Raw genomic sequence first — 97,321 nt, 5'->3', positions numbered from 1 at the left:
CCGCTCTGCCTTTTTCCGTTTCTGGCGGCCTTAGTACCTCTTAGGGTCGAAACTCGAATCCCCTATTCCTTATGATTTCCGCCGCCCGCCCAGGTTCCCCCTTCTTTCCGGCGTTTCTTCCGAAACTAAATAAAGATTTGTGGCAGCTGTTGACGGACTCTAAAAAATGATTTATTATATAGTTATGTAACAATATAACGAAACTATATAATAAAACAAAGGAGGAAGTATCATGAAAAAATCTTTTAAGGCATTTGCCGCCCTCGCCCTAACCGCCTCTATGCTGTCAGGATGCACAGCCCAGCCTAAGGCAGAGCCGCAGGGAACACCCGCACCGGAAACTGAAAAACAGACGGAAGCTGCAACTACAGCGGCCTCTACAACTGCCTCTGCCGCCACGGAAGCGGTCACAGAAGCCCAGAAGGAAAACTCATCTAAGACAGACTATGCTCCGGTTCATCTGAGAATCGCTTACATGCCGAATATGGGAAGCGCCTCTGCGATCATTGCGGCCCGTGACGGAGGATTCTTTGATAAAGTCGGAATTACCGTGGATTTGGTGCAGTTCCAGGGAGGCCCGGCGGAGATCGCGGCTATGGCTTCGGGAGATATTGATATATCTCAGATCGGACACGGAGCCCACGCATTATGCATTGAGGGGCAGGCCCAGATCTTTGGGCTGGATCTTTTTGGAAAATCGGATGAGGTTATGGCCAATAAGGAGAAGGGGATAGAAAAGATCGAGGATTTGAAGGGAAAGATTGTGGCTGTAACAGCCGGAACCTCTTCTGAGATTGTTCTTGATCTGGCGCTTCAGAAGGCCGGAATGACACGTGATGATATGGAACTGGTGGAAATGGATGCCAACGGAGCTGTTACGGCTATGGTAAGCGGTAAAGTGGACGCCTGCGCCACCTGGTCGCCCAGCACCAACATTATCCGCGATAAAATGGGCGACAATGTTGTGACTTTGGCTGGGAATGCAGATTTCTTTGATCAGGTTGCATTTCCGGGAAGCTTTATTGTGACGGAAGCATTTGCCAAAGACAATCACGACGCGATCGTGCGTTTTTATGCCGCCATTTTAAAGGCTATGGATTATAGAAAAGATAATATAGATGAAGTCTGCAGATGGCTTGCCAAAGAGATCGAAGCAGATCCGGAAACCATCATAGCTACAAAAGATAATTATGAATGGCTGACGGCAAAGGATGTGGAAGAGGGCCTGGCGGACGATTCTATTAAAAAATGTTATGAAAGCCAGCAGCAGGTATTCATCGATTCAGAGAGAATCAAAGAAAAGGTTCCTGTAGACCAATATGTGATGTTTGATGTGATGAACGAAGCCCTGGAGTTATATAAAATGCTTGGTAATTGATCGGTATCCTCTCAATTACGAGGTTTAAATAATACTAAGAGAAAGGGGTATCGTTGATGATATCCCTTTCCGCTTGAAGGGATGTATTTGCACGATGAGAGATGAACAAGGACTGCTTTTAGAACGGAAGAAATATTACAGAAATACATTGTTAAAGGAAATTCTTCCCTACTGGATGGATAAAACGGACCCCCAAAGCGGAGGCTTTTATACCTGCTACAATGTATTTGGGGACCGCCTGATGTCAAAAGAGAAATACGTCTGGTCCCAGGGCAGGTGCACATGGATTTATTCCAAACTGGCTCAGAATGAAACTCTGATGATGGATGAAACACTTAAAAATTCCTGCCGGGAACTGGCTCTTAACGGCGGTGATTTTCTTGAGAAATACTGCATTTTGCCGGGAGATACGGCTGCATTTGTATTGGATGAGGAGAATCAGGCAGAGGTGATGGAACCTTATGGGAGCAAATCGATCAGTTCCTTTGCCGACTGTTTTGTGGCTATGGGCCTGGCGGCGGCCAGCGTGCTGAATCATGACCGGAAACGGGTGGAGCGGGCCTACCGCATGCTGGGACATGCCGCAGAACAGCTTAAAAATAATACATTCCGCACCGCGCCGGATGTGCTGCCAAAGGGCTGGCGCAGCCAGGCGGCCTATATGATTATGATCAATACCTCTTATGAACTGGCGGATGCATTGTCAAAGTTTGAACTATTTCAGGAAGCGGAATTTGCCAGGGAAATCTGCCGGTATTCCATCGAAATGGAACTGAAGCATTTTCTGACCGAAGATATGGTGCTGCTGGAATGCCTGGGGGCGGATTACGAGCCGCTGGATACACTGTATGGACGCCATATCAATCCGGGCCATACGGAGGAATGCATGTGGTTCATCATCCAGGCGGCCAGATGGCTGGGGATGGAAGAGGCACAGAAAACAGCGCTGGAGGTAATTAAGAAGATCAGTAAAATGGGCTGGGATGAAGAATACGGCGGCATGTATTATTATCTGGACCGGGATGGAGGCGAACCCAAAGGCTCCTATCTTAAAGAGGAGAAGGATTTGGCATTCGGCGCATGGCGGGATTGGAGCAATAAGATGTGGTGGACCAATCTGGAGACGATCTATGCCAATCTGATGGGATATCTGTATTATGGGGATGAAATATGTCTGGAAGAATATAAACGGTACCATGATTATACATTCCGGACATTTCCCAATCCTGATAAGCAGGTGGGAGAATGGATTCAGATCAGAGACAGGAGGGGGCTGCCGGTGATGGGGCAGGTAGGCGGAAGACTTCCGGTGAAAGACCCGTATCACCTGATCAGAACATTGATTTTGCTGGTGGATTTGATCAGCGATGAAATTGGATAGAGATGATGGAAGGAGATACTGCGGGCAGCATGGCAATATCTCCTGATTTTTATGATTTGATCCGCAGGCCATAGATGATATAATGGAAGAAAATCATTGTTGAGGTGCCGGATTGTGTACAATCAAATAGAAATACAAAATGTGGATACACCGTATTCTTACAAGCAGAATATGTGGATGATTGACGGGAAACCGCTGACGGCCTATCTGGAAGCTATGGTAAAGGAGGGGGCTTGTGAGAAACTGGCTGTTCATAAAGGCACGCTGCCCGGGCTTTGTCCGGCCGGCAGCGGTCATATGCTGTTTTCCTATGAACGGGAATTCGTATGGGAGTTATTCAATCTGGATGAGAACATCTGCGTCCCTGTTTTAATCTGTGAGGACGATTTGGATTTCAGCTGCATTGTAATCGTGGTGAAGGTCAGGAAGACGGAAAAGTTGGTTTATTGGGACTATCTTGGATATCTGAACCATTGGGACGAAAAAACAGCTGAGAAATATGGGATTCTCTGTACGGAATCGTATACAAAAGAGGACTGGCAGGAATACGGAGGAACAATGGCCTGGGAAACGCCGGGAAGTTCTTTATGGAAACAGTGGATCAGTTCACATTGGGAAGAAGAACAGAAACGGAGGTATGCTAATTATGTAAAGCCATATCTGCGGTCAGAAAGCTGTGCGGAAAAGATCGGGGACTTAAATTTTTGTTTTGAGCGCACGGAATATGAAAAATGCGTGAAACAGGCCGAAGAATTATTTGGAAATTTATGATATAATGGCATTACAATTCATAAAAGAGGAATGATCGATGGCGAATACACAAAATAAAGCGGCACTTCCAAAGGATCTGAAACGAAAAAACAGAAAAGAGATTCTGAAAGTATTTCAGAATTCCCAAAAGGAGGACTGGTCTCTGGCGGAATTGTCGGAATTAACGGGGATCAGCCGGGCGACTGTGACGAAAGCGGTGATGTCATTTGTAGAAAAGGACATCCTTATATATAGAGGGAAGGGAAACTCCACGGAGATCGGCGGAAAAAGACCGGATGTCTATGCCTTTAATAAGGAATATCAGTTTCTGGCCTATATGAATATCGGGATCGGCTGGATGAGCATGGCGGTCATGGATCTGAAGCTGCAGGAGCTGAAAAGAGTGCGGGCCGACATCTCCGTAAATTCCAGCCTGGATGAGATGATAGGAGTCAGCAGGGAATGTTATGACCGGCTTATGAGAGAGGCTGAGATACCTCTTGAGAGGGTCTACGGACTGTGTATCAGCACCAGCGGACTGATTAACCAGGAGACGGGGAGTTTGCAGCACATCCTGTCCTATAAAAATTGGGGCAGTGAGATTCCCATGAGAGAAATTTTTGAGCGGGAATTTCCCGGCCTTGTAATCATGGTTGAAAATGTGGCCCGCGCGGCGGGACGTGCAGAGCTCCACTATCACCGTGAATTTGACAATAAAAGGGTGTTTACCCTGTTCACCCACCGGGGAATTTCCGGCTGTCTGATCGACCAGGGAAAGGTGCAGAACAGCAGGAACAGTTTGATCGGCGAGATCGGCCATATCATCGTCTGCCCGGAGGATGAGGATATCTGCCGCTGCGGCAGCAGAGGGTGTTTTGAAAACATGGTTTCTGAGGAGCGCATGGTTCAAAGACTGAAAATGTTTCCGGAAAGGTTTTCCGGGTCTGCGCTTGGAACGTGTGAAGAGATTCGTTTGAGAGATATATTGGAAGCGGCCGATGAAGGGGACGCATATGCGCGTGAGATTGTGGATGAGGCGGCGGGGTATTTTGCCATCGCATTCAGAAATATCATTCTTACCGTGGACCCGGAGATCATTGTGATCCAGGGGCGTTATTCCGCCGGAGGGGACTATTTTAGAAGGAAAATATCGGAATATCTTTATAACCCGGCTTATTTTCCCAACACCTCGGACTGGTCTTTCCTTTATGATGAAGAGGACATATGGAAACTGGCGGAAATCGGCCTTTCTGCGGCTATGGCGGAGGATTTATTTCAAAACCGGGAGCTTTACAAAGACTCAAAATAACGAAAATTTCTGCGGATATGGTCAGAACTTTTTCTTGACATGTGAAAAACAGTCTGTTAAAATAAGTACTCGTGTAGAAACGAGAGGATTCAAAGTCTGAAACGTGCTTTGAGTTCTCTTTTTCTTTGTGTGTATCCTGTATGAAATGTGGGGATACTCTTGTTGCGGCAGTTATAGACTGCATGATGTGTGTGCGGTTGTCGGATTTGGTCCTGAATTACAGGAGCCGGCGGCCATGAGAAAGGAATTATATGGAGACAGTAAGATTTGACGAGTTACAATTAGACGAGAGAATTCTGCGGGCAGTTACGGATATGGGGTTTGAAGCAGCATCCCCAATTCAGGCTCAGGCGATACCGGTTCAGTTAGAAGGCCTTGACATTATCGGTCAGGCACAGACAGGTACTGGTAAAACAGCGGCTTTTGGAATCCCTTTATTACAGAAAATCGATCCAAAAAGCAAGAAGCTTCAGGCAATTGCACTTTGCCCTACCAGAGAGCTGGCCATTCAGGTAGCTGAAGAAATCCGCAGATTAGCTAAATATATGCACGGTGTAAAGGTTCTACCTATCTACGGTGGACAGGATATTGTGAAACAGATTCGTTCATTGAAAGACGGAACGCAGATCATCATCGGAACTCCGGGACGTGTGATGGATCATATGCGCCGTAAGACAGTGAAATTCGATCACGTTCATACGGTTATTATGGATGAAGCGGACGAGATGCTGAACATGGGATTCTTAGAGGATATGGAAACCATTTTAAGCCAGCTTCCTGAGGAGCGCCAGACAATCATGTTTTCCGCTACCATGCCGGACGCTATCGCTAAGATTGCCAATAACTTCCAGAATAATCCGGTTACTGTAAAAGTGGTTAAGAAAGAACTGACAGTTCCGAAAGTGACCCAGTATTATTATGAAGTAAAACCGAAAAACAAGGTGGAAGTAATGTGCCGTCTTCTGGATATGTATGCGCCGAAACTTTCCGTTGTTTTCTGTAATACAAAGCGCCAGGTAGACGAACTGGTTCAGGCCCTTCAGGGCCGCGGTTATTTCGCAGAAGGCCTTCACGGCGATTTGAAGCAGATTCAGAGAGACCGGGTTATGAACAGCTTCCGTAACGGCAAGACGGAGATTCTGGTGGCTACCGACGTGGCGGCCCGCGGTATCGACGTGGATGACGTAGGCGCGGTATTTAACTACGACCTTCCTCAGGATGATGAATATTATGTTCACAGAATCGGACGTACCGGACGTGCAGGACGTGAAGGAATCGCGTTCAGCTTTGTAGTCGGTAGAGAAGTTTACAAACTCCGCGATATTCAGCGCTACTGCAAGACCAAGATCATTCCTCAGGCAATTCCGTCTCTGAACGATATTACAGAGATCAAAGTGGAAAAGATCATGGAGCAGGTGGCTGACGTCATCAATGAAAATGATCTGAGCAAGATGATCAACATCATAGAAAAGAAGCTTCTGGAAGAGGATTACACCTCTTTAGATCTGGCGGCAGCACTGTTAAAGATGACCATGGGCGAGGAAAATGAAGACATCATTGATGACAGAAGACCGGCCCGCTCTTTAGACGATTTAGGAAGCTCTTACTCTGATTCCGGACGCGGCGGACGTGGAAACGGATACGGAAATTCCAGATCAGGACGCGGCAACAGCGGAAACGGATACGGCAGAAGCCAGAGAAATTCCGGCGACGACGATATGGCCCGCCTTTTCATCAATATCGGAAAAGACCAGAATATCAAACCGGGAGATATCCTCGGAGCCATTGCAGGAGAATCCGGAATGCCGGGTAAGATGGTTGGAAGCATCGATATGTATGATAAATATACATTTGTGGAAGTTCCCCGCGAAAGCGCAGACGCCGTTTTGCAGGCTATGAAGGATGTTAAGATCAAAGGCAAAAACATTCATATGGAAAAAGCCAATTCTAAAGGCAGATAAGCAAACAGAATAAATAGGCCGGATAGATAAAACCTGTAAGACGGTATGGCAGAAGAATCGATGATTCTTACGCCATACCGTCTTACAGTTTTTTTGATATATAGAGTGTATAAATTTGTAAATGTTCAGTATCCTCACAATCACGAGCAAATCGCAGAAGCCATTTTCTAAGAGATTGTTTTAAACCCTTCCCCATAAACTTCCGATGTTTCCGTTACCAGAACAAAAGCCGCCGGGTCAACCCTATGTATGATCTGTTTCAGGGTGCTGAACTGGTTTTTTCTCACCGCGCATAAAAGCACATCCGTGCTGCATTTGCTGTAAGCGCCGTAGCCGGGAAGGACGGTAGCGCTCCGTTCCAGAGTGGTGATAATCTGGCGGCTGATTTCTTCAGGAGAAGAGGTGATGATGGTGACCATATTTCCCACGTCGGCTCCGTAGATGATCCGGTCGATTACCTGGGTCTGCACGAAAAGCGAGATGAGGCCAAAGAGGCCGGATTCAATGTTGCGGAACACGAAGATGGAAGCTGCCAAAAGGAATCCGTCGATGATGAGCAGGGCATGGCCGATGGAAAGGTGGGGCTTTTTCTTTTGCAGCAGGTATCCGATGATATCGCTTCCTCCTGTGGTGCAGCCGGCCAGAAAGATGAGCGCCATGCCGATGCCTACTAAAACGCCGCCGAACAGGCTGCTTAAAAGCCGGTCTCCCTGATAGATGGGAAATAAGGGGGCGATCACAAAATCCATGATCCCGGAAGAGACCGCGCAGGCCAGGGCGGTTTTTATGGTGAAGCTTTTGCTCAGGTAAAACCAGGCCAGCACCAGCAGCGGAATATTGATCAGAAATGTCAGGATTCCGATAGGAATGCCGGTCACAAAATTCACCATCAGAGCGATGCCGGAAGCCCCTCCCGGCGCGATCTGGGCATAGGAAATAAAGCATTGGGTTCCGATTCCGTACACGACAGAACCGGCCAGAATCAGGACAGTATTCTTTATCCGGTCCAGGAAAGCCTGGTTTTGGCAGTCTTTTGGCCTGAGTGATGGGAAAAATGTACGGCGTTTTTCAATACGGTTGTTTTGCATGATGTGCTCCTTTCCAAGATATCTTAGATCAAGTATAGAAAGAAACACTATATTTTGTCAAATTAAACTAATTTAATAATATATTAGCTAAATGCTAATCTTATCTCTCAACAGTGAAATGAAGCTGAGCACATAATTGGGCAGATATTTGTCTTTTCTGCACACAATGTAATAGTTTGTAGTTTCTTCCATATCCCCTACATAAAAATAGCGGACGGGTTTTGTGTAGGTGAAGTTGCGGATATAACTTTCAAAATTAAACGCAATTCCCAATCCCTCCGCCGCTAACTGAGCGGCAGTCTCCAAATTGGAGATGAGAAATGATTTTCGCGGAGTTATGTGGGAATAGGCAAGGGCCTTATCCGCATAGGTCCGGGAGGACTGGTCTGTGTGGGTCAGAATAAAGCGTTCATTTTGAAACAGAGCCAGGTCGATCCATGGCGTTTCTTTGTCCGGCAGGGAGACGCAGTTGGAAAGCAGCGGATGATCCGCCGCAGCCACCATAACGATCCGGTCCTGATAAAATGGGGAGTAGGTCAGGGCCGGATTGTCGTTAATCCGGTTGTTGATGATAAAATCCAGCTCCCCGCTGATGAGCAGAGAAAAAGCGACGGATGATACTTCCTCGCACGTATTGATCTGAACATTGGGATACATCGCGCAAAATTCGCTCAGCACTGCGGATAAAAGGTACAAGGTGCGGCGCGGCTGGATTCCAAAGGAAATGGTACCGGTTGTCCCGTTTTTTAAATCGCTGAGCTCCGCTTCATAACAGTTTCTCAGATTCATCATCTCTCTGGCAGTTTTTATATAAAGCGTACCGGCTTCCGTGGGAACGAACCGCTTGCCGAGCCGGTCAAACAGGCGGATACCGATGTTGTCCTCCAGATTGCTTAAAAAAATGCTCAAAGTCGGGGAGGAAATGTGCAGCTCTTCGGCAGCATTTTTAATGCTCCCATGTTTGGCTAAAGCCAGAATATAGGACTGTTCTCTTAAATCCATATGGTTCACCTCTTTAAATTAGTCTATAACTAATATTATATTAAAAACAATTGATTTGACATAATTATATATGTTTTCTATACTGAAAGCAAGCAGAAACGAAAGCGAAAGGAGAATGTATTTGTTATGAGTATGAGGGGAAATGAAACTGGTAAAAAGCGGTTTCGCATCGCGGATTTCAGGGTGCCGCACACGTATGTTATTATCTTTTCTATTATTATCCTGGCTGCAGTTTTAACTCACCTGGTGCCGTCAGGTGCCTACGACAGGTATGAAAATGCCAATGGAACCACGGTTGTGGACCCGGTGTCCTATCATTCGGTGGAGGCCCCGGCAGCGGGCATCATGGATGTGCTGAACGCAGCGCCTTCCGGCATGAAGGCTGCGGCCGGTCTGATCTTCTTCGTATTTATCGTGGGAGGAACATTTCAGATTATCAACGGCACAGGGGCGGTGGATCTGCTGATCGGCAAATTGATCCGGTCACTGAAAGGGAAGGAACATTGGATTATTCCCATCTTCCTGTTTACATTTTCTTTAGGCGGAGCGCTGATGGGAATGTCCAACGAGGTGCTGGCCTTTGTTCCAATCGGAATTATTGTGGCGAGGAAGGCAGGATACGACGCGGCGATCGGAACGTCTATGGTGACATTAGGAGCGGCGGCCGGATTCAGCGCCGGTACCATGAACCCGTTTAACGTGGGAATCGCTCAGGGAATTGCGGAACTTCCTATCTATTCAGGATTGGGATTCCGCGTTATTATCCACATCACATTTTTAGTGATCGCAAGCGTGTATATGATGCGCTATGCGGCCAAGGTTAAAGCAGATCCGTCTAAAAGCATTGTGTACAACCTGGAACAGGAGAGCCGGGGCGAAGAGATGAGCGATGAGGAGGAGGGGCAGAAAGTGACTGTCCGCCATTACCTTGTGCTGCTTTCATTTGCCGCAGGACTGGGCTGGATTGTATGGGGCGTTATCAACCACGGCTGGGGAACGGATGAAATGCAGCCGGTATTCATTGCAATCGGCATTGTCAGCGGCCTGGTAGGCGGTTTAAAACCCAGCCGGATCGCCAAAGAGTTCGTGGACGGAGCCAAGGCGCTGGCCTTTGGGGCATTGGTTATCGGTATTGCAAGAGGTATTTTGGTGGTACTGCAAAACGGCATGATCCTGGATACGATCGTATATGATTTTGGAAATCTACTTCAAAAGCTTCCGGCCGCATTTGCTCCAATCGGAATGTACATTGTACATATTATATTGAATGTCTTCATCCCGTCCGGTTCGGGACAGGCGGCGGCGACCATGCCTTTATTCATCCCGCTGGCGGATATTACGGGGGTTACCAGGCAGGTGGCGGTTTTAGCGTTCCAGCTGGGCGACGGCATCACCAATTCCATTAACCCTACGTCTTCCAATATGAACGCGTATCTGTCCATTTCCAAGATTAATTATGCGCAGTGGGTACGCTATGCCGGCCCGATCCTGTTCAGCTGGATGGCAGCAGGCGGCGTCTTTATCGTAATCGGATACTGCATCGGATACGGACCATTTTAAACGATTATCAGGGAGGAACTATTGATGAAGGATATTATATTTAATGAAATTGACCGCGCAAAGGATACATGGATTTCCATGGCGGATTCCATCTTCGATCATCCGGAAGCGGGATTTAAAGAAGTTTATGCCAGTGGTATGCTGATGAAATGCTTAGAAGAAAATGGTTTTGAAGTTGAGGCGGGAATCGCCGATATGGAAACGGCCTTCCGGGCGGTCTATCAGAACAAAGAGGGCGGGCCGTCCATCGGCCTGCTGTGCGAATATGATGCCTTAGAGGGAATCGGCCATGCCTGCGGCCATCACATGCAGGGGCCTGCAATTCTGGCGGCCGCGCTGGCTGTGAAAAACTGCTGCAAAGACGAGCCATACCGCCTGGTGGTATACGGCACACCGGCTGAGGAAACTGTGGGCGGAAAGATTCTGATGAAAGAAAAAGGATGTTTTCAGGATATTGACATAGCCCTGATGATGCACCCCAGTCCGACCACGACCACTGACGTAAAATGCATGGCTCTGGCAACTTATATCATACATTTTCATGGAAAAACCGCCCATGCGGCCATGAGCCCTGACCAGGGAAGAAGCGGTTTGGATGCCGTTCTTCTGGCCGCCCACGGGATTGAATGTCTGAGGGAACATGTAAAAGAGGATACCCGCATTCACTATACGATTCTGGACGCAGGCGGCCCCAGCAACGTGGTTCCGGCCGAGGCGGTGATGGAAGTGTGTATGAGAAGCTATAATACCGCCTATTTGGAAACCGTAGTCTCCAGAGTGGAGAAGATCATCCAGGGAGGGGCCCTCATGACTGAAACCGGCTATGAGATTGAGGAACGCCCATTTTTCCAGGCGAAGATTCCCGTTTTATCGTTAAATGAGATTTTAATGGATAACGCCCGCCTGGTGGATGCGCCAACAATACGGCCGGCCAGGGAAAAAACCGGTTCTACGGATTTCGGCAATGTGATGTATGATGTGCCGGGGTCCTGTATCCGCATGGCGTTTGTACCGGAAGGGACCTCTGCCCATTCTCAGGAGTATCTGGATGCAGGGAAGAGTGAAGAGGCGCATAATTGTTTGATTCTGGCAGGCAAGATTCTTGCGGCGACTTGCAGTGATTTGATTCTGAAACCGGAATTGATGGAACGGGTGAAGGAGGAATTTCGCAGGAAGAAGAATGGGGAATAAAATTTTCGATTGGTTAATGACGAAGAATAGAGGAGTCCGGGGCTGGCAGCCCTGGGCGCCTCTATTCTTCGTCTATTCCCCATGATTGATTTCCGGTTCAATTCGATGTACAATAGATTCATTACACATGTTTAAGGAGACAAATAATTGATGGATCTGAGTGAGTACCTTCCATTTTGGAAGAAATTAACGCCTGCTCAACAGGAATTGCTGAAAAATGCGGTGAGGGAACGGGAATTTTCCAAAGGTGCTGTAATACACAATGGTTCCTCCAGCTGTATTGGCCTTTTAGTAATGGTCTGCGGACAGCTCAGGGTCTATACGATGTCGGATGAAGGAAAGGAACTTACGCTTTACCGCCTTTTGGAACGGGATATCTGCCTGTTTTCGGCGGCCTGTCTGTTGAAAGGGATTCAGTTTGACGTGATGGTGGAGGCCGAACAGGATTCTGTGGTTTTGAGGATTCCGGTTGAACTCTACAAAAACCTGATGGATGAATCGGCCGCTGTTGCAAACTATACCAATGAATTGATGGCCACCAGATTTTCAGATGTGATGTGGCTGATGGATCAGGTGCTGAATAAGAAACTGGACAGCCGCCTGGCAGCATTTTTATTGGAAGAATGCGAGCTGTCAGGTTCGGAAGAGCTGCAAATCACCCATGAGCAGATTGCAAATCACTTGGGCAGCGTGAGAGAAGTAGTGACGCGCATGCTGAAGTATTTTCAAAATGAACAGCTGGTGAAGCTGAAACGGGGCGGAATCGAGCTGCTGGATAAAGAGCGGATCGCGCATATGGCGGCGGCCAGCCTGCGGTAGCGTAACCGTCCACTCTTTTTTCAGATACCGAAAGCCGGATGATTACGCAGCAATGCCGCAGAGAAATGTAACAAAGTTACGGTAAAGACAGACATTTTATAGTATCCTGTTAACATGAGTTGAAAAGGAGCAGTAAATATGTCTGTTTTTTCTATAATCAGGGATGAGTATGCAGCCGAAGGTCAAAAGTCCGGAAGGCTGGAAGCGCCCCGCAAGGACACAGGAACAAGGGCGGAAATGAACAAAATACATTTAGATAAGGAGAGATCAGGTATGAAAGTATTAATTATTGGCGGCGTAGCCGGTGGAGCAACAGCCGCAGCACGTCTTCGCCGTTTAGACGAGTCGGCAGAGATTATTATATTTGAAAGAGGAGGTTACGTATCCTATGCCAACTGCGGACTTCCATATTATATCGGCGGGGTTATTGAAGAGAAGAAGAAGCTGACCCTGCAGACGCCGGAGAGTTTTTGGAACCGCTTCCGGGTGGAGGTGCGTGTAAAGAACGAGGTTACGTCCATTGATCCGGCAGGAAAAACTGTGACGGTAAAACGTTTGGAAGACGGGAGCGAATATACGGAATCGTATGATAAGCTGATCCTTTCGCCGGGGGCAAAGGCGATGACGCCTCCATTTCCGGGCATTGACAATCCGAAGATATTTACACTGCGCACTGTGGAAGATACTTACCGGATCAAAGAATACATCGAAGAGACAAAACCCGGCAGGGCGGTTGTGGTCGGCGGCGGATTTATCGGCCTTGAGATGGCTGAAAACCTGATTCATACGGGGATCGACACCATTCTTTTACAGAGAGAAGACCAGATTATGCTGCCGTTTGATTATGACATGGCATGTGAGATGCACGCTTATTTGAGAAAGAAAGGCATGGATCTGAGGGTGAATGCGGAAGTTACCGGATTTTCAGAGAAAGAAGGAAATGTGGTAACTCATCTGAAAAATGGAGATGCCATCGGGGCGGATCTTGTCATTTTGGCAATCGGTGTGACGCCGGATACGCTGCTGGCTAAAAATGCGGGACTGGAACTGGGCGTCAGAGGTTCCATCCGGGTTAATGAGCATATGCAGACGTCCGATCCTGATATCTATGCGGCCGGCGACGCGGTGGAAGTGAAGAATTTTGTGACGGGAGAGCAGACATTGATTTCTCTTGCAGGTCCAGCCAACAAGCAGGGGCGCATTGCCGCTGATAATATCTGCGGACGGAACAGCACATTTAAAGGCTCGCTGGGATCTTCCGTTCTTAAAATGTTCGATATGACGGCTGCTTCTGCGGGAATCAATGAAAAGACAGCCAAAGAATCAGGAATTGAATACGATAAGGTTGTGACCTACTCTGTTTCCCACGCTTCCTATTATCCGGGAGCGACGAATATGACCATTAAAACTCTGTTTTCTCCAAAAGACGGCAGAATCTTAGGCGCTCAGATTGTGGGCTTTGAAGGTGTAGACAAACGGCTTGATGTGATGGCTGCCGCCATTCATGCGGGCATGACAGGCATTGATCTGACGGAACTGGATCTTTCTTATGCTCCTCCGTATTCTTCCGCCAAAGACCCAGTCAATATGGCCGGATATGTGATTGAAAATATCATGACAGGAAATGTAAAACAGTATCATTGGAGTGATGTGGAGCGCCTGATGAAAGACGATTCCGTTATTATGCTGGATGTGAGAAATGTTTCCGAATATGCCAAAGGCCATATCGAAGGAACGGTAAATATTCCTCTTGATGAACTGAGAGAGCGCATGAAAGAGCTGGATCAGGCAAAAGATATCTATATCAACTGTCACAGCGGTCTCAGAAGCTACATTGCATGCAGAATTTTAACTGCCAATGGATTTAACTGCTATAATTTATCCGGCGGTTTCCGCTTTTATGAATGCATATTCAACGACCGCAGCTACGATGAAAGGCCAACCCATCCATGCGGGATAGTTATGGATTGAAAAAAACGGGAAATCATCGTAGAATAGAGGGATGATGTACAGTTAAAATCAAGCCGTTTATTCGGCAGAATAGAGGGATAGTATGGTTATACAAAGTAAAAAAGTCTGGATTGCCGGGCAGTTTTTGGATGCGCAGCTGGAGATCAGGGATGGAAAAATCGAAGCGGTTTATCCATATGATTCTCATCCGGCCGACAAAGATTACGGAGAAGACCGGATTGTGCCCGGATTCATCGACGTTCATACGCACGGAGCCTATGGCTATGATACCAATGACGGAACAGAAGAGGGCCTCAGGGATTGGATGAAACGGATTCCATGTGAAGGCGTGACCTCCATTTTACCTACCACAGTGACCCAGATGCCGGATGTTCTTACCGCCGCGGTTGCCAATGTGGCAAAGGTGGTAAAGGAAGGGTATGAAGGCGCTGAGATCCTGGGAATCCATTTTGAAGGGCCTTATCTGGATATGAAGTACAAAGGAGCACAGCCTCCGGAAGCCATAGCGAAACCTTCGGTAGAACAATTTAAGATGTATCAGGAAGCGGCAGACGGCCTGATTAAATATATCACCCTCGCGCCGGAACAGGACGATGAGTTTCAGCTGACTAAGTACTGCCGCAGCCACGGAGTCGTTGTGAGCATGGGACACTCGGCGGCCAATTACAGACAGGCGCTGATGGGAATCGCTCATGGAGCCACTTCCATGACCCACGTTTATAATGGCATGACCCCATATCACCACAGAGACCCCGGACTGGTAGGAACTGCTTTCCGGGTTCGCGAAATCTATGGAGAAGTGATCTGCGACGGCTGTCACAGCAGCGTTGCGGCACTCAATAACTTTTTTACCGCCAAAGGCCGTGATTTCGGCATTATGGTCAGCGATTCACTGAGAGCAAAACACTGTCCTCCGGGAGGAAAATACCAGCTGGGCGGCCATGATATTGAGATCAGGGAAAACGGGCTGGCTTATCTGAAGGGAACGGAAACCATTGCCGGAAGCACACTTTTTATGAACCGCGGGCTGAAGATATTGGTTGAGGAAGCACAGGTTCCATTTGACACGGCTTTGAACTCCTGCACGATTAACCCGGCCAGATGTCTGGGCGTGGATGACAGGAAGGGCAAGATTGTGGCAGGATATGATGCGGATCTGGTGGTGCTGGACAGGGATTATGAGGTGGTTCAGACTTATTGCAGAGGGAAAGAGATGCTTTAAGGGAGAGTTAGGCCGGTTTATAAAGGACTAATAGACCTGGAATGAGATAGGGGAAAATAAAGAAGAGCTTGCTGAGATTTATTAAATAGCAGGCTCTTTTTTATTTACGATATTAGAATTCAATCTGCAAATTTCTGCTTCTGAAATACTCTTGTATAAATGCTCTCAGTTCCTTGTTTTTATCAAGGTCCTTCTCATCTCCCGGAACAAAATCATCAATATACATACTTCTGTTGCTGGGTCCCGGATAGGGCTCGGGATAATGTCCTCTATTCGCCCATGCCACATAATCTGCGCCGTTTTCAATCAGCAAATCAAGGATTCCTGCAAGCTGCTTTCGCACCGCCTCCTGAGACTGCGGATACACACTTGCACGATTAAATAATAACTCCGCTGCGCATATGGACCAATTGATCGCATCATATCCGTTTGATGCCCGTTTATTTACGTCAGCGCCTCTTTCCACAAGCTTTTTAACAAGGCCAAATGCAGTCTCTGATTCGTCGAATCTTTTGTAGCAAAGGGAAACAATCGTAGAATTGATGGCGTCAAATAAAACTGGCGCTCGTATACCAGGATCATCATCTTCGGCTTCCATAAAATTTATATCTGCGTCATGTTCGATGAAATAATCGGCAATTTCATAGTTCCCGCTTTTTAACGCAACCTGGAGCGGAGACTGCCCATGATCCTTCTTCGGCAATGCTCCGGAAACACAATTGACAAGCTCCGGCTTTTTTTCAATGATGCATTTTACTTCACCAAGATTTCCCTGACGAATGGCCTTAAACAATTTCTTCATGTTCTCTGTTCCCTTACGCATTGATTAAGTGCGCCTTATCCGCCATAAGCGATAAGCGGCAAGGTGAACATTGCAAAGTTATAAATTAGTAGAACGCGGAAGAGTGAATATGAATTCAGTTCCGACGCCTTCCGTGCTGATTACGTCGATATTTTCCCCATGAGCCTGAACGATTTCTTTTACGATTGATAAACCGAGGCCGGTTCCTTTTTTATCCTTGCCGCGTGAAAGATCGGATTTATAAAAACGTTCCCAAATCTTTTTAACGCTGTCTTTCGGTATGCCGATTCCCGTATCCTTGACTGAGATAAATGCCTTTTCATACTTGGTGGAAGTCTGAATGTAGATGACGGAATTGTGATGGCTGAATTTGATCGCATTGTCGATCAAGTTATACAATACCTGCTGTATTTTCCCCAAGTCTGCGTAAACCATCTGTATGCTGTCGGAAAATGTCAGGTCTATGACCAGATTCTTGGCATCACAGGTGCCTTCAAAGGATGCAGCCACATCTTTAATCACCCGGTTGATATCGAAATTCGTCCGCGACAGGTACCCTTTGCTGTCCAAGGAGTTCAGGGTCAGCAGTCCCTGTGTTAATTTCGTAAGGCGGGCTGTCTCGGAAATAACCAGATGAAGGTATTTATCATACATCTCAGGCGGAATCGTTCCGTCCAGAATCGCTTCCAGATACCCCTTAATGGAGGTCAGCGGGGAGCGGAAATCATGGGAAACATTGGCGATAAAGGTGCGCTGGTATTCTTCCGCCTTATTGAGCTCGTCCGACATATAGTCTAAAGTAGCGGCCAGGTACCCCATCTCGTCGTGGGTTTCCAGCTTGATCTTGTAGTTTAAGTTTCCAGCCGCATATTCATTGGCCGCTGCAGTAATCTTTTTCAGCGGATAGTATACGGTTTTACTGAACACAAGAAGAATGATTAAGGAAAGTGCAAATACAATTCCCGATGTGATGTATAAAATATTCAGAATCCCGTTCTGGGAATCTAAGATCTGGCTGATAGGCAGATGTATGATCACATATCCGTGAGTGGTGTAATTGCCGGTAATGGGGGCGCTTACGCTGAGCATTTCATAGGGAAATGAACCATAATAATTGCCGATACCATAGGATTTGTTGCCGGTCAGGGTGGGATCAAAGCCGTCGATCAGTGTTCCGTTACGGCTGGAATGGTTGCTGTCCACCGTGATAGTGCCCTTCCGGTCCACAACCCACACCTCTGATTTCAGAAAGGTGGAGACGGCCTGAAGCTGCGGATAGGCGCTCACCAGGTCGATATTCTGCCCTTTATACATGGCGCTGTATGACGAAGCGATCAAATTGGCCTCGTCATACAGCGCTTCTGCTTTTTCATCGATCAGATAGTTGTAGGTGATTCTGGATGAAAAGGTGGCAATGGTTATAAATCCCAAAAGGCCGAAAACAAGATAGCCTATAAGAAACTTGGAATAAAGGGAGTGGGTCATCGTTTCACCTCGAATTTGTAGCCGATGCCCCAAACCGTAGTCAGAGCCCAGCTGTCGTGGTCTTTAATCTTTTCCCTCAGACGTTTGATATGAACGTCCACGGTTCTGGTATCTCCAATATATTCATAGCCCCAGATATGGTCTAAAAGCTGTTCTCTGGTAAACACCTGATTGGGAGAGGAGGCCAGAAAATATAAAAGCTCCAGCTCTTTGGGCGGCATCTCAATGGAATGCCCCATGTAAATGACTGAGTAATTCGTTAGGTTTACGATCAGGTCCGGATATTCCACATAATCGCCCTTCTGCTCTGTCTGGGGAGCTGCGGGGGCAGGAACGGCCTGATATCTGCGGAGCACGGCCTTTACCCTGGCAACCAGTTCCTTGGAATCGAAGGGTTTCATCATGTAATCATCCGCGCCCAGTTCCAGTCCCAGGACTTTATCGAATATCTCTCCCTTTGCGGAGAGCATGATGATGGGAACCTGTGAGGAAGCCCTTAACTCCCGGCAGACCTGATATCCGTCAATACCCGGAAGCATAAGATCCAGCAGCACGATATTAGGCTTAAAATCGGAAAATACATGGAGCGCCTCTTCTCCGTCATATACGATCTTTGTTTCATAGCATTCCTTCATCAGATAGAGGGAAATCAGTTCTGCGATATTTGCATCGTCGTCAACAATTAATACCCGTTGTTTTTCTGCCATTATGATCCTCCTGTTTATTTAAATGTAACGATGGTTACGCCGGTATCTCCTTCGCCAAATTCCCCAAGACGGAATTCCTTTACGTACTTGAGCTTTTTCAAATGTTTATGCACTCCGGCTTTCAGCGCTCCTGTGCCGCGGCCGTGAACCACACGCACCTGAGGCAGATGGGCCAGATAGGCGTCATCCAGATATTTGTCCAGTTCCGGTATGGCCTCATCCACGGTTTTTCCGATCAGTTTGATCTCCGGGGAAATGGTGGCGGATTTGGACATCTTGATCTTTCCGCTGCCGCTCATGCCCTTTTTGCCCATGGCGCCGGGAACAGCAGCCCCGGTAATGGTCTCTTCTTCAATCAGTTCCAAATCTTTTATATTGACCTGGGAACGGAGAATCCCCATCTGAACGAATAGATTGCCTTTGGCATCGGGCAGAGTGCTGACCGTGCCCTTTAAATTCATCGTAAGCACGCGGACGCTGTCGCCTATCTTTAAAGTCTTTGCATTGACCGCTTTCTTTGGACTCGGTGAATTCTTAACCGCCAGTTCTTTGTCTACAGAACCCAGCTTATCCCTGAGTTTGCTTCTCTCCGCTTCCAGCTCTTTGTTATAGCCGGACTGGGAAGCCAGTTTGTTGACCCGGCGGATTACCTGATCGGCAGTTTCCTTTGCCTCCCGGAGTATGCGCTGGGCCTCTTCGTTGGCATTGCGGATCAGAGCGTCCTTCCGCTCATCTAACCGCTCTTCTTTCTGCTCCAGCCGTGATTTCAGCCGTGAGATCTCTTCCTTATAGGACTGAATCTGTTCCCGCTCTTTTTCAATTGTGACGCGGCTCTCTTCCAGATTGGCCAGCAAATCTTCAAATGTTTCGTCTTCCGCTTCGATGTGTCCCTTGGCGTCTTCAATAATATAGTCCGGCAGTCCCAGCTTTTTGGAAATGGCGAACGCGTTGCTCTTGCCCGGTATGCCGATCAGCAGTCGGTAAGTAGGACGAAGGGTTTCTACGTTAAATTCACAGCAGGCATTTTCCACGGCAGGCGTTGTCAGGGCAAAGACCTTTAATTCGCTGTAATGGGTGGTTGCCATAGTGCGGCATTTCATGTTGTGCAGGAACGTCAGGATGGCGATGGCCAGCGCAGCGCCTTCGGTGGGGTCTGTTCCCGCTCCCAGCTCATCGAACAAACAGAGGGAACGGCTGTCCGCCTTGCCCAAAATGTCCACGATGTTGGTCATATGGGAAGAAAAGGTACTGAGACTCTGCTCAATGCTCTGTTCATCTCCGATATCTGCAAATACTTCATCAAATACGGCCAGTTCAGAGCCGTCAAACGCCGGAATGTGAAGCCCGGCCTGCCCCATCAGGGTGAAGAGCCCGACTGTCTTTAAGGAAACGGTTTTACCGCCCGTGTTGGGTCCCGTCACGATCAGAAGATCAAAGTCCCGTCCCAAATGAATGTTGATGGGAACCACCTTCTGCGGGTCTAACAACGGATGGCGTCCGTCTTTAATGTTGATGAAGCCTTTGTTGTTAAATATGGGCGCGCTGCATTTATAATGTTTGGACAGCGCCGCTTTTGCAAAAATAAAGTCCAGTTTAGCTAAAAGCTGAAGATTTAAGGCCAGTTCTTCCGTATAAGGCGCTAACTGGATGCTGAGATCGGCTAAAACGGCTTCGATCTCTTTCTGCTCCTGAATCTCTAACTCCCTCAGTTCATTGTTCAGCTTAATGATTGCCATAGGCTCGATAAAAAGCGTGGAACCGGTGGAGGACTGGTCGTGAACCATGCCGGCCACCTGATTCTTGTATTCCGATTTGACCGGAAGGCAGTAGCGCCCGTCTCTCATGGTGATGACCGGGTCCATCAGATAGGAACGGTTGGAGTTAAGTATGGAGTTTAACTGGGTATGAACCCGGTCATTGATCACTTTCATGGAGCGGCGCACATGCCGCAGCCCCGGGCTGGCGTCATCGCTGACTTCGTCCTCGGAAAGAATGCAGCGTTTAATCTCCGTATTCACCGGAGTGAGGGGCTCTAAGGAACGGAACATCTCTTCCAGGGAATCGTCCGGAAATTCGTCTGATTCCTCATGGCGTCCGTAATTTTTTGCGCGGGCGGAGATGGTGAGCAGGGAGCTGATGGACAGAATTTCCACAATTCCGAGAGAGCTTCCGATCTCCAGGCGCTTTAAAGAGTCCCTGATATCCCGCACTCCGCTGAAGGAAATGCTTCCTTTCTGGCGAATGCGGGTCACGGCATCGCTGGTTTCTGTCTGATTTTGTATAATTTCATCCAGATCGGAAGACGGCACCAGGTTTTTGCAGAGTTCCTGTCCCGGCTGGGTGGTGGCATATTCCGTCAGCTGGCTGATAATCTTATGGTATTCCAATGTTTTTAATGCTTTTAAATTCATAGATACATCCCTTTCGGTATAGATAAATCGGGTTATGATGTTACGGTGGGATACTGGGACATTCGAAAATGCGCGTAAATGCCGGGATTTGGAGAGAAAATCCCCTCTGCGCAAGTATAATATCCTGACGATATTATACCATAAAAACTTTGATTTACTATCTTTTTCTTGCATAAATGGACGAACCATCTTATAATAGATGTAGCTATTTTTTGAAGTGGAGGTTGCTATGCCAGATGTAAAAGGTCCTGACAAAGAAGCAGCTGAAAAACGCCGCTTTATGCGAGAGAAGATTGTAAGACAGCCGATGACAAAGAAGCAGATTGCTATGCGGGTTGCTGTCTTTTTCTTTATTGCGCTTGCAGCAGGTGTGGCAGCGGGCATCAGCTTTGCGGTAGCAAGGCCGATTGCAGACCGCTATCTTGGCAACACTACGGAAGAGATGACGCAGATCACCATTCCCAAGGATGAGCCTGAGACGACCACACAGGCAGCGACTGTAGTTCAGACAACAGAGCCCAAGGAAACAGAACCGATTGAAGAGATCCTTCAGTCAGCAATTGAAGATTATAAATTTACCATTGACGATTTCAACAGTTTATATGGGAATTTAAGGACAATTGCCCAGGAAGCGGACAAGGGTGTGGTGACCGTTCATTCTGTAAAACAGCAGATGGACTGGTTTGATAACCCTATCGAGACCGCAGGCCTTTACGCAGGCGCAGTGATTGCCGCCACCAGAACAGAACTGCTGATTCTGACACCGGAAGCGGCGGTTGAGAATGCTGATTCCATTAAAGTGGCATTCAGCGACGGCAGCGAGGTGAGCGGAACGATCAAGCAGGCGGATACCATATTAGGTATGGCGATCGTAAGCGTCAACACGGATGCCATGGACCCCAATGCTTTGAAGAATGTAAAAGCCATAGAGTTGGGCAATTCCTACAGCGTTAAGCAGGGAGATATGCTGATCGCAGTGGGCGGACCGGCCGGAATGGTACATTCGACCGCTTATGGAGACGTAGCTTACGTGATGCGCAACGTACAGGTTATAGATGGTACAAGCCGTATTTTATATGTGGATTTGTGCGGAAGCGCAGCTATGGGAACATTTTTAATCAACACCAGCGGACAGATGGTTGGCTGGGTAACGGATGAATACCGGATGGAAGCCAGTCCCAATATGACCAGCGTTATGGCTATTTCCGATTATAAGGGATTATTGGAGCGCATGAGCAATGGACGCCCGGCCGCATATTTCGGTATGATCGGTCAGGAAGTTAATGAAGCTATGATGGAACAGGGACTGCCCGGAGGCGTATACGCAGCCGATGTTATCGTGGACAGCCCGGCCTATAATGCAGGGATTCAGCCGGGAGATATCATAACCAAGATCGGGGAACGCGAGATCCGCACCATGAAGGATTTCCAGACCCAGGTGGAGAGCATGAATCCGGAAGAAGCTGCGACAGTGCTGGTTCAGCGCAATGGAATTAACGAATACAAAGAAATAGAATATCATTTGACGATAGGAGCCAGGTAGCAGGAAGCGACTGGCTCTTCGTTTAGGAGATAATAGAAAGAGAGAATTGAAGAATTATGAGATATATTGAGATGTTCCGCGAGGGAATGCACGTATCAGACGTTTATTTATGCAAAAACAAACAGATCGCACTTACGAAAGCCGGCAAGGAATACGGCAATCTGGTGCTTCAGGACAAATCAGGCACCATCGATGCTAAGATCTGGGATTTGGGCTCTCCGGGAATCGGCAATTTTGAAACTATGGATTACGTTTATATCGATGCGGATGTGACTGTTTTCATGAATTCCAACCAGCTGAGCATTAAACGAATCCGCAAAGCGGATGAAAGCGAGTACATACCGGGAGATTATCTTCCTGTTTCACGGAAAGATATCGGCCTGATGTATGAGGAACTGCTGGGATTTATCCGTACCATCAAGAATCCTTACCTTCACCAACTGGCGGACAGCTATTTTGTAAATGACCGGGAGTTTGCTAAGGCATTTCAGTTCCACAGCGCGGCAAAGAGCGTTCATCACGGATTTGTGGGCGGACTGCTGGAGCATACGCTGAGCGTGGTTAAGCTCTGTGATTATTATGCGGGCTATTATCCGCTGATTAACAGAGATCTGCTGATTACCGCAGCCATGTTTCACGATATCGGAAAAACAAAAGAATTATCCGCATTTCCGGAAAATGATTACACGGATGACGGCCAGTTATTAGGCCACATCATCATCGGAACAGAGATGATCGGCGAGCGTATCCGCACCATTCCGGGATTTCCTGAGAAAACGGCGGCGGAACTGAAACACTGCATTCTGGCCCATCACGGGGAGCTTGAATACGGTTCTCCTAAGAAACCGGCTTTAATCGAAGCTCTGGCTTTAAATTTTGCGGACAATACGGACGCCAAACTCCAGACAATGACGGAATTATTAAATGCGGCTGGGGATAATAACGGCTGGCTCGGATTCAACCGTCTGCTGGACAGCAATGTGAGAAAGACAACAGAATTTTAAACGTAACTGTTCAGTAGGTCTGCGCATTTACTGCGCTGACCGTAATAAAACTTGGAAAAGCAGGCAAAAATCCCATCGCCGCAGGCGATTTCGCATGGATTTTTGCTCGTAATTGTGAGGGTACTGAACAATTACGTTTAAACAATATAAAGAAGCGTTCTACTTTCATTCATGTGGGGGATACTGAATGGGTTGGAACGCTTTTGCTGTTAGGCGAATCCGGCAGCTGATTTGTGCGCGCTATATGCTGCCCGGATTCATTTATATCATGTATTAATGATACTGAATAGTTGTGTACAAAGTTTGATCATTCTCTAAAATAACAATAAATGGAAATGAAGTTTCTGTTACTTTTATCTTTATATTTCTTGCGGAATTATAAGAAAATTATTGATAAAGAAACAGCAGAAAGCGGAGAAAACTTATACGAAAACAGATTATTTTGGATTGACCGGCATTTATGGCCGGAATATGGAGGACGATATGAATAAGAATGAGGTATTTACCGTTTTAATAGAAGATATGAGCGACACAGGAGAGGGAATCGGGAAGGTGGACGGATATATCTGGTTCATCAAAGACGCGGTAATCGGCGACGAAGTGGAAGCGAAAGTGATGAAAACGAAAAAGTCTTACGGCTTTGCCAAGCTGATCCGCGTCATCAAACCATCCCCTGACCGGGTGGAAGCCAGATGCCCGGTGGCCCGCCAATGCGGCGGCTGCCAGCTTCAGGCCATGAGCTATGAAGCGCAGCTGAAATTTAAAGAGAGAAAAATTTATAACAATCTGCTAAGAATCGGTAAATTTACGGAAGATGAGATTCACATGCTGCCCATTATGGGCATGGAAGACCCTTGGAGATACCGCAACAAAGCCCAGTTTCCATTCGGTTTAAATAAGGAAGGCCGGATTATCACCGGTTTCTATGCCGGCAGAACCCATTCCATCATTGAGAATGAGGATTGTCTGCTTGGGGTGGAGGTTAATAAGGAAATTCTGGGGCGGATTAAGGGATTTATGAACGCTTATGGGGTGAAGCCGTATGATGAAGAGGGCCATAGGGGCTTGGTCCGCCATGCGCTGATCCGCGTGGGATTTAAAACAGGCGAGATTATGGTCTGCCTTGTGATTAATGGGAAAAAGCTGCCTTATGGAGAGTTTTTGGTGGAAAGCTTGAGAGAGGTACCGGGAATGACCAGCATCTCTTACAGCATTAACCGGGAAAAGACCAATGTGATCATGGGAAAAGAGGTTGTCAATCTGTATGGACCGGGTTATATTGCGGACTATATCGGCAATGTAAAATACCGGATCTCACCGCTTTCTTTCTATCAGGTGAATCCTGTCCAGACGGAAAAATTGTATGGAACGGCTCTGGAATACGCGGGGCTGACCGGAGATGAAGTGGTGTGGGATCTGTACTGCGGGATCGGAACTATCTCACTGTTTTTGGCTCAGAAGGCGAAAAAGGTGTATGGCGTGGAAATCGTGCCTCAGGCGATTGAGGACGCTAGAGAAAATGCCAGGATTAATGGAATTGAGAACGTGGAATTCTTTGTTGGAAAAGCGGAAGAAGTGCTTCCCGAGCAGTTTGAAAAGAATCAGGTTCACGCAGATGTGATCGTGGTGGACCCGCCGAGAAAAGGCTGCGACCAGGTTTGTCTGGAGACGATTGTGAAGATGAGGCCGGAGAAGGTGGTGTATGTGAGCTGTGATTCGGCTACGCTGGCACGGGATTTGAGGTATTTGGTGGATTGCGGGTATGAGATGGGGAGAGTTAGAGGGTGCGATATGTTTCCGGGATCAACACATTGTGAGGTTTGCGTCGAAATTTGTCGAACAAAACAGTGAATTATATTTTGTGTTATGAGGAGGTTGTGATGAATAAGCAGGATTTTATACATCTGTATTGGAAAATTTATATTTCTATTGAAAAAGAATTTGCTGAAACTTTAAACTATGTTTCATTGGATGTAGAAAATTATGGTACATTCTCTTCCTCATATATTAAAATATTATTGCAAGTGGGTAGTGAGATTGACATAGTGGCAAAATCAATTTGTAATTACCACGAAAAGAGTTTCAAAGGAGAAAATATTAATGATTATCGACCTGTAATTATGAAACATGAGACTGATTTTAGCAATACTGAAGTGAAAATATTACAGATTAAAGAGGCATTTTCAATAAAACCTTGGGAAATATGGGGGGTAACAAATAAAAATGGTGTAGTTGAAAATCCAAGCTGGTGGAAAGTTTATAATAAAGTTAAACATGATCGACATACAGTCGGTACTATTAACGACATGAGCAAGGAGTATTACAAGTTTGCAAATTTAGAATACACGTTATACTCGTTAGCAGGTTTATATCAATTACTAATATACTATTATTATGATTTAGCCCAAAAAGATAGAATACAAGTACCATTACCGGGTTCTCGCCTTTTTACCTTGTCTGGTGGTAAATGGGATGATATAGTTTTTTATAAAGATATTTCATTTTACATAGATTTTTCAGATGGACATCTTTATAGTGAATCAGGTGAGTTTGTTTATTGATAGATGTTTAATATGGATATTAGCGAAGGTAGGAGAGAAAGCAGATGTCTGAATGAAAAGAATGGAAAAGAGAAAGAAAAGGTAATATTTCCAATAGAGCCTAATCTTTCGGAAATTAGCCAGTCTCATGTGCAATTTATTGAAGAAATTAAGGAAAAGATAAAGAGCCAGAGAATTTCTGCTGTTTAGAAAGCCTATGCAACAGTTTTTTGAGAACAAGAGGATGGAAAATGAATCTAAATAATAATGCTGAAAAAAGATCTCAAATGCTTAATTATACCACTGTGGATGGTCTGACGAAAATTGAAACGGCATTTGACGGCGATACTGTCTGGCTTTCAATTGATCAGATGGCTGAATTGTTTCAAAGAGATAAGTCAACGATTACGAGACATATAAAAAATATATTCAAAGAGGACAATTAAGCAGAGATTCAGTTGTTGCAAAAATTACAACAACTGCGGCCCATGGGAAAAATTATAAGGTTGAGTATTACAATCTTGATGTTATTATTTCCGTTGGCTATCGAGTGAAGTCAAAGCGTGGTACGCAGTTCAGAATTTGGGTGACTGGTATTTTGAAGGAATATATGAGGAAAGGATTTGCCTTGGATGATGAGCGGCTGAAGAACCTTGGCGGTGGAGGTTATTTATACAAGTGCGGATGCAGAGAGAGAGTTTATGGGACTGACTACCTTTGCAGGAAAACAACCTATATTAAAAGAGGCCGTTATAGCGAAGAACTATCTGGACGAGAAAGAACTTCGTGCTATGGGGCAGCTTGTATCCGGATATTTGGATTTTGCAGAGCGCCAGGCAGAGCGGGAGCAGGTTATGACCATGCAGGACTGGTCAGACCATCTGGATCGTATTTTGACAATGAGTGGAGAGCTGCTTTTGGAGGGAAATGGAAGCATATCTCATAAACAGGCAGTTGATAAGGCAACCGATGAATATCGGAAATATAAAGCGAGGACACTTAGCGATGTTGAACAAGATTATTTGAATTCACTTCAGTTATTGCAGAAGAAAGCAAATGAAAAGTAATGTGCCACAGGTTGTGCACACTTTAAAACAGACCGAAGTTGAGACTTTAGAAAAAACAGTAGAGCTATGTTGACAGGAATAATAACCGTTCCACCAAGGCCGAATTTTGCCCTCTAGGAATCTTTTTCACAGACTCCACATATACAGAATGCTGTGTGGAACTGGATTAAGTAACACTAATAATAAACTTAGCTTATTAAAAATAATTTAAAAATTACGATGAAACTGGAGAGGACTATGCAGGAAGGGAAAAACGAAATAACCATTCACAGCTCGGCAGCTGAGTATCTGACTTATGTAGCATCGGTCGGTGATAATGCTGATAGTATGGAAATGCGTTACGAGTCCGAAAATATATGGCTGACACAGAGAATGATGGCACAGCTTTATAGTGTAGATGTAAGGACAATTAATGAACATATCAAGAAAATATATGACGACAATGAGCTTATAGAGGAGGCAACTATCCGGAAATTCCGGATAGTTCAAACGGAAGGTTCCCGTCAGGTAAATCGAGAGCTTATTCATTATAATCTCCAGATGATTATTGCTGTTGGTTTTAAAGTAAATAATGAACGTGCGGTCCGTTTTCGTAAATGGGCGGGACAAATTGTAAAAGATTATACAATTCAAGGCTGGACGATGGATAAAGAACGTCTGAAAAAAGGACATATGTTCACGGACGAGTATTTTGAAAGACAGTTGCAAAATATACGCGAGATACGTCTTTCAGAGCGGAAGTTCTATCAGAAAGTTACGGATTTATATGCCACCGCCTTTGATTATGATAAAGATGCGAAGACTACGAGGCGTTTTTTCCAGACAGTGCAGAATAAAATGCATTGGGCAGTTCACAGGCATACAGTAGCAGAACTGATTGTAGAACGTGCAGATGCTGAAAAAGAACATATGGGATTGACATCGTGGGAAGCAGCTCCTGATGGTAAGATAGTAAAAACGGATGTTTTGATTGCAAAGAATTATTTAAGTGATAAAGAGATGTCCTACATGGAACGTATTGTATCTTTGTACCTTGATTACGCAGAACTGCAGGCGGAGCGTCAGATTCCGATGAGTATGGAAGATTGGGCGAAGCGTCTGGATGGTTTTTTGGAATTTAATGGAAATGAAATCCTTACGGATGCTGGAAAAATCAGTGCAGAACAGGCAAAACTTTATGCGGAAACAGAATTCGAAAAATATCGGATCGTACAGGATAGAATGTTCATATCAGATTATGATAAATTCTTACTTGAACTAGAAGAAAAATCGAAGGAATAATTTAGTTTAAAATTGGTAAAAGGTTTTTGCCGCTAAGATCAAAGTGGAGGTTTGGTAATTACTATTGTTGATGAAGTGGACGATGTAGTTGCTGCGCGGTTGATGGCAATACCGGCTTTGCTTCAACAGATGTGGATCAGGCTGGTTGAGGAAGAGTTGTATTTGGTGGGAGACGATTGGGTAAAAGCGGATGTAAGCTGCACTGCAGGGAGTAGGATGTGGTATGTCTATCTATTGCATAAAAATGAACGCGGAGGATATTGATATGTATGAGTGGAAAAATGTAACTGAATATTTTTCGGAAGAAGAAAGGCATTATAAAGATACTTATCTGGAAATAGATGAAGTATACGATGAAAAAGTCGAAGTGAGTTTATTTTCTTCACCAGATGGATTATATGAACTATATGTTTCCTATGGTATAATGCATGGTATTATTTATGTGGAGGCAGAAAAGGCAGATTCAAAACGTGAAGAGGTTAAAAACGAACTTGCACAGGAATATCAAAAACACAAGGAACCAACAAACGAATTTATAGATGCGTTTAGTGAAAAACACAAACTGAAACTGCCAATTGATATTTTTTTTGACATGTAGAAGCTGCTGTATAAATTTTCTATAACGCGGGAATAACAGGAGGATTTATATTTTGCCGGAAAGAGGATTTACAGAAAAGGACTGGAAACTTTTTAGAAATAAGATATCCGATTGGCAGGAAGCCTATATGGACAAACTCAATAAGGAATACATAGAATTATTAAGTGAAGACGCCAATCCGTCAGATAAGTTTTGGCGTTTGGAAAAGAGAATTAAGGAAGACAGGAGGCAGACCGGTGTCTGCGCAGACATGCGCCGTTCACAAATGATTTATAATATTATTTCACTTATAAGTGAAGGCGCGATTGATTTTGAAGATTTGGAGGAATTCGGTGCTGAACTGAAGGAAGTTGTAAGATTTTATATAGAAAGATAGTTTTGAGATATGATCAAGTTGTGAATTTTTTGATAATATGGTGTCTGCATTATGGATGACGGATTATAGCAAGGTCATTATACTTCTCCTGCTGACAATTTAAAGTGTATTATGCAGCACATGGGGTTCTACAGCAGCGGAAAGAGTATAGGAGCGGGTAAATTAAATTTAGCAGGAGAACCAGTCTATGAAAATGCCGAAAAATATTGATACAATTATGTTTGCTCCCTGCGGAATGAATTGTATGGTTTGTTATAAGCATTGTTATCACAAAAAGCCATGCGCCGGTTGTTTAAATACCGATATAGGAAAGCCGGAACACTGCCGTAAATGTAAGATAAAAGAGTGTGCCGGTCAAAACGAGGTGATTTATTGCTTTAATTGCTCCGATTATCCTTGTAAGCTGATAAAAAATCTTGAAAAAAGCTATAACAAAAGGTATCAAGCCAGCTTTATGGGCAATAGTGAACAGGTTCGGCAAAGCGGTTTAGAAACATTTATGGAAAATCAAAAAGAGAGATATACCTGTTTAAAATGCGGCGGTATTATTTCTATTCACGATAGGGAATGCAGCGAGTGCCAGGAAAAGATGAAATGATTAAATTGTGGTTACATTCTTGCTTTTAGAGTTATATGTAAATATATAAAAAGTCGTCATAAAGCTGAATGGTTCTTTCTTGGCTTTGGGTGCGGAGCTGCGCCGGAGGATTAATATCCCAGTGTACCGCCATCTGAATACGAGCCGTAAAAATGAACGTGACTGGCGAACACATGTATTTTGTGTCCGACAGTCACGTTCATTTTTATGGCGAGTAGGAAGCCCGGCGGACACGGGATATTAACCCTCCGGCGCAGCTCCGCACCCAAAGCCAAGAAAGAACCGCTGAATTGGGCTAAATATGGCGGCTTTTATTTCTGTTTTTTCGAAACTAAATGAGAATTTTCGGTAAAAGGCATATCTGAGAATGCGAAGCTTCAGTAAAACAGAAGTCGCCAGCGTTGGAAAATCGTGATATAATTTGGAAATAGCGGTCTTACAAAAACGCCTTAAACAAGAGAAGTGTACACAAAACAGGAGGACATAATGAAAGCAATTTTAATGATCGGCCAATCAAACATGGCCGGGCGGGGCTTTTTAAATGAAGTGCCGCTCATCTGCAATGAAAGAATTCAAATGCTCCGCAACGGAAGATGGCAAATGATGACAGAACCGATTAACTATGACAGACCGGTTGCAGGCGTGGGGCTTGCCGGATCATTTGCCGCAATGTGGTGTATGGAGAATGAAGCGGATAAAATCGGATTAATTCCCTGTGCAGAGGGAGGGAGTTCAATCGATGAGTGGGCCATAGATAAAACGTTGTTTAAGCATGCAAGCTGTCAGTCAAAATTCGCAATGCAGGACGCCGAGCTCATCGGAATCTTGTGGCACCAGGGGGAGAACGACAGTAATGGCGGAAAATATCACACCTATTATGAAAAATTGCGGGTGATAGTGGAGGCGCTGCGAAAAGAACTGGATGTACCTGAAATACCTTTTATCATGGGCGGATTGGGAGACTATTTGGGGAAGTCGGGTTTTGGGCTGAATTGTACGGAATATGATCTCATCAATGGCGAGTTGATGAGATTTGCCGCTGAGCAGAAATGCTGCTATTTTGTGACGGCAGAAGGATTAACGTCCAATCCCGACGGAATCCACTTGAGCGCGATGTCACAAAGAAAATTTGGCATACGCTATTATGAGGCCTTTTCAAAGAGAAAAGATGTGTTAACTCCTGTGGAAAATGAGATGGAACGATTGGATATGTGCATTAACCGGCCGTTTACAAAAGGTGAAAAAATGTATTTGGGGCTGACGGATTTTGCATCAGGAAAGATAACTTATGAGGAATTTGTGGAGAAAATGGGGATGCAGTAGATTGATTATCGATTTCTTCGGACCTGCTGAACAGTTACATGATAACATAAAAAATGTATCCGGATACATAAAAAGGGGCAGACATTATAAAATGGGTGAGCGATTAGAACGATTAAAGCGGACATTTAGGAGAAAAACAGCTTGGTTCCTGGCAGCGGTAATGCTGGGGGTGTACGAGACAACTGCGTTAGGGACGATAATGGTTTATGCGCTGCCAGATCCGGCGGCTGTTGATGAAGAGGCAGAAGATCTATGGGAAAAAGTTGAAAGCGGGGGGGAAGTTATCATTGCCTTTCCAAGCCAGCTGGAAGCTGTTATTTCTTCGGCAGAAGATGAGGATCGCTATTCGTTCCGGCTGGAAGATGAGACGGATTTAACACTGTCTTTAGAATCGGATTATCCGTGTGATCTGGAGCTGATATCAAAGGAACGCGTGATTGGAGAATCCAGAAAGCCGTACAGCCAGATATTAGAGCCTGCCGGTCTGGAAGCGGGAACCTATACCGTCCGCATTGTCCCTCATGAGGGAACGGAGAGAGCTTCCTATACACTGCGTGTTGCCGGGCAGGCAGACCGAAAGAAGAAGCCGGACTATTCAGAGGCCCATATAGCCGGAACCATTTTTGATCCTGAATCACCTTTCCGCTATTTGAATATTCAAAATGCGGAAGAAAAGGATCAGGGAAGCAGCCCGATTGCCGTTATGCACTATCTTGCCCATTGGCAGGGACCGGTAAATGAATCCGTAGTGCCCTATTATTCGAAGGGGGATTATGGAGAGATTCCCGGCGATTATATCTTCTATAAAAAGGCGAATCCGGAATTTCATGAACAGAATGCGATTATTCTTCCGGGGAATAACGGAGACGGTAAACATATAGAGCATTGGAAGAATGCGATTATGACATATGGGGCCGTCCAAACTGGTTTTTACACCAGTTATAAGTATCTGGATAAAAATGAGGGTGACGGATATCCGGATTGGGACCTACGGTACTTTTATGCTCCCAATGATATGGAATATGAGAGGTTCGGCGGCCATTCGACTTTGATTGTGGGCTGGGATGATACGGTGAAAAGAGAGAATTTCCGTGTTACACAGAGGGAGATACCATCAGATGTGGAGCCCGATGGCTCTAATATAAAACTCATTAAAGAGACCATGCCGGAACATGATGGGGCGTGGATCTGCAGAGACTCTTATGGGACGGATAATATATATGGGGTACCTGATTATTTTTACGTTTCTTACGAGTCTTGCGACTTTGGAGTACCGGCTTTTACGCCGTCTGCATATGCGCCCGGTGAAAAAAATGACAACTATAACCATATGTACAGTAATTCGGCTGGTGGGCTCATTGATGTGGCAGTAGGCAACACAGGCTTTTTAAGGGGGGTAGAGGTCTTTCACAATGACGGAGATGCTGAGCTTTTGAGAGCGGTTGGTTTTGCTGTGGGGCAGGGAGAACTTTCCTATGAAATCGGTATCAGAATAGAAGATGGTCCGGTGGAAAAGGTGAAATCAGGTTATATTAAGTATTCGGGCTTTCATACCGTGCGTTTGGAGGACGGAATTATGATTCCAAAAGACGCTGACTTTGAAATACATGTGGCTTTTTCAAACGATGATCATAGAAAAATTAGCTTTTTTACAAGCCGAAACGTTGAAAACTGGGTGAATGGTGTGACGGCAATTCCGGGAAAAGCTTTTTATTATACAAGCTGGAGTGACGAGACGGACTTGATTGATGCATCGGCTCTTTCGGAATATCCTTGCATTTATGCCTATACATACGCTTCGTCAGACCGGGGAATTACAATACTGGACAATAAAGAAAAAGCAGAAGGATACGATCCGTTTCCGGGAACTGCTACAAGCTCAAATGCGGAGGCAGATACTGAGACAGATATTGGAACAGATATTGGAGGAGTTACGGAAACCGATGAGGGAGAGACGGCAGTAGAAACAGCTACATCGTCTAATGCGGACAAAAACGCTGTTTCAACCGACATACGAAAGAACCGGAAACACAGTAAAACAGCATCTCCGTCAGATGCGGATTATGATGACGGCATGGATATTGAAGATGATGCCGTTTACGAGGAAGACAGAGATGAAAATGCAGATATAATCGACGAGTATGGGGTGGCAACATCTTCCAATGCGGAGAGTTTTAATGGTGCGGGCGAAGATATTTTGGAAGATGACCTTCAATTAATTGAGCAGAAGGAAAATGAGGGGAAAGAAGAACTGTTTAAAAACCGGCAGATGAGAATCCGGGATACGGGAGCCGTACCGCTTGAGAATGTGGAACCTTCGGAGATAGGCCCGCTTAATCTGAATCTCCCTGCCGCCTATGATTCCAGAGATTATCATCTGATCACGGAGGCGAAACATCAGGGAAACAGCAGCATATGCTGGGCATTTTCAGCGGCGGGAGCGCTGGAGGCCAGTTATTTAAGATATGGAAACCAACTGATTAATTACCCAAGAGGATTGAATATTATTTCCAGAGAAGAGGCGATTACAGACGGTACTGTTTCGCTGAAACTGAAACAGGGACAGACGATTCCATTGGATTTTTCAGCTGTCTTGTATTCAGACAGCGAGTATTTCAGCCCTGGAAGTCCTCAGGTATATTGGGAGATTACCGGGGATTTGGGCAGTGTGGAAAAAGGAAAGATCCTTTCGGAAAGCGGAGAAGAAACCACTGTACTGACAGCCAAAGCGCCCGGAAAAGTGACTGTAACGGCTGTCAGCATGGCGGATATGAGTTTGAAGGCTTCCTGTCAGATTGAAATTACAGAATCTGCTCCGGCAAAAGTATTTGTAAAGCCGGAAAGTCTGACTATGAATGTGGGAGATATGCAGGTACTGGAAACGACTGTGGAAGCAGAGGAAGAACTGACTGTAATCTATTCCTCAGACAGGCCTGATATTGTTTCTGTGGATAAAACGGGCCGGATTCTGGCATTGAAACCGGGCGAGGCAGTTATTACCGCGAAAGCCGGCGATGGTCAGGCGTCCTGCAGGATAACAGTAAGAGACAGGACTGGTTCCAAGCACAGTTCCCGCCCTGTTCGTTCTGCTGAGCGGAGGGAGGTTCCGGATACGGTCAGCGGTTCCTGGGAACAGAATGGCGGTGGCTGGCTCTTTAAGAAAACGGACGGAAGCTATGCGCAGTCCTCCTGGGAGAGAATCGGCGGCCTATGGTATTATTTTAAAGAAGACTGTTTGGCGGCTTCGGGTTGGCTGAATCAGGGAGAGACCTGGTATTATCTGAGCCAGGATGCGGCATCTTACGGCAGGATGGAAACGGGCTGGGTCTATGATCCGTCATTCCAAAGATGGTTCTATCTGGAGGAGAACGGCGCCATGTCTGTGGGATGGAGAGAGATTGACGGCAAATGGTATTATTTCCATACGGAATCCGATGGAGGAAAAGGGAAGATGTATGCAGGAGAAAGGACACCGGACGGTTATAAGACAGGACCGAATGGAGAATGGGTTCCATAAATTAGAAAGGATTTATTAGATGAACTGCTTTTTAGTTCTGTAATGTTCATGGCTGAGAGATCATGGCGGAAATCATTTTGAGGGATTTCCGCCATGTTTTTTTGTATGGCGTGATTCTTGATATGGACGGTTGGTTATAAATATAGTACACTGAATTTATAGAAAAATTGTGGGGGACTGAACAATTACGAGATTTCTGTAAAATGAACGGAGCCAATGAATTACTATAGAATATAAGGAGACCGCTGCATGAATGATCCGTTGTATTTTAACACACGCCATGAATTTAGAGAGTGGCTTTTAAAAAATTGTCTGTCCAATGACGGCGTATGGCTGCTTTTTGGAAAAACCAAGGAATTTTCGGCTTTAAAAGCCGGTGAAGCCCTTGAAGAGGCTTTATGTTTTGGCTGGATCGATGGTTTAATGAAAAAGGTTGATGACAAAACATATGTAAAGTATTTTTCCCCGCGCCGTAAAAACAGTAAATGGTCTGAGAAAAATAAGGCGTTGGCTGAAAATTTAGAAAAGCGCGGATTAATGACCGATTTTGGCAGGACTAAGATAGAGGAAGCCAAGAAAAATGGCCAGTGGGATAGCGCCGGTAAACCAGCTGAAATTACAGATGAGCAGATCGAAACGGTAAACAGTCTGCTGAAACAAAATGAAGATGCATATAATAACTTTCAGGGAATGTCTCCATCTGTGAAAAAGACATATACCAGAGCTTATTTTGATGCCAAGACGGAGGACGGGCGTTCGAATCGGTTGGCATGGATGATAGGGCGGCTGGAAAAAAACTTGAAACCCATGTGAGTTCCTGCAAAATGACGGCGAATGCCTGTCAGGCGGACGCAGGCTGGAAAAATGCGTGAGATATCCCTATACCGATCAGGATGAACGACTAATAGGAGGCATAAGCGAAAAGACTATGGATGCCATTTGCCGCGATATATTCAAAGCCATCCACGAAGGAAAGTGGCTGTCGATTGAGTACCGCAATAAACAGGATAAAATTACAAAATATTGGATAGGGATTCTGAACCTTAATGCGTCAAAGCGGACTCTGGAAGTGGAGGGGCTTCATTTGGGGCGCTGTTCCATAGATAATTTCCGTTTGATTTATATAGACTCCATTCTTTCCTCCCAGATAATCGAAGGTTCTTACTGCCCGGTCAATCAGGCCCTTGTTCAGGATATTCATCTAAATCCCCATAAATACAAACCGCTGTTTGACCACGTGTCCAATTTGAAAATATTGAGCTATCTGGAAGACTGTAACAGGATGGATGCAACGCCCTATAAGGCGGATTATACACTGGTGCGGTATCTTGACAGGGAGAGCTTTCAAGGTGACGTCTATCCTCTGGACGATGAGCAGTTTCGTTGGATTGTGAAAAATTTTCAGACGAAAGCGGAGATGAGTAAGGAAGACGGGAAGAAGCTTTCAATCCAGCAGTTAGCCATGAATGTGATAAGCATCCATACCACGCGCGGTTTGTATGTGCTGGCATACCGGAAACTGGCGCTGGATGTAAAGCGGCGGTGCCTCAAGCCGGATGAAGATATTACAATCTGTACGGAATTTACCATTGACGGGGTAAAGGAGAGCGTCCGTAAATATCTGGATGCGGAAGATTACGAATTGCTCCAGGATTTTGAACAGAATCAGGAGAAGATTAAGGATTCCATAACCAAATTCAATCCTAAGATTTTTGGGGTAGATGATATGCCTTATATAATCGGATTGGGAATAGATGTGGCTCTTGATCTGCATAAAGAATACCATGCCGTGATGGATATGTACCGGAACGGGAACGTGGAGGTGCCGCTGAAAGCATTTTTCGGCGATTTTCTGGAGCGCCCGGTGAGCAGGAGGACGATGCCTATTGTGCTTTTGGATAAGAGGATTAATCTGGACCAGCTGCTTGCCATCCATAATGCGATGAAATATCCCATGACCTATGTTCAGGGACCGCCCGGGACGGGGAAGACCAATACCATCATCAATGCGGTGATCACGGCATTTTTTAACGGCAGAACGGTTCTGCTTACGGCATATAATAACCATCCCATCGACAGTGTTCTGGAGAAGATGACTTCCATGCGTTACCGGAAGGATAGGATTCCATTTCCTATCATACGGCTGGGGAATGCGGAAAAAACAAGAGCGGCTCTGGCATACATGAGGCAGATGTATGAGCAGGTAAAAGGGATTTCCGTATTTGAGAAAACTCTGGATAAAAAGAAAGACGACAGGGCGAAGCGGGCCAGACATTTATCGGAATTGTTGAAAAGATATGAAGAGGTTCTGGAATTAAAGGAGAGAAGCGAGACGATCCGGCGAATGCTGGAGTATAACCGACAAGTGGGGGCAGCTATGCAGATGCTGCCTTTTGAAGCCGATCTGGAAGGGCGGCAGTTGGAAAAAGTAAACCGGAGAATAGAAAAAATTGGTACCATATCGGATGAAGATGCGTTTAAACTGCTGACGGATGACATTGAAGAGCTGAAAAAATACCTTTATTATACCTCGGCGAAATATATTAAAAAGATCGACAGCCCCAAGAATGAAAAGCTGAAAGACATCCTGTTTATGGAAAAAGAGGACGACCGGCTGTCTGAGTTTAATCTGTATTTAAGTGATGAAAAAAACTTGGAGAATTTTTTGGAGATATTTCCCATCGTGGCAACGACCTGCATTTCAGCGCATAAACTGGGCAGCCCTAAAGCTTATTTTGATATGACGATTATGGACGAAGCCAGCCAGTGCAATACTGCGGTAGGGCTGGTTCCGGTTATCCGTGGGAAAAACCTGATGCTGGTAGGAGATCCCCAACAGCTGAATCCGGTAATCCTGCTGGATGAGGTCACAAACCAGAAGCTGCGTAAAAAATATGCCATATCCGAAGAATATGATTATCGGAAAAATTCAATTTATAAGACATTTCTGGCCTGCGATTCCGTAAGCGATGAGGTGCTTTTGCATAACCATTACCGCTGCAATAAAAAGATTATCGGTTTTAATAATAAGAAATATTATAATTCCAAGCTGCTGATCCATACGAAAAGTTCGGAAGAACAGCCGCTGGTATATGTAAATATTGCGGATGGAAAGACCAATTATAAAAATACCGCGCCTGCTGAAGTGGAAGAGATCATCCGCTATGCGGCTCTCTATAAGGATAAAAGCATTGGGGTGATCACTCCATTTGTCAATCAGCGGAAAGCCATCGAACAGAGGCTTCAGGAGGAGCGTTTGCAGAATGTGGCCTGCGGCACGGTGCACGCATTTCAGGGAGACGAAAAGGATATTGTGCTTTTCTCCACGGCAATTACGGATGAAACCCACGCAGGGACTTATGAATGGCTGAAAAATAACCGGGAGCTGATCAATGTGGCCACCTCCCGGGCTAAAGAAAAATTAATTGTCCTGTCGAATACGGAAAATCTGGAGCGCCTGCATCAGCAGGGCGGAGACGATGATCTGTACGATTTAGTCCAGTATGTCAAAAGCAACGGCACCTCCAATGTTGCCGGGAAAGAGACAAATTCCAGAGCATTGGGAATAAAGCCGTTCAGCAGCGCCACGGAGGAAGCATTTCTGGCTAATTTGAATCATGCGCTGGACAATATCTGGCTTTCCCAAAACCGTTTTACCGTGGAAAAGGAAGTGTCGGTTGCCCATGTGTTTGGAGAAAATGTGAACTACAGCGATTTATTCTATGCCGGGCGGTTCGATTTTGTGGTGTATGAACAGAGAGATCAGCAGAAATATCCGGTGTTGGTGATTGAACTCGATGGGAAAGAGCATTATGAAAATGATGTGGTGATGGCCAGGGATCGGAAGAAGCAGTCGATATGCGATGCGCACAATATGCAGTTAATCCGCGTGGAGAATTCTTATGCCAGGCGGTATCAGCATATTAAAGGGATTTTAGAACAGTATTTTAAAGTAATGCATTAAAAATGGGCCTGCAAATCCATATACAGTTAACAAAGAGGATGCAGAAAAGGAGAGGGAACCGAGACGGATATCTTTTCGTCAAGGCTCCCTTTTTTATGCATATAATTTCAGTTATTAATTAATCAATTTCAACAATATATCCGTTTTTACGAGGAGCGGCATCCGGATGTGCGCCTTCCGGATATCCTAACGCAATGGTGGCAACTCCCAGAAGATTGTCAGAAAGTCCCCATTGGCGCAGAAGCGCTTTGCCGTCCTCTGATTCAAACATCTCTTTACCGCGGTGAATCCAGCAGGAGCCAAGTCCGGCTGCATAGGCGGCATTCATTAAGTTACCGGCGACCAGGCTGGCGTCCTGTACAGGGGCATAGCCGTCCTTTGGCGCCAGAACGACGAGAATGGTCGGCGCTCCGTAATACGGATGCGGCATTTTCGGTGAGTTTAAAACCTGCGCATTCATGGAATCCAGTTTTGCCACAGTGTCCGGGTTTTGGACTGCCACGATCACCGGGGCCTGGGTTCCTGCGGCTGTAGGCGCGTAGGTTCCTGCTTCCAGTACTGTGCGCAGTTCTTCTTTTGTGACCTGATCCGGTTTGAATTTGCGGATGCTTCTTCGGTTCTTTAATACTTCCAGTGCTTCTTTCTTCATGATAAAGACCTCCTGCTGTTTGATATGTAATAACATTTGTAGCTTTGTGCACTACAAATAGATTATACACCGGCTTAATTGTAGCGTCAATAGCTACAATTGACTTTCCCCATAAAATAGCGTAAAATAATTACTGTTCATCGCTGGAGCCGGATCAGACGGAAAGCGGTGAACCGTAACGTCAATACATACACATGGAGGGCTGGAGTATGAAGATGAGCACCCAATTTACCGTATCCATTCAGATGCTTATGATTATTACGGTTTTTAAAGATAAAAAGATAACCAGCGAAACACTTTCGCAAAGCACCGGTGCCAACCCGGTGATGATCCGTCAATTGTACGGGAAATTAAAAAATGCAGGCATATTGAATGTTTCCACCGGCATGGGAGCGACTACCTTGGCAAAACCGCCGTCTGATATTTCATTATGGGATATTTACATCGCGGTCGAAGGCTATAACCCCAATGAACTGTTTCAGTTTCATCCCAAGATATCGGACGGCTGCCAGATCGGCCGCTTCTTTAAAGAGATCTTGAGCGTCCATTTGGATGAGGCGGTGTTGGCGATGGGGGAAAAATTGGCGGCAATATCATTAGAGCAATTATTAAATGAATGGAACGCGATTAACATAAATAGGGAATCGTGATAAATTCTCCATCTTAGAGAAGAAAGATTCACGCGTCTCTGCCTGGATATTTAAAATATGGACTGCTTCTGCACCGGAAAACGATGTGGGGCAGTCTTTTTCATATGGTAGGATTCGGGTGTCAAAAGGTCTTGTCCCCGCAAGTTGTCTGAATCGTTTGCAGGGTTCGGAACTAAGAAATTCTAAGACCGCCGGATTTTGCTAAAAGCGAGACGAAAATGCAGAACTCGCTGCGCTCAGACATGCTGTCATTTTCGTCTCAACGCAAAATCCGACAGTCTAAGGATTCCTAAATTCCTGCACATGTAAACAATTTAGACAACTTGTGGGGACAAGACCTTTTGACACCCGAATCATGGTAGGAAAGTGATTCTATGATATAAAAAGCACCCTGCCTCCTAATAAGAATACCACAAGCAGTTCTGCACATAATGAATATATCAACAGGAAAGCGACGGCACCGGAAGCAGTATGAAGAACTTCAGAATGATTTTAAAAATAATCTTCAAAAACTGGACATCTCTGATCTATTTCGAGATTGCCTATAAAACATTTGGATTTACCATAGTATTCTCTTTTATCCGGCATTTATTGAGTCTTCTGCCGGCCTCTGCCGGCTTGGGATATCTGAGCCAGGAAAATATAGGGGAGCTGTTTAAAAGCCCGGCCGCTGTTTTCATATGCCTGGCCGTGCTGTTTTTGACAGCGCTTTATACTGCATATGAAATAATCGCCTTTATGGTGTTATGTGAATATGGGTGGCATGATAAGAAAATTTCGCTTTTTCAGATGTGCGGACAGGCGGCGTCAAAGACCGTCCAGCTGATAAAACCGTCAAAAATCGGCGTGACCGTAATGCTGCCGGTGCTGATGTTTTCTGTATTTTCTCCAATAAGCGGATATCTGAAAAATATTCGCATACCGGGATTTATATTGAAGTTTTTAGGAGATAATCCTGTATTATTTGGCATATTTATCGGATTGCTCCTTCTGTTTCACATTCTGCTTTTGCTGTATTTGTTTGGTGTTCCGGCTTTGCTTTTTGAAGGGATTTCGTTCCGGGAATCATGGAAGGAAAGCTTAAAGCTTCTGCGAAGAAGAAAGATCAAAATAGCTGCAGAGGTGATTGGGCTGACGTTCTGCTTCATAATCTTATTCCTGGCATTGTCGTCCGCCTTTATGTTGTTTGCCGGATTCTATACAAAGCTGGTTTATGCCGGCGGGAGCGGCCGTTATGTATTACGGTTGAATCTTGTGGGCTGGCTGAGGGTTATACAGATTGTGGGAAGTATTTTGACGTCCGCATTTCTATGCGGGACCATCATGGTATTTTACCATCAGTGCAGAGGTGAATCCCGCCAGGCATCATTTTTGGGGGCTGAAAAGAAGGGCGGGGCATTTAGACGAGCGCTTTTTCGACTGTGCAATATGGTCCTTTTGGTCTATCTGCTGTTTATATATAGTGAGACCGAGATTGACGGAGGGTTGTTGCCTTACGATTTCGGTTCGCCTATGATCATCGCCCACCGGGCCGGAGCGGCATTTGTTCCGGAAAATACCATCGCAGCCCTGCATTCCGCCATTGAAGACGGTGCGGATGCGGCGGAAATTGACATTCAGCAGTTGGGGGATGGGACTTTGATTGTAATGCATGACACCAACTTTAAACGGACGGCTGGGGTGAATCTGAATGTATGGGACGCAGATTATGAAATGCTGCAGGAACTGAATGCAGATTCCGGAAGAGAAGCGGTTCCTACTCTGGAAGAATTTTTACGGGAGGCCAAAGGAAAGATACGCCTGATGCTGGAACTGAAGGCGAGCGGTCATGAAAATGGGATCGAATCTGGGGTTTTGCAGCTGGTTCGCCGGTACAACATGGAAAATCAGTGCATGATAGCTTCTATGGACTTGAATATCTTAAAACGAATCAGGGAAATGGATTCGGAAGTGGAGACGGTTTATATCTCCGCAATCCTGATTACCGGTAAAGATAATTTAAACGCCGTGGACGGATATAGTGTCGAGACAACTTCCCTGACGCAGGAAATGGCAGCCCTGGCACATTTCCAGGGAAAGAAAATCTACGGCTGGACCGCAAATTCCGGACATGCGATAAAAAAGATTTTACGGTGCGGTGCAGACGGCATCATTACGGATAATGTGCTGTACGCGGAATTTTTTATGAAGGAGTATGGAAATAATCTACTGGCAGAGGACATCGTAAGCCTGTTTTATGGGGAAGAAAATTGGCAGGAGTTGAAGGCGGATGACTGAAATCATACGGACGAGTCACTTGATATAAGCGGGAAAACGTGTTAAGATGCAAACCAGAAGGCATCTGGCATCGCATAAAAGGAGACAGTACACATGAAAGCAGTATTTATGGATTATACAGGAACAACCGTCCAGGAGAAGGGGCCGGAGATCAAAGAAGTCGTAATGAGGATATGCAAAAACAGCTCTCTGAAAGATCCCGGGAAGGTCATGGAACTTTGGTGGACAGGCCTGAGAAAGTATGAGGAAAACAGTTATCTAAACACCTATTTATCAGAGGATGAAATTGTGGACCGTCTGCTGGGGGAATTTAAAAAGGAGATTCAGCTGGAGGATAATCTGGAGGAACTGCATGCGTTGATTCAAGGATTTTGGGTCAATGCTCCGCTTTTCCCAGATGTGAAAGCATTTTATAAAAAATGTCCGGCCCCAATATATGTTATCAGCAACAATGGAGTTCAATATGTGGAAAAGGCGCTGGCAAAACATGAACTAACTCCGGCGGGAATTGTCTGCGCCGATATGGTACACGCATATAAGCCCCGTAAGGAAATCTTCGAAAAGGCATTGGAACTTTGCGGATGCAGGGCAGACGAGGTCATTCATATCGGTGATTCTTATTCATCTGATGTACAAGGGGCCAGAGCAGCAGGCATTAAACCGGTTCTCATACAGCGAAAAGGCGGAGACCAGGCTCCGGATGTTCTCTGCATAAAGGACCTAGGCGAAATAAATTTCTCCCTTTTACTTTAAGGGGGGATGTAAATCTTTGTTTAGTTAACTAAGGGACGCCGGAAAGAAGGGGAAACCTGGGCGGGCGGCGGAAATGGAAACGGATAGGGGATTCGGGTTACGACCCTAAGTGATACTAGGCCGCCAAGAGCGGAAAAAGGCAGCGCGGCGCCATTCACGATGAACTCTTTATGACTTCATCGTTCAGTGGCGCCTCAAATACTGATTCGGAATACAGTATTTGTCTGCCTTTTTCCGCACTTGCCGACCAAGTATCACTAAGGGTCTGCACACGATCCCCTATCCGTTTCCATTTCCGCCGCCCGCCCAGGTTTCCCCTTCTTTCCGGCTGGTGCTTGGCTGGCTAAGGATAAAAAAGATTTGGTGGATTGTGAGTAAATTTTACATCAAGGGTGAAGGCTTTTTCAGAAATGCCTTCACCCTTTAATGTAAAGGGTGAGGTCTTTTAGTGAAATGCTTTGACGTTTAAAGTAAAATCTGAAGGCATTTCTGAAAATCCTTTGACAATCTATGTAAATGTGATTCTGCATAAATACCGAAGCATAACCATTGTTTTTAACCAGGCCAGCGAAAACCAGCACGGAATCGGGAGGAGGAACCGGGAAACGAAGGGCGGAGGGGCCGTTTGGGCCGGGGAAGGAAGATGCAGCCGGATGGGATCGTATGGAACCCCTGTAGTGCTACTTAGGTCCGTAAGGACAGAACGAGGCAGGTAGAAACTGATTTCCGTCTCAGTTTCTAAAGCGCCGTTGAGCAGCGAAGTCATCAAGAGTTCGCCGCGAATGGCGCTGGCCTGCCTCGTTCTGTCCTTACGGGCCTTAGTAGCTCTTAGGGGCGAATCCCGAATCCCATCCGGCTGCATCTTCCTTCCCCGGCCCAAACGGCCCCTCCGCCCTTCGTTTCCCGGTTCCTCCTCCCGATTCCGTGCGTCCCCCTGCCAATTCAGGTAAATAACAATGAAGTGCGTTGCCTTTTTCAGGGGGGATGGTATAATAAATTGTATGAATGTTAAGCACAATATTAGATGATTTTCATAAGGCAGATCAGATAATTATAGGTGTAAGGCCGTATGAGCGGTAAATACATTTGCAGGTTTAATTATAAAGAATAATGGGGGTAAATTAATGACAAATAATTCAAGTCAGCCAGTGGGGAAAAGGATGAAAGCAGTAGGCAGGGGAAAGGAATCGATTTCTTTTAAAATCAATATGAGTATTTTGGCTGTTTTAATTCCGTCATTGGTGATTTTGATTGTCACTTCCTGTATTATGGTATCGCAGGCTATTTCAAATCTGAACACGAAAGTTTTGGATGCCCAGGCGGATTATGCGGTGTCCATTGTGGATGATTTTTTCAGCGGGAAGGTTGCTGCGGTCAGCATGTTTGAGGAGGACGGCAGACTTCAGGCGTATTTCGGCAGCGTTTTAAGCCCTGAGGACATCGGGACATATGAGAAACGGGATGAGATTTTGAAGATACTTTCAAGCGCGTTGGAGCGCATGTCTGAAGAAGAGGTCATGCAGGTGTGGGCGGCTGACGTGAAAACGGACAGTTATCTGCTTTCCACCGGGGAGGTGGTGAAGGCGGATTTGAGGGATACCGGCTGGTATAAGAAAATTCTTGAAAGCAAAGAGGTTGTAGTGTCAGAGCCTTATCAGGACCCGGCGACGAAGGAGGAGATTGTCTCCGTGGTGGCGCCTGTATTTTCACCGGACGAATCAGAGGCGGAGGGATACTTTGGTTTCGATGTTTATGTAAGCAGTCTCACCAAGCTTCTTTCCGGGATAAAAATCGGCGACAATGGTTATCTGGAACTGATTTCCAAGAAATCGGATTATATCTACAGCGATGATCCGTATGCGACAGGGAAAAATATATCTGACCTGAATATATCTGAAAGTTATAAAGAAAAGATCCTTAACAGATATAATGGCATTGTGGATTTTCATTATAATGGCATTGACTATACGTCCATGTTTTGTAACAGCGAAGTGACCGGATGGCTTGCGGCGGCTACGCTGCCTATGTCTGAGGTAAACGCTACCAGGAATCAGCTGATAACGGTTTTAGTATTGCTGGCATTTGTTATTCTGGCGGTTTTAATCGCTGTTATTGTGATAATAATCCGGAAAATGATGAGGCCTTTGTCTGAGATCAGCGATAATATGAAAGAGTTCTCCCAGGGAAATCTGGAGGTGGATATACAGATACATAGTAAGGATGAGATCGGACTTATGGCTGACAGCGTGCGCGCGTCCATTCAGGCTTTAAAAGAGATGATAAACGATGTTTCCTATCTGCTGGGAGAAATTTCAAATGGGAACCTGGATCTGACGGTGGATGGGGAATACATTGGAGATTTCCGGTTTATCCGCGATGCGTTGGAGAAGATTATAAGTTCTCTGAACCTTACGATGGGGCAGATTAATGTTTCCGCAGAACAGGTATCCTGCGGTTCAGAGCAGGTTTCAGCCGGCGCCCAGGCGCTTTCGCAAGGGGCTTCCGAACAGGCGGGCGCGGTGGAAGAGCTGGCTGTCAGCATCAGCGAGATTTCCAATCAGATCACATCAAATGCTGAAAATGCGGCGGATGCCAATAAGCAGGCATATTCCGTGGAAAATGAAGCGGTTAAAAGCAATCTCAGGATGAAGGAGATGCTGGCTGCGATGAAGGACATTTCAGAGAGTTCACGGGAAATAGATAAGATTATTAAAGTGATTGAAGATATTGCATTTCAGACCAATTTGCTGGCTTTGAATGCAGCGGTGGAAGCTGCGCGGGCAGGAGAAAGCGGCAGAGGATTTGCCGTTGTGGCGGGAGAGGTCAGAAACCTCGCTTCTAAGAGCGCGGAGGCCTCCAAGAATACCACTGTTTTGATAGAAAATTCCTTAAACGCTGTGGAGAGAGGGAAGAAGATTGCAGACGAGACTGCAAAATCCCTAGAGACAGTTGTGGCAGGGGTTAAGACTGTGGTGGAGGCGATTGACGGCATTTCCGAAGCTTCAAGCGATCAGGCGCGTTCCGTAGAGCAGGTAACCCAGGGAATTGAACTGATTTCCAACGTTGTACAAGTTAATTCGGCAACCGCTGAAGAAAGCGCGGCGGCCAGCGAAGAATTTTCCGCCCAGGCTCTTCTTTTGAAGGAATGGATTGGTAAGTTTCAGCTGAGAAAAGACATGAAATAGTTATTAAGCGGAAATACCATAAAAGATAACCAGGATTTGCTATAATGGTTTCATGACTGACTGAGGTGATAGAGTGAGCGGTTACAATTTTCATGATATATTTGAAGCTCTGGAATTCCAGGACTTTGCGAGAGATATGATCCAGGTCAGGGATAATCTCAGATTTGAATCATTTGGCGAGGGAAAAGACGGCGGGATGGATGCCCGGTGTCTGGGAGAAGACGGCTTCTGTACGATTTTGCAGGCAAAACGTTGGAAAAATACTTCTGTTCTGCACTTGAAAGAGCTGAAGGCAGAAAAGGAGAAGATGGATCTGATAAAACCGGACCGCTATATTCTGGTGACCACTCAGAATTTTTCGCCTCTTCAAAAGCAGAGGATCAAAGAATTATTTGAACCTTATATTCTGCGGGAAGAGGATATTGTGGGAGAAAATGACCTGAATAATTATTTGAGCGGCTTCGGAGGTCTCTATTCCAAGGTAGAAGAAAAATATTTTAAATTGTGGATACAAAATACCGATATGTTAAAGCGCGTGCTCCAGGAAACGGTTTATGGGGCGCTGATGGAAGAGTCCAGGATTGAACTAAAGAATGCGGTTGAAAACGCCGGGACTTTTGTGGAAACCCAGGTCTATTATAAGGCGCTGAACCAGTTGAAGAAAAACAAGGTGATCATCATATCCGGGGAACCGGGAATGGGAAAGACGACATTAGCATACCAGCTTTCCCTCTATTACCGTTTTAAAAAGCAATATACCACGTTTGTCTGGGCAAATGAGGTGGAAGATCTTTACCGGGCTCATCAGATGAGCGGAAAGAAAGTCGTGATTTATGATGATTTCTGGGGCGGTAATGCGTGGAAACGGATGGAGGCGGGACGGGAAGAAGGCCGCCTTCAAAGGTTTATCGATCTGGTTCAGAAGAGCGATGATTTTATTCTGATCATGACCACCAGGGAATACGTTTTGGAACAGGGATTGAAGCAGAATGAGGACATGCGGCGGAATATGGAAAAGAACAAGCTGGAGTGCAGGCTGGAGGACTATTCAAATGTGGAAAAGGTAAAGATCTATCTGGAACATTTGAAGAAAGCCATGCTGACGCCGGATCAGCTAAACGAGCTGTTTCACATGCACCGCAGCATTGTTTCTTCGCCCAATTATAATCCCCGTGTGATCGGAGCATTTGTAAAAGATATTGTTACGCCGGAGATGAGGCCGGAAGAGTGCAGTGATCAATTTTTGAATTATTTGAGAAATCCCAATGATTTTTGGAAAAAGATATTTGGTGATCTGTCGCCGGAGGCACGAGCGCTTTATGTGGCTCTTTATTTGATGCCGGTTCCGGTGGAATTGGACTATGTAAAAGCGTGTTATACGAAATTGCTGCCGTTTTTTGGAAATCCGGTGAACATTAAAGAGTTTGGCCGGGTGATTGCGGAACTGGAACGGACTGTAATTAGAACAGATCCCTATTTAAATAATGATAGAATTATTGTAAAGTTCCGGAATCCGTCGGCGAGAGATTTTATGCATGAGTATCTGATGCAGAATATGGAGCAGCAAAAGGGATTGCTGCTTGAAAGCTGCGGCTATTTCTTTCAATGCATTCAGCTGCTGGAGCTTTTAGATGAGGCCGGAGGAGTAAACAGTTTTTATCATAAAGTGATGGAGCGGGCGATCGCTCTCATCAATTCCGAGTCCATGTTTTTGTGGAAGCAGAGAGAAGCGCTTCAAGCCGGAGAACGGTATTATTACCAGTCGCTCCCACAGTCGGAAGCCGGTTACAGCCGGGTATACCAGATTATATCTTTATACAGGGAAGAAAAGTGCGGAAAATTAAGACCCTGGTTTGTTTCTGTTTTTAACATAGTGCTGGATAAGCTAAAAAAGACTCCTTGGAAAATGAATGGAGAGGATATTATAAAATTTCCTGAAATCGCAGTCTGTGCACTGGCACAAGGCATTTTTGAGGATGAAGAGCAGTTGATCTCCGCTTATTTCCATGCGGCCATGAAAAACAGGATGCGCATTGAGGACGAGCCTTTTCACATCGAGTACAGCAAATCCTGGAATGACTATGTGGAAAAGAATAAAGATGCAATCGGAAAATATCTGGAGATCTTTTACCGGGGTGAGATGTGCATGGCTGCGGCCGAGGGGGATATCTATCTGTTTGCCGATTTGGAAGATGCCAGAATCGAGGATTTTAATAAGTATGATCTGACAATGAGTGATGAGTTTCAGAAGACGGTGATGCGTTATGATCAATGGCTGGATAATGTGGATTTAGAGGACGATGAGCCGGAGGACGATGAAGATTTAGAGGACGAGAAGCAATACGATTCCATCGTATCCCGGTTTGAAGCGGAATTTCTGGGGAAACGGTTTAATTATATTGAAGATATTTCCGAATACATTTTGCAGGTGCCCCTACCTGAAGAGGTAAAGAATGAACTTTTAAGGATCAGAGAGGAATGGGAGCCGTGGTATTGGTATGAGTTTGTAAGATTTGAAGAACCGCTGACATTTTTGCTGGCAGTTATTGAAAGGCAGGGAAGGCTGGCATCCGGCTTGAAAGAGGCATTGGAGGATATCTTTCAGTTTATAGGCGGATGTATGGGCTGCGGCGGACTGGAAGCGGCGGAGTACATTTACGGCCTTGGGGAGGAAGATACAGGAGAATTGATCTGGACCCGTAAAATGCTGACAGAGAAAGCGGAAGAATTATTGGAGCCAAAGGAGGGCTGGATTGATACTCTGGAAAACAGCGGAATTCTCCTGAGTCTTGGCAAATGGTATTGTTTTTCCAATAATATTATTCTGGTTTTAGCTTATCTCAGGAAGAAATTGGATCACACCGGCACTCTGGCTTTGGAATACAGCCGTGATTTAAAGAATATATGCTCTGGGGCGATGACCCGGTTATGGCGTATTTATGAAAGTCAGATGGACCAGGGGCTTTTAGAACTTGACGGCGCCGGCTTTGAGAAGCATATCATCCGGCCTGCGGCGCAGGAATTCTGCAGTAAAGTGGAGGGGGAAAATGACCGTGAAACCCTGCATAACATTCTTTTTGATCTGTCCTATTCGTTTGATATTGATGAAAATGGGGATGTGTCGGGCTCGGAAGGTTCATATGACAGAGTCTTCAATGCTTTGGAAGAAGCGGAGATTTTGTCAGTAGACGATATCATTCCATGGGAGCTGGATGAAAACCAGAAGAATCTGCTGAAGAAAAATGGTTTTTATGAATCCGGGGATGGAGAAAAAACCATTGAACTTTTGGAGCTGGAGAAAAAAGGCCTTCTGGACGCCCTTGGAATATCGGCTGGGGTTTGGCAGTTATGGAAGACATTAAAACAGTATACGGAATGAGGCGGGATGAAAAATGATAGATGAAAAAAGGATCGAGGCACTGAAGCAGAAACTTCTGGAGGCAGCCGGAAAATATTCCGACCACAGAGAATACGAAACCCGGCTGGAAAACCTGGAAGAACTTTATGATGAAACTACGGAAATCTATGATTATGATGTCTGGATGGGAAGGTCCCATGGAAATATAGCTGATAAAGCGACGGAGATGCTGAGAATCACTGTAAATATTTTCCGTGAACTGGAAGAGGCTGCAGAACAGGAGCTTTACCTGGTCACTCTGGAAATCGCCGGCCTGGATGAGGATTCTCAAAAGGAAATTTGGGGAATGGTTCTGGATAAGGAGAAGATAACAGAAGACTGGTTTAGCGACAGGCTGATCGATTGGGAATATGAATATTCACAGGATGAGGCTCTGGAAGAATTTCTGCAGTTGATGAAGGAAGAAGACAGCGAAGATTAATAACGGCAGCAATAGGAAATAGCAGGAGGCTTGATATGAACATACAAATATTTGGAAGAACAAAATGTTTTGATACAAAAAAGGCGCAGCGCTACTTTAAAGAGCGGGGAATCAAGGTTCAGTTCATCGATCTGAAAGAAAAACCCATGAGCAAAGGGGAATTTAACAGTGTAAAGCAGGCCGTCGGCGGCTATGCAAAGATGATCGATGAAAATTGTAAAGATAAAGACCTTCTGGCTCTGATCCAATACATCGCCGAGGAAGACAAAGAGGAAAAGATACTGGAAAACCAACAGGTTTTGAAAACTCCTTTGGTGAGAAACGGAAAGAAGGCCACTGTTGGTTATCAGCCGGATGTGTGGAAAACTTGGGAATAAAAATGTAAGTTTGTGGATGAAAGCCGGCGCGGTCAGTTTAGAGGAAACTGACCGCGCTTTGATAGATTACTTCTACAATTCCGCAGGAGACCATAACTTTAATGGGATCGGTTTTCCATTTGCGCAGAAGGATTACCGCGCCGATAAAGTAGATAACCGGCCTGAGCTGGAAGTTTCCGCTCAGGAATCCGATATGTCCGCTGGAAAAAAAGGCGGGAATCAGGATCGTAATGCCAGCTGTCAGGATCATGGCGACAACGGCTGGGCGCAGGGATTCCAGGACGCCCTGCATTAAGGTTAAATCCCTGTATTTTGTATAGATTTTGGCGAGAATCGTTACGAATATGCAGGATGGCAGAATGCACCCCAGCGTTGCGATAAGCCCGCCCGGAATACCGGCGATCTGATTGCCCACAAAGGTTGCGGAGTTCACTGCGATAGGGCCCGGGGTCATCTCGGCGATAGTGATTAAATCCGTAAAATCGGTCATTGTGAGCCAGTGATATTTATCAATTACCTGTGCCTGAATCAGGGGCATGGCGGCGTAACCGCCTCCGAAACTGAAGGCGCCGATTTGAAGAAATGCTAAAAAAAGTCTGATATAGGTCATGACGGTACCCCTCCCCTTTTATGTTCACGGTATAGTGTGCGGACGACTCCTAAAAGTGCGACCAGAAGTATGATAAAGATAACATTTACTTTGGCGTAGTAATTGGCGATAAATGCGGCGGCCATGATGACCAGTAAAATGGGGTCTCTTGTTTTTGTGACGCTGCTTCCCATATCATATACTACCGAGATGATGACTGCGCCAACCCCGGACCGCATTCCATTTAACAAAGCTTGAATGAAGAAATTGGATTTAAATGCGGTGTAGAAAAATGATACGATAGTCAGGATCAGAAACGGCGGTATGATCGCTCCTAATATTGCACAGCTGATTCCTGGTAAACCGGCCAGTTTGTAGCCGACCACAATCGCCCCGTTCACTGCAATTGCTCCGGGCGAAGACTGGGCGATCGCAACTAAATCCATCATTTCCTCTTCGTCAATCCAGTGCAGGTCATCCACGAATTTATTTTTCAACAGTGTGACGATTACGTAACCGCCGCCAAATGTAAATGCACTCAGATATAAAGTCGATAAGAACAGTTTTCTTAAAATATGTTTTTCCATTTTTGTTTACCCTTTATTCTTTCTAAACAACCATAAATTCATTTTCTTTATCCAGGAACCGGCAGAAGACGAACATTCCCATGACAATGCAGGAATCAAAATCTTTATAGATAACCGTATTCCATCCGCCGCCGATGTCATTGTGAATGATTTCCATCACGCTGCAGTCTTTTTGGTCTTTCATCACAAAATTCTGGCTGTTCAGCATTTTCAGTTCGTAAGTCGAATCCTGCATATTGATGTGTAGGCGGTTAACACGGGGCGCATGAGAAACGGGCCAAGGATCGGCGCCTTCCGCATATTCCGGATGGCCTTCCGCGATGATGTGATCTGCCTCGTCTTTCAGCAGATATTTCCTGCTGTCCAATTTCCCGTCCTTTTGTTTCTGTTCAATTTCCGCTTTTAAAATGGAGTTGTCTTTGGAAGAAATTATGGTTTTATTTGTGGAATAAAACGGCCCTTTGATGTAACACAAACAGATTTCCTGTTGATTTTTCTTTCGCAGATACAGCTTTCCAAAATGAATGTAGTAATTCATAATCTCCCTCCTCATGGATGAATCGCGTTGTTGTTCATATCCCCGGCGGTCTTTGCCGCCCGTTCAGGTTCCGGCAGTTTGCAGAACCTTTCCGGTTTGGGTTTCGGATATGAGCACTTCTTCTTAACTTCAATATATCACTTGTGCGTATATAAAAAAAATAATATAATCATATAATAAACATAACGTTTTTATTATATAGGGAGGCGGACTATGACGATTCGGCATGTTCACATATTTCTATCCGTCTGTGAGTGCGGAAACAATCTGACCAAGGCGGCAGAAAAACTGTATATGGCCCAGCCGGCAGTTACGCTGGCCATAAAAGAGATTGAAAAATACTATGGCGTAAACTTATTTGACCGTATCGGAAAGCGCCTGTACATAACCGAGGCCGGCAAACAATTCAGAGAATACGCGCTGCGCATCTCAACTCTGTTTGACGATATGGAAAAAGGGCTTAAAAATTGGGATTCTTTTGGGATTTTGAGAATTGGGGCCAGCATCACCATCGGATCACAGTTCATGGCAAACTATGTGGAAGCGTTTAATAAATCATACCCCAATGTAGATGTAAGGGTTTTGATCGACACTTCGGATACGTTGGAACAGAAATTGCTGAACAATGAATTGGATTTTGTTTTAAATGAAAGCTCGGTACACCAGGAAAATCTGATCGCGGAAGCCTATATGGAAGATACGCTGGCTGTTATCACACCTGCCCGTCAGCCGTTTTATTCCGGTCAGACGATGACCAAGGAAGAGTTTAAGAAGCACCGTTTCCTTCTGAGAGAACACGGAAGCGGAACCAGGGAAGTGTTTGAACAGGTCATGGCCGTCAATAATATGTCCATAACCCCCATGTGGGAAGCGATGAGCACCACCGCACTTGTGAATGCGGTGATTCACGGCCTGGGCATCTCCGTAGTGCCCAGACGCATGGTGTCAGGCCCTTTGAAAAAGGGAATGATCTACATGGCGGAAGTGGAGGGAATTGAGTTTAAACGTTGCTTTTACATCGTTTATCACAGAGATAAACTGCTGTCCAAATCGATTCAGAGCTTTATTAACTTATGTAAATGCTATGAATTGGATTACCCGATTCCCAAATATAACGGGTTATTTTAGGCGGCGGTTCGTTCTTGGCTTTGGGTATGGGGCCGGGCCGGAGGGGGGATATCCCGTGTCCGCCTGTCACGTTTCAACCTTAACGATTCCTTAATGGCAAAATTCATAATTTAGTCATAAACCGGTAATAGAATTTTCCTATATCAAGTTGATAGGAGGATAATATTATGGGAAATGAGGTAAAAGAAATCAGCCGCAAAGAATACGCATGTGTGGCAATCATTTTAATTGCGGTATTTGCGGTTATTATGGCGGGAGCCCTTGTTATGGCATACTTAATTCATCAGGCTCCGGCATTGACCGGCATGGTTTACGATAAAGTGACGCTGCCGCAGGCCCTGCACTTTGTTACAGGATTGAAAGGCATTTTCCGTATGTTCATGGTGTTGGTTTGCTGTGTGCCGGTGTCTGTGATCTATTATGGACTGCTTTTAGGGCTGGCGAGATATGGGGCGAGATATAACGAGTGAGATTTACATCAAACCTCAAGGCTTTTCCGGAAATGCCTTGACGATTTAACGTAAAACGTGAAGGCTTTTCTGAAAAAGCCTTCACGCTTGATGTAAAAAATCACCTAATATTAAAGTATACCTTCCCAGGTTCCATCCCAATTCCCTTTGCCGCATACATTTCGCTTACGGTCACCAGCTGAAACCCCTGTGCAATCAGCTGTGGAACCGCTTCTTCAAATGCTTCCGCGGTGCTGGGATACAGATCGTGCATCAGAATGATATTTCCGTCTTTCGCATGGGAGAGAATGGATGCCAGCGCGGACGCTTTATCCTTATTCTTCCAGTCTTCCGTATCCACATTCCATTGAATAATCGGGTAATTGACCAGTTCGGCCACCTGTCCCTGATAAGCGCCGTAAGGCACCCGGACCAGTTTTGGACGGTAGCCGGTTACGGCCTCAACCGCATCATTGGTCATCTCTATCTGGGCCAGCACCTCTTCCGGGGGGAGTTTTTCCAGGTTTTTATGATTGTAAGTATGGTTTCCAATCTCAGAACCGGTGGTATAAATCCGGGTCAGTGTTTCTTTATAATCATCTACACGGCTGCCGACGATGAAAAATGTAGCCCGTCCTCCATTAGATTCCAAAACATCCAATATCCTCTTATCCACTTTTGTATAAGGCCCGTCATCAAAGGTAAATGCGATCATCGGTTTAGAACTGTCCACCGTTCCGGGTGATAATATGCTGTGAAGCTCCGGCGGCTGAACGGTATTTTCCACTGTTTCCGCCTGAGGGGCAATGTTCTGGGCTTCCGGAGCGGTTGGCGCTTCCGGAGCGATCGGCGCTTCCGGTGCGATCTGGGCTTGCGGCGGAACCGGAGTATCCAAAACCGGAGTCGGGGCATTGGGATCAAGGGCATCCACTTTTACAGCTACAGTCTCGTCAGAGGACGGTTCAGACGAAGTTTCAGCTTTTGACGCCTTTGACGATGCTTTTTCTGTCTCCGGTTTGGAAGAAGGCTTTGACGGCGAAGTTTCGTCAGAGGACAAGGCAGTCTGAGGCTGGGAATTCTCTATATCGTCAGGAAGCGTGCTTTCCGGCAAAAAGCTGCCGTCCGCATTGGCCGAAAGTTCCCGGCTTTGATTGTTTTTGTATATTCCTTTTGCATAGGGAAATGCATGGACAGCGCCTGCGACCAGCGCCAGAACGATGACCAGTTTCAGGCCGAAGAGCAGCGTGCCCTTCATCCGTTCCTCGCGCATCTTTTTTTCCCGCGCTTTGGCGGATGTGCGGGAAGGCGTTTTCGGCTTTTTCCCGGGTGCTTTTTTATTTTTTGTATTTTCCGTCATTTTAAGATCTCCCGTTTTATCAAATGTGTATATTAAATGCTCATTATATAAATTAGACGTATGAATTATCGGTTTTGTTTCAATTAAAAAATTAAAATCCAAAGGCTATGGATTTAACAGAATAAGAATTATGAAAGCCTATTAAGTTTACCATAAAAGAAGAAAAAATTATAGAACATAGAAGGTTAAGTTTTTATTTCCAACAGCAGTCCGTTACTATTTACAGCCCCTGCGGCCTCTGCCGTCCGTTCCGGTTTGGGCAGTTTGCAGGATCTTTCCTGTTCCGGTTTCGGGTATAAGCACTTCTAAACGTGCAGGATTTTTCTAAAAACCAAGGGAAATGTCCAAACTCGCTCCGCTCAAACAAGTGGACATTTCCCTTGAACGAAAAATTCTGCGCGTTAAGAATTGCTAATACCCTGCAAAGTCACAGGAAAGATCCTGCAAACTGCCCAAACCGGAACGGACGGCAGGGGCCGCAGGGGCTGTAACTAATAACAACAGTCCGGCCGGTCAGAAAATTGAGAAAGGTGCTGTACAACTGGAAAGAGTTACGATAGACTTAATATAATATGGGATGTTACAGAGCTGTTTGAAAATTACTGAATATAAATGACGGGAGGAACATTTTATGGGACTTAACAGAGAAGAATTAGTAAAAGCGATCCGGGAGGGGCGCACTTCCCTTGGTATTGAGCTGGGCTCCACCAGAATCAAAGCGGTGCTCACAGGGCCGGATCACACGCCTATCGCATCGGGCAGCCACGACTGGGAAAACCGGTATGAGGATCATATCTGGACCTACAGTCTGGAGGACATCTGGACGGGAATCAGGAACAGTTACAGCGCAATGGCGGGAGAAGTGGAGGAGCTGTATAAAACAGAGCTCACAACCATTGGTTCCATTGGCTTCAGTGCGATGATGCACGGATACATGGTATTTGACAGAGACGATAATCTGCTGGTGCCGTTCCGCACCTGGAGAAACACCATAACGGAGGAAGCATCGGAAAAATTGACCCGGCTGTTTCATTACCCGATTCCTCAGAGATGGAGCATTGCCCACCTGTATCAGGCTATGCTGAACGGGGAAATGCACGTATCCGATATCCATTTCCAAACCACGCTTGCTGGTTATGTTCACTGGAAAATGACCGGCCAAAAGGTGCTGGGAGTGGGGGAAGCATCCGGCATGTTTCCGATCGATCCGTCCACAGGAACCTATTACTCCAGCATGGTGAACCAGTTTGACCAGCTGGTTGAGGCAAATGGACTTTCCTGGCGTTTGGAAGACATTTTCCCCAAGGTATTAACAGCCGGAGAACAGGCGGGGACGCTGACAGAAGCAGGAGCCGTGCTTTTAGACAGTTCCGGACGATTACAGCCGGGAATCCCCCTGTGTCCGCCGGAAGGAGACGCGGGAACCGGAATGGCGGCCACCAATAGCGTGGCTGTACGAACAGGCAATGTATCTGCCGGAACATCCGTATTTGCTATGATCGTTCTGGAAAAAGAGTTGTCAAAGGTTCACCCGGAAATCGATCTTGTGACAACGCCGTCCGGAGATCCCGTGGCAATGGTTCACTGCAACAACTGCACGTCGGATCTGAATGCCTGGATTTCTTTGTTCCAGGAAGTTACGGAGTCATTTGGCATGAAAATGGACAAGGACCGGCTGTTTTCCGTGCTGTATCAAAAGGCGTTGGAAGGTGACCCCGAATGCGGAGGACTTCTGGCTTACAACTATTTTTCAGGCGAGCACATCACCGGTTTTGAAGAAGGAAGGCCGCTGTTTGTGCGCACACCGGAAAGCCGGTTTAATCTGTCCAACTTCATGAGAGTTCATCTGTTCACCGCTTTAGGGGCGCTGAAAACCGGTCTCGATATCCTTTTAAAAGAAGAGGGAATCAAGGTAGATAAGGTATACGGCCATGGCGGTCTGTTTAAGACAAAAGGCGTGGGACAGAAAATCATGGCGGCTGCTATGAATGCTCCTGTTTCCGTGATGGAGACAGCCGGCGAAGGCGGCGCCTGGGGAATCGCACTTTTGGCGGCTTATATGAAAGAGAAAAAAGAGGGTCAGACGCTTGTGGATTACCTGGCAGAAGAGGTGTTCGCCGGAGAAAGCGGGACCAGTATGGAACCGGACCCTGTGGATGTGGAAGGTTTCGATCAATTTATCGCCCGGTATGCAAAAGGTCTTTCGATTGAGCGGGCGGCTGTGGATCATTTGTCTTGAGTGAAGAAAGAATTTAGGAATATAAGCAGCTGATAAAAAATAAGAAGAGGTGTTCATTGATGTTAGAAGAACTGAAAAAACAGGTATACGAAGCCAATATGGAACTTCCAAGAAGGGGACTGATCACTTATACATGGGGAAATGTCAGCGGTATTGACAGGGAAAAAGGCTTGTTTGTGATAAAACCCAGCGGCGTGGACTACAGCATTTTAAAAGCCGAACATATGGTAGTCATGGATTTAGACGGCAATAAAATAGAGGGGGATTTAAATCCTTCATCGGATACGGCCACCCATTTAGAGCTTTATAAAGCATTTGGGGAGATCGGGGGAATTGTACATACCCATTCTCCGGCTGCAACCGCTTGGGCGCAGGCGGGAAGAAGCCTGCCTTGCTACGGGACTACTCATGCGGATTATTTCTATGGAGAGATCCCATGCGCCAGGAACCTGACGGAAGAGGAGATTGAGGATGGGTATGAAAAGAATACCGGCCTTGTAATTGTTGAGACGTTTAAAGGGAAAAATCCTGTTTATGTTCCGGCGGTGCTGTGTAAAAACCATGGGCCGTTTGCCTGGGGAAAGGATGCGGATGAGGCGGTGCACAATGCGGTGGTTTTGGAGGAAGTGGCGAAGATGAATTTTATGACGGAGATGCTGAACCCAAAGGCGGAACCGGCGCCGGAATGTATGCAGAATAAGCATTTTTTGAGAAAGCATGGGCCTGGGGCATATTATGGGCAGAAAAATTTACATAAAGGGTGAAGTCATTTTCGAAAAAGCCTTCACCCTTTAAGTTAAAACGTGAAGGCTTTTCTGAAAATGCCTTCACCCTTTAGTTGAAAGGAGCCCCCATGGATTTGGAAAAACAATACAGCATAGAACGCTACGAAGCCCAGGTACCCGTAAAAGAATATATAGAGACCTGCGTAAATATCGATGAATTTCTGGAATACTGCAAAGAATGCAGAAATTACAACACCACCTGGTCCTGCCCGCCCTTTGATTTTTCACCGGAGGATTATTGGAAAAGATACGATACTTTATACCTCTTTGCCAGAAAGATCCGATTCAGCCGGGAGCTCCTTCAGGTGGAATATACTCCACAACAGCTTCAGGAAATTACCGGAGCGGTAATGCGCATAGAAAAGGGAAAAATGAGCGAAGAACTTGCAGAACTGGAAGCAAAAAATCCGGGAAGCACCGCTCTGTCCGCCGGACATTGTATGGAATGCGGGGATTTGGGCTGCACCAGGCCCCAGGGCCTTCCGTGCAGGGAACCGGGAAAAATGAGGTATTCCATCGAATCATTAGGCGGCAACGTAGGCCTTACCATAACAAAATATTTGAAACAAAAGCTTTTATGGATTGAAGAAGGAAAACTGCCGGAATACTTTATTTTAGCAGGCGGTTTGTTGATCCGGGATGAAAGCGGGGGCTTGCGGAAATAATATTTCATGATATACTGTTAAAAAGATTCAGGGCAGATCCTTTTTACACTGGAATCTTAAAAAAGTAAGGAGATCAGACAATGGCAGCAGTGATGAGAACTGTTTTATATTATACACCGGAGCAGTCCCCAAAGGTGAGCATCCTCAAAGGCATTTTTGTGCGCCTGGGAATCCGTATTAAAAATGTGGCGCCGGATCAGGTGATGCAGCAGGTTGGTTATCTGGCCGGGCTGCCGGGATTTGAAGAGAGCGAGTCCGGAGACCGGCTTCCCACAATTGACGAAGAAGTATTAGTCCTTAAAAATTTTACCGGACAGGATATCGATGTTCTGCTGCAGAATATCAGAAAAGCAGGGCTTCCAAAGATCGCTTTAAAAGCGGTTTTGACAGAAAGTAACAGCAAATGGACCTTTTACCAGCTGTATCAGGAGATCAAACAAGAGCATGAAATGATGTCCGGTAAGGCACAGGCAAAAGAAGAGAACAGAGAATAGTAAAATTAAATATTTATAAGGCGGTTCTTTCGGCCTGACTTTATGCGGTTCATTGCAGGCATACAGTCAGGCCGGAAGGACTTTATTATTATAAATGCGGTTTTTCAACATTTTATTTACAGAAATATAGAAAACGTTATCGACAATAAAAATATATATTATGCACAAATAACTGCGAAATATTTATATAAAAACGACGAAAATACCGAAATATATTGACAATAGTTTTTGCAGGATGTATTCTGTTTATAGAAATATAGAAAACGATTTCTAAGGGGCGAACAATGAAAGATATAACAATTAAAGATATCGCTAATGAGGCAGGAGTATCTATTTCAACAGTTTCAAGAGTGATTAACGGAAACTATCCGGTAAGGCAGGAAGTGCGGGAAAAGGTGGAAGCGGTTATGAAAGAGCTGGAATACCACCCAAATGCGGTAGCGAGAAGCCTGCGTATTAATAAAACTAATTTGATTGCCCTGGTAGTTGCGGATCTGTCCAACCATTTTTTCATGGAAATAGCAAAGGGATTAGAATTAGAAGTGTCTAAGATGGGGTATCACCTGGTAATTGCCAGTTCCGGGGGAGATATTGAGAAGGAACGGGAGCTTATTGATACCTTGGTAGGAAAAAGGATCGACGGTCTGGTGATCGCCAGCTCCGATTCCGACGGGGGAAAGATTCAGAAGTGTTTAAGCCTTGGAATTCCGGTGGTGCTGGTAGACCGTACCATTAAGAATATAACCACTAATCAGATTTTGTGGAATGATTTTGACAGCTCGTATAAGCTGACAAAGCTTTTGACGGATAATGGCCATAAGAAGCTGGCGATTGTGAATGTCACGCTGACCAATCCTAACGGAAGCAACCGTTTGGAGGGATTTAAGCAGGCGGTGGCGGATGCGGGAATTCCGGTTTCGGAAGCATTTATCAGCCCGTCTAATTTTAGCGGACGGCAGGCCTATGATTATGTCATGAAGATTATGAAGGAAGAGAACAGGCCGACGGCTATCTATTGTGCCAACAACATCATGCTGGAAGGAACGCTGCAGGCGCTGAGAGAGCTGAATCTGAAGGTTTATGACGACGTTTCCGTGGCTGCGTTCGGCAATCTGGAATGCAACAAGTATATCACGCCGCAGATCACATCCGCGGATCAGGACAGTCTTGAGATGGGACATCAGGCGGGAGAAATTTTATCCGGGCTTTTGGCTGGAAAAAATACATACAGCACTCAGATTATTTTAGATTCAAAAATTGTGGAGAGGGGGTCAGTGAAAAAGATAAGGTAACCCTTATCTTTGTGCATATAGAAAACGATTTCTATATGAATAAATGTTATGACAGTTGATAAATAGAGGAGAAATTAATTCTATTTGTGTTGGTATCTGTTTGAACAGATGGAGTGAGGAGGTTTCTATGAGCAAATTAAAATTGTATCACAAGGGGTTGTATAATACGGTCTGCCTGATTATTTCTGTGGCGGCCGCCATTATTCTATGGTGTATGATTTCGTCTATGCCGGATATAAAGAGCGTGATCGTGTCTCCGCCTAAAGTGCTGAGGGCGCTGGCTTCCAATCTGAAGTCAGGGTATCTGCTGATTCAGATCAGGGACAGTCTGATCAGGGTAATCGGAGGCTTTATGCTGGGATTTCTGTTCTCCATACCGGTGGCATTTCTGCTGGGATGGTATGAGGGGTTCCGCGTCATTGTGGAGCCGTGGATTCAGTTTTTGAGAACAATTCCACCTATCGCATTGATTCCCATCGTGATCGCCACCTTTGGCATCGGAACAAGCGCCAAGATCATGATCATCTTCTTTGCCGTTTTTCTTACCATGGTTGTGACCATATATCAGGGGGTTAAAAATGTGGACCCTACGTTGATTAAAGCGGCAAAAGTATTTGATGCAAATGATGCGCAGATATTCATTCATGTGGTGGTTCCGGCGGCGGTTCCTTATATTCTGACCGGAGTCCGTTTAGGTTTGGCTTCCGCGCTGACAACACTGGTTGCCGCAGAGCTGACGGGAGCAGCCAGCGGCCTGGGCACGATGATTCAGCAGGCGGGCATGTATTTCAAGATGGACGTGGTGCTGTTAGGCATTATCATCATTGGAATAATCGGGTTTTTATTTGATAAACTGGTTCTGTTTCTGGAGAAACGGCTGACTTCATGGCAGGAGGTGAAATAAATGGGGACGGAAAATGCGGGCAAATACGAGATTGAAATCTCAGGCGTAACCAAGTCATTTGACAAAAAAGACGGGCAGTTTTTGGCCCTGGACGAAGTGAATCTGACGGTTGATAAGAATGAGTTTATCTGCGTCGTGGGGCCGTCCGGATGCGGAAAAACGACATTGATGAACATCATAGCAGGCTTATATCCTCCGTCGACCGGAACGGTCCGCGTCAGAGGCGAGCTGGTCACCGGACCTGGAAAGGGAAAAGGCGTGGTATTTCAGCAGTACGCCCTGTATCCATGGCTTACCGTGGAGAAAAATGTGGAATTTGGTTTGAAAATGAAGGGCGTCGCCAAGGCGGAACGCCAGGAAACAGCCAGAAAATATATTAAAATCGTAGGTCTTGAAAAATTCGCCTCTTCATTTCCAAAAGAGCTGTCGGGCGGCATGAAGCAGAGAGTGGCCATCGCCCGCGCATATGCCACCGATCCGGAGGTACTTTTAATGGATGAACCTTTCGGCGCATTGGATGCACAGACCAGGGCGCAGCTCCAGGAAAACCTGCTCAATACATGGCAGCAGGAGAGAAAAACATGCTTTTTCATCACTCATGACGTGGAGGAAGCGGTTCTGCTTTCTACTAAAATCATCATAATGAGCGCCGGGCCGGGCCGGATCAGGGAGATTGTGGACGTAAATCTGCCTTATCCCAGAAATCAGGAGACAAAGCTGACTCCGGAGTTCAATGAGATGAAGAACAGCATTTGGAACAAGGTATATAAAGAGTATTTGCAAAATGCAAAATAAATAGAAAAGGAGAAGGTATTTATGAGAAAACAATTGGCAGTATTAGCAGCGATGGGATTGGCGGCAGGAATGATCACCGGGTGCGGTTCCGGTAAAACAACAGAAACCCAGGCGCCGGGAACGACCGCGGCTGTGCAGGCGGCTTCATCGGAAGAAACCAAGACGGAGGCAGCTTCTTCTGCGGAAGAAACGACCGCTCCAAAGCCGGAACGGGCTAAGATTAAAATCGCCTACCATCCCCACATTACAGGCGTGGGCGGCATTTTGAACGCAATTGATAACGGATATTTTGAAGACGAGAATCTGGAGGTGGAGTTGGTTCAGTTCACTTCAGGAGCCACCGAACTGGCGGCCATGGCCTCAGGAGATATCGATATCGGCTATCTCGGAGTGGGCGCTCATGTATTCGCCCCTCAGGGACAGTGTGCGATTCTGACTTTGGACAGCACGGATCTGAGCGGTGAGATCATGGTAAAAGCGGACAGCGGCATCCAGTCCATGAAGGATTTAAAAGGGAAAAATGTGGCGATTTCCGCAGGAACTACTTCGGAACTGGTGCTTTCCATGGCATTGAAGCTTAACGATATGGATAAAACGGATGTGAACATGATCAATATGGACGCTTCCGGAAAAGTGACTGCATTTATGACAGGACAGATTGACGCCATCTCCATCGAAGCCCCTTACACGGATCAGATCAGGAAAGAGATGGGCGAGGATAAAGTGGTGACCATCAGTGGTTCCAAGGATTTCCTTCCGGACGCCGTATTTACAAACAGCTGGGTTACAACCAACAAATTCCTGGAGAAAAATGAGGACGTAGTGGTCCGTTTCCTGAAAGCATGGTTGAAAGGCACACAAGACCGCTATGACAATATGGAAGAAACGGTTCAGAAGGTGGCCGATTACATCAATACAGATTACGATACCGCTTATCTGGTGGTAGAAAAGACAAACTGGCTGAGCAATAAAGAGTTGAAAAAACTGGCTGAGGACGGCACCATGCTTACCTGGTACGACACCATTAAAAATATGTTTTTGGATGCGGGACTCCTGGACCCACAGTATGACGTGCCGCCGGAAGACTATGTAAAACTACAGTATCTTGAGCAGGCGATGCAGGAGATAGGAGTGGAATAGCGATGAAGGAAGGGCTGCCGGATGCCCGGATATTTACAAGAGATTACATAGTCCCCGGACTGGATGGACACGATGTGGTCTGCGATATTTTCAACAATAATCTTGGAAACAGCAGGCGTCCGGCACTGGTTTTCGTTCACGGAGGCGGATTTGTGGGCGGAGATAAGGACCAGTTTTTTGGCGCTGCCTCCTGGATTTCCATGATGACAGGCGCGCTGTGCGTTACCATGCAGTACCGGACAGCGCCTGAACATGTGTATCCAGCTCCGGTGATCGACTGCCTGAGCGTCTTTCGATGGCTTTGGGCCAATAAAGAGCGGTATCACGTCTGCCCGGAGCTGATATTCGTAACCGGCGGTTCGCCCGGCGCCAATATCGGAGCTATGGCCATGACGGCGGAGACGGAGCTTTTAAAAAAATACGGTTTGGAACCGGATAAATGCTTCCAGCCGGACAATGGCATCTTTTTGAACGGCATTTTCGATCTGACCGATTTTTATAAAAGAAACCCTTTAGAACGGCAACATGTGAACTCCTATTTAAACAGCAGGCAGTTTGACAAAGAATTGTGGGAAGAATCCTCCCCGGTCTTTCATAAAAAGCCGGGACTCAATCTGCTGCTGCTTCACGGAAGCGAGGATTCCATCGTCCCCTGGCAGCAATGTGAAAGCATGAAACATGCCGCAGAGCAGGAACAAGGCCGTGTAAAAATCTGCATATTTGAAGGAAGGGAACATGCCTGGTTCAATGAGCCGCAGAATCTATATGAAGTTTTATGTGAAATTATCAATTATATAAAAGAAACGGAAGACAAAGTCTTCAATGTTAAAAAGTGAGAAAAGAGGTGGTTCAGAGTGGGACTAAAAGCTCCAAAAGAATTATATCAGGATGCGGTCCGCAACAATTACGGGCTGGGTGCATTTAACACCTTTTCAATAGAAGGGATTCTGGCGGTATTGGAAGCCTGTAAAGAGCAGCGTTCGCCGGCGATCATTCAGATCTCCATGGGAGCCAGAAAATATGTGAAACATCTGAAATCCTATGTGGATATCATCAAATGCATGGCGGAAAATTACGAGATGCCCGTATTCATCCAGCACGATCACTGTTCCACGGTGGAAGCCTGCAAAGAGGCCATCGAGGCGGGAGTCCAGGCCGTGATGTTCGACGGTTCTCACCTGCCGTTTGAGGAAAATGCAGAAAAAACAAAGGAAATTGTGGCATACGCCCATGATAGAGGAGTCTGGGTGGAGGCGGAATTGGGGTGTCTCCCGGGATTTGAGGATCTGGTATTTGCGGAAAAAGCAGTCTTTACGGACCCGGATATGGCGCAGCAGTTTATCTCCATAACAGGCTGCGATGCGCTGGCGGTGGCCGTAGGCACCTCCCACGGAGGTGTTGCAGGAGATGATTATCTTCCCCTGGATTTTGAATTGCTGGAAAAAATAGTCTCTAAAAATCCGGATTTCCCCTATGTGCTTCACGGTGCGGCTTCCCTTCCTCCGGAACTGATAACTGCCTGCAACGACCAGGGCGGACAGGTGGATTATCTGCGCAACTGCTGTGAGGAAAGCATTGCCAGAGCGGTGAAAACAGGCGTCCGCAAAGTGAATATGGACGTGGACAATTTTCTTGTATTCACTACGGCGGTTAGAAAATTTTTAAACGATAAGCCTGATATCTATGATCCCCGAAAATATTTACAGCCCGCTACGGAAGCATTTCAAAAAGAAGTGGAGCATAAGATGAAAGAAGTTTTGGACAGTGCCGGAAGATACTGACTGCTGCGAGGAGGACGATAATGATACGGGTAATTTGCTTAAATCCAGTGATTGACCGCATGTATTATATAGATGATTTCTGCGCGGCAACGAAGTTTTATGAAGTTCCTCCCAAAGTTTACGTTGGAGGAAAAGGCATTAATATAGCCAGGGTGATGAGCCTGATGGGAGAACACTGCGTGCTCTACGGATTTTTAGGAGGCGGCAACGGGCGGCTGGTTTCGGAGGATATGAAAGGCTATGACGTGGAATTCAAAGCATTTCAGACGTCAGGGGAGACCAGGACTACGATCAACATTATTGACAACAAGAACAGGAAGGAAACCGAGATTACGGAACCTGGCACAGAAGTCGGCGAAAAAGAGGAACGGGAATTTCTGGAAACGCTGGAGGCGGACGTATGCCAAGGAGACATGGTGATCTGCTCCGGGATTCCGATGAAGGGGATGAGAGCCGATATTTACCAAAAGGTGAGCGGTATCTGTGAAAAACGGGGCGGCATCTGCATTCTGGACGCCACCGGGATTTATCTGGAAAAATCATTTCCTGGAAAATATTATTTTTCAAAGCCCAATTTCAGTGAGTTATCGGAGTTGTTTTCCATAACAGAAGAAGAAAATATGGAAAATATCATAAAATCAGGAAAACGGATGCTGGATATGGGGGTGGAGAATCTGCTGATTTCCACCGGAGAATCGGGCGGGATATTCTTGAATGGAAAAGGCGTGTTTAAAGCGGTGATTCCGAAAGAAGAGGTGGTATCCACCATAGGAAGCGGGGATGCTTCGGTTGCGGGATTCTGTATTGGGGTGAAGAGAGGATATTCTTCAGAAGATTGCGTGAAGCTGGCTATGGCCTGCGGAATCTGCAATGCGAAATTTAGCAAGGTGGGGTATGTGGAGCCCGATCTGGTGGAGCAGCTGTTTCAGAAAGTGAGGATTTTACATCAAGCGTGAAGGCATTTTCTAAAATTCCATAAGGTTTAAAGTAAAGCGTGAAGGCATTTCGCGAAATGCCTTCACGCTTTACTTTAATGTTTTATGCTGTAAAATAGTCGAAAAAAATAAAAAGTTGTTTGAAAAATCTCATAAAAACCAAGTTTCAATATGAAAATAATAGACTAATTACGAAAAACCACAGTTTTGTAATTCATTTGTAACCCCACCGGTCTATAATTACAAACATGAGGAGTTGAATGAGTGTAATTAACAATAGAGTTAGTTCAGTAAAATTAGGAGGGTCAAATGATGAGGAAGAGAAAACGTAGTTTTGGAAAAAGAATTGGTCCTGTCATCTTATCAGTATTAATGGTAGTATCAAATATTGGAGGAAGTGTATCCACCGCTTTTGGATACAATATGAAGCCGGTAATTATGCTTCAAAGTGAATTTTTGAAACAAGCTGCCCGCGAGGCACTGGGTGGTTCCGGAATCCCTCTTAGCGGAGGGGAATACAAGTTTATCAACGTGGAAGGCGTAGAATCTGAAGAATATGCAAGGCTGTTTGACGGGGATGTATACGAGATAAATCCTGAATACAGAGTTGCTGCTGATGAAAAAGGCGCAAAATTAAAAGTATTTGTAACAGAATCAGAAGAGGTTATCTTTTTATTTGAAAATCATTCCGACCGGGAGATTATTTTCTGGGCTAAAGTGGATGACGAATATATTAACTCTCATGTTACCGTGAGCCCGTATGATGAGGACGGTTTTAAGGCAATAGAAGCCACTGAACCTACAGCAAATATGCTGACTATCCCGGAAAAAGAAACAGAACCGGTTCCGGAGATAAATAACGAGATAGTACCAGTAGCGCCGGAGGCAGGAAGCAGTGAGGAAATCGGCGGGCCGGAAGAGGGAACCGGAGAAGAAATCGGCGAACCGGAAGAAGGAACCGGAGAAGAAGTCAGCGAACCGGAAGAAGGAACCGGAGAAGAAATTGGCGAACCGGAAGGAGGAACCGGAGAGGAGATCGGCGAACCGGAAGGAGGAACCGGAGAGGAGATCGGCGAACCGGAAGAAGGAACCGGAGAGGAGATCGGCGAACCGGAAGGAGGAACCGGAGAGGAGATCGGCGAACCGGAAGGAGGAACCGGAGAGGAGATCGGCGAACCGGAAGAAGGAACCGGAGAGGAGATCGGCGAACCGGAAGAAGGAACCGGAGAAGAAGCCGGTGAACCGGAAGAAGGAACCGGAGAAGAAGCCGGCGAACTGGAAGAAGGGACTGGAGAGGAAATCGGCGAACCGGAAGAAGGAACCGGAGAAGAAGCCGGTGAACCGGAAGAAGGAACTGAAGAAGCAGGCGAACCAGAAGAAGGAACCGGAGAAGAAAACAGCGAACCAGATCAGACGGAAGAAACAGATATGCCGGAATTAAGCCTTTCCCGCCATATGATTCAGAGAGTAACCTCTTCTTATCCGGAGGGAAGTGCCTCTAATGCAGATAAAGAGCTTGTAAATGATCTTGCAGACGCTCCTGAAAGTAAAGAAATCAAAGAAGATAATGCAATCAGCACTTATGGGCTGGGAAGTACTTTCTGGGAATTGGTTGCAGTGGACGGAGAATATACGGCTAGAGCATTTGTCACTTCCTTTGAAGAATTAGGAATTGATTTACATGCAGAAGAAGAAAATTATGCGTCCATAGAGGGTGACACTACTCAGTATCTGTTTGCAGTGGAAGCAATCGCAGCAGCCCAGGCCGGAGATACAATCCAGATTCATGGAACTGTAAAATGGGGATATGATGCGGAAGCATGGCCGGACGGCGGATTAAAGGTTGCAGGCGTTGGAGAAAATGCAAGGCTGGTTTTAAACGGTGCATACGCCAGCGAAAGCGGTGAGTTACGAAAGACCTATTTGGGCTGTGACATGACATTTAATAATCTTACAATGGAATTAAAAAATGATATGAATTACATTTTCGCCTGCGGCCACAGGCTTGAGATTGGCGAAGATGTTGTAATTAAAGGAAACGGCACGATAGACAGCGGAAGCATAGGCAGTGCTCATCTGACGGTTGTCGGAGGCTCTGATATAGAAGAAGTTGACCATACTGAATTGATGCTGCATGCCGGAACTTACGACTATATAATCAGTGGCGGCCTCACTCAGGACGTTGGAGGTAATACGGATATTTACGTAGGCTCTGAGGCGAAGGGATCGCCAGTAATTATTGGCGGCGGCTATAGAGGCAATGTTGGCGGAGACGTCAGTGCGGAAATCAATATGGGCTCAGCCGAACGGGTGATCGGCGGCGGATATAAAGGCCACATAGAAGGAAGTACGGATATATTTGTTAACAGCAGAGTGCCGCTAGGCGGTGTAATTGGCGGATGCTGGCTGGGTCATGTTACCGGAAATACGAGTTTAGTGTTAGGAGAGAACTCCAGCGTCACATTCAGCAGTATATATGGCGGAAGTGTTGTAAATTCTCTTGGCTGGCTGGTAGACGATGGCCTGTTGTATGATCCGGTTCGGTTGGATACGGACGACAACGGAATTGAGCTTGCAGATGTATATGTAGGCGGAAGTACATCAGTAATAGCAAACGGATACAGCGAAGGGGCAATTTACGGAGGCGGCCAGGCTCCTGTTGGCACTCCGGAAAATCCCACAGGAACCTACATTGAGATCAACGGAACAGTAATACCGGAACGGCTTAGTGATGTCGTTTGCGGAGGCGGAAGTGAAAATGGAACCGTTTATGGTGACACCCATGTGGTGATCGGTTCCGGAGCTTCGATAGAAAGACTCATATTAGAGGGCGGCCTTTGGGGTGGAACTGTGGTAGGCGGCGGAGATAGAAGCGCTGTTTACGGTGACACTTATGTAACATTAAACGGTAAGGTTGGTTCGCCGGAATATGGCGGTTTTGTAATGGGAGCCGGATTTACTAACAGTTCTTCCCGCATTCCTAAAGTGTCTGGCACCACCCACATTACAGTTAATGAAGCCCCTTATGAATGTACCGGCGACTATCAGTACCGATCATTCTCATATGAAGGAATGCGCTCCATTAACGGCATTTTCGGCGGCGGATTCAACTATGCCGGTGATGAAAATACAGAGATCATTATCAATGCAGATATGGGAGCAGTGCCCGTTTATGGAGGCGGTTTCCTTCAAAACTGCGGCGGTGACGCGAACATTACGGTTTACGGTTCGGCAGACAGCGTTTATGCAGGAGGTAAGAATGCAGGAATCGAAGCCGGAAATATCGGCGGAAACGCTACAATTACCCTCAGAGGTTCCGGTCAGGTAACTAACATCTACGGTCACGAGTATAATGGGCAGGAAGACAGCGTAACCGGAACAGCAGCAGCAGTCTTCAGCCAGAACGGCAGCGCAGAACAACCGAATGCCGGTGTTAACCGCATTATCAACATGGATCAGGTAACCGTAACGGATGGATCTTATGTAAATCTTGAAAATCCGGAAGATTATGGGCAGTTTATCAATGTAGGTAATTTGACAATCAATGAAGGCGCAGCGCTGAATCTCAATTCCAACGCGGCTATAAGCGGCAATTATATGGGAAGCATTGCTCCGGAATCCAAAGGAAGCTTAGGCATTCTCCCGGGTAAAAAATTGATTGCAAATGGAACCGCAGCCGGATATACGGCATTGAACATTATGGAAACAGAAGACAACGAAGCACTTATCCATCAGGTATATGTAGCAGCGATGCGTGGCAGCCAGAGTGGAAGCTTCACATGGAGAGATTCTAAATATCGTTTTGATTTGGAGCAGAATCCAACGTTGATTTCTACAGAGAATGCAAACCTTGGATTGGAAGAACTTATGGAACGGGGAATGGAAGTAGGAGAAGATGGAGATAAATGGTGGTTGGTGAAGGGAACGGAAGATCCGCCAGTTGATCCGCCAGTTAAACCGCCGGTTGATCCACCCGTTGATCCAGTTGAACCACCGGTCGAGCCTCCGGTAGAACCGGAAGTACCATATGTACCTAGCGGCGGACATTCCAGCGGCGGCGGAAGCAGCAGCGGACCAAGTTCCAGCAAAGGATATGTGGCCGGCGGACCTGGAACGGTTTCAATCAATGAGCCGGAAGTACCATTAGCTCCAGCGCCTGAAATGCCTGAGAATGTTGTTATTACAGAGAATGAAGTACCGTTAGCGCCTCTTCCTAAGACAGGGGAATCAGGATCGCCTTATGGAGCGGTGGCGATGATGGCCAGTATCATTTTATTGGCGTACAGCTTGTTAGTTGGGAAAAAGAAAGAATTAAAGTAAAATGCTTTGCGGCAGAACCTTAAAGAAGGTGCCGCTCAATTGTCAAAAAGATAATTGAGCGGCACCTTCGCTCTGTCTAAAACAGCAGCTTTGGAATATTATCACTATTTTTTTATCGTGGCCGCACTTTCCAGCAAGTGCTGAGCCATTTTTTGTTTTGCGGTTTCCGAATCATGATGTGAAATTGCATGTACTATTTCACGCTGTAACGGGATTGCAGAATTTTCGGCGATTTCCAGCGTACAAAACCGTGGATAAACCTTTTCTAGTGCAGAGGTTATATTCTTGATGAGTATCTGCAACCCTGCATTCCCGCTGGCATTTGCAACCGCCATATGAAATTTCACATCTAAATCTATAAATTCTTCCAGCGTAATGTCCGGTTTCTGCACCAGCCAGACAATATTTTCCAATTCCCGGATATCTTTTTCAGTGGCTCGCTGTGCTGCCAGGCCGGCCGTTTCCGACTCTAAGATGCGTCTGATCTCCAGCAGATCGTCCACTTCAGCCAGATTGAGCTGAAGCATTGCCACCAGAGGGCTGATTAAGCCTTCATCAAATGTGTCGGTCACATATGTGCCCCCGCCTCTCTTTTCAAGAATGCCGGAAGACCTGAGCGCCTGCAGGGCTTCCCGCACGGATGTACGGCTGGCGTCAAACAGAGTGCATAATTCAGACTCTGTCGGCAATTTGTCTCCCGGCCTCATCTTCTCCAAAATCATTTTGCGCATTTCTTCTTTCAATTTATCTGATACCTTAATTTTAGATGTCATGATTCCCTCCAAATATAAATGATAGCTTCGCATCATAAGAATACGGCTTCACGAAAACGAAACGGCAATGCCGAATGATGCGATGCCGTGGCATATGATACCATAATTTTCCAATAAAGAACCTGAAAAAAATACAGTACTATAAGATTAACCTATATCGACATGAATTTATTATAATATATGATTTTTATCTTATCAAGAATAAAAATGTAGTAATTAAACAGAAAGATGAAGAAAAAATATAATACAATTATAATTTATATGCTATAAAAGTAATATAAAATAAAGAAAAACGAGAAAGAAATATTGACAAAAGAAATGTATTATTGTAATATACGGATATAAAGTATTATAAATGAAATTATAAAATATAAATTGTATTACAAAATAAATATAATAAAGACAAAAGGTATACAAATTAGAACTGAATTATAGCAGATTCATAGGCATACACGCATATAAAAGAAAGAATCACCCCGTAAAATGCCATGTTCCTTAAAATCTGCACCTGAGAAATATGAAATTAATTATTAGAACCACTGAAAAAGAAACTGAAAAATGAAGAAATAAAAATTTCAAATATATAATTTCAGGAGGAAAAAAGATGGCAAACAAATTAAAAGAGAAGATTCAGCGAGGGGAACCCGTAGTAGGAACTGTTGCTCAATTAGGCGGCGGAACCTCTATTGAGTGCCTCGGCCTGGCCGGTTTGGACTTCGTGGTGATTGATACGGAGCATGGCCCTTTCAGCGTCCAGGATACCATGGATTACATCCGGGCCGCGGAAGTGAGCGGAATCACCCCGGTAGTCCGGGTGCCGGATTATACCCGTCCATCCCTGCACAGAATGATCAATTGCGGTGCAAAAGGCATTATCGTTCCATGCATGGAAACGATGGAGGAGATCGAACTGCTGGTTGAACAAGGAAGACTGTCCCCGAAAGGAAAGCATTGTTTTCCTTATGCGAGAAATTCAGGATGGGCTCAGAAAAGCGCAGGCCGTTTAAATGAGTTTTATGAAGAGGTTAACGAAGATGTTCTGATAATTCCCCAGTGCGAGACGGTAGGACTGTTAAATCACATAGAGGAAGTCATGCAGGTTCCCGATATCGACGGCATTTTCTTAGGGCCATATGATCTATCCACCGATATGGGGATTTCAGGCCAGTTTACACATCCCGACTTTTTAAAGGCCCGTTCCCGCATTCTGGAAGCGTGCAAAGCGGCCGGAAAACCGGCAATTAGTTTTTCACCGGATATTGCGGCCGCTAAGAAAAATCTGGCGGATGGATTTGCAGGCGTGGCTTTAAGCATTGACGCAGTGGAATTTATAAAGCTGTTTAAAGCTCTCGTAAAAGAAGTGAAAGGGAATTAAAATTGTGAACGCATCGAATAAGACAAAAGTTTCTCAAAAAGTAAAAGACGCCATAGAAGAAATGATATTTTCTAAAATGCATGCCGGAGATAAACTTCCTACGGAAGGGGAACTGGCCGAGATGCTTGCGGTCAGCAGAACGACGGTCCGGGAGGCGATCAAAGGGCTGGAAGCGTCCAAAATCGTGGAGAAGCGGAACGGCGGAACTTACATAGTGGAAAAGGTTCGCGGATGTTTCGTTGATCCGCTCTGTATCATGATTCAGTTAAATACGATCAAACAGAGCGAGATCATGAGTGTGAGAATACTGCTGGAAACAGAAGCGGCAGGGGCGGCGGCGGCCAATGCAGAACCGGAACAGATCAAAGAGATGGAAAATATTGTCTGGCTGATGCGCAAACCCGGAATACAGATTGAAGAATATATCGATCTGGATGTGAAATTCCATTTTCTGATAGCCAAGGCGTCCGCAAACCAGATGCTGTACCAGCTTATAAGGGATATCAGTACCGTAATTGTTAAGTTCTATCCAAGGTGCTGCACCCTTGAAGTTGCGGAAAATATAGCGATCCCTCAGCTTGCCAGGGTGGTAAATGCCATAAAGAGCAGGGATACGAAAGCCGCGAGAACCAGCATGCGCCAGCATTTACAGGAATGTGACGAGATAATCAGGAATTAGACAGGAGAAGCAGATGGAAAAGAGAGAAACCGTTACAGATATTCGCGATATTATTTTTGAAAACATAGCGGACTTTGTGGTTACGTCGGCGGTATCCAATACCAGGGAAGGCATGATATACGGGGTAGCAGAGGCGGTGGAGGCGGCCCGGGAGCTTGGTCTTGAGGCGGTATCCAATGTCAGGGATGGAATGGTCCTTCATGCTAATGAGACGATTATGATGCTTCGCGGAACGCCCAAGCAGACAGCTTTGGCTGAGGACCGCATTATAGGGATTATTTCCAAGGCTTCCGGAGCTTCCACCGCAGCGAAACAGGCGGTGGAACTGGCACAAGGGAGAGCTGAGATTGTCTGCGGCTCCTTTAAAAAGATGCCGATGGAAGTGAGGCCATCTTTAAAACATGCGGTCTTACAGGCCGGCGTTAAAATCAGAATCGCTGATCCGCCATTTGTGTATCTGGATAAAAACTATATCCGCATGTTCGGGAGCATAGAGGCCGCCTTGGAGGCTGCGAAAAAGTTCAAAAATTACACCGTGGCCGTCCAGCTAAGAAACGAGCAGGGGACGCTGGAACAGGAAACAGTCAGCGCATGCACCCATGGCGCTTCCATATTAATGATCGACACGGGTGATGTGAGAGATATTGAGGTGGTTATAAAAGCGGTAGACGGCCTGGGAGCAAGAGATAAAGTGCAAATCGCATTTGCAGGAAATGTAAGAATCAGCCATATTCCGTCCCTCTGCGAAACAGGCGTCGATATGATCTAAAATATCGTAATTGACCACGTAGACTTAAACGAAGTTGCAAAAAAGATCGCCGATGTTCTGAACATGGAGAGGGAAAATGTTCTTGTGGTCGATGTGCGCCCGAATCACATAACGCTTGATATCCTTAAAAAGACTGTGGATGCAAGGCAGATAGCAGGAAAAGAAAAGGCTATTCTGGAAGCGCTAAAGGAGGTGGATGGTTTTACTCTGTCAGACCGGTCGATGATCCATTCCAACGGGGTGCTTGGGCTGATCGCCCTGGAACCGGAAGATGTGGATGAAGTGCTGAATCATACATATGAATTGGGCAAAACGGTTCGGGAGGCATTTGAAAAGAGGGCGTGCATATTTCCTACCGGCTTTGAGGTTCAGGACGGCATGATAAAAGATACCAATTCTCCCTATATAGCTAAACTGCTTGCGGAAAAAGGATATGATACTGTGATTAAACCGCCAATATCAGATAACTGTGAGGAAATCTGCAAAGCCCTGCAGGAGGCCATGGAAGACGGATATTCGCTGATCATTACCACCGGGGGAGTTGGCGCGGAGGATAAAGATTTTACTGTAGAAGCTGTGACCAGTTTAGACCCATTTGCCGCCTCGCCATGGCTGGTGAAATATCAGAAAGGGACCGGGCGGCACGTAAAGGATGGGATCAGGATTGCGGTAGGAGAGTGCGGGAATGCCAGAATTATATCTCTGCCGGGGCCCAACGATGAAGTGAGGCTGGCTATGGATGTGCTGCTGGCCAATTTAGACGGAGGATTTAATAAATACAAGACAGCTCAGGAAATAGCAGAAGTATTGCGTCAGAAGATAAAAGGCGGATGGAAGCATGAACATGTGTTGGAACATGATAGGAGAGGTGGGGAACATGAAAGTAATTAAGACAAAAGCCGTATTTGACGAAGAGAAATGTATTGGATGCACGGTGTGTTCGAAAGTATGCCCGGCGGACGCCATTCGGTTTGTGAATAAAAAACCGGTGTTGGAGGAGGAACATTGTGTGGGCTGCTCTTCCTGTGTGGAACATTGCCCGAAAGATGCTGTGAAGATGGAAGCCCTTGAGAATCCCAGAACCATATTCTGTGATCCGTCAAAATTTGAGGACAAGGCAATAGAAGAGCTTTGCCTGAAGGCTCATTTTTATCCGAAAATGGAAATCTGCGTCTGCACCAGAACAAAGGCGGAAGAAGTTGCCGCGGCCATTTTAGCGGGGGCCAAAACGCCCATCGATCTGGCAAGAATGACCGGTATTCGGACCGGCTGTAAATGCTGCTGCGCTGAAACACCACTGCGCATGCTGAATGCTGCGGGAATTGATCCGGGAGAGGCGCCTGGTTATCAGTGGTATGGCCTGACTTCGACGCTGTGGACCATGGATGAAGCGGTAAAAGAGGAATATGACGGGAAATACCATTTTAAAGATGACATAGAATTTTGCGAAAAATGTGTGGAAAAAGGATTGGAAAGGGGGAGTGGATATGAATAACAGTACAATAGCTCCGGCAGCGCCGATCAGATCTCCATATACGATTGCTCCGGAAGACATTGCCATGAGGGCTGTGGACCTGCCGGAAATGACTTCCGTCAAGATGAAAGAATTATTTCCCGAATTGGAGGACGCGATTCCCCTCACCAAAGAATCCATCCGAAAAGCCGCTGAAAACGCATTGGCCGGAGTTGATTTTTCAAAAGTAAACCCCGGAGACAGCGTTAACATTCTGGCATCACACCACGGCTTCACCCTGGCAGGAGGGGAACCTTATGCAGAGCTTCTGCGCACGATCAGGGATGAGGTGGAAAAGAGAACCGGAACAAAGGATATCCGCCTGAGGGCCGGCAATGGGCTGCGCTACAGGGAAAGCGAACTGTTTATTAAGAAGTTCAAGCTGGACGAATATTTTCACGGCAAGGCGAAAAACGTCACCCCATTGATGAAGGGCGTCCCCATACAGACTAAGATAGGAACCCTTTACGGACTGAGCGATGTTTACGATGCAAAATGGATTATCCATGTACATAATACGGATGTCCGGGAACTGCATTTCCACCGGGTAATCGACCGGATTATGAAACCATTTGGCATGTCCTATGCGAGAATTGAAACGCGTTCCACTTATCATTACAACTTAGGCCCCCGCGGAGGGAATTTTGTGGCCCGTTCAATCTATGAATCCGATTTTGTTCAGGAAAAGATGCTGTTTTCCGTTATGTTAAAGGTGTCTCCCAACGGGATTATGGGCGTGGACGCGGACAATGACCTGTTCCGGTTAAATGAGAGATCCACGAGAAAAATGCTGGAGGAATACGGAAAACTGATCACACTGCTGAACGAGTTGGAGGATACCGGATGCATCGCCGTTCTGGACTGTCATGCGCCCTTATCCTATGTATCCGCCGGAGGATTGATTTTCGCCGCCTTTTTACAGATCGGAACCGATCCGTTTGATCTGGACCACCCGGTCACGCCCTATTCATTTTACACGGAACAGTGTTACGACGAGCACGGGAAGACAAACGTGGAAGAGGTGCCAAAGGTGAGCGGTGCGTTAAAGGCGATGATCAATAACTATTCCTGCAAAGGCTATCCCGGCGGCTTCTTTTCGGCCCAGATACCGTCCATCATTGTAGGGGAAAAGTTAAAAGCGGTATTTGACCTGGATGAACAAAATGCAGGTTATACCAAAGATTCTCTGATCGCGCCCGACCTGCTTACCGCGGTGAATCTGACCATGAAGATGAGCGGCTGCAGAAATCTTGTGGCCTTTGACGGGGCTGTAGGCGGAATCAACATGAGCAGGGAACTGAGAGAGTTTCTGTTAGAACGGGTGCCGGCTGTGCGCAAAAAAGTGGACGAAGAATTAATGCCAAAGTGGCTGGCGCAGAGAAATATGGTTTAAAGAAGGGAGAAGAATTTGATGGAAATTGCAAACTGGAAGAACATTGAAAAAAAGCCGTTTCATGAAACAGCTGTCCGCCAGGTATTTTCCGGCGAGAACGTAATGCTGGTATTAAATACAATTGAACCCGGTTTCCCGCCGTTCCCTCATTCCCATCCTCATGAGCAGCTTCTTTGTATATTGGAAGGGGAATGCGAGGTGACGGTTGGCGAGGAAAAAAAGGTGATGAAGCCAGGAGATATGGTTAGAATTCCGCCGAATGCACATCATGATTTGTCGGTAATCGGGGAGCAGAGAGTTGTGAATATGGATGTATTTTCACCGATCAGAGAAGATTATCTTTGATTTGAGAAAGGAGGGGTTACATTTGGAAGGAAAACGATTGAATATGATTGAGCAGGGGCCAGGATTTAAATCAGGAATCAGGGATTTTAAAAAGGCGGTTAACCCGGGAACCATCGGCGGAGCGCTGGTGGCATTGGCATTTGCCTATACCGGCCCGGCAATTCTGGCATTTCAGGCGGGGCAGAATGCCGGATTTACTCAGGCGCAGACATTATCCTGGGTGTCTACCGTTTACATCGCAGGAGGCCTGTTAAGCTTTTTCCTGGGATTATATTATAAGATGCCGATCGTAGGGGCATGGTCAATTCCGGGAGTTGCGATGGTGGGACAGGCTATCTCGGGATACAGCTTTAATGAGGCGGCAGGAGCATTTCTGATCGCAGGTATCCTTGTATTTCTGCTCGGAATAACGGGATGGGTGAAGAAAATTATGGATTGGATTCCTTTGCCCATTGTTATGGGAATGATAGCCGGAGTATTCATGAAATACGGTACCGGGATTGTTTTAAATGCGAAAGCCGATATTGTGGTCGGCGCTGTCTGTATCTGCGCGTTTTTAATCACTCCATTGATTACTAAGAAAATCCCTCCGGTTCTTGGATCTTTGCTTTTTGGCATTCTTGCTGCTGTAGTTCGGGGGCAGTTTCATTTTGAAGTGTCGGACTACGGTTTGGCGGGCCCAATGTTAATCATGCCTAAGCTGAATCCGGGAACGATCATGTCGGTATCAATCCCTCTGGCTGTTTTGGTAATCGGGGCCGAAAATGCCCAGGCCATAGGCGTGTTAAAGGGAGCCGGATATAAAGTGCCCATCAATGCAATGACCATTGCATCCGGAATCGGCGGAATCGTAACGTCCTTTTTTGGAGGGCACAATGCCAATATCGCAGGCCCTATGACAGCAATCATTGCAGCGGACGGCAATGGACCAAAGGAATATCGTTACGGCGGCGCAGTTTTAAATGGAATCGGATTGATTGTATTCGGAGTCCTGGCAAGTTATGCTCTCGGCATCGTTGCCGGGCTGCCCAGCGCGTTGGTTTCACTGCTGGCCGGATTGGCAATGATTAATATTCTGATTAACGCTCTGAAAGATGCTTTCGGCTCTGGAATGTATAAAACAGGTGCATTTGCAGCTTTTGTCATAGGCATGAGCGGAATCACAATCTTGGGAATCGGTTCAGCATTCTGGTCTTTAGTGGGCGGAGTGGCTGTGGGCATTCTGGCAGATGGAAAAACAGCCAAAACACCGGCCGCAGTTAGGGAAGGATAAAAAAGGTGCAAAACAGCAGTTCATGGGAAAACGGGGAGGAAATCTGGGTACTTGAGACGAATATGGATGATTGCAGCGGAGAGGCCCTTGGATATGTGATGGAAAAACTGATGAATGAAGGGGCGAATGACGCATGTTATTGTCCGGTTTTTATGAAGAAAAACCGGCCGGCATATCTTCTGAAGGTTATCTGTACTCAAAAACTAGTCAGCCGCTTGGAAGACATCATCTTCGAACATACAACCACGCTGGGCATACGCAAATATCCGGTTCAGACGACGAGATTGGAGCGAGAAAGAACAGAAATTGACACCAAGTATGGGCGCGCTGAGGTGAAGATGGTGCGAAAAGGGGAGAACGTCCGCTGTTATCCGGAATATGAGAGTGTGAAAAGGATCTGTGAAAACGAGAGGCTGTCCTTTCAGGACGTCTACTATGAAGTGAAAAAAGCATTTGAAAAAACAGCAGTATTCCGCAATGAATGAGCGGAATACTGCTGTTTTTCAGTTTTGCGTAATAATCTGTACCAATGCCTGCCTAAACGTCAGTGATACCGTATTACACCCCTTTTTATTTAATCAGCCCCGCCATAGTAGGCAAAGCCATGCTAACAGCCGGTATATAAGTTACCAGAATCAACCCCACCAAAATGGACGCATAAAACATCAGCATATAAGGCATAACTTTAGCCAGCGAAGTCTTTCCAACCTTAATCGCCACAAACAGCGTATTCCCCACTGGAGGAGTGATATTACCGATACAGAGGTTATAAACCAGGATCAGGCCAAAATGAACCGGATGCATGCCAAATGTCTTAACAATCGGCAGGAACAATGGAGTGAAAATTAAAATTGCAGGAGTTACATCCATAAATGTTCCGGCGATTAGCAAAATCACATTCATGATCAGCAGGATGATAACCGGACTGTTGGTCAGCCCCAAAAGCCCTGCGGAGATCGCCTGCGGAATCTGTGTAAATGCCATAACCCATCCAAGGATATTGGATACGCCGATCAGGAATACGATCATGCCGCTCATCTTGGCGCTGTCCACCAGAATCTTCCAAAAGCTTTTTACCGTGATATTGCGGTAGCAGATGCCCAGAATCAGTGCGTATACAACGGCGATGGCCGAACCTTCGGTTGCGGTGAATACGCCTGCGATAATTCCGCCGATAACGACAACGATTAAGGACAGGGCGGGAATTGCCTTTAATGTAGCGGTTCCCAGCGTTTTCCAGTCAAATTTTCCCGGAGTTCCTTTATAACCCTTTTTCCGGGCAATGATAACCGCCACAACCACGCAGCAGATGGCCCATAAAATGCCGGGAATATAGCCGGCTAAGAACAGAGCGGCTACCGACGTGCCGCCGGAAACCAGTGAATAGGTGATGAGAGCATTGGACGGCGGGATTAAGAGGCCGGATGGGGCGGAAGCCCCGTTGGTAGCTGCGCAGACAGCCCGTTCGTAGCCCTGTTTATCCTCGCCTTCCTGAACCATGCTTCCGACTGCGGCTGCCGCTGCGGAAGCGGAACCTGAGATAGCGCCGAATAAAGCATTGGCTCCTACGTTGGTTACTAAAAGAGCGCCGGGAAGTTTTCCTAAGATGGCCAGCACGAAATCCACCAGCCGCTTGGCAATCCCCCCTTGATTCATCAGATTTCCTGCCAGGACAAAGAATGGAATCGCTGTCAGGCTGAATTTGCTCATGCCCACAAATGTTCTTTGGGCTGCGGTTAACACGGAAACATCTAAGGACACCATCTGAAGAATGGCGGCCAGGGCAGAGATACCGATTGCGTAGGAGATGGGAACTCCGGCGATCAGGAATACTGCAAGAACAATAATGATGATTGCTAAAGACTGCATTGCCATAATTTACGCTTCCTCCTTTTCAAGGTTCTCCACCAGGGCATCTTCTTCGCTGGTTGGTAATACCGGTATATTTCCTTTTACAATGTCATAGATATTCATGGCCGTGTAGACCATATTCAGAATACCGCTGAGAGGAAGTACGATATAGAAGACGCCGATGGCAACGCCCAGGGAAGAGGTCATCTGTCCCATTGCCAGGCTGGTGATCTGCACGCCTCCGTACAGGAGGATAACAGCGGAAAATACGAATGCAACGACTTCCGCAAATACGGCAAATCCCTTTTTCAGTGTTTCCGGCATTTTCTCCACGATTACCGGAATGTTCATATGGCCGCGTTCGCTGGTAATTAAACTAGCGCCCAAAAGGGACATCCAGGCAAATAAGTAGGAAACCAGTTCCTCAGACCAGGACGACGGATTCTGCAGTATGTATCTGGTAAGCACCTGCCAGCAGGTCAGAATGACCATAGCCAGGAAACTGATTCCGGCAAGGCCGTTTAATATATGAGTCAATGTATTTCTTAACTGCTTCATTTTGTTTCCCCCTATTCCGCTTCAGCAGGATATTCTGCGTTATATTTCTGGATTGCATCATAGATTGGCTGCAGGGCCGGATTGTTGCTCAGCACCGTGGCATGAAGCGGCTTGCAGGCTTCTACAAATGGTTTCTGGTCCGGGTAGACGAAATTCACGTTCTGGTCGTTTGCAGCCCGGTCTTTGGCGTTGTCCACGGCCTTTACCCATTCTTCCCTTTCAACCTGGTTCACCAGGCGGAAACCTTCTTCAAATACGGCCCGGTCTTCATCGGACAGCCCTTCCATAAATGCATTGTTTCCGATTAAAATATCAGGCACCATCTGATGCATATCATAAGAGTAATATTTGCAGATATCTCCATGGCCGTTATCGGTCAAAGCCATCTCATTATTTTCCGCACCGTCTATAATTCCGGATTGAAGGGCCGTATATACATCTCCGAATCCCATGGGCGTGGCGGAACCGCCTAACAGCTTCATCATCTCAATATTGGTGGGCGACTGCTGTACACGGATTTTCAGCCCCTTCAAATCGGCCGGTGATTCAATCGGCTTATTGATGGTATAGAAATTTCTTGTGCCCGCATCCAGCCAGGTTACAGCTGTAAATCCGGCTTTTTTCGTGGAATCAAAGATCGGTCCGGTCACTTCCGGGTCGTCCATAACGTGATGATAGGCGTCAGGACTTGCGAAAAGATAAGGCAGATTAAAGATTTCATAGTTCTTACTGAATGTTTCCAAGATGGCGTTGCTGGCAACACAGAAATCAATTGCGCCTGTCTGCGTCAGCTGTACCATGTCGGTCTGCGAACCTAACAGTTCGCTTGGATACACTTCAACTACGTATTTGTCGCCCAGCTTTTCGTTGATAAAGTCCTGAAAAGCGGTCAGCGCGATATGAGTTGGATGATTGGTGGATTGGTTATGGCCAATCCGGATGGTTCTCTTTTCCTGAGTATTTGCACACCCGCTTACTGACAGGCATGTGAGCGCAGCGCAGCATGCCAGGGCCAGTATTTTTGTTAACTTTCTCCTCATGGATAAATCCCTCCTGTTTTTAACACTGAGTATTCCCTTTACATTAGTACATCGTTCGGCAAATTTACGAAGGATGTACTAGGATGGTAGCACACGTAAAATGCGTTGAAAATAGTTTCAAATGATGCTTAACGACATCGTAACTAAAAAAGGAAAATCTTGTTCTGAGGCGTCATAAAATGTCAAAATATTCCACCTTTTACTTGATAGTTGCCTATTTGGAAATTGTGACTTCAACAGCTCCATGATATAATTAAAAAAGTAAACCGGGCGTTTGAAAGGAGAGGAAACCATGAAGATCATAAGCATTGTTACAGTGACGCAGATCATTTGCTGGATAATTTTTGTGTTTGGAGATTATCTTTCGGAAACAGTTTCCAATGATATCCTGCTTTATACAGCACTCCTTTTTCTCCCTGTTATCATTCCCATCGCTTATTTAATCTTTCAAAAAAAGGTGCATTATGATTCCGTTCCGGGATGGGTGAATACCTTAACCGTATTGCTTGTATGGGGCGTGGAGAATTTAATATTTGGGCGGATTATTATTGCCTTGCAGATTGTTCCGCAAGCCTATGGCGGCTGGGAACATTTTCTTAATGGAATCGAATATCTCATGTTTCCGATATTTAATATAGCGTTGGCTGTGATAATTGTAGCGTTTTGGAATTTAGTTGTTTTCATATATAAAAAGATAAAAGAATAACTGGAAATGAACAAAGGCAGGAGGAAGCGCCAAGAATCTTGACGCTTCCTCCTGTCTTTACTTGCCGCGCGCTGACCGGGCGCAGGCCAACATAAAGTTATGCTCTTAAAATCTCATTATATATTTCCAAAATCTCCACATACCCCGTAATCCGTGCGCCCTCTTGAAAATAAATCTTCATTCCGCATTTTAATGAATGGGGATAATACTCCGGTGAAAGAAAATAGATAACTCCTTCAGCCATTTCGCCCCTTTTTAACGTCTCCCCATTCCGGTATTCCTGCACTCCGGTGGTAAGATAATCTCCAATCCTGTGGGCAGGCCGGTATCCGCTGCATACAAAGTCCCGCCCTGTTAAAGTTATCCTTGCTTTTACATCGGGCATTTCTTCTCTCATCCCGGCTTCCCCTCTAAACCTGACCGGACGAACTGTTTTCTGCACAGCTGTCCCTCTCCACCATATGATGTGGCACAATGATCTTAGTGGCCATCAAATCGGGATTTTCGATATGGCTGATCATCTGTGAAGCCGCCTCGATGCCCAGCTGGCAGGAATTGATGTCCATGGATGTCAGCGGCGGTGAAGATAGCCGGGCAAACAGTGAATTATTGAAGGAAATGATGGACAAATCGTCCGGTATGGACAATCCCAGGCTGATGCAGATCTTTTCCAAAGCCATTGCCAGAATATCATCGCTGACCAAAACTGCGGTTGGCCGGTCGCTGCGGGTTAAAAGTTCGTATAAGGTCTGATTCTGCGCTTCCGACACCTCAGGCACTTCCACGCAGAACTCCGGAAGAAATGGAATCTGCTTTTCCGTCAGCGCCAGCATATATCCTGCCTTTCTGTCGCTGTTGAATAAGAGGGAGTGATCCCCTGACAGGTAGGCGATCCGTTTGTGCCCCAGGCCCAGGAGGTAAGCGGCGGCTTCTCTTCCGGCCAGCACATTGTCATTATCCACGTAGATCGTCTGATTGACATTGCGGTAGGCTTTGCCGATCAATACGTATAAAAGTCCCTCTTCATAGAGATAATCCAGGACAGGGTCCTGTTCCTTGGAGTATAATACGATATAGCCTTCCGCCAGCCCGGTTTTCGACATGGTTTTAATGGCGCGCAGAATCTCTTCCTCATTCTGGCCCGTAATCACCGTGTTGATGTACTGCTTCTGATTGCAGAACTGGCTGATTCCGCGGATCACTTCCAGATAAAAGGAATTCTGGTACGCCTCTTTTTCCGACGGCGGCAGGATGATTCCGATGGTGCGGGAATTCTGTGTGGCTAAACTGCTGGCCTGGAAATTCGGTTCATAGCCCAGTTTTGCCATGGCAGACCGCACTTTATCTTTTGTCTGCTTGCTGATAGAAGGATGGTCTTTGCATGTGCGTGATACTGTAGAAGGCGAAACGCCGGCAAGGGCGGCAACATCTTTAATCGTAACGGGCATAATAATCTCCTTAAATAAAATCATTTGTTACTCTTATTTTATATTTTTATGCAAATTTTGTCAAATGTATTTGCATAAAAATATGCAACAATCGTGCAAAAAGAAGCCATGAAACAGCCTTAAATGCATTAAAAAGTGCACAAAAACGGAATGCGTATTTTGTGTAAAAAGTAGAAAAGGCTAAAATATTAAAATAACAGTTGAAAAGTTAGTGCAACTATTCTATATTTAATGCAAGCGGTTGCGCAAACAATGCAACGAGATTCCCAGGAGGTAGGATATGAAAGAGAAGAAGGATGGGTTGAGCAAAATCAGGATTCTGTCACCGCTGACCGGAACGGCGGTTCCCATGGAAGACGTGCCGGACCCGGTATTTTCACAGAAGATCATAGGGGACGGGGCGGCTGTTATACCGGAGGACGGAAAGATTCTGAGCCCGGTGGACGGGGAAGTGGTTTCCGTGGCTGAAACTCTGCACGCATACGGATTCCGTTCAGAGGATGGAATTGAAGTGATGGTTCATTTCGGTTTGGAGACGGTTTCCATGAAAGGGGAATTTTTTACCTGCCATGTTAAACCTGGCGACAAGGTGAAAGCCGGAGACCTGGTTGCAGAGGCAGATTTAAAAGGGCTTCTGGAAAAGCAGGTGAATCCGGTCACGCCGGTAATCATCTGCGGAGGATTGGATGGGCGCAGGATGGAATGCAGAACCGGCGCGGTGAAGGCAGGGGAAGACGCCGTAGTTTCCATTATAGAAGCGGAGGAAATAAAAGAACCGGATCACCAGACGCAGAATGAGCCGGAATCCAAAGGGGATGGGAAACCGTCCCGCAATAAGAAATCCATTATCAATTTTGACTTCCTTCAAAAGCTGGGAAAAGTTCTTATGACGGTAATCGCCGTGATGCCGGCGGCCGGATTGATGATCAGCATTGGCAAACTGGTGCAGATGAGCGGCGGGGATATCGGCATGATACTCACCCTGGGAAGTACCATGGAGAATATCGGCTGGGCGATTATCAATAACCTGCACATTCTGTTTGCCGTTGCCATCGGAGGTTCCTGGGCTAAGGAAAAGGCGGGCGGAGCATTTGCGGCTGTGATCGCATTTATTCTGATTAATGTGATTACAGGAGCGCTTTTCGGGGTGAGCAGCGCTGATCTGGCCGATCCTGCGGCAGTGACCCATACCTTACTCGGTCAGGAAATTCTGGTAAACGGTTATTTTACTTCGGTGTTGGGATCACCGGCGCTTAATATGGGCGTGTTCGTAGGAATCATAGCCGGATTTACAGGCGGAGTGATTTATAACAAATATTACAATTACAGAAAGCTTCCCGACGCGCTGGCTTTCTTCAACGGAAAACGGTTCGTTCCTCTGGTGGTAATTCTCTGGTCCGTGATTATCTCCGTAGTTCTGGCGTTTGTATGGCCGGTGGTTCAGACCGGAATCAATGATTTCGGCGTTTGGATTGCCAATTCATCCGACACCTCTCCTGTGCTGGCTCCATTTGTCTATGGAACGCTGGAAAGGCTGCTGCTTCCGTTCGGACTTCACCATATGCTGACAATACCGATGAATTACACTTCTTTCGGCGGTACTTATACGATTTTAAGCGGAGTGAATGCAGGCTCTCAGGTGTTCGGCCAGGACCCGCTGTGGCTGGCATGGGCCACGGATTTGATTAATCTGAAAGATGCAGGCGATATGGCCGGATATCAGCAGCTTTTAACCACGGTTACGCCTGCCAGATTCAAGGTGGGACAGATGATCGGGGCCACAGGCCTCCTTCTGGGAATCGCTCTTGCCATGTACCGCAGAGTGGATGCGGACAAAAAGCATAAATACCGTTCCATGTTTATCTCAACGGTGCTGGCGGTATTTTTGACAGGCGTTACGGAGCCGCTGGAATTTATGTTCATGTTCTGCGCTCTGCCTTTGTATCTGATCTATGCGGTTTTACAGGGATGCGCGTTTGCTTTGGCAGGTGTTATCAACCTGAGGTTGCATTCCTTTGGAAATCTGGAGTTTTTAACCCGTATTCCCATGTCGGTGAAAGCGGGGCTGACCGGAGATATCATTAACTTTGTGATATGCGTTGCCGTGTTCTTTGCGGTGGGATATGCGGTGGCCTATTTTATGATCGGAAAATTCCATTTTGCAACGCCCGGGCGTCTGGGCAACTATACCGATGACAGCGGTTCCGACGAAAATGATTCCCAAGCTGCTGTAACCGGCGGCGGAGGCCAGGCGGAACGGATTATCGGCCTTTTGGGAGGCAGAGAGAATATCGTGCTGGTGGACGCCTGCATGACGCGGCTTAGGGTGACGGTTAAGGATGTGGCTAAAGTGGCGGACGCGGCGGCCTGGAAGGCGGAAGGAGCCATGGGACTGATTAAAAAGGACCAGGGAATCCAGGCGGTTTACGGTCCTAAGGCGGATGTGATGAAATCGGATATCAACGATATTTTATAGGAGCGGATATGAAGCTTATAACATTAAACACGCACAGTCTGGAAGAAGAACATTACGAGGAGAAACTGGAGCAGTTCGTCGAGGGAATCTGCCGGGAAATGCCCCATGTGATCGCCCTTCAGGAGGTAAACCAGACCAGGACAAAGGCGCCTGTGCCTGTGGATCTTCTGGAACGGTCCGGCTATATTCCCTGTGAGCTTGGAGATGACTGTGAAGAGGCCGTGATACGGGAAGACAATCACGGTTACCGGGCGGCGAAGATGCTGTTGGAACGGGGCGTATCCTATTCCTGGACCTGGGTTTCGGCAAAAATCGGGTATGAGAGATACGATGAAGGCCTGGCGCTGTTTTGCCGTTTCCCGGTTCTTGATACCGGACAGTTTTTTATAACAAAGACCCACGATTACCGGAACTGGAAGACCAGAAAGATTCTGGGAATCACAGCTATGACAGACCGGGGGTCTCAGCAGTTTTACAGCGTTCATATGGGCTGGTGGCAGGATGAAGAGGAACCGTTTTATGAACAGTGGAAACGGATCGCCGGCCTGGTTAAACCGCAAGAAGGAGCGCCGTCGTGGCTGATGGGAGACTTTAATTCCCCTTCCCATATCCCGGGGGAAGGATATGATTTGATTAAAAAATCCGGCTGGCAGGATTCCTATGAGCTGGCAGAGGAAAAGGACGGCGGCAATACGGTGGATCATTCCATTGACGGCTGGAAGGATAAAAAAGAGAAAAGGGCCATGAGGATTGATTACATCTGGGCGGACCGGAAAATGCCGGTTAAATGTTCCCGTGTCCTGTTTGACGGGAAATGTTATCCTGTGGTATCGGATCATTTTGGAATATCAGCAGAATGCGGATCAGGCAAAGCGGTGTCCGCGGATTCCGGTATGCGGGAAAATCTGCATGGAAATGAGGAATAATATGAAACGAGAAAGCGGAATTTTATTATCGGTTTCCAGCCTGCCTTCCAGGTATGGGATCGGATGCTTTTCTAAAGAAGCGTATGAGTTTGTGGATCAGCTGAAACTGGCGGGCCAGTCCTATTGGCAGATTCTGCCGTTAGGGCCTACCAGTTACGGGGATTCACCCTATCAGTCATTTTCCACATTTGCGGGAAATCCCTATTTCATCAGTTTGGAAGAGCTGATAGAAGAAGGCGTGCTGAGCCGGAAGGAATGCGGGGCGGCGGATTTCGGCAGAACGCCTGAAAGCGTGGATTATGCTAAGGTATATGCGGCGCGCTATCCGCTGCTTCGCAAGGCCTATGAGCGGAGCCGGATTGCCGAAAACGGGGAATTTGTTCGGTTTAAAGAGGAAAATAACTGGTGGCTGCAGGATTATGCGCTGTTTCGGGCGGTAAAAACAAGATTTGAGGAAAAGGCCTGGACAGAGTGGCCGGAGGATATACGGCTCAGGAGACAGAACGCCCTGGATTATTACCGGAAGGAACTGTATTTTGAAATCGAGTTCCACGAATATCTCCAGTTTACATTTATGAAGCAGTGGAAGAAATTGAAGGCTTATGCAAACGGCCGGGGAATCCGGATAATCGGGGATATTCCCATCTATGTGGCCTTGGACAGCGCGGATACCTGGGCGCATCCGGAACTGTTCCAGCTGGACGGCGACAACGCTCCGACTGCGGTAGCGGGATGCCCGCCGGATGGATTTTCAGCCACCGGACAGCTTTGGGGAAATCCGCTTTACCGGTGGGATTATCACAGGAATACGGGATACCGGTGGTGGCTGGAACGGCTTTCTTACTGTTACCGGCTGTATGATGTGGTGCGGATCGATCATTTCCGGGGATTTGACCAGTATTTTTCCGTTCCGGCGGGGGCGGCGACTGCGGCCCCCGGCCACTGGGAACAGGGGCCGGGAATTGAGCTGTTTCGCAAGGTAAGGTCCGAGTTAGGTGAGAAGGAGATTATCGCGGAGGACCTGGGATATGTGACCGATTCGGTAAGGCAGCTGGTGAGAGACAGCGGGTATCCGGGAATGAAGGTGCTGGAATTCGCATTTGACGCCAGGGATTCGGGATGCGCCAGCGATTATCTTCCCCATAATTATCCGGAAAACTGCGTGGTTTATACGGGAACCCATGACAATGAAACCATTGCCGGATGGTACCGTTCCATTCAGCCGGAGGAACAGAAACTGGCCCGGGACTATCTGAATGATTATTACACGCCTGATGAAGAGCTCAACCAGTCGTTTATCAGCCTGGTAATGCGCAGTCAGGCCAGAATCTGCATCATTCCGCTTCAGGATTACCTGGGACTGGACAATAAGGCGCGGATCAATCTGCCTTCTACAGTGGGAACCAACTGGAAATGGCGTCTGATACCGGGGCAGTTGTCCAAGAAAACGGTTGAAAATATAGGAGCTGTTACTCTGCGGTACGGCCGCTGGAACTGGCAGCCTTAAAGGAGGATACAATGGAACAAAAATGGTGGCATAATAAGACCGCATACCAGATTTATCCCAAAAGCTTTTATGATTCCAATGGAGACGGAATCGGGGATATCAAAGGGATTATGGAAAAACTGGACTATCTGAAGGAACTGGGCATCGACATCCTGTGGATTTCTCCTGTTTATCTGTCCCCATGCGCGGATCAGGGGTATGATATCGCAGATTATTATCAGATAGATCCCCAGTTCGGAACCATGGAGGACATGGATACTTTGCTGGCAGAAGCGAAGAAAAGGGATATGCATGTTCTGATGGATCTGGTGGTGAATCACTGTTCGGATGAGCATGAATGGTTTAAAAAGGCGTGTGAAGATCCGGACGGGGAGTACGGAAAGTTTTTCTACATGGAAAAGGCAAAGGATGGGAAACTGCCCTGCAATTGGAGGTCTTATTTCGGAGGCCCGGTATGGGAGCAGGTGCCCGGAACGGATTATTACTATCTGCATGTATTTCATAAAAAGCAGCCGGACCTCAATTGGGAGAATCCAAAGCTGCGCGAATCCATTTACCGGATGATCAACTGGTGGCTGGAAAAGGGATTGGCAGGTTTCCGGATCGATGCGATCATCAATATCAAGAAACCGCTGCCGTTTCGGGATTATCCGGCGGACCGGGAAGACGGATTGTGTGATATGGGGCAGGTTCTTGCGGACGCCAGGGGAATCGGCGAATTTTTAGGCGAGATGAGGGACCGGACATTTAAGCTTCACGACGCATTTACTGTAGGTGAAGTGTTCAATGAAAAAGAAGAAGAGCTTCCTGATTTCATCGGGGAAAACGGATATTTTTCCTCCATGTTTGATTTCCGTCAGACCGTGGAAGGCAAATCGCCGCTCGGATGGTATGACTGCAGAAAGCCGGCGCCGGAAGATTACAAGAGGTGCTGTTTTGAAAGCCAGAGGCGGAGCGAAGGCGTGGGATATCTGGCCAATATCATCGAAAATCACGATGAGCCGAGAGGCGTCAGCCACTACCTGCCAGATGGCGCCCGGAATGAACGGGGAAAGAAACTTTTGGCAGTTATGTATTTTATGCTGAAAGGCATTCCTTTTATCTATCAGGGACAGGAGCTGGGAATGGAAAATACGGTTTTTAAGTCCATAGACGAGGTGGATGATGTGGGATCGAAGGACGAATACCGCCGTTGTCTGGAAGTGGGGTACAGTGAAGAAGAGGCATTGAAGATCATCAACCACTACAGCCGGGACAATGCGAGAACCCCATTTCAGTGGAACGGCGAAGACAACGCCGGATTTACCAAAGGGCGTCCATGGCTGGCTGTCAATCCTGATTATCCGGATATCAATGCAGAGGAACAGATGGGACGGAAGGACAGCGTTTATGCCATTTACCGTGCACTGATCTCACTGAGAAGAAATCCGGTTTACGAAAATACGGTTGTCTATGGAAAGACCGAACCGGTGTTGTCCGGTGAAAAAGATATCATGGCATATGTGAGAAGGGGAGAAGATCAGGACATTCTGGTGGTCGGCAATTTCGACGGCCGGGACAGAGAGATAAGTCTGGAAACGATTGAGGGCTGTAAGGGAAAAGAAACGCTGCTCATCAATAACTGTGAGGATTTCACGATGGACAATCAACGGTTAATACTGAATCCTTATCAGGCGGTTGTAATCGCATATGATAAATTTTAAGAGGGAAGTTTCAGATAGAGAAAGAGCGTGACAGATTCAGGTTCACAGCTTAATAAAAGTTTTATTGCCATTTTTGGAAACGTTTCCGGTAACGTAACCGGAAAGAGAAATGCCTTGTTCAGAGAGGATTTTTGCCCGTAATTGTGAGGGCACTGAACAATTACATAATAAAAATTAAATCCAGGAGGAGAAAGTCATGAGAAAAAATTTAGTAAAAGGAATCCTTTGCGCGGCTATGGCGGCAGCGGTTCTCAGCGGCTGTGCGTCGGGGAACAAAAAGAACGACAATGTGGGAAAGGTTTACTATCTTAACTTTAAACCGGAAGTTACAGATGTCTGGGAAGAGATTGCAAAGGTTTATAAAGAGGAAACAGGAGTTGAGGTGAAAGTGGTGACTGCGGCAGGCGGAAACTACGAATCCACGTTAAAGTCTGAAATCGCCAAAACAGACGCCCCCACATTATTCCAGATCAACGGCCCCATCGGCTATCAGTCCTGGAAGGATTACTGCCTGGATTTAAAAGACAGCGATTTTTATAAAGCTTTGATCGACCAGTCCTTAGCGATCACCGGAGATGACGGCGGTGTTTACGGCGTGCCGTTTGCAATCGAGGGATACGGAATCATCTATAACAACGCCATCATGAAAAAGTATTTTGAAATGGACGGAGCCGTTGTCAAATCTACGGATGAGATCATTAATTTTGACACTTTAAAAGCGGTTGTGGAAGATATGCAGTCCAAGAAAGACCAGCTGGGAATCAAAGGCGTATTTGCATCCACCTCTTTGCTTCCGGGAGAAGAATGGAGATGGCAGACCCACACGGCAAACCTTCCGGTTTACCAGGAATATAAAGATAAAAATGTGGATGACCTGGCTGAAATTGAATTTACATACGGAGACAATTTTAAAAATATCTTCGATCTTTACATCAACAATTCCACCACAGATCCGAAAATGCTGGGAAGCAAAGGTGTAAACGATTCCATGGCAGAATTTGCATTGGGCCAGGCTGCTATGGTGCAGAACGGCAACTGGGCGTGGGGACAGATCGCAGACGTATCCGGTAATGTGGTGAAAGCGGAAGACATCGGAATCTTACCAATTTACATGGGACTTCCGGATGAAGAGAATCAGGGCTTATGTTCAGGAACTGAAAACTATTTCTGTATCAATAAACAGGTTTCCGAGGCCAGCCAGAAGGCTTCTCTGGATTTTGTTTACTGGCTGATTAATTCTGAAACAGGAAAAGATTATATGACAAACCGTTTGGGCAATATCGCTCCATTTACAACATTCGGCGAGGATGAAAAACCAACCGATCCTCTGGCACAGCTTTTGCTGGCGTCTATGGAAAGCGATAAAACCAACATTCCATGGGTATTTACCACATTCCCAAGCCAGACATTTAAGGACAATTTCGGAAGCGCCCTGTTAGAATATGCCCAGGGAACGATGAACTGGGATGAGGTGAAATCGGTTGTGGTTGAGCAGTGGAAGACGGAGAAGGAAGCTGCCAAATAAAAGGAGGCACAATTATGGGTAAAACTATGAAACGCTATTTCGCAATTTTTGTACTGCCCACACTGATTGCATTTTTCATCGCGTTTGTTATACCGTTTGTTATGGGGCTGTATCTGTCATTTTGTGATTTTACAACGGTCACAAATGCCACGTTTGTAGGTTTTTCCAACTATATTAAAGCGTTTACCAACCAGGATTTTTTAAATGCCCTGTGGTTTACTGTTAAATTTGCGGCAGTTGCGGTTATTACCATCAATGTATGCGGGTTCATTCTGGCGCTGATGCTGACGCAGAAGATCAAAGGAACCAATATATTCAGAACCGTGTTTTTTATGCCAAACCTGATCGGCGGCATCGTGCTGGGGTATATCTGGCAGTCCATGATTAACGGCGTGCTTTCCCAGATCGGCGTCACCATGCTGATGGACCCAAGCTACGGCTATTGGGGGATGATTATTCTGATGAACTGGCAGCTGATCGGTTATATCATGATCATCTACATCGCCGGGCTTCAAAATGTATCCACAGACATCTTGGAAGCGGCCAGGATAGACGGGGCCGGGAAGCTGCAGACGCTTACAAGAGTGACGATTCCCATGGTCATGCCGTCCATTACCATCTGCCTGTTTTTAAGTATTGCCAATTCTTTTAAGATGTTTGACCAGAACCTTGCTTTAACAGGCGGCGGGCCTTCCAATAAGACGGCCATGCTGGCACTGGATATCTTTAATACATTTTACGGCAAAGTCGGATTTGAAGGAGTAGGCCAGGCCAAGGCGGTGGTATTCTTCATAATTGTGGCCGGAATTGCCATGACGCAGCTGGCATTTACCAGAAAGAAGGAGGTTGAGAGCTGATGAGTACAAGAACACGAAAAATGGAGCACCCATTTCTATTTGTCATACTGTGTGCGCTTGTTGTAATCTTTTTGGTACCTATTTTCTTTATTCTGATGAACTCCTTTAAGGGAAAACTGTACATCAGCGACAGTCCCTTTGCATGGCCGTCCGGCGATTTGTTCGTTGGAATGGAAAATTACACGGAAGGAATCAGAAAAACGGGGTTCTTTGCGGCTTTTGGCTGGTCTTCATTTATCACTGTGTGTTCGGTGGGAGTGATTATCTTGTTCACCTCCATGACGGCCTGGTATATCACCAGGGTGAAGTCAAAGGTGACCAGCGCCCTTTATTATATGTTTGTATTCTCCATGGTTGTACCGTTTCAGATGATCATGTTCACCATGTCCAAACTGGCGGATATGATGCGGCTCAATAATCCGCTGGGTATGGTGGTGCTGTATCTGGGATTTGGGGCCGGGCTTTCGGTGTTCATGTTCTGCGGTTTTGTGAAAGCGATTCCTTATGAGATCGAAGAGGCGGCCATGATCGACGGCTGCAATCCGCTGGAAACATTTTTTAAGATTGTTATGCCGATTTTAAAACCTACGGCCATTACGGTGGCGATCCTGAACGCGATGTGGATCTGGAATGACTATCTGCTTCCTTATCTTGTAATCGGCGTTTCCACTCCGTATAAGACCATTCCGGTGGTTGTGCAGTATCTGATGGGGTCTTACGGGTCCAAGGATTATGGATCGTTGATGGCGCTTTTGGTGCTGGCGATTATCCCGATTATTATATTTTATCTGTTCTGCCAGAAATATATTATTGAAGGCGTTGTGGCGGGGGCTGTTAAGGGATAAAAGTACGCCCGCCCCAGGGAACCGTGAAGAAACGGCGGCAGCCAGAGGCCGGATCAAGGCCGGGGAACGATGGGAGGGATCAGGTTACGGGTTTCGGAGTTAAGATTTACTAAGACGCTGGAATTTTGCTAAAAGCGCACGGTCCAAATAAAAAACTCGCGGTGAAGCCGCTCAAACAATTTTATTTGGACCGTGCAACGCAAAATCCCACCGCCTAAGTAAATCTACAACTCCTGCAAACGAACCTGATCCCTCCCATCGTTCCCCGGCCTTGATCCGGCCTCCGGCTGCCGCCGTTTCTCCACGGTTCCCTGGGGCGGGCTGGTTTTGGCTGGCGTAGGAAAAGATGAAAAGAGTTTTATTAATGTGAATAATCTGATTACTTTCTTTGGAGGGTAATTGGGTTATTTTTTTATTACTTTGAATTAATTAGAATTGACAAAAATCCAAATGACAATTTATGAATTATGCATAATTATTCGTTGCTGAGATAGAAATAACGGTATAATATAACAAGATATTCCATGTTTTCAGCAGGATTGTACAGGATAAGGCATTAGGAGAAATGATATTATCAAATCAGAAAGTGAGACTGGCGATATCATTGGGCCCGGTTTTACAAGAATGAAGGAGAAGGAGTATCAATATGAAATCAATCGATGTATTCTGTCATCTGATGCCGCAGAACTATGCAAAAATGGCTATGGACGAATCTCCGAACAAATCGCATATGTTCGTGAGAGCTTTAGAAATGCAGGCAATGTCCGATATGGACTACCGTCTGGAGGTGCTGAAACAGTTTCCGGGATATAAGCAGATTCCCAACATTGTTTCTCCGCCTGTGGAGCTGTTTGCAGGGCCGGATAAGTCCCCTAAGATTGCGGCTGTGGGAAATGATGAGATAAAGAGAATTGTAGAAAAATGTCCGGAGTATTATGATGGATTTATTGCAGGAATCCCTTTCAACAACGTGTCCGCTTCTGTTGATGAGATTAAGAGGTGTAAGGATATGGGCGCAAAAGGGGTTCAGATCTATACGCATATGAACGGGGAAGCGATTGACCAGGAGAAATTCTGGCCGATTTATGAGATTTGTGAAAAATTAGATCTTCCTGTACTGCTTCATCCGGTAGGAGGGCAGAAAACGCCGGAGTATGCCACAGAAGAATGTTCGAAATATGAATTGTGGTTTTTGATCGGCTGGCCGTACCAGACAACGACAGCCATGTGCAGGCTGGCATTTTCCGGCATTTTTGAAGACTTTCCTGATTTGAAAATTGTGACGCACCACGTGGGAGCCATGATCCCCATGCTGGAGGGAAGGATCGAAAACGGCCTTAAAATGTACGGGGGAAGGACAGCCCCTGAACTGAGAGCGCAATTGACGAAGACAAAGCTAAAGGGAGATCCGATCGATACATTTAAAAAATTCTATGCGGATACCGCTTCCTTCGGATCGGCCTCTGCCATCCGCTGCGGCATTGATTTCTTTGGAAAAGATCATATTCTGTTCGCTTCCGACATGCCGTTTGACCCGGAAGAAGGGCCCGGATATATTGACCGGACGTTAAAGGCAATTGACAGCCTTAACTTAGGAGAAGAAGATAAAAAAGCGATTCTTTACGGTAATGCAGAACAGATATTTCATATTTGATTAGAGTAGGGGGATAACGATGTTGAAATTCATAAATACCATATTTACAAACCAGTTTTTCTTAATGTTTCTGGCCATAGCGACGGGGCTGCTGATTGGAAAAATAAAAATAAAAAGCTTTTCACTTGGGGTTTCCGGGGGCATTTTTACCGGAATTATAATCGGTTATTTCGTTACAAAATGGGCACATACCGCTTCGGAAGGCGCAATCGGCTATGCCAATGCCAAAAGAATCCTTTCCACCGGAGTGGTGGCTCAGGCGTTTTTTACCTTTTTTCTTCTGCTGTTTCTGGTATCCATCGGTTTGAAGGTGGGAAACAGCATTGGAACCATTTTTAAGAAATACGGAATGAAATTTGTGATCATAGGAGTATCCATTCCGGTGGTATCCATGATCACCGCATGCGTCCTTTACGGAACCGTGCTTTCTTCTAATGGAAGCATTACGCCGTTTGAAACGATTGGAATGTACGCAGGAGCTATGACCACTACGCCGGGTTACGGAACGGCTTTAGACGCAGCGGGCAACGTTGATTATGCAAAGCTTTATGAGGAAGCGTCCTCAGAAGAGAAGGACCGGATGCTTAAAAAGATCGATCCGACGGGAGCGTTAACTCAGGAGAATACGCCGTCTCTCGGTGAAGAGCAGGTTGCGGCCTATAAGGAAGAGGCGTCTTCAGCGGTCAGCCTGGGCTATACGGTGGCATTTCCCATGGGAGTGCTGGTAATTGTGGTGATGATCTCCATTTTGCCAAAGCTGTTCAGGATTGATATGGAGAAGGAAAAAGAGGCATATCAGAAAGAGATCGGAGAATCCGGCGAGGCATTAAAGAATGGAAAAGAGCAGCCGTTAAACTTCATGGTTATGTCTTTAGTTGCGGTAATCGGCATTGTTGTGGGCACCATTACCATTCCGTTAGGGCGTTTCGGCAGTTTTTCGCTGGGAGCGGCCGGAGGCGTGTTGTTGGCGGCACTTATTTTAAGCTATATCGGCCAGATCGGGCCTGTGAATTTCAGAATGGATACCAAGTCGCTGGGCACCATGTACCAGATGGGGCTGACATTTTTCATGGCAGTGGTAGGGCTTCGTTATGGGTATGATGTTGTGACATCTCTTATGGGTTCCGGTCTTGCCATTGCGGTTTCCGCAATTATCGTAGAGGCGGTGGCTGTTTTGATCAGCTTTTTGATCGGACATAAGCTGTTCGGTTTGAACTGGATCATTTTAAGCGGCGCCATTGCGGGCGGATGTACGTCTGCGCCGGGGCTGGGGGCTGCGATCAGTTCTACAGGATCGGAGGAACCGACAACCGGATACGGAGCGGCCCAGCCGTTTGCGATTCTGGCCAATGTGCTGTTGGCAACCATATTTTTTAACATCATGTTGTAAAGAAAAGGATAAATCTGTGATACAATAATCTAAATCATGTTTTACGGAGGAAAGGCTATGGAGGATTTCTGGATAGAGCACAGGTACAGTTCCTGCAATTATCAGCTTCGCCATCACTATGAATATACATACCAGGTGC

85 protein-coding genes and 1 pseudogene (1 of these 86 running past the window's edge) are annotated in these 97,321 nt (G+C 46.2%); 68 read left to right on the top strand and 18 right to left on the bottom strand.

Annotated elements, in window-relative coordinates; genetic code table 11:
- The first annotated feature begins 232 nt into the window (after positions 1-232).
- The 5 genes from C0033_RS16485 (at position 233) to C0033_RS16465 (ending at position 6,779) form a co-directional block, all read left to right on the top strand.
- The gene (locus C0033_RS16485) at positions 233-1,378 is read left to right on the top strand and encodes an ABC transporter substrate-binding protein (RefSeq protein WP_103228983.1); all 1,146 of its coding nucleotides are present in this window, start codon (positions 233-235) and stop codon (positions 1,376-1,378) included.
- Positions 1,379-1,472: 94 nt separating this feature from the next.
- The gene (locus C0033_RS16480; RefSeq protein ID WP_103228982.1) at positions 1,473-2,759 is read left to right on the top strand and encodes an AGE family epimerase/isomerase; all 1,287 of its coding nucleotides are present in this window, start codon (positions 1,473-1,475) and stop codon (positions 2,757-2,759) included.
- A 114-nt stretch (positions 2,760-2,873) separates the two neighbouring features.
- Positions 2,874-3,530 carry an XRE family transcriptional regulator gene (locus C0033_RS16475; RefSeq protein ID WP_146043778.1) on the top strand — a complete coding sequence of 219 codons (657 nt, stop codon included), beginning with the start codon at positions 2,874-2,876 and terminating at the stop codon, positions 3,528-3,530.
- Between the two features lie 37 nt (positions 3,531-3,567).
- Complete coding sequence (locus C0033_RS16470; protein WP_103228980.1) at positions 3,568-4,818, top strand: ROK family transcriptional regulator; 1,251 nt, start codon at positions 3,568-3,570, stop codon at positions 4,816-4,818.
- A 251-nt stretch (positions 4,819-5,069) separates the two neighbouring features.
- Positions 5,070-6,779, top strand: a complete 1,710-nt coding sequence (locus C0033_RS16465; protein WP_103228979.1) for a DEAD/DEAH box helicase — start codon at positions 5,070-5,072, stop codon at positions 6,777-6,779.
- 167 nt (positions 6,780-6,946) lie between these two features.
- Here the strand turns inward: C0033_RS16465 and C0033_RS16460 are convergent, their stop codons facing one another.
- The gene (locus C0033_RS16460; protein ID WP_103228978.1) at positions 6,947-7,867 is read right to left on the bottom strand and encodes a YitT family protein; all 921 of its coding nucleotides are present in this window, start codon (positions 7,865-7,867) and stop codon (positions 6,947-6,949) included.
- Between the two features lie 87 nt (positions 7,868-7,954).
- Positions 7,955-8,869, bottom strand: a complete 915-nt coding sequence (locus C0033_RS16455; protein WP_103228977.1) for a LysR family transcriptional regulator — start codon at positions 8,867-8,869, stop codon at positions 7,955-7,957.
- Between the two features lie 126 nt (positions 8,870-8,995).
- On the opposite strand from C0033_RS16455, the gene C0033_RS16450 reads away from it, so the two are divergent.
- The 5 genes from C0033_RS16450 to nagA all read left to right on the top strand — a co-directional run bounded on the left by C0033_RS16450 (position 8,996) and on the right by nagA (position 15,632).
- Positions 8,996-10,429: an AbgT family transporter gene (locus C0033_RS16450; RefSeq protein WP_103228976.1), complete on the top strand. Its 1,434-nt coding sequence runs from the start codon at positions 8,996-8,998 to the stop codon at positions 10,427-10,429.
- A 24-nt stretch (positions 10,430-10,453) separates the two neighbouring features.
- Positions 10,454-11,620 carry a M20 family metallopeptidase gene (locus C0033_RS16445; RefSeq protein ID WP_103228975.1) on the top strand — a complete coding sequence of 389 codons (1,167 nt, stop codon included), beginning with the start codon at positions 10,454-10,456 and terminating at the stop codon, positions 11,618-11,620.
- 150 nt (positions 11,621-11,770) lie between these two features.
- Positions 11,771-12,439: a Crp/Fnr family transcriptional regulator gene (locus tag C0033_RS16440; RefSeq protein ID WP_103228974.1), complete on the top strand. Its 669-nt coding sequence runs from the start codon at positions 11,771-11,773 to the stop codon at positions 12,437-12,439.
- A gap of 273 nt (positions 12,440-12,712) precedes the next feature.
- Positions 12,713-14,410, top strand: a complete 1,698-nt coding sequence (locus C0033_RS16435) for an FAD-dependent oxidoreductase (protein WP_103228993.1) — start codon at positions 12,713-12,715, stop codon at positions 14,408-14,410.
- An 82-nt stretch (positions 14,411-14,492) separates the two neighbouring features.
- Positions 14,493-15,632 (top strand): N-acetylglucosamine-6-phosphate deacetylase, encoded by a 1,140-nt coding sequence (gene nagA, locus C0033_RS16430; RefSeq protein ID WP_103228973.1) that lies wholly within the window; start codon positions 14,493-14,495, stop codon positions 15,630-15,632.
- Between the two features lie 112 nt (positions 15,633-15,744).
- Here the strand turns inward: nagA and C0033_RS16425 are convergent, their stop codons facing one another.
- Genes C0033_RS16425 through C0033_RS16410 form a run of 4 tightly spaced genes read right to left on the bottom strand, consistent with a single transcriptional unit; the run spans position 15,745 to position 21,037 of the window.
- Positions 15,745-16,455: an ankyrin repeat domain-containing protein gene (locus C0033_RS16425; protein WP_103228972.1), complete on the bottom strand. Its 711-nt coding sequence runs from the start codon at positions 16,453-16,455 to the stop codon at positions 15,745-15,747.
- A 57-nt stretch (positions 16,456-16,512) separates the two neighbouring features.
- A complete protein-coding gene (locus C0033_RS16420; RefSeq protein WP_103228971.1) occupies positions 16,513-17,919 on the bottom strand; it encodes a HAMP domain-containing sensor histidine kinase in 1,407 nt (468 codons plus the stop codon).
- Positions 17,916-18,626: a response regulator transcription factor gene (locus C0033_RS16415; protein WP_103228970.1), complete on the bottom strand. Its 711-nt coding sequence runs from the start codon at positions 18,624-18,626 to the stop codon at positions 17,916-17,918. Before C0033_RS16415 ends, C0033_RS16420 begins: the two co-directional genes overlap by 4 nt.
- 14 nt (positions 18,627-18,640) lie before the next feature.
- Positions 18,641-21,037 carry an endonuclease MutS2 gene (locus C0033_RS16410; protein WP_103228969.1) on the bottom strand — a complete coding sequence of 799 codons (2,397 nt, stop codon included), beginning with the start codon at positions 21,035-21,037 and terminating at the stop codon, positions 18,641-18,643.
- A 229-nt stretch (positions 21,038-21,266) separates the two neighbouring features.
- Here C0033_RS16410 and C0033_RS16405 point away from each other — a divergent pair, with 229 nt between their 5' ends.
- The 16 genes and pseudogenes from C0033_RS16405 to C0033_RS16335 all read left to right on the top strand — a co-directional run bounded on the left by C0033_RS16405 (position 21,267) and on the right by C0033_RS16335 (position 38,848).
- Entirely contained in the window at positions 21,267-22,580 is a 1,314-nt protein-coding gene (locus C0033_RS16405) for a PDZ domain-containing protein (RefSeq protein ID WP_103228968.1), read from the top strand.
- Between the two features lie 56 nt (positions 22,581-22,636).
- Positions 22,637-23,584: an HD domain-containing protein gene (locus tag C0033_RS16400; RefSeq protein ID WP_103228967.1), complete on the top strand. Its 948-nt coding sequence runs from the start codon at positions 22,637-22,639 to the stop codon at positions 23,582-23,584.
- A gap of 483 nt (positions 23,585-24,067) precedes the next feature.
- Positions 24,068-25,435: a 23S rRNA (uracil(1939)-C(5))-methyltransferase RlmD gene (gene rlmD, locus C0033_RS16395; protein ID WP_103228992.1), complete on the top strand. Its 1,368-nt coding sequence runs from the start codon at positions 24,068-24,070 to the stop codon at positions 25,433-25,435.
- Between the two features lie 29 nt (positions 25,436-25,464).
- On the top strand, positions 25,465-26,145 hold the full coding sequence (locus C0033_RS16390) for a hypothetical protein (protein WP_103228966.1): 681 nt from the start codon (positions 25,465-25,467) through the stop codon (positions 26,143-26,145).
- A 12-nt stretch (positions 26,146-26,157) separates the two neighbouring features.
- Positions 26,158-26,334 carry a hypothetical protein gene (locus C0033_RS27135; RefSeq protein WP_180994776.1) on the top strand — a complete coding sequence of 59 codons (177 nt, stop codon included), beginning with the start codon at positions 26,158-26,160 and terminating at the stop codon, positions 26,332-26,334.
- Between the two features lie 77 nt (positions 26,335-26,411).
- Positions 26,412-26,570 (top strand): hypothetical protein, encoded by a 159-nt coding sequence (locus tag C0033_RS27800; RefSeq protein WP_347501151.1) that lies wholly within the window; start codon positions 26,412-26,414, stop codon positions 26,568-26,570.
- A pseudogene (gene rhuM / locus C0033_RS27795) lies at positions 26,552-26,725 on the top strand (RhuM family protein); the annotation flags it as partial. The gene C0033_RS27800 and the pseudogene rhuM (C0033_RS27795), both read left to right, overlap by 19 nt.
- Before the next feature lie 58 nt (positions 26,726-26,783).
- On the top strand, positions 26,784-27,191 hold the full coding sequence (rhuM, locus tag C0033_RS27790) for a RhuM family protein (protein WP_347501150.1): 408 nt from the start codon (positions 26,784-26,786) through the stop codon (positions 27,189-27,191).
- Positions 27,192-27,428: 237 nt separating this feature from the next.
- The gene (locus C0033_RS16375; RefSeq protein ID WP_103228964.1) at positions 27,429-28,472 is read left to right on the top strand and encodes a virulence RhuM family protein; all 1,044 of its coding nucleotides are present in this window, start codon (positions 27,429-27,431) and stop codon (positions 28,470-28,472) included.
- Between the two features lie 265 nt (positions 28,473-28,737).
- On the top strand, positions 28,738-29,070 hold the full coding sequence (locus C0033_RS16365; protein WP_103228962.1) for a hypothetical protein: 333 nt from the start codon (positions 28,738-28,740) through the stop codon (positions 29,068-29,070).
- A gap of 52 nt (positions 29,071-29,122) precedes the next feature.
- Positions 29,123-29,446: a multidrug transporter gene (locus tag C0033_RS16360; protein WP_103228961.1), complete on the top strand. Its 324-nt coding sequence runs from the start codon at positions 29,123-29,125 to the stop codon at positions 29,444-29,446.
- Between the two features lie 187 nt (positions 29,447-29,633).
- Positions 29,634-30,044 (top strand): DUF3795 domain-containing protein, encoded by a 411-nt coding sequence (locus C0033_RS16355; protein WP_103228960.1) that lies wholly within the window; start codon positions 29,634-29,636, stop codon positions 30,042-30,044.
- A 483-nt stretch (positions 30,045-30,527) separates the two neighbouring features.
- Positions 30,528-31,367, top strand: a complete 840-nt coding sequence (locus tag C0033_RS16350; RefSeq protein WP_103228991.1) for a sialate O-acetylesterase — start codon at positions 30,528-30,530, stop codon at positions 31,365-31,367.
- Between the two features lie 91 nt (positions 31,368-31,458).
- Positions 31,459-34,884 (top strand): Ig-like domain-containing protein, encoded by a 3,426-nt coding sequence (locus tag C0033_RS16345; RefSeq protein ID WP_180994775.1) that lies wholly within the window; start codon positions 31,459-31,461, stop codon positions 34,882-34,884.
- Positions 34,885-35,133: 249 nt separating this feature from the next.
- Positions 35,134-35,697, top strand: a complete 564-nt coding sequence (locus C0033_RS16340; protein ID WP_103228958.1) for a YdeI/OmpD-associated family protein — start codon at positions 35,134-35,136, stop codon at positions 35,695-35,697.
- A gap of 55 nt (positions 35,698-35,752) precedes the next feature.
- A complete protein-coding gene (locus tag C0033_RS16335) occupies positions 35,753-38,848 on the top strand; it encodes an AAA domain-containing protein (RefSeq protein ID WP_347501148.1) in 3,096 nt (1,031 codons plus the stop codon).
- 118 nt (positions 38,849-38,966) lie between these two features.
- On the opposite strand, the gene C0033_RS16330 is transcribed toward C0033_RS16335, so the two are convergent.
- Positions 38,967-39,497 carry a nitroreductase gene (locus C0033_RS16330; RefSeq protein ID WP_103228956.1) on the bottom strand — a complete coding sequence of 177 codons (531 nt, stop codon included), beginning with the start codon at positions 39,495-39,497 and terminating at the stop codon, positions 38,967-38,969.
- 209 nt (positions 39,498-39,706) lie between these two features.
- On the opposite strand from C0033_RS16330, the gene C0033_RS16325 reads away from it, so the two are divergent.
- From C0033_RS16325 to C0033_RS27130, 4 genes are all read left to right on the top strand, one after another.
- A complete protein-coding gene (locus C0033_RS16325) occupies positions 39,707-40,147 on the top strand; it encodes an Rrf2 family transcriptional regulator (RefSeq protein WP_103228955.1) in 441 nt (146 codons plus the stop codon).
- Positions 40,148-40,633: 486 nt separating this feature from the next.
- The gene (locus C0033_RS16320; RefSeq protein ID WP_180994774.1) at positions 40,634-42,424 is read left to right on the top strand and encodes a glycerophosphodiester phosphodiesterase family protein; all 1,791 of its coding nucleotides are present in this window, start codon (positions 40,634-40,636) and stop codon (positions 42,422-42,424) included.
- A gap of 93 nt (positions 42,425-42,517) precedes the next feature.
- Positions 42,518-43,177, top strand: coding sequence for an HAD family hydrolase (locus tag C0033_RS16315; protein WP_103228953.1), 660 nt, complete (start codon positions 42,518-42,520; stop codon positions 43,175-43,177).
- 458 nt (positions 43,178-43,635) lie between these two features.
- Positions 43,636-43,893 (top strand): hypothetical protein, encoded by a 258-nt coding sequence (locus tag C0033_RS27130; RefSeq protein WP_103228952.1) that lies wholly within the window; start codon positions 43,636-43,638, stop codon positions 43,891-43,893.
- Positions 43,894-43,995: 102 nt separating this feature from the next.
- Here the strand turns inward: C0033_RS27130 and C0033_RS27660 are convergent, their stop codons facing one another.
- Complete coding sequence (locus C0033_RS27660; protein WP_278320757.1) at positions 43,996-44,118, bottom strand: hypothetical protein; 123 nt, start codon at positions 44,116-44,118, stop codon at positions 43,996-43,998.
- A 267-nt stretch (positions 44,119-44,385) separates the two neighbouring features.
- Here C0033_RS27660 and C0033_RS16305 point away from each other — a divergent pair, with 267 nt between their 5' ends.
- From C0033_RS16305 to C0033_RS16290, 4 genes are all read left to right on the top strand, one after another.
- Positions 44,386-46,362, top strand: coding sequence for a methyl-accepting chemotaxis protein (locus C0033_RS16305; RefSeq protein ID WP_347501147.1), 1,977 nt, complete (start codon positions 44,386-44,388; stop codon positions 46,360-46,362).
- A gap of 73 nt (positions 46,363-46,435) precedes the next feature.
- On the top strand, positions 46,436-49,741 hold the full coding sequence (locus tag C0033_RS16300) for a hypothetical protein (protein ID WP_103228950.1): 3,306 nt from the start codon (positions 46,436-46,438) through the stop codon (positions 49,739-49,741).
- Between the two features lie 13 nt (positions 49,742-49,754).
- Positions 49,755-50,201: a hypothetical protein gene (locus C0033_RS16295; protein WP_103228949.1), complete on the top strand. Its 447-nt coding sequence runs from the start codon at positions 49,755-49,757 to the stop codon at positions 50,199-50,201.
- Between the two features lie 35 nt (positions 50,202-50,236).
- Positions 50,237-50,578 (top strand): arsenate reductase family protein, encoded by a 342-nt coding sequence (locus C0033_RS16290; RefSeq protein WP_103228948.1) that lies wholly within the window; start codon positions 50,237-50,239, stop codon positions 50,576-50,578.
- A gap of 37 nt (positions 50,579-50,615) precedes the next feature.
- Here the strand turns inward: C0033_RS16290 and C0033_RS16285 are convergent, their stop codons facing one another.
- The 3 genes from C0033_RS16285 to C0033_RS16275 are packed head-to-tail and all read right to left on the bottom strand — an operon-like array spanning position 50,616 to position 52,292.
- Positions 50,616-51,188, bottom strand: a complete 573-nt coding sequence (locus C0033_RS16285) for a chromate transporter (protein WP_103228947.1) — start codon at positions 51,186-51,188, stop codon at positions 50,616-50,618.
- The gene (locus C0033_RS16280; protein WP_103228946.1) at positions 51,185-51,754 is read right to left on the bottom strand and encodes a chromate transporter; all 570 of its coding nucleotides are present in this window, start codon (positions 51,752-51,754) and stop codon (positions 51,185-51,187) included. Before C0033_RS16280 ends, C0033_RS16285 begins: the two co-directional genes overlap by 4 nt.
- A 22-nt stretch (positions 51,755-51,776) precedes the next feature.
- The gene (locus C0033_RS16275; protein WP_103228945.1) at positions 51,777-52,292 is read right to left on the bottom strand and encodes a hypothetical protein; all 516 of its coding nucleotides are present in this window, start codon (positions 52,290-52,292) and stop codon (positions 51,777-51,779) included.
- Positions 52,293-52,505: 213 nt separating this feature from the next.
- Here C0033_RS16275 and C0033_RS16270 point away from each other — a divergent pair, with 213 nt between their 5' ends.
- On the top strand, positions 52,506-53,420 hold the full coding sequence (locus tag C0033_RS16270) for a LysR family transcriptional regulator (protein WP_103228944.1): 915 nt from the start codon (positions 52,506-52,508) through the stop codon (positions 53,418-53,420).
- Positions 53,421-53,587: 167 nt separating this feature from the next.
- Positions 53,588-53,890, top strand: a complete 303-nt coding sequence (locus C0033_RS16265; protein WP_103228943.1) for a hypothetical protein — start codon at positions 53,588-53,590, stop codon at positions 53,888-53,890.
- A 100-nt stretch (positions 53,891-53,990) separates the two neighbouring features.
- Here C0033_RS16265 and C0033_RS16260 read toward each other — a convergent pair whose 3' ends face one another.
- On the bottom strand, positions 53,991-55,226 hold the full coding sequence (locus C0033_RS16260) for a polysaccharide deacetylase family protein (RefSeq protein WP_242984523.1): 1,236 nt from the start codon (positions 55,224-55,226) through the stop codon (positions 53,991-53,993).
- Positions 55,227-55,857: 631 nt separating this feature from the next.
- Between C0033_RS16260 and C0033_RS16255 the strand changes: the two genes are divergently transcribed.
- The 12 genes from C0033_RS16255 to C0033_RS16200 all read left to right on the top strand — a co-directional run bounded on the left by C0033_RS16255 (position 55,858) and on the right by C0033_RS16200 (position 70,576).
- Positions 55,858-57,465 (top strand): FGGY-family carbohydrate kinase, encoded by a 1,608-nt coding sequence (locus C0033_RS16255; RefSeq protein WP_103228942.1) that lies wholly within the window; start codon positions 55,858-55,860, stop codon positions 57,463-57,465.
- A 59-nt stretch (positions 57,466-57,524) separates the two neighbouring features.
- Complete coding sequence (locus C0033_RS16250; RefSeq protein WP_103228941.1) at positions 57,525-58,229, top strand: L-ribulose-5-phosphate 4-epimerase; 705 nt, start codon at positions 57,525-57,527, stop codon at positions 58,227-58,229.
- Positions 58,230-58,318: 89 nt separating this feature from the next.
- Positions 58,319-58,915 (top strand): DUF2284 domain-containing protein, encoded by a 597-nt coding sequence (locus C0033_RS16245; RefSeq protein WP_103228940.1) that lies wholly within the window; start codon positions 58,319-58,321, stop codon positions 58,913-58,915.
- A gap of 80 nt (positions 58,916-58,995) precedes the next feature.
- The gene (locus tag C0033_RS16240; protein WP_103228939.1) at positions 58,996-59,409 is read left to right on the top strand and encodes a DUF3783 domain-containing protein; all 414 of its coding nucleotides are present in this window, start codon (positions 58,996-58,998) and stop codon (positions 59,407-59,409) included.
- 284 nt (positions 59,410-59,693) lie between these two features.
- Positions 59,694-60,701 (top strand): LacI family DNA-binding transcriptional regulator, encoded by a 1,008-nt coding sequence (locus tag C0033_RS16235; RefSeq protein ID WP_103228938.1) that lies wholly within the window; start codon positions 59,694-59,696, stop codon positions 60,699-60,701.
- Positions 60,702-60,828: 127 nt separating this feature from the next.
- Entirely contained in the window at positions 60,829-61,605 is a 777-nt protein-coding gene (locus C0033_RS16230) for an ABC transporter permease (protein ID WP_103228937.1), read from the top strand.
- Positions 61,606-62,400 (top strand): ABC transporter ATP-binding protein, encoded by a 795-nt coding sequence (locus C0033_RS16225; RefSeq protein WP_103228936.1) that lies wholly within the window; start codon positions 61,606-61,608, stop codon positions 62,398-62,400.
- Positions 62,401-62,421: 21 nt separating this feature from the next.
- The gene (locus C0033_RS16220; RefSeq protein ID WP_103228935.1) at positions 62,422-63,540 is read left to right on the top strand and encodes an ABC transporter substrate-binding protein; all 1,119 of its coding nucleotides are present in this window, start codon (positions 62,422-62,424) and stop codon (positions 63,538-63,540) included.
- A gap of 2 nt (positions 63,541-63,542) precedes the next feature.
- Positions 63,543-64,376 carry an alpha/beta hydrolase gene (locus C0033_RS16215; RefSeq protein ID WP_103228934.1) on the top strand — a complete coding sequence of 278 codons (834 nt, stop codon included), beginning with the start codon at positions 63,543-63,545 and terminating at the stop codon, positions 64,374-64,376.
- Between the two features lie 18 nt (positions 64,377-64,394).
- The gene (locus C0033_RS16210) at positions 64,395-65,321 is read left to right on the top strand and encodes a class II fructose-bisphosphate aldolase (RefSeq protein WP_103228933.1); all 927 of its coding nucleotides are present in this window, start codon (positions 64,395-64,397) and stop codon (positions 65,319-65,321) included.
- A gap of 20 nt (positions 65,322-65,341) precedes the next feature.
- Positions 65,342-66,277, top strand: coding sequence for a 1-phosphofructokinase family hexose kinase (locus C0033_RS16205; RefSeq protein ID WP_103228932.1), 936 nt, complete (start codon positions 65,342-65,344; stop codon positions 66,275-66,277).
- A gap of 291 nt (positions 66,278-66,568) precedes the next feature.
- A complete protein-coding gene (locus C0033_RS16200) occupies positions 66,569-70,576 on the top strand; it encodes a doubled motif LPXTG anchor domain-containing protein (protein ID WP_180994773.1) in 4,008 nt (1,335 codons plus the stop codon).
- 104 nt (positions 70,577-70,680) lie between these two features.
- On the opposite strand, the gene C0033_RS16195 is transcribed toward C0033_RS16200, so the two are convergent.
- Positions 70,681-71,349 carry a FadR/GntR family transcriptional regulator gene (locus C0033_RS16195; protein WP_180994772.1) on the bottom strand — a complete coding sequence of 223 codons (669 nt, stop codon included), beginning with the start codon at positions 71,347-71,349 and terminating at the stop codon, positions 70,681-70,683.
- A gap of 604 nt (positions 71,350-71,953) precedes the next feature.
- Between C0033_RS16195 and C0033_RS16190 the strand changes: the two genes are divergently transcribed.
- The 9 genes from C0033_RS16190 (at position 71,954) to larC (ending at position 79,181) form a co-directional block, all read left to right on the top strand.
- On the top strand, positions 71,954-72,724 hold the full coding sequence (locus C0033_RS16190) for an aldolase/citrate lyase family protein (protein WP_103228929.1): 771 nt from the start codon (positions 71,954-71,956) through the stop codon (positions 72,722-72,724).
- 4 nt (positions 72,725-72,728) lie between these two features.
- Positions 72,729-73,403, top strand: coding sequence for an FCD domain-containing protein (locus C0033_RS16185; RefSeq protein WP_103228928.1), 675 nt, complete (start codon positions 72,729-72,731; stop codon positions 73,401-73,403).
- Between the two features lie 13 nt (positions 73,404-73,416).
- Complete coding sequence (locus tag C0033_RS16180; protein ID WP_103228927.1) at positions 73,417-74,172, top strand: quinolinate phosphoribosyl transferase; 756 nt, start codon at positions 73,417-73,419, stop codon at positions 74,170-74,172.
- A 63-nt stretch (positions 74,173-74,235) separates the two neighbouring features.
- Positions 74,236-75,063, top strand: coding sequence for a molybdopterin-binding protein (locus C0033_RS16175; protein WP_103228926.1), 828 nt, complete (start codon positions 74,236-74,238; stop codon positions 75,061-75,063).
- Positions 75,050-75,667, top strand: a complete 618-nt coding sequence (locus C0033_RS16170; RefSeq protein ID WP_180994771.1) for a (2Fe-2S)-binding protein — start codon at positions 75,050-75,052, stop codon at positions 75,665-75,667. Before C0033_RS16175 ends, C0033_RS16170 begins: the two co-directional genes overlap by 14 nt.
- Positions 75,660-77,078 (top strand): hypothetical protein, encoded by a 1,419-nt coding sequence (locus C0033_RS16165; RefSeq protein ID WP_103228924.1) that lies wholly within the window; start codon positions 75,660-75,662, stop codon positions 77,076-77,078. The genes C0033_RS16170 and C0033_RS16165 overlap by 8 nt, the downstream gene beginning before the upstream one ends.
- A gap of 18 nt (positions 77,079-77,096) precedes the next feature.
- Complete coding sequence (locus tag C0033_RS16160) at positions 77,097-77,423, top strand: cupin domain-containing protein (protein ID WP_103228923.1); 327 nt, start codon at positions 77,097-77,099, stop codon at positions 77,421-77,423.
- Positions 77,424-77,445: 22 nt separating this feature from the next.
- Positions 77,446-78,696 carry a benzoate/H(+) symporter BenE family transporter gene (locus C0033_RS16155; RefSeq protein WP_242984522.1) on the top strand — a complete coding sequence of 417 codons (1,251 nt, stop codon included), beginning with the start codon at positions 77,446-77,448 and terminating at the stop codon, positions 78,694-78,696.
- Positions 78,697-78,701: 5 nt separating this feature from the next.
- Positions 78,702-79,181 carry a nickel insertion protein gene (larC, locus tag C0033_RS16150; RefSeq protein WP_103228922.1) on the top strand — a complete coding sequence of 160 codons (480 nt, stop codon included), beginning with the start codon at positions 78,702-78,704 and terminating at the stop codon, positions 79,179-79,181.
- 85 nt (positions 79,182-79,266) lie between these two features.
- Here the strand turns inward: larC and C0033_RS16145 are convergent, their stop codons facing one another.
- From C0033_RS16145 to C0033_RS16135, 3 genes are read right to left on the bottom strand one after another with little or no spacing between them, the layout of a single operon-like run.
- Positions 79,267-80,571, bottom strand: coding sequence for a TRAP transporter large permease (locus tag C0033_RS16145; RefSeq protein WP_103228921.1), 1,305 nt, complete (start codon positions 80,569-80,571; stop codon positions 79,267-79,269).
- Between the two features lie 3 nt (positions 80,572-80,574).
- Positions 80,575-81,105, bottom strand: a complete 531-nt coding sequence (locus tag C0033_RS16140) for a TRAP transporter small permease (protein ID WP_103228920.1) — start codon at positions 81,103-81,105, stop codon at positions 80,575-80,577.
- Between the two features lie 11 nt (positions 81,106-81,116).
- The gene (locus C0033_RS16135; protein WP_103228919.1) at positions 81,117-82,145 is read right to left on the bottom strand and encodes a TRAP transporter substrate-binding protein; all 1,029 of its coding nucleotides are present in this window, start codon (positions 82,143-82,145) and stop codon (positions 81,117-81,119) included.
- A gap of 292 nt (positions 82,146-82,437) precedes the next feature.
- On the opposite strand from C0033_RS16135, the gene C0033_RS16130 reads away from it, so the two are divergent.
- Entirely contained in the window at positions 82,438-82,851 is a 414-nt protein-coding gene (locus C0033_RS16130) for a hypothetical protein (protein ID WP_103228918.1), read from the top strand.
- A 97-nt stretch (positions 82,852-82,948) separates the two neighbouring features.
- On the opposite strand, the gene C0033_RS16125 is transcribed toward C0033_RS16130, so the two are convergent.
- Together C0033_RS16125 and C0033_RS16120 are read right to left on the bottom strand one after the other, a co-directional pair.
- A complete protein-coding gene (locus C0033_RS16125; RefSeq protein WP_103228917.1) occupies positions 82,949-83,248 on the bottom strand; it encodes a hypothetical protein in 300 nt (99 codons plus the stop codon).
- A gap of 13 nt (positions 83,249-83,261) precedes the next feature.
- Positions 83,262-84,299, bottom strand: coding sequence for a LacI family DNA-binding transcriptional regulator (locus tag C0033_RS16120; RefSeq protein ID WP_103228916.1), 1,038 nt, complete (start codon positions 84,297-84,299; stop codon positions 83,262-83,264).
- Positions 84,300-84,579: 280 nt separating this feature from the next.
- On the opposite strand from C0033_RS16120, the gene C0033_RS16115 reads away from it, so the two are divergent.
- The 10 genes from C0033_RS16115 to C0033_RS16070 form a co-directional block, all read left to right on the top strand.
- The gene (locus C0033_RS16115; RefSeq protein WP_103228915.1) at positions 84,580-86,775 is read left to right on the top strand and encodes a PTS transporter subunit IIBC; all 2,196 of its coding nucleotides are present in this window, start codon (positions 84,580-84,582) and stop codon (positions 86,773-86,775) included.
- An 8-nt stretch (positions 86,776-86,783) separates the two neighbouring features.
- Complete coding sequence (locus C0033_RS16110) at positions 86,784-87,701, top strand: endonuclease/exonuclease/phosphatase family protein (protein WP_103228914.1); 918 nt, start codon at positions 86,784-86,786, stop codon at positions 87,699-87,701.
- Entirely contained in the window at positions 87,691-89,208 is a 1,518-nt protein-coding gene (gene malQ / locus C0033_RS16105; RefSeq protein WP_242984524.1) for a 4-alpha-glucanotransferase, read from the top strand. The genes C0033_RS16110 and malQ overlap by 11 nt, the downstream gene beginning before the upstream one ends.
- A gap of 11 nt (positions 89,209-89,219) precedes the next feature.
- Entirely contained in the window at positions 89,220-90,911 is a 1,692-nt protein-coding gene (locus C0033_RS16100) for an alpha-glucosidase (protein ID WP_103228912.1), read from the top strand.
- A 196-nt stretch (positions 90,912-91,107) separates the two neighbouring features.
- Positions 91,108-92,436, top strand: coding sequence for an ABC transporter substrate-binding protein (locus tag C0033_RS16095; RefSeq protein WP_103228911.1), 1,329 nt, complete (start codon positions 91,108-91,110; stop codon positions 92,434-92,436).
- A gap of 14 nt (positions 92,437-92,450) precedes the next feature.
- Positions 92,451-93,293 carry a sugar ABC transporter permease gene (locus C0033_RS16090; protein ID WP_103228910.1) on the top strand — a complete coding sequence of 281 codons (843 nt, stop codon included), beginning with the start codon at positions 92,451-92,453 and terminating at the stop codon, positions 93,291-93,293.
- Positions 93,293-94,138 carry a carbohydrate ABC transporter permease gene (locus C0033_RS16085; RefSeq protein WP_207656876.1) on the top strand — a complete coding sequence of 282 codons (846 nt, stop codon included), beginning with the start codon at positions 93,293-93,295 and terminating at the stop codon, positions 94,136-94,138. The genes C0033_RS16090 and C0033_RS16085 overlap by 1 nt, the downstream gene beginning before the upstream one ends.
- A gap of 646 nt (positions 94,139-94,784) precedes the next feature.
- On the top strand, positions 94,785-95,792 hold the full coding sequence (locus C0033_RS16080; protein WP_103228909.1) for an amidohydrolase family protein: 1,008 nt from the start codon (positions 94,785-94,787) through the stop codon (positions 95,790-95,792).
- A 19-nt stretch (positions 95,793-95,811) separates the two neighbouring features.
- Complete coding sequence (locus C0033_RS16075; protein ID WP_103228908.1) at positions 95,812-97,182, top strand: hypothetical protein; 1,371 nt, start codon at positions 95,812-95,814, stop codon at positions 97,180-97,182.
- Positions 97,183-97,239: 57 nt separating this feature from the next.
- Positions 97,240-97,321: the beginning of a helix-turn-helix domain-containing protein gene (locus C0033_RS16070; RefSeq protein ID WP_180994770.1), read on the top strand. It continues 746 nt past the right edge of the window; 82 of the gene's 828 nt are visible here — the first part of the coding sequence; the start codon lies at positions 97,240-97,242; its stop codon lies beyond the right edge, outside the window.

It is taken from the genome of Clostridium sp. chh4-2, assembly GCF_002899675.1.
Taxonomy (GTDB): domain Bacteria; phylum Bacillota; class Clostridia; order Lachnospirales; family Lachnospiraceae; genus CHH4-2.
Note: the sequence above shows the minus strand (reverse complement) of the source record. Positions and strands in the feature narration are given on the sequence as shown.

Excerpts from the sequence above, each read along its gene's own strand:
- C0033_RS16485 (WP_103228983.1), top strand. The coding sequence starts at position 233 with ATGAAAAAATCTTTTAAGGCATTTGCCGCCCTCGCCCTAACCGCCTCT.
- C0033_RS16480 (WP_103228982.1), top strand. The coding sequence starts at position 1,473 with ATGAGAGATGAACAAGGACTGCTTTTAGAACGGAAGAAATATTACAGA.
- C0033_RS16470 (WP_103228980.1), top strand. The coding sequence starts at position 3,568 with ATGGCGAATACACAAAATAAAGCGGCACTTCCAAAGGATCTGAAACGA.
- C0033_RS16465 (WP_103228979.1), top strand. The coding sequence starts at position 5,070 with ATGGAGACAGTAAGATTTGACGAGTTACAATTAGACGAGAGAATTCTG.
- C0033_RS16460 (WP_103228978.1), bottom strand. The coding sequence starts at position 7,867 with ATGCAAAACAACCGTATTGAAAAACGCCGTACATTTTTCCCATCACTC.
- C0033_RS16455 (WP_103228977.1), bottom strand. The coding sequence starts at position 8,869 with ATGGATTTAAGAGAACAGTCCTATATTCTGGCTTTAGCCAAACATGGG.
- C0033_RS16450 (WP_103228976.1), top strand. The coding sequence starts at position 8,996 with ATGAGTATGAGGGGAAATGAAACTGGTAAAAAGCGGTTTCGCATCGCG.
- C0033_RS16445 (WP_103228975.1), top strand. The coding sequence starts at position 10,454 with ATGAAGGATATTATATTTAATGAAATTGACCGCGCAAAGGATACATGG.
- C0033_RS16440 (WP_103228974.1), top strand. The coding sequence starts at position 11,771 with ATGGATCTGAGTGAGTACCTTCCATTTTGGAAGAAATTAACGCCTGCT.
- C0033_RS16435 (WP_103228993.1), top strand. The coding sequence starts at position 12,713 with ATGAAAGTATTAATTATTGGCGGCGTAGCCGGTGGAGCAACAGCCGCA.
- nagA (WP_103228973.1), top strand. The coding sequence starts at position 14,493 with ATGGTTATACAAAGTAAAAAAGTCTGGATTGCCGGGCAGTTTTTGGAT.
- C0033_RS16425 (WP_103228972.1), bottom strand. The coding sequence starts at position 16,455 with ATGCGTAAGGGAACAGAGAACATGAAGAAATTGTTTAAGGCCATTCGT.
- C0033_RS16420 (WP_103228971.1), bottom strand. The coding sequence starts at position 17,919 with ATGACCCACTCCCTTTATTCCAAGTTTCTTATAGGCTATCTTGTTTTC.
- C0033_RS16415 (WP_103228970.1), bottom strand. The coding sequence starts at position 18,626 with ATGGCAGAAAAACAACGGGTATTAATTGTTGACGACGATGCAAATATC.
- C0033_RS16410 (WP_103228969.1), bottom strand. The coding sequence starts at position 21,037 with ATGAATTTAAAAGCATTAAAAACATTGGAATACCATAAGATTATCAGC.
- C0033_RS16405 (WP_103228968.1), top strand. The coding sequence starts at position 21,267 with ATGCCAGATGTAAAAGGTCCTGACAAAGAAGCAGCTGAAAAACGCCGC.
- C0033_RS16400 (WP_103228967.1), top strand. The coding sequence starts at position 22,637 with ATGAGATATATTGAGATGTTCCGCGAGGGAATGCACGTATCAGACGTT.
- rlmD (WP_103228992.1), top strand. The coding sequence starts at position 24,068 with ATGAATAAGAATGAGGTATTTACCGTTTTAATAGAAGATATGAGCGAC.
- C0033_RS16390 (WP_103228966.1), top strand. The coding sequence starts at position 25,465 with ATGAATAAGCAGGATTTTATACATCTGTATTGGAAAATTTATATTTCT.
- C0033_RS27135 (WP_180994776.1), top strand. The coding sequence starts at position 26,158 with ATGGATATTAGCGAAGGTAGGAGAGAAAGCAGATGTCTGAATGAAAAG.
- C0033_RS27800 (WP_347501151.1), top strand. The coding sequence starts at position 26,412 with ATGCTTAATTATACCACTGTGGATGGTCTGACGAAAATTGAAACGGCA.
- C0033_RS16375 (WP_103228964.1), top strand. The coding sequence starts at position 27,429 with ATGCAGGAAGGGAAAAACGAAATAACCATTCACAGCTCGGCAGCTGAG.
- C0033_RS16365 (WP_103228962.1), top strand. The coding sequence starts at position 28,738 with ATGTATGAGTGGAAAAATGTAACTGAATATTTTTCGGAAGAAGAAAGG.
- C0033_RS16355 (WP_103228960.1), top strand. The coding sequence starts at position 29,634 with ATGAAAATGCCGAAAAATATTGATACAATTATGTTTGCTCCCTGCGGA.
- C0033_RS16345 (WP_180994775.1), top strand. The coding sequence starts at position 31,459 with ATGGGTGAGCGATTAGAACGATTAAAGCGGACATTTAGGAGAAAAACA.
- C0033_RS16340 (WP_103228958.1), top strand. The coding sequence starts at position 35,134 with ATGAATGATCCGTTGTATTTTAACACACGCCATGAATTTAGAGAGTGG.
- C0033_RS16330 (WP_103228956.1), bottom strand. The coding sequence starts at position 39,497 with ATGAAGAAAGAAGCACTGGAAGTATTAAAGAACCGAAGAAGCATCCGC.
- C0033_RS16325 (WP_103228955.1), top strand. The coding sequence starts at position 39,707 with ATGAAGATGAGCACCCAATTTACCGTATCCATTCAGATGCTTATGATT.
- C0033_RS16320 (WP_180994774.1), top strand. The coding sequence starts at position 40,634 with ATGATTTTAAAAATAATCTTCAAAAACTGGACATCTCTGATCTATTTC.
- C0033_RS16315 (WP_103228953.1), top strand. The coding sequence starts at position 42,518 with ATGAAAGCAGTATTTATGGATTATACAGGAACAACCGTCCAGGAGAAG.
- C0033_RS16305 (WP_347501147.1), top strand. The coding sequence starts at position 44,386 with ATGAGTATTTTGGCTGTTTTAATTCCGTCATTGGTGATTTTGATTGTC.
- C0033_RS16295 (WP_103228949.1), top strand. The coding sequence starts at position 49,755 with ATGATAGATGAAAAAAGGATCGAGGCACTGAAGCAGAAACTTCTGGAG.
- C0033_RS16290 (WP_103228948.1), top strand. The coding sequence starts at position 50,237 with ATGAACATACAAATATTTGGAAGAACAAAATGTTTTGATACAAAAAAG.
- C0033_RS16285 (WP_103228947.1), bottom strand. The coding sequence starts at position 51,188 with ATGACCTATATCAGACTTTTTTTAGCATTTCTTCAAATCGGCGCCTTC.
- C0033_RS16280 (WP_103228946.1), bottom strand. The coding sequence starts at position 51,754 with ATGGAAAAACATATTTTAAGAAAACTGTTCTTATCGACTTTATATCTG.
- C0033_RS16275 (WP_103228945.1), bottom strand. The coding sequence starts at position 52,292 with ATGAATTACTACATTCATTTTGGAAAGCTGTATCTGCGAAAGAAAAAT.
- C0033_RS16270 (WP_103228944.1), top strand. The coding sequence starts at position 52,506 with ATGACGATTCGGCATGTTCACATATTTCTATCCGTCTGTGAGTGCGGA.
- C0033_RS16265 (WP_103228943.1), top strand. The coding sequence starts at position 53,588 with ATGGGAAATGAGGTAAAAGAAATCAGCCGCAAAGAATACGCATGTGTG.
- C0033_RS16260 (WP_242984523.1), bottom strand. The coding sequence starts at position 55,226 with ATGACGGAAAATACAAAAAATAAAAAAGCACCCGGGAAAAAGCCGAAA.
- C0033_RS16255 (WP_103228942.1), top strand. The coding sequence starts at position 55,858 with ATGGGACTTAACAGAGAAGAATTAGTAAAAGCGATCCGGGAGGGGCGC.
- C0033_RS16250 (WP_103228941.1), top strand. The coding sequence starts at position 57,525 with ATGTTAGAAGAACTGAAAAAACAGGTATACGAAGCCAATATGGAACTT.
- C0033_RS16245 (WP_103228940.1), top strand. The coding sequence starts at position 58,319 with ATGGATTTGGAAAAACAATACAGCATAGAACGCTACGAAGCCCAGGTA.
- C0033_RS16240 (WP_103228939.1), top strand. The coding sequence starts at position 58,996 with ATGGCAGCAGTGATGAGAACTGTTTTATATTATACACCGGAGCAGTCC.
- C0033_RS16235 (WP_103228938.1), top strand. The coding sequence starts at position 59,694 with ATGAAAGATATAACAATTAAAGATATCGCTAATGAGGCAGGAGTATCT.
- C0033_RS16230 (WP_103228937.1), top strand. The coding sequence starts at position 60,829 with ATGAGCAAATTAAAATTGTATCACAAGGGGTTGTATAATACGGTCTGC.
- C0033_RS16225 (WP_103228936.1), top strand. The coding sequence starts at position 61,606 with ATGGGGACGGAAAATGCGGGCAAATACGAGATTGAAATCTCAGGCGTA.
- C0033_RS16220 (WP_103228935.1), top strand. The coding sequence starts at position 62,422 with ATGAGAAAACAATTGGCAGTATTAGCAGCGATGGGATTGGCGGCAGGA.
- C0033_RS16215 (WP_103228934.1), top strand. The coding sequence starts at position 63,543 with ATGAAGGAAGGGCTGCCGGATGCCCGGATATTTACAAGAGATTACATA.
- C0033_RS16205 (WP_103228932.1), top strand. The coding sequence starts at position 65,342 with ATGATACGGGTAATTTGCTTAAATCCAGTGATTGACCGCATGTATTAT.
- C0033_RS16200 (WP_180994773.1), top strand. The coding sequence starts at position 66,569 with ATGAGGAAGAGAAAACGTAGTTTTGGAAAAAGAATTGGTCCTGTCATC.
- C0033_RS16195 (WP_180994772.1), bottom strand. The coding sequence starts at position 71,349 with ATGACATCTAAAATTAAGGTATCAGATAAATTGAAAGAAGAAATGCGC.
- C0033_RS16190 (WP_103228929.1), top strand. The coding sequence starts at position 71,954 with ATGGCAAACAAATTAAAAGAGAAGATTCAGCGAGGGGAACCCGTAGTA.
- C0033_RS16180 (WP_103228927.1), top strand. The coding sequence starts at position 73,417 with ATGGAAAAGAGAGAAACCGTTACAGATATTCGCGATATTATTTTTGAA.
- C0033_RS16175 (WP_103228926.1), top strand. The coding sequence starts at position 74,236 with ATGGAGAGGGAAAATGTTCTTGTGGTCGATGTGCGCCCGAATCACATA.
- C0033_RS16170 (WP_180994771.1), top strand. The coding sequence starts at position 75,050 with ATGAAAGTAATTAAGACAAAAGCCGTATTTGACGAAGAGAAATGTATT.
- C0033_RS16165 (WP_103228924.1), top strand. The coding sequence starts at position 75,660 with ATGAATAACAGTACAATAGCTCCGGCAGCGCCGATCAGATCTCCATAT.
- C0033_RS16160 (WP_103228923.1), top strand. The coding sequence starts at position 77,097 with ATGGAAATTGCAAACTGGAAGAACATTGAAAAAAAGCCGTTTCATGAA.
- C0033_RS16145 (WP_103228921.1), bottom strand. The coding sequence starts at position 80,571 with ATGGCAATGCAGTCTTTAGCAATCATCATTATTGTTCTTGCAGTATTC.
- C0033_RS16140 (WP_103228920.1), bottom strand. The coding sequence starts at position 81,105 with ATGAAGCAGTTAAGAAATACATTGACTCATATATTAAACGGCCTTGCC.
- C0033_RS16135 (WP_103228919.1), bottom strand. The coding sequence starts at position 82,145 with ATGAGGAGAAAGTTAACAAAAATACTGGCCCTGGCATGCTGCGCTGCG.
- C0033_RS16130 (WP_103228918.1), top strand. The coding sequence starts at position 82,438 with ATGAAGATCATAAGCATTGTTACAGTGACGCAGATCATTTGCTGGATA.
- C0033_RS16125 (WP_103228917.1), bottom strand. The coding sequence starts at position 83,248 with ATGAGAGAAGAAATGCCCGATGTAAAAGCAAGGATAACTTTAACAGGG.
- C0033_RS16120 (WP_103228916.1), bottom strand. The coding sequence starts at position 84,299 with ATGCCCGTTACGATTAAAGATGTTGCCGCCCTTGCCGGCGTTTCGCCT.
- C0033_RS16115 (WP_103228915.1), top strand. The coding sequence starts at position 84,580 with ATGAAAGAGAAGAAGGATGGGTTGAGCAAAATCAGGATTCTGTCACCG.
- C0033_RS16110 (WP_103228914.1), top strand. The coding sequence starts at position 86,784 with ATGAAGCTTATAACATTAAACACGCACAGTCTGGAAGAAGAACATTAC.
- malQ (WP_242984524.1), top strand. The coding sequence starts at position 87,691 with ATGAGGAATAATATGAAACGAGAAAGCGGAATTTTATTATCGGTTTCC.
- C0033_RS16100 (WP_103228912.1), top strand. The coding sequence starts at position 89,220 with ATGGAACAAAAATGGTGGCATAATAAGACCGCATACCAGATTTATCCC.
- C0033_RS16095 (WP_103228911.1), top strand. The coding sequence starts at position 91,108 with ATGAGAAAAAATTTAGTAAAAGGAATCCTTTGCGCGGCTATGGCGGCA.
- C0033_RS16090 (WP_103228910.1), top strand. The coding sequence starts at position 92,451 with ATGGGTAAAACTATGAAACGCTATTTCGCAATTTTTGTACTGCCCACA.
- C0033_RS16085 (WP_207656876.1), top strand. The coding sequence starts at position 93,293 with ATGAGTACAAGAACACGAAAAATGGAGCACCCATTTCTATTTGTCATA.
- C0033_RS16080 (WP_103228909.1), top strand. The coding sequence starts at position 94,785 with ATGAAATCAATCGATGTATTCTGTCATCTGATGCCGCAGAACTATGCA.
- C0033_RS16075 (WP_103228908.1), top strand. The coding sequence starts at position 95,812 with ATGTTGAAATTCATAAATACCATATTTACAAACCAGTTTTTCTTAATG.